This is a genomic window from Streptomyces sp. NPDC007917, assembly GCF_042959105.1.
GTDB lineage: Bacteria > Actinomycetota > Actinomycetes > Streptomycetales > Streptomycetaceae > Streptomyces.
Genome location: NZ_JBIBKK010000009.1, coordinates 113432 through 226403, shown reverse-complemented (window position 1 = coordinate 226403; position 112972 = coordinate 113432). Strand labels below are relative to the sequence as shown.

The window sequence follows — 112972 nt, the reverse complement described above, 5'->3', positions numbered from 1 at the left end:
GATTACCGCATCGGCTGCAAGCGCGTCCTGCTGTCCAGCGACTACTACCCGGCGCTCGCGCACCCCCATGTCGACGTCGTCGCGGCCGGTTTGAAGGAGGTGCGCGGCTCCACCCTCGTCGCCTCCGACGGCACGGAGACGGAGGCCGACGCGATCATCTTCGGGACCGGCTTCCAGGTGACCGACATGCCGATCGCGCGGCGGGTGACCGGGGCGTACGGGACGACGCTCGCGGAGGAGTGGCGGGACGGCATGGCGGCGCTGCGCGGCACCAGCGCGGCGGGTTTCCCGAACCTCCTGACGATCATCGGGCCGAACACGGGGCTCGGGACCAGCTCCATGATCCTCATCATCGAGGCACAGCTGGCCTATCTCGTGGACTTCATGCGGCAGTTGGACGTGCTGGGCGGGAAGGTGGCGCTGGACGCCCGGCCGTCGGCGGTGCGGGCGTGGACCGACCGGATGCAGGAGCGGCTGAGCCGCACGGTGTGGAACGTGGGCGGCTGCGACAGCTGGTACTTGCAGGACGGGCGCAACACGACGGTGTGGCCTGGGACGACAACGGAGTTCCGCAGGGTGACGCGGAGGGTGGACGTCACGGAGTACCGGGTGCTGCGGCCGGGGCGGGAGGGGCCCGGCGCCGTGCCGGATGCCGTGGGCGCCGGTGTGGGCGCGGGGCAGGGGGCCCGGTGAGCCGCCGCCCGGCGCGGCCCGCCCAGGGGCCGTACGCGCCGCCCGCCGCCGTGACCGAACTGACCGTCATCTCCGGTGACGGCTCCCGCCTGCACGCCGAGCTGCACGGGCCCGAGGACGCCCCGGCCGTCGTGCTGGTGCACGGCTGGACCTGCTCGACCGCCTTCTGGGCGCCGGTCGTCCGCGAACTGGCCGCCGACCACCGGATCGTCCTGTACGACCAGCGCGGCCACGGCCGCAGCCCGGCCGCCGGCCCCGGCGGCTACAGCACCCACGCGCTCGCCGACGACCTGGCGGCGGTGCTCGACCAGACGCTCGCGACCGGGCGGCGGGCCGTCGTCGTGGGCCACTCCATGGGCGGGATGACGCTGATGGCCGCCGCCGACCGGCCGCAGCTGCGCGAGCGCGCGACGGCCCTGCTGTTGTGCAACACCGGCGCCTCGCGGCTGACCGAGCGGGGCCGCGTCGTACCGCTGCGCGGCGAGCGCCTGCGGACGCGGGTGCAGCGCGCGCTGCTGTGCTCGCGCGTGCCGCTCGGGCCGGTGACACCGGTCTACCGACGGCTGCTGAAGTACGTGACGATGGGCCCCGCGGCGGGCCCCACCTTGGTGGAGGCGTGCGCGCGTATCGTGCACGCCTGCCCACGGGCGGTACGGGGCGCGTGGGGGCGGGTGATGAGCGACCTCGATCTCGACGCGGAGGTCGGCCGGCTCGCCCTGCCCACCGCCGTACTGGCCGGCACGGCCGACCGGCTGACCCCGCTGGACCACGCCCGGGCGCTGGCGGCCCGGCTGCCCCGGTGCGCCGGCCTCACGGAGCTGGACGGGCTCGGCCACATGGCGCCCGTGGAGGATCCGGTGGCGGTGAGCGGGGTGATCCGCGGGCTGGTGGCGGCGTACGGGCAGCAGGACACGGCGCAGGACGTGGGACAGGGCCCGGCGCAGGACACGACGGAGGGCAGCCAGCGGGACACGGGACAGGGCCCGGCGCAGGACACGGGACAGGGCCCGGCGCAGGGCAGGCAGCAGGGCGCGGCGCGGACGGCGCGGGGCGCCACGGACGACACCGTCGAGGAGCCGACGACATGAGTGCGCGCAGGAGTCTGGAAGGCCGGGTCGCCGTCGTCACGGGCGCGGCCCGGGGCGTGGGGGAGTCGCTGGCCCGGAAGCTGTCCGCGCGGGGGGCCAGGGTGGCGTTGGTGGGGCTGGAACCCGACGGGCTGCGGCGGGTGGCGGAGGGGCTGCACACCGACTCCGCCCACTGGCACGCCGACGTCACCGACCAGGCGGCGATGGTCCGCGTGGCCGGGGAGGTCACCGAGCGCTTCGGCGGCGTGGACATCGTCGTCTCCAACGCCGGAGTGGCCCAGGCCGGTCCGTTCCCCGACGCCGACGGGACGGCCTGGCGGCGGGTCATCGAGGTCAATCTGCTGGGCAGCGCCGCCACGGCCCGCGCGTTCCTGCCCGCGCTCGTCGCGCGCCGCGGCTATCTGCTGCAGATCGCCTCACTCGCCGCGATCACGCCCGCGCCGATGATGTCCGCGTACTGCGCCTCCAAGTCCGGTGTCGAGGCGTTCGCGCACTGTCTGCGCGCCGAGGTGGGCCACCGCGGCGTACGGGTCGGCGTGGGCTACCTCAGCTTCACCGACACGGACATGGTGCGCGGCTTCGAGCGGGACGAGGTGCTGTGGGAGCTGCGGCGGCGGCTGCCCTGGCCGGTGAACCGCACCTGTCCGCTCGGCCCGGCCACGGACCGGCTGGTCGCCGGGATCGAGCGCCGGTCGGCGCATGTGTACGGGCAGTGGTGGCTGCGCGGCATGCAGCCCGTACGGGGCGCGCTGCCCGGGCTGATCGGCACCTTCGCGCAGCGCGATATGCGCCGCGTGGATGAGCGTGTCTCGGGGCGCTGTGCGGGCTGGACTGAGGAGCCGCGCAGCGACGAAGGAGCGAGCAGTGACGAAGGAAGCCCGCACGTTGGAGCGCCCCGGGACTGAGCGGGGGAAGGAAGCGAACCGGCTCGCGGCGACGCGCGGGCGGCGGGGCGGGCTGGTGGGGGCGGGTGGCGAGGCGGACGGCAGGGCGCGGGCGGAATGATCCGAGCCTGGGCCGAAATGCACGGTATGTCCTTGCGTGTCAGGCTGATCAGGCACCATCCTCCGTCACCCCCTGAGGAGCGACACGATGGCCAGCAAGGACCAGTTCAACGAGAAGGCCCGGCAGGACAGGCGCAAGGCGCAGGAAGACCGCGGCCAGAACGCGCGGCCCGGCCGGCAGCCGCAGCAACAGCGGCGTGAGCAGCCGCCGCGCGAGCAGCCGCCGCGCGAAAGCCGTGAGCAGCGCCCGATGCGGGACCGGGAGGAAGGGATCGAGGATCAGGAGCCCTTCGACGAGATGTGAGCGTGAGCGGGGCGCACCGATGGGCCATGGGTGCGCCCCGCTCGCTCTGCTCAGCCGCTCCTCGGCGGCAGCTTCGGGCGCCGCAGGTCCGGTACGTCCGAGTAGTCGGGCGGCGTCGCCGCCGGATGGCGCTCCAGCAGGTCGAGCGCCGTACGCACCGCGACGCCCAGCTGCGGATGGCGGCCCTCCGCCCAGTCGAGCGGTGAGCGCAGCGCCTCGATGTCCGGCTCCACGCCGTAGTTCTCGACCCCCCACCGGTACGCGTCGAACCACGCGGCGTTCATCGGCACCGTGAGCGTCGTGCCGTCCCCGAGCCGGTGCCGGCCGGTGATGCCGACCACGCCGCCCCAGGTGCGCAACCCCACCACCGGGCCGATGCCCTGGATCTTGAAGGCCGCCGTGATCATGTCGCCGTCGGAGGAGGTCGCCTCGTCCGCGACCGCGACGATCGGGCCGCGCGGCGCGTTGCTGGTGTACGAGACGGGCTCGGCGTGCCGGGTCAGGTCCCAGCCCATGATGGTGCGGGTGAGCTTTTCGACCACGAGCTCGCTGATGTTGCCGCCCGCGTTGCCCCGTACGTCCACGATCAGCGCGGGCAGCGACACCTCGCTGCGCACATCGCGGTTGAACTGGGCCCATCCGGAGCCGCCCATGTCGGGGATGTGCAGATAGCCGCACCGCCCGTCGCTCAACTCCCGCACCACCGCGCGCCGTTTGGCCACCCAGTCCTGGTAGCGCAGCGGCCGGTCGTCGATGAGCGGCTGGACCGCGACGCGGCGCGCCGGGCCCTCGCCCTCCGTCGGCCGGAAGGTCAGCTCGACCGTCGTACCGCCGGCGGCGGCGAGCAGCGGGAAGGGACCGGCCACCGGGTCCACGGGGCGGCCGTCGACATGGGTGAGCGTGGCGCCCTCGCGGATGCCGGTGCCGGCGAGCGGCGAACGCGCCCGGGAGTCGGAGGACTCGCCGGGCAGGATGCGGGAGACGATCCAGCGCCCGTCCTTCGTGCGCGCGAAGTTGGCGCCGAGCAGGCCGATGGGGCGCTGGTAGTGAGCCGGGCCCTCGTTGCGGCGGGCCGGGACGACGTACGCGTGCGAGGTGCCGAGCTCGCCCTGCACCTCGCGCAGCAGATCGGCGAACTCGTCGGGGGAGGCGACCCGTTCGACCAGGGGGCGGTACTGTTCGAGCGCCCCGTCCCAGTCGACGCCGCACATGCCCGGCTCCCAGTAGTAGGCACGGGTGAGCCGGCCCGCCTCGGCGTAGGCCTGCCGCCACTCGGCGGCCGGGTCGACGGTGTGCTGGACGCGCCGCATGTCGATGTGGACGGTGGAGTCGCTGTCGGCGCTCTCCGTGGCGGGCACCGCCCGCAGATCACCCTCGTCGTAGACCACCAGCCGGGTGCCGTCGCCGCTGACCCCGAACCAGTCCAGGTCGTCGGTGAGTTCGGTGCGCTTGGCCTTGACCAGGTCGAAGTGTTCGAGGGTGGGGCGGGAGGAGGTCTCGGCCGGGTTGGCGAAGGTCTCGCCGAGCGCGCCGGAGATCGGCCACCGCAGCCACACCAGGCCGCCGCCGCTGACCGGGTGCAGCGCCGAGTACTTCGAGGCGGCCACCGGGAAGGCGGTGACCCGGCTCGGCAGGCCCTCCACCTCGATCGTGACCGTGCCCTCGGCCTCGCCGTCACCGCCGCCGCCGTCCGGGTACGCGCTGTCCAGGTCGAGGCCGCCCGCCGCCGGGCGTCCCTCGGGGGAGAGCGCGAAGGGGGACGGGGTCGCGGAGGACAGCGGTACGAGGTAGGGGCGGCAGCCGAGCGGGAAGGACAGGTCGCCGGTGTGCACGTCGTAGACGGGGTCGAAGCCGCGCCAGGACAGGAACGCCAGATACCGGCCGTCGCGCGTGAAGACCGGCTCCTCGTCCTCGAACCGGCCGCTGGTCACGTCCACGACGGTCCGGTCCGCGAGCCGCGCGATCTTTATCTGGCGCAGCGAGCGGCCGATGCCCGGGTGCGACCAGGCCAGCCAGGCGGAGTCGGGGGAGAAGGCGAGCTCGCGCACCGGGCCGTTCGTCGACCGGATCAGCTCGCTGACCTCGTCGGGGGATTCACCCTGCGAGGCGTCCGGTGCGGCGTCCGGTGCGGCGTCGGACGAGGCCTCGGGGGAGGCTTCCGACGCGTCGTCGGGCGGGGTGTCGTCAGGCGAGACTTCGGCCGAGGCCTCGGGTGAGGTGTCCACCAGCAGCAGCCGCCCGTCGTGCGCCGCCACCGCCAGCCGCTTGCCGTCCGGCGACGCGACCATCTCGCGCACCCGCCCGAGCCGGCCGACCGCCAGCCGCCGCCGCTCCTGCGGACCGCTCGCGCGCGGCAGATACGCGATCTCGATGGCGTCCTCGCCCTCGGCGTCCGTCACATACGCCACGCGCCCGCTGTCGCCCAGCATCTCCGGCAGCCGGACCCGTACGCCCGGGGTGTCGGCGAGGGTGCGGGCGGGGCCGTCGCGGTGGGTCAGCCAGTACAGGCTGCCCCGTACGCACACCGCGCTGGCCCGGCCCGTGGTGTCCACGGACAGCGAGTTGACGTGCGAGGCGGCCGGGATCTGGTACGGGCGGCGCCCGGTGCGCGCCCCGCCGAGCCGCACGTCAAGACGGCGCGGCTCGGCGCGCGGGCTCAGGTCGTCGACCAGCCACAGGTCACCGGCGCACTGGTAGACCACGCGCGAGCCGTCGGTCGAGGCGTGGCGGGCGTAGAAGTCGGCGTGGTCGGTGTGGCGCCGCAGATCGGAGCCGTCGGGCAGCACGGAGTACAGATTGCCGATGCCCTCGTGGTCGGAGAGGAACGCGATCCGGCCCGCGACGAACATCGCCGAGTCCAGGTGCCCGTTCAACTGCGGTACCAGGCGCGTGCCGTGCAGCCACAGCCGCCCCGTCGCGCCGCCCCGGTAGCGCTTCCAGGAGGCGGGCTCGTGCGGGGGCGTGCCGGTCAGCAGCAGGGTGCGGCGCTCGCCGTCGATGTCGGTGACCGCGATGTCGGAGACCGGGCCCCAGGGCAGCCGCCCGCCGGGGCTGCCGTCGGTGGGCAGGCTGTAGGCCCAGGAGAAGTGCGACAGTGGCTGGTCGTGGGAGGAGACGGCCAGGATGTGGGAGGCGCCGTCCTGGTCGGGGGGCGTCCAGCCGCAGACGCGGGCGTCGGTGCTGCCCCAGTACGTCAGCCGGCGCGCCGCGCCGCCGTCGACCGGGACGAGATGGATCTCCGGGTCGAGGCTGCGCCAGGTCGTGAAGGCGATCTGCGAGCCGTCGGGGGAGAAGCGGGGGTGCCCGACGCGGGTGCGGTCGACCGTCACCCGCCAGGCCCGCCCGGGGGGCTCGCCCGGCGCGGCCAGGGGCGCCACCCACAGGTCGTCCTCGGCGGCGAAGCAGAGCAAGTCGTCGTGCAGATGGGGAAACCGGAGGTACGCGCCGTCGCCTGGGCCCGACGCGTTCGACAGAGCATCGCTCACCCGACCATCCTTCCGGGGCGGCCCTTCCAGGGCAACTCGGTCTTGTGACGTATGCCACGAGCGAAACGGGCTCGTTTCGTACGGCGCCGCACAGAACAGCGCTTACGCTGGTGGTGTACGAAACCGTTTCGTTCGTGACGCTCCCATGGTTCGGAAGGAGGGCACCGTGCAGGCACTGGACCGACGCCGCAGCAGGCTGTCCCCCGAGCGGGAGAGGGAGCTGTACGAGGCCGTCATGGCCCTCCTCACCGAGGTCGGCTACGACGCGCTGACCATGGACGCGATCGCGGCCCGTACGCATTCCAGCAAGGCCACGCTCTACCGGCAGTGGAAGAGCAAGCCGCAGTTGGTCGCCAACGCGCTGCGCCACACCAAGCCCGTCTCGCTCGAGGACATCGACACCGGCTCGCTGCGCGGCGATCTGCGCGAGATGGTGCGGTGCGGCGACGTGGCCCGGGAGCGGGACGCGGCCCTGATGCGGGGGCTGGCCCTCGCCGTCCACCACAACCCCGATCTGCTCGAGGCGCTGCGCGAACTCCTGATCACACATGAACTCGGCGCCTTCGAAGCGCTGCTCAAGCGTGCTGTCGACCGTGGTGAGGTCGCCCCGGGCCGCCCCGCCCTCAAGTACACCGCGCACCTGATGCTCGGCGCCTTCGCCACCCGGTCTCTGATCGAGGCCAAGGAGCCGGACACCGACTACCTCCTCGACTACATCGACGCCGTGATCCTCCCCGCCCTCGGCGTCCGGTCCCCAGCCTCCCCCTGAGGCGCATCCCCCCACTCTCCCCGCACCACCACAACCCCATAGAGCTCCAGCCGGCGCGCCGCTCTCGTCGCCGTCTGGATCCCCAACCCTGCCAGTAACGCCTACTCGACGGGAGCACCTCTCCTCGTGGCCACGATCCTCTATAAACTCGGCCGATTCGCCTTCCGGCGACGTCGGTTCGTCGCCCTGATATGGGTGGCGCTCCTCGCGGTCGCCGGTGTCGGGGCAGCCACCGCCTCACCCCCTTCCAATGACAGCTTCTCCATCCCGGGCACGGAGGCCCAGAAGGCCTTCGACCTGCTGGAGCAGCGCTTCCCGGGTGGCAACGCACAGGGTGCCACCGCGCGCGTGGTCTTCAGGGCGCCGGCCGGCGAGAAGATGACCGACGCGGCCAACAAGGCCACGGTCGAGAAGACCGTCCGCGAACTCCGGTCCGGCTCCGACGAGGTCGCCTCGGTCGCCGACCCGTACAAGGCGGGCGGAGTCAGCAAGAACGGCACCACGGCGTACGTCCTGACCTCGTACAAGGTCAGCGCCATGGAGCTGGAGGACAAGACGCGGGACGCGCTGAAGGAGGCGGGCGAGGACGCCCGCGCCTCGGGGCTGACGGTCGAGATCGGCGGTGACGCGCTGGAGCAGATGCCGGAGACCGGCGCCACCGAGGTCATCGGCATCGCGGTCTCGGCGGTCGTCCTCCTCATCACCTTCGGCTCGCTGGTCGCCGCCGGACTGCCGCTGCTCACCGCGATCATCGGGGTCGGCATCGGCATCTCCGGGATCACCGCCCTCGCCACCACCCTGGGCCTGTCCAGTACGACCTCGACGCTGGCGATGATGATCGGCCTCGCGGTCGGCATCGACTACGCGCTGTTCATCGTCTCCCGCTACCGGGCCGAACTCGCCGAGGGCCGGGAGCGGGAGGAGGCCGCCGGGCGCGCGGTGGGCACCGCGGGATCCGCGGTGGTCTTCGCCGGGCTCACCGTCGTCATCGCCCTCGCCGGCCTCGCGGTCGTCAACATCCCGATGCTGTCCAAGATGGGCTTCGCCGCGGCGGGCACGGTGGTCATCGCCGTCCTCATCGCGATCAGCCTCATCCCGGCCCTCCTCGGGTTCGCGGGCGGCAAGGTGCTGCCCCGCAAGGTCCGCAAGGCCGCCAAGAAGGGCGCGGAGGCACCGGCCGCGGGCGAGGAGAAGCCCAACGCGGGCACCCGCTGGGCCCGTTTCGTGCTGCGCCGCCCGGTGGCGGTGCTGCTGGTGGGTGTGATCGGCCTCGGTGCCGCCGCGCTCCCCGCGGCCAGCCTGGAGCTCGGCCTGCCCGACGACGGCTCGCAGCCGACCAGCACCACCAAGCGCAAGGCGTACGACATGGTGTCCGAGGGCTTCGGCCCGGGCTTCAACGGGCCGCTGATGGTGCCCGTCGACGCCAAGGGCAGCGACGATCCCAAGGGCGCCGTGGAGCAGGCCCGCAAGGTCATCCGCGACGTCGACGGCGTCGCGAGCGTCAGCCCGGCCCGGTTCAACAAGGCCGGTGACACCGCGATGCTGACGGTCATCTCCAAGTACAAGCCCAGCAGCGTCGACACCGAGGACGTGGTCCACCACATCCGCGACGAGGCCGCGTCCCTCAAGTCCGAGACCGGCGCCGAGATGCTGGTGACCGGGCAGACGGCGATGAACATCGACATCTCGCAGAAGCTGAACGACGCGCTGCTGCCCTACCTGGGGCTGGTCGTCGGCCTGGCCTTCCTGCTGCTGATGGTGGTCTTCCGGTCGCTGCTGGTGCCGCTCAAGGCGGCCCTCGGCTTCCTGCTGTCCGTCGTGGCGGCGCTGGGCGCGGTCGTCGCGGTCTTCCAGTGGGGCTGGGGCGGTTCGCTGTTCAACGTCGAGGAGCCCGGCCCGATCATGAGCATGATGCCGATCTTCATGATCGGTGTGGTCTTCGGTCTGGCGATGGACTACGAGGTGTTCCTCGTGACCCGGATGCGCGAGGCGTACGTCCACGGCGAGCGGCCCGGTCAGGCCGTGGTCACGGGCTTCAAGCACGGGGCCCGGGTGGTCACCGCGGCCGCGGTCATCATGATGAGCGTCTTCGCCGGCTTCATCGGCTCGTCCGAGTCGATGGTGAAGATGATCGGCTTCGGCCTCGCCATCGCGGTGTTCTTCGACGCGTTCATCGTCCGTATGACCATCGTTCCGGCGGTGCTCGCGCTGCTCGGCAAGTCCGCGTGGTGGCTGCCGCGCTGGCTGGACAAGGCGCTGCCGAACGTGGACGTGGAGGGCGAGGGGCTGCGCAAGCAGCTCGACCCGGGCCCGGCGGTGCGCGCGGAGCGGGACGAGCGTGATCCCGACGCGGATCTCACTCGGGTGTAAGCGGGTGTAAGCCCGGGCCCGGTGTAAGCCCGGCTCCGGTGTGAGCCCGGCTTCGGTGTGGCGGCGGTCCTTCGCGAGTGCGCGGAGGGCCGCCGTCGTGTTGTGCGGCATGTGTGTGTGCGGTGATTTTCGCGGGTAGAGCGCTCTTGCGAATAGGTTGCAATAACGGGTTACCATCATCGAGCGGATAACCGGATTGGCGGATTCCGTGGATGAAGCGGACACCCCCGGCCCAGAAGCGGAGCCCCGTCATGCATGTCCCCGACGGATTCATCGACGCCCCGGTGTCCGTGGCGACGGGCGTGGTCGCGGCGGCGGCGGTAGCCGTCAGCCTGCGCGGCGCCCGGCGCGAGCTGGGGGAGGCGGGTGGCTCGGGCGGTTCTGTCGGCTCGGACGGTGAGCGCACCGCGCCGCTGGCCGGTCTCGTCGCCGCGTTCATCTTCGCCGTCCAGATGCTGAACTTCCCGGTCGCGGCCGGGACCAGCGGACATCTGCTCGGCGGGGCACTGGCCGCGATACTCGTCGGCCCGTACACGGGTGTGCTGTGCGTCTCCGTGGTGCTGCTCATGCAGGGCGTGCTCTTCGCGGACGGCGGCCTCACCGCGCTCGGCGTCAACATCACGGACATGGCGGTGGTCACCACGGTGGTGGCGTACGCCGTCTTCCGCGCCATCCTGAAACTCACACCCCGCCGGCGCCGCTCCGTGACCGTCGCCTCCTTCGTCGCCGCGCTGCTCTCCGTACCGGCCGCGGCCGTCGCCTTCACCGCGATCTACGCGCTCGGCGGCACGGCACATGTCTCGCTCGGCAAGGTCTTCACCGCGATGGTCGGCGTGCATGTGCTGATCGGCATCGGCGAGGCCGTCATCACGGCGCTGACGGTGGGCGCGGTGGTGGCCGTGCGCCCCGACCTGGTGTACGGCGCCCGCGGTCTGACACGCACCCTGGAGATCCGCACGGGCACGGTGGCCGCCCCGGCGGCGCCGGGCGCGCCCGGGCGGGCGCGGCCTGCGGCGGGGGCGGATGACGCGGTGCCCGCCCCTGCGGGCGCGGCCCCTGCGGCGCCGGCCGCATCTGCTGCGAGCGGCGTTGCCGCTCGGGCCTCCGAACGCGACGAGGAGGCAGGTGCCGCGCCGGGCCTCGCAGGTGCCGCGCCGGGCGCGGCGTTCGCGGCGCCGGTGACGGGGGCCGGGGGCGAGGCCGCCGCGCGTGTGCCCGAGCGCGACGGGGAGGCGGCCGCCTCGGCCGGTACGGCCGCCCCGGCGGCCTCCGGCCTCGCGGCGGCGACCGCCCGCTCGGGCGGGGACCTGGCGGCGACGCCCGAGTCGGGCGCGGGCGGCGTCGCCGCGCGGGCCGTGGGGCCCGGCGACGAGGCGGGGGCGCCCGCGGTGGGCCGGGGCGCCGGCGGTGAGGCGGGGAGCGCGGCGTCCGGCTTCGCGGCGGCGCCCGCGTCCGCTCCGGGGGCGCCGGAGGTCGCCGCCCCAGCGACGCGGGTCGACGGTGAGGCGGGAACGCCCGCGACCGGCCGCGCCGCAGGCGCCGTGGCGGGGACGGCGCCTGCCGCCGCCGACGCGACCGCCCCGGCGGCCTCCGGCCTCGCTGCGGCGCCTGGCGACTCCGCCGCACGAGCAGCAGGTGCGGCGTCGGGGGGTGGCGCGCTCCCGGCCCCCGCGCCGGCGGCGCGGCGGTCGGCGCGGCGGGTGTGGGCGATCGGGGTCGCGACGGCGCTGCTGTGTGCCGGGGTGGTCAGCTTCTACGCGTCCGCCAGCCCGGACGGCCTGGAGAAGGTCGCCCACGACAACGGCATCGACAAGAAGACCGAGGACCACGCCGCCAAGGACTCCCCGCTCGCCGACTACGGCGTCAAGGACATCAGCGACGCCCGGCTCTCCGGCGGCCTGGCCGGGGCGATCGGGGTGGGGGCGACCCTCGCTGTGGGCTCCGGGCTGTTCGTCGTCGTACGCCGCCGCGCCAAGAAGGCCGCGGGCCCCGCCGCCGTCCCGCCCGCCGCCGTCCCGCCCGCCGCCGTCCCGCCCGCGGCCGTCCCGCCCGCCGCCGTCCCGCCCGCCGCCGTCCCGCCCGCCGCCGTCGCGTCCGCTGCCACGCCGCCCGCGGGCGCGTCCGCCGCCGCGGCCCCCTCCGCCGCCACCCCCTCCGGCCACGACCCGGAAGCGGTCTGACATGGGCGCGGGTCACGCCCACAAGCTGTACCGGGAGGGCCGCTCGCCGGTGCACGCGCTGCCCCCGCAGTGCAAGATCGCCGCGGTGCTCTGCTTCGTGCTGGTCGTCGTCTCCACCCCGCGCGAGGCCGTGTGGGCCTTCGGGGTGTACGCGGTGGTGCTGGCGGCGGTCGCGGCGGTGGCGCGGATTCCGGCGGGGTATGTGCTGCGGCGGCTGCTGATCGAGATCCCTTTCGTGGCCTTCGCCGTGCTGATGCCGTTCGTCGCGGACGGCGAGCGCGTGGCGGTGCTCGGGATGGAGCTCAGCCGCCCCGGCCTGTGGGGCGCCTGGAACATCCTGGCCAAGGGCACGCTCGGGGTCGCCGCGTCCGTGCTGCTGGCCTCCACGACCGAGCTGCGGGCCCTGCTGCTGGGGCTGCAGCGGCTGCGGATGCCGTCGCTGCTGGTCCAGATCGCGTCGTTCATGATCCGCTACGGGGATGTCATCTCGGACGAGATGCGGCGGATGCGGATCGCCCGCCGGTCGCGCGGCTTCGAGGCGCGCGGGGTGCGCCACTGGGGCGTGCTCGCCAAGTCCGCCGGGGCGCTGTTCATCCGCTCGTACGAGCGCGGCGAGCGGGTCCACCTGGCGATGATCAGCCGGGGCTATGCGGGCACCATGCCGGTGATCGACGATATGACGGCGACCCGGGCGCAGTGGCTGTCCGCCGCGGCCCTCCCGCTGACCGCGCTGGCGGTCTGCCTGACCGGATGGATGTTGATATGACCGGCTCGTCTTCCTCGGAGACCGCTCCCCGGACCGCCCCGCCCTCCCACGCGCCTTCCCTCCGGGTATCCGGCCTGGCGTACGCCTACCCCGACGGCCACCAGGCCCTCTTCGGCGTCGACCTGACCGTCGCCCGCGGCGAGCGGGTCGCGCTGCTCGGGCCCAACGGCGCGGGCAAGACCACCCTGGTCCTGCACCTCAACGGGATCCTGGACGCGGGGGCGGGGACGGTCACGGTGGCCGGGCTGCCCGTCTCCAAGCCCAACCTGGCCGAGATCCGCCGCCGCGTCGGCATCGTCTTCCAGGACCCCGACGACCAGTTGTTCATGCCGACCGTGCGCGAGGACGTCGCGTTCGGCCCGGCGGCGTCCGGGCTGCGGGGCGCGGAGCTGGAGCAGCGGGTGATCAGGGCCCTGGAGCGGGTCGGCATGGCCGAGTTCGCCGACCGCCCGCCGCACCACCTCTCCTTCGGGCAGCGGCGGCGCGTGGCGGTCGCGACCGTCCTGGCCATGGAGCCGGAGATCCTGGTGCTTGACGAGCCCTCCTCCAACCTGGACCCCGCCTCGCGCCGTGAGCTGGCCGACATCCTGCGCTCCTTGGACGTCACGGTGCTGATGGTCACCCACGACCTGCCGTACGCGCTGGAGCTGTGCCCGCGCTCGGTGGTGCTCAGCGGCGGGGTGATCGCCGCCGACGGCCGTACCCAGGACCTGCTGTGTGACGAGGCCCTGATGCGGGAACATCGTCTCGAGCTGCCCTTCGGTTTCGACCCCCGCTCGGTGACCGCCCCGGTCTGAGGCATCCGGCGGGGGCGATGCACCATGGGGGGAGCACACTTCGCCCTCGGCATGGTGGGAGTACGGATCAGTGGTGGACGTCCAGGGCACGGTGGCCGACGGATTCGAACCGGTCCGGGACGCCTTCGTGGACAACTTCGCCCGGCGCGGCGAGCGCGGCGCGGCCGTGGCCGTGTACCGGGAGGGCCACAAGGTCGTCGATCTGTGGGCCGGTACAAAGGATGTTCAGGGAGGCGCGGACGGCGAGCCGTGGGCCCAGGACACCGCGCAGGTCGTCCGGTCCGTCACCAAAGGCATCGCCGCCGCCGTACCGCTGCTGCTCCACCAGCGCGGCCAGCTCGACCTGGACGGCCGGGTCGGCACGTACTGGCCGGAGTTCAAGGCGAACGGCAAGGAGCGGGTCCTGGTGCGGCATCTGCTCAGCCACCGCGCCGGGGTGCCCGTGCTGGACACCCCGCTGGCCCCCGTCCAGGCCATCGACGGCTTCCACGGCCCGCGGGCGGTCGCCGCCCAGCAGCCCGTATGGGAGCCGGGCACCGCCCACGGCTACCACGCGCAGACCTACAGCTGGCTGATCGGCGAGCTGGTCCGGCGGGTCACCGGGCGCACCATCGGCCGCTGGATAGCCGAGGAGATAGCCCGGCCGCTGGGCCTCGACCTGTGGCTCGGGCTGCCGGACCAGGAGCGCGGCCGCGTCGGCCGGATCGGGCCCGTGGAGGCCCCGCCCGCACCCGCCGCCCAGGGCCCGCGGCTGCGGCCCAAGCGGTCGGTCGCCGAGGCGTACCAGAACCCCGACTCGCTCACCCGGCGCGCCTTCGAGGCGATCAGCCCGGTGCCGGACGAGAACGACCCCGCCTATCTGGAAGCCGAGCTGCCCGCCTCGGGCGGCGTGGCCACCGCCGACGCGCTGGCCCGCTTCTACGCGGCGCTGATCGGCCCGCTGCCCTCGGCGGGCCCCCTGCGGTCCGGCGGCCGCCTCTTCGCGCCCGCGACGCTGACCCTCGCCCGTACGGAGGAGTCCGCGGGCCCGGACGAGGTGCTGGTCATCGGCACCCGCTTCGGGCTCGGCTACATGCTGCACGGCCCGGCCTCCCCGCTCCTGACCCCCGCCTCCTTCGGCCACCCGGGCCGCGGCGGCTCCCTCGCCTTCGCCGACCCCGAGGCGGGCATCGGCTTCGGCTACGTCACCAACGGCATGCAGCGCGGCGTCACCGCGGACCCGCGCGCGCAGGCGCTGGTGCGGGCGTTGCGGGCCGCTCTCAAGTGAGGCTCAGCCGCTTTCACGTGAGGCTCACCAGGTCTTGCCGGCCTGCTCCCGGATCGTGCGGTTGATCCGGTTGAAGAAGTTGGTGAGCGCGATCTCCAGGGTGATCGCGGACAGTTGCTCCTTGTTGAAATGGCGGGCCGCGGTGTCCCAGATCTCGTCGGTCACCCCCGGCGCGCCGTCCTGGATCCGGGTGGCGGCCTCCGCCAGTTCGAGCGCCGCCCGCTCCTCCTCGGAGAAGAAGGGCGTCTCACGCCACGCGACCACGTTGTGCAGCCGCTCGTCGGTCTCCCCGCGCTTCTTCGCCGACTGGACACCCGCGTATACGCACGGGCTGCAGCCGTTGATCTGGCTGGCCCGAAGGTGGACCAGCTCCAGCAGGCGCGGGTCGACGCCACCGGCGTGAATCGCCTTGAAGAGATGCTGGATCGCGGTGGTCACATCGGGATTCGCCGCGCTCTTCATACGTGCTTCCATCGGTCTCGCCCCTTCATCGGTTACCTGTGCCCGTCCGGGCACGTCATCCCCATGACGGAGCGGATCCGAGGAAGGTAACAACATGTCCGACCCCAGCCCGACGGACCCGGTGGCCGAGGCGTTCGAGGCCCAGCGCGACCGGCTGCTCGCGGTCGCCCACCGCATGCTCGGCTCGCACGCCGACGCCGAGGACGTCGTCCAGGAGGCATGGCTGCGGCTCTCGGGCCAGGACACGGCGGCCATCCACAACCTCGCCGGCTGGCTGACCACGGTGGTCGGCCGGATCAGCCTCGACGTCCTGCGCTCGCGCCAGTCCCGCCCCCAGGCCTCCTACGACGACCGGCTGCCCGAACTCGTCGTGACGATCGACGACGCCGCCACCCCGGAGGACGACGCGACGCTCGCCGACTCGGTCGGGCTCGCGCTCCTCGTCGTCCTCGACTCGCTCAGACCGAGCGAGCGGCTGGCCTTCGTCCTGCACGACCTGTTCGCGGTGCCGTTCGACGAGATCGGCCAGATCCTCGGCAAGTCCACCGCCGCCACCAAGATGCTCGCCAGCCGCGCCCGCAGGAAGGTCCGCGCGACGAAGCAGCCGACGACCGTCGGCCGGAAGCAGCGCGAGGTGGTCCAGGCCTTCCTGGCGGCGGCTCGCCGCGGCGACTTCGAAGGGCTGCTGCGCGTGCTCGACCCCGAGGTGAAGCTGACCGTCGACACCCCCGACGGCGTGTTCGTCACCCTCGGCGCGACCGAAGTCGCCGCCGGCGCCAGGCTGTCCGCCAACGCGGGCGTGCGGGGACAGGCGGTGCTCGTGGGCGGCCTCCCCGGAATCGTGGCATGGCGCGAGGACGGCTCCCCCCTCTCTGTCGCCGCGTTCACCGTCACCGAGACCCGGATCACCCGTATCGCGATCGTGATCGACCCGGCCAAGCTCGCGTCGATGGACCTGCCGAGTCCTCCCCCTCTCGCTCCCGGTCCTACGAGCCGCCCCAAGCCACGTTGATGACGGCCACGAGCATGGCGAGGGCGATCGTCACATCCTTGGGCAGGTGCATGGCCTCACGCCGGGCCGAGCCGTGATCATCTACCCGAGTACGCGAATATGGGCGTTGTGCTGTGGACGAGTTCCGTGCAGCGGACCTAGCGTCGTCCTGGCGGCGGGATCAGCCTGTGCAGGAAGGGGGGGCACCATGACGCGAAGCGATCTAACCCGTCTCACCGGCAATACCGACGGGCCTCACTGCGACGACGACGATTGCCCGAACGTCTACCGAGACAAGACTGATGGCGGCATCGTCATCCAGGGCGACCAGTGCGAAGCGTTCCAGCCTCCGGCTGGGGAGGCGCTGGTGAAGATTCCAGAGCACGTTCTGAGGGAGGCTGTTCGTGCTCTTGGATGGTGATGGTTGGCGAGAGTTCTTCGATGCCTTCGAACGGGAAGCATGGCGGTTCGAGGCACAGCCCACGTACACCATGCCCAAGGAGCAGGAAAACGTAGCCCGCTTTCTGCTGGGTGAAGGAAAGCCCGCGAATCACAATGCGCGCTGGCATGAGCGAGTGAAGGGATACGTCAGCTCAGGCCGCAGCATTGGACGTGTTCGCGTCGTGCGCCGGCCGCTCACCGACTACCAGCGTTACCAATTCGCGTGGGGTATCCCCGGCAACATCAAGGCTGGTGAGCACATCCGAGTCCTGGATGTGACCCACGACGACCACGGCTTGCCGCTCACCGGCCAGGACTGGTGGATGTTCGACGGGACCCGTATCGCCCATCTCAACTTCCGGCCGGACGGCACCCAGATCAACCGCGAGGTGTACGAGGGAAATCCCGCTCCCTACCGGGAATGGAAGCGGATCGCCCTGGAGCACTCCGTGCCCTTCGAGGAGTACGTGAAGGGCCTTGACCTTTGACCCTAGACGTGTACATCGAGCAGTTTCAGGCGGTCGGCGGCTCGTACGTCATGCCAGGCAAGGAGGAGCGCTCCCGGCAGGTCGTCGAGGCCTGCCACGCACGCGGCACTTGTGGGGTGGCCGCAACACCTACTTCAGTGAGCTTGGGCCCTACGTGGCGCGGCAGTCCACCGGGGCCGACTCGTTTATGCGAGAACGTGACTCGTTGGCTGGAGCGCTTGAGTGATGGGCAACACTCTTCGTAGCTTTCTCATGACAGCAGCCGGAGAGGATGAGGTGTATTGAAACTGACCAGGATCGCCGGGGGACCGTGCGGCAACACGTCAGGGGGCGACGACTGCGGCAACGGAGACTGTCCATCGGTGTTCACCACTGACCGGCCGGGCATGGTCGCCGTGCAGGGGTACACGGTCGACCACAGGACGCCGGCAGGGGAAGGCATGGTCATGATCCCCGAAGAGATTTTAAGGGAGGCTGCGCATGCCCTCGGCATCGGTTAGCAAAACACTCGACGGCGACGAGTGGCAGTCGTATTTCCAGAACTTCAAGCACTCTGCTTTCCGGCTGGAAGTACACCAGGTCTACACGATGCCACTGGAGGCAGAGACGCTGCGCAGTTTCCTCGCCGGAGACGACAAGCCGGACGGCTTCAACTCCGAGTGGCATCAGACCATTAGGGGACATGCGGCGGCCGGCCGGACGATCCAGCGGGCCAAACTCGTACGCCTGCCTCTGACGGACTACAGCCGGTATCTCTTCGAGTGGTGCATTCCCGGCAACGTCGAGGCCGGGGAGGATTACCGCATTGTCGATGTGACCGACAAAGCACCAGACCTGCCGGAACAAGACTTCTGGCTCTTCGACGAGTCCACCGTGGTCCACCTGAACTACCGTCCCGACGGAACGCAGATCAACCGGGAGCTACTGCAGGACCCGGACATCGGACAGTACCTCCAATGGCGTGATCTCGCAGTCACGGCGGGCACGCCCTTCGCTGAGTGGAAACGTGCTCGAACCTGATAAGCAAGCGCAGGAGAGAAAAGACCTGGCGGAGGCTCTTCGGAGCCTCCGTCGGGCGTCTGGCCTGAGCGGCGAGCGTCTAGCCGTACGCTGCAATCTGAGCCAAACGAAGATCAGTCGAATAGAAACGGGTCGCCTGCTGCCAAGCGTGATCGACGTCGAATGCATTCTGTCAGCCCTCAATGTTCCGCCAGACGCGGCAGAAGAACTGCTGAATTTGGCGCGCAGGGCGAACGTCGACTACATTGCATGGCGCACCTACGCCCGCGTCGGGCTGTACCAGAAGCAAGCAGAACTAAAGGCGCTAGAGAACACCGCCCGGTCGATGCGGCACTTTCTCCCAGCGGTCCCCACAGGGCTCCTGCATGTGCGAGAGTACGCGGAACAGTCTCTCTCCAAGACCGTGCATAGCGATCCGGCGAGAGATGTGCAAAGAGCTGTGCAGGCTCGCATGGACCGTCAGGCCATCCTGGATGATCCAGGCCGCTCATTCGTTTTTCTGCTCACTGAGCAGGCCGTAAGGTGGCGCATAGCCGGTCCAGACGTGATGGCCGCACAAACGGAACACATGGCCGATGTCTCTCGGAAGCCAAATGTAGAGATAGCGATCATCCCCCAATCTGCTCAGGTGCCCGGCATCCCGCTTCACGTATTCGTCGTCTACGACGACCGTCTGGTTACGGTCGAGCTCTTTTCTGGCGAAGTCATCCTAAGGGATCCACGCGACGTTTATCATCATGCTGATCTGTTCTCCTTTTTCTTGAGCCGCGCCCTAACCGGAGAGCGGGCAACCTCCTTCCTCCAAGCCGTGTCAGAGGAGTTCATGCGAGAACGTGACTGAATCGCCTCAGCCCCGGTTCTGTTCGCTACCTTGGATAGGCGACCAAAGATTCTCGAAGGGGCAGGCGACTGTTTCGACTTCGGCTGTCGGACGTGCCACCACACGTTCAAACTGCCATGCCCTCAATGCGCCGGCGGAACCGTCGTGCTCACCACAACGCGCAGCCCATGAACTCCCGCCCCGGCGCTGGAAACCCTGGACAGGCGAGCAGCCGGGGCGGGTGACCACGCCGCAGAGGAAACCCGCTGCGGTTCACTGGTCATGTCATCGACGGTACGGCGGCATGGCTTATCGCGAAAGAGGAGGTTGGTAGATGAGCGCTGCGGCCGTCGATTCGTACGAGACGCGCACGCCCGACGCGGAAGGGTGGCGCGGAGTCCCGTTCCCGCACCCGCGTGACCTGGCGACCGCGCAGGCCGACGGAGGGAAGCACGACGGAGGACCCATTCCCCCCGAGGCCCCCCGCGACCCTGCCCCGCAGGGCGGGGACGGCAAATAGCTCCCTGGCAGCCTCCGCCGCTGTCTGAGCTTTCCTCGGCGGCAGACGGCAGGGCCGCCCGTGCAACTCTGGGGCGCCCCGGGGCCCCGGCGACGGTCTGTTCGTCGGGGCCCTCGCGTGTCTGAGCTGACTAGCGGTCGAACTTCCCCTGACTGACGCCCAGGAGGAACGCTTGCCAAGCTCCTCGGGTGAACGTCAGGTGAGGGCCGTGCATGTCTTTGCTGTCCCGTACGGCACGGCCGCAGTCGGCTGTGCCCGCAACCTCTACACAGTTGTTCTCTGCGCCGGAGTATGACGACTTCCGGTACGGTCCTATACCTTCAGGGGTCACTTCGCGTCTTCCTTGCTGCTCCGCAGTACGCCCCGGATGAGCCGTCGGCTCGCTTCCGGTGCCAGAGCTGCCGATCGTAGCTGGTCAAAGGCGAGGGAGTAAGCCGTAAGGTCCTCGGTCGCTTCGAGGATGGATGACCCGCGCAAGTTGTCCAGCGTCACCGCTTCCACAACGGGTTCTGCGTCGAAAGAGAAGCACGAAAAGGCGGACGGCATCGTAGCTTTCACGCCTGCCGAGATGGGCAGCACCTGAAGCGTCACGTTCTGCCTCTTGCTCACTTCGAGGATGTGAGCCAACTGCTCCTGGAAGATCTCGATCTCCACGACAGGGTGGATGATTACCGGCTCCCAGATGATCGCCGTGTATTCGGCGGCCCCCTCCCTCTCCTGGATCTTGGTCTGGCGATCCTCCCTCACCTTGACCAGTTTCGGAACCCTGTCGGGGTCGATGAAGGCGGGTGCACTTCTGATGACCGCTTCAGCGTAGGCGGGGATTTGCAACAGTCCTGGAATCAGCGCCGGTTGCCACTCGCGGATAAATGTGGCGTCGTCCTCAAGGCAGATGTGGTCCAGGTAGTCCGCTCGGAGGTGTGCGGCATGCTCCAACCACCAGCCGCGCCGATTCGCATTCTTGGCCAGGTCCTCAAGTTTCTTGCGGATTGCCGGATCGTGCACGCCGTAGGCCTTGAGCATTTCGCGAATCTCAAGGGGGCGAGCCGTGACATGCCCGCTTTCAATGCGGCTGACCCTGGTTTGAGAAGCCGAGATCACTTCAGCGGCTTGCGGCTGGTCGAGCTTCGCGGCGTGTCGGTACCTCTTGAGTGCTGCGCCAAGTCGCCTACTGCGCACCGTGGGCCGTCCCCCTGCGGGCATAGATCCCTCCCTCTCTTCCGCCTGCCCAGCGTGCTGCCGGGCTCCACTGTAGGGCCAGCCAGCACGATAGAGCGGACCTGTGTCCGCATGTATGCGGTAGTGAGACTTGCGGTAGTGAGTGCTTGCCGCATAGCCTCAAGTGAGCGCGCCGCTACGGACGGTGCAGACGTGACGATGGGTCAGGGGGTACGCACATGCCCACCACCGCTGTGGCGGACCAACCGCCGGGACACCTTCCGTGTCTCCAAACACAAGCGCAGCCTCCCGGGTGTACGGACCCGCATACGGAAGACCCTCGCGGACTGGGGGATCAGCGGCGCTCTCGCCGACGACGTGACCCTGTCGGCTGACGAACTGGTGTCCAACGCCATCCGCCATTGCCGCGTGACGTTCGCACTGATCGAGATCTCTGTCTCGGTTCAGGGTGAAGCCTTGCTGGTCGAGGTCTCCGACCCCGACAGAGACAGGATCCCCCGGCTCCGGGCCCCCGGCCCGGACGAGGAGAGCGGTCGCGGGCTGTACCTCGTCTCGCAGTTGGCGGACTCGTGGGGCCACAGGCACGGGAGGCACAGCAAATGCGTCTGGGCGCGGTTCGTGATCGCGGACAGGAGTTGTTGACCTTGCTGGGCCGTATCGTTCGAATCCTCGCCCGGGTGATGGCCTTCTGGTCACTCCATCCCCCGAGAGGCAGGCACAGGCGAGGCGACCCGGCGCCAGTCGGCCGGCCGCTGCCGGTAGCCGTGCGCGAGCAGCCGACGCCGGAGGTACGGCGGCCCCACGTCCCCTCCAGGGGAGCGCGCCGCGATACAGGGCAGACGGAGTGGGTGGACGCGGGGCCGCTCGTACGGGCCTACGTGGTCCTGCATGAGGAACGACAGCACGCCCTCTCGCTCCGCCTGGGCATGGGCGGACAGGCCACCGGCCTGAAGGAGCAACCCCATGACCGATCACGCACGGCCGGACAACACCCCCGGCCGAGACGCTGAGTCGAAGGCGTGGTCCGCGTTCATCACGCACGCAGCTGTGTGCAAAGACCGGTGCCGGACCCACGGTGAGGACTGCGAGACGGCGGCGGAACTGCGCACACTCTGGCGCGCGGCACGCGCCGAGGTCTTCGGCCAGGACATGAAGTGATGGGATTTGCGGTGAGTATCGGACAGTGACACGCCGACCCGACGGCGTGTCACTGTCCGATACTCACCGCAAATCCCATCGCGCCGTTGTGGACAGCCGCCCCTCCACGCGTGAGCGCGCGGCCATGGCCCGGGGATCGGCATACTGAGCCAGGTGCGTCAGGGCCTCGGCCCAGTGGGCGAGCCGCCTCGGCGTCTTCTGGTTGGACGGCTGCCGCCAGGTGGTCGAGTTCCACGGCGAGTTCCCACGTGTTTCCGAGATCACGGTGGACGGCCGCAGCTTGGCGGTGGAAGGCGGCGGCTTCGGCGTGGCGGCCTGTTATGGCGTACGTCTGTCCCGTCCCGCGCCAGGCCAGGGCTTCGCGACCGCGATCACCGAGGCGTCGGTGGAGCATGGCCGACCGCTGGTAGGAGGCCAGAGCGTCGCCGTACTGTCCGTTGGCGCACTGCACGTCGCCGAGGGTGAGGAGCCAGAAGCCTTCCAGCCCACGATTGCGCAGGCTCAGGGCGATCTCGAGAGCTTCGTCGATGGCCTCGCGGGCCGCCTCGGTCTCGTCCTGCTCACGACGGAGTTTCGCGGTGAGCCACAGAGCGTTGCCCACGCTCTGCTGGTTGTCCAGGGAACGGTGAGCGGCGAGGGCGGTTTCGATCGCGTCGTCCGCTTCCCTGAGGCGGCCTGCTTCCAGGTGGGTGCCGGCGAGGTTGGACAGTGCGGAGGCGGCCCACCGGTCTCCGTCTGCTTCGCGGAAGATGTTGATGGCCTGTACGAAGTGTTCGGCAGCAGCGTCGAGTCGACGGGTGCGCAGGTGTATGAGCCCCATGAGGTTGAGGGCATGCGCCTCATCCATGGGTTTCCCGGCGCTGCGGGCAAGGAGGAGGGCGCGGTTCAGGTAGTGCACTGCCTGGTCGAGTTGGTGAACGGATCGGTGCGACATGCCGAGCTGGTGGAGCAGCAGAAGCTGTCCGTTCGTATCGTCCACGCGCTCTGCGGACGCCAAGCCGATGAGCCCGAAGTCGAGCCAGTCAGCGAAGGATGCGGAAGCGGACAACGCATTCCACAGCGTTGCGGTCAGCTGCCAGGCATGCTGGTGCAGGCCAGCGGCGGCAGCGGATCGTACGAGGTGAGGGAAGGCGATGCGTTCGCGTTCTGCCCAATCGGCGGCGGCGTCGTAGTCGGAGAATTCCAGTGGCGGCAGAAGCGTGGTCATCTCGGACAGTCGCACGTGGTCTTCGCCCGGCTGGAGCCACGTCTGCGCCGCGTCCGCAGTGTGCAGGTACCAGTCCAGCACGCGGCGCAAGGCGGCTTCCCGCTGCTCGGCAGGTTCCTCATCGCTGGCCTGGTCGGAGGCGTAGGCGCGTAGGAGGTCGTGGAACTGGAAGCGGTCGGGACCGCTCTGCTCCAGCAGGTGGGCGCCGACGAGGTCGTCGAGGAGTTGCCGGGCACGGCTGAGGGGCAGGTCGGCGAGCGCGGCGGCGGCGTGGAGTCCGAACTCGGGCCCCGGGTGCAGGCCAAGGAGTCGGAACAGCCGCCCGGAGTGCGGTGGCAGCGTGCGGTAGGACCACGCGAAGACCGTACGGACAGCCTCGGCTTCCTCGTCCATTCCCGTGCTGAGCGCGTCCCAGAGCGCGGACTCGTCACGCAGATCGTCAAGCAAGTCGTCGAGGCGAAGGTGCGGGTGGCTGGCGGCTCGCTCTGCTGCTATACGCAGTGCGAGCGGGAGGCGTGCGCACAGCCTGGCCAGTTCCGAGAGCTGGTCCTGGTCGTCTCCCTGGCGGTAATCCCGTGTGACTGCCTGCAATAGTTCGATGGCTTCCGTTTCGGGGAGCATGCCGAGGGTGATCCTGCGGGCGCCTTCCCGTACGGCGAGGCCGGCTAGGCGGTTGCGGCTGGTCACCACGGTGAGGCTGTCTCCCCCGCCGGGGAGCAGCGGGCGCACTTGGCCGACGGTGGCGGCATTGTCGAGCAGGATGAGCATCCGGCGGTCAGCGAGCAGGGAACGGTAGAGGGCGGCAGCGTCGTCCACGTCCTGCGGGATGTCACCTGAGGGCACGCCGAGCGCGCGCAGGAAACGGCGTAGAGCCTGCTCGGCGGTGACGGGCTCTCCCGGATCGTAGCCCCGGAGATTCACGAAGAGCTGGCCGTCCGGGAAGCGGTCTTTGACCTGGTGAGCCCAGCGCAGGACCAGCGAGGTCTTGCCGGCACCGGCCGTGCCGACCACCACTTGCACGGACGCGCGGCCCTGGCCGCCGTCCTGGCCGGTCAGGACGGCGTGCAACTGGGTTAACTCGTCATTCCGGTTGACGAACGTGTAGACGTCGGCGGGAAGCTGGCGAGGGACGGTTCGCGGCCGGCCGGACGCCTCCGGTGCCTGGTGGAAGTGGATGTCACCGGTGACATTCCCCGCCTGGACAACATCGCGAGACGAGCCGGAGAGGTCGTTGGCCGAGTCTCCGGGCGAACCGTTGGCATCTGCCGGCGTGCCGATGAGTGTGTCCTTTCCGGGTCAGGCCGCCGGGGGTGGCGACAGTGGCGCGACGGCACGGTCGAAGTAAGAGGCGATGTCCTCCGCGGTCGCGTAGGCCTCCCGCACGTATTCCGCCCACGGTTCGACGATGTCCGGGTCGGTGAAACGGATCGCGCCGTCCGGCACGCCGGTATCGGTGTACAGGACGCGGAAGAGCACCTTGCCGTCCTGAATGGTCAGTTCCGGGAGCAGTCCGTCCGCCTCGGCCGACGCGATCGCCCCGGCAGGCAGGATCCGCACCCGCTCCCCGTACTCGGCACTGATCCGCAGCGAATGCAGCTCCCACTGTACGTACGGCTTCAGCGGCTCCTCGACCACGCGTACGCGGTGGAACACCGAGCCACGGGCCTCTTCGTCCGCTTGGATGTCGCGCAGGTTGTCACGGCCCTCTTCGAGTAAGCGGAGCGCCATGTCCCAGTCTCCGCGCCGCAGTGCGTCACGGGATGGAACGCCCACCTCCTCGAAGTGCTGCAGCCGTTCCAGCTTCCAAGAGTCGCCGTTGCGAATGGCCGCATCCCGGGCGCGGAAATCCCGAAGGTACTCCTCGTTCCCCAGTCGTTGCCCGCGTTCTACGGGGAGCGCGGGAGCGCGAACGTCAAGCATCGGGGATATCCGGCTTCGCCGCGCTGAGCATGTTGCCGGGAATGACGACGATCCGCTCGTCAGCCCCCACTGCCACGCCTTCCGGCAGGTGCGAACCATAGTGAGCGGTCAGATCACGGCCGATGACGGCGACGTCACCGTTGCTGAGCTGCCAGATGTCCGGGCACTGCTCCCTGCCCGTGGAGTTGCCCAGCTCTTCCGCTGACTTGCCCAATCGCTTGACGAATAAGGCCGATAGGTCGGCTTCCCAGACGCGGGCCATGACATGCCACCTTCACGTTCCCGAATGTAACGAAGAGTGACCGTCAAGGTACCGCATGCACCAGGGCGTATGCACTACGTAATCGCGCCGTTGGGGATAGTCGCCGCTTGGCCAGGGGCAGCGCCTCGCGTCTCCGGTCTTACGAACCGCCCCAGGCCATGTTGGCGACGGCCACGAGCATGGCGAGGGTGATCCCCACTGCCTGGAGGACCTTCCCCCAACGGGGCATCGGCTCGCCCCTCTTCGAGGCCGAGCGCGCCGTGAAGAAGGCGAGCATCAACGTCACGACGACGAGGGGACCGAGCAGCAGGGACAGCCAATCGACTTGCACGGGCGTCATCGCGGATCTCCTTGTTTCGCCTCGGGTGACGGTCGGCACATCATCCGGGAGCGCGACCGGGACCCCTCCCGGGCGCGGTGTGCGCGACTAGGAGCCCGACGGTGCCACCAGGCCCGCCTCGTAGGCGAGGATCACCAGCTGCACCCGGTCGCGGGCGTCGAGTTTGGCGAGGAGACGGGTGAGATAGGTCTTGGCGGTGGCGATGCTGATGCACAGCCGGTCGGCTATCTCGGCGTTGGACAGGCCGCTGCCGACCAGGGTCAGCACCTCGCGCTCGCGGTCGGTGATGGCGCCGAGCTCCGCCCGGCGCGGGGGTGTGGCCGTGGGGCGGGCGGCGAACTCCTTGATGAGCCGGCGGGTGACGCTCGGGGCGATGAGCGCGTCTCCGGAGGCGACGACGCGGACCGCGGCGAGGATGTCGTCCAGCGCCATGTCCTTGACCAGGAACCCGGAGGCGCCGGCGCGCAGCGCCCCGTAGACGTAATCGTCGTCGTCGAAGGTGGTGAGGACGACCACGCGGGTCGCGCCGGGGCCCGTGGTGATCAGCCGGGTGGCCTCGATGCCGTCCATGCCGGGCATCCGGATGTCCATCACGGCGACGTCCGGGGCCAGTTCGCCGGTCAGCCGGACCGCTTCGGCGCCGTTCCCGGCCTCGCCCGCGACCTCGACGTCGGGGGTGTCGGTGATGACCATCCGCAGGGCGGCGCGGACGAGGGGCTGGTCGTCGGCGAGGAGGACTCGGATGGTCATCCGGCTGCGGCCTCTGCTTTCGTCTCGATCGCCGTCGTCGTGGCTGTCGCAGTCGCCGCCGGGAGGGGCAGTCGGACCGTCACCAGGAAGCCGCCGCCGGGTCCGGGTCCGGCGGTGAAGTCGCCGTGCAGCAGGGTGACCCGCTCACGGATGCCGGCCAGGCCGTATCCGAAGCCGTGCACCCCGGTGCCCTTGCCGTGGTCGCGGACCTCGATGGCCAGCTCGTCCTCACCGTAGCCGACGCTCACCCGGCAGGAGTCGGCGCCGGAGTGCCGTACGACATTGGTCACCGACTCCTGGATGATCCGGAACGCCGCGAGGTCGATGTCCGGGGACAGCGGGCGGCGTTCGCCCTGCCACCGCACCTCCACCCGGACCCCGGCGGCCGTGGTCGTGGCGGCCAGCCGCTCGATGTCCGCGAGGCCCGCGGCGGGGTGCAGCGGCGCCCGGGCGGGCTCCTGGGCCCGGGTGGACGACGGGCCTGCCGACGCGTCGGGCCCCTCGTCGGCCTGCCGGTCCGCCTGGCGCAGCGCGCCCAGCATCCGCCGCAGCCCGGACAGCGCCTCGCGGCCCGTTTTCTCCACGGCGAGCATCGCCTCGCGCGCCTTGTCCGGCTGGGTGTCGATGACCCGGGCCGCGGCGCCGGCCTGGAGGGCGATGATGCCGATGCTGTGGGCCACCGTGTCATGCATCTCGCGGGCGATGCGCAGGCGCTCGGCGGTGACGGCCTGGGCGGCGGCCTGGGCGTGCAGCTCCTCGGTGTGGACGCGGGCCTGACGTATCGAGTTGCCGACGAGCCAGGCGATGACCACGATCAGGGCGATGTACGGGTCCGAGCCGACCCCGTCGTGCTCCCCGAGGCCCAACCGCAGGGCCAGGTAGCAGGGCAGCGTGGCGAGCGCGGCCGCGGCCGCGATGAGCGAGGTCCGCCGGGGGCGGGTGGCCGCGATGTAGCAGAGGGCGATGTCCACGCCCAGGTACTGCACGGGCGGGATCTCGTGCTGGCGCCACGCCACCGCCGAGAAGACCGTGCCGGCGAGCAGCAGCCCGTACCCCACCGATGTCCTGCGGCGGAGCTGCGCGCTTCCGGCCATGATCAACACGAAGGCGATGGCGAGCAGCACCCGGGCCGAGAGCGGGTCCAGGCCGTGGCGGGGGTAGCTGAGGGAGTACTTCCGGCTCGGCGGCATCAGGACGTACTCCACGATGGGTTCCACCGCCGCCACGAACCACACCAGCCCCACCCACAGGCCCGGCGTTATGCGCTTGAGCAGCGGCAGGGATGAAGAGGTGGACATGGCCGGAGCGTAACGGCGGGGCTGGGGGCCGGACATCGGACCGTGGCTGTACAACCAGGGTCGACACGCGCTCCGGCGATTGTCAGCGGCGGTCCGACGACGCGCGGGGCCACCCACCGGCACCGTTGCCTCCGTGATCGAAGTCAAGCAACTCACCAAGCGGTACGGCGGCACGACGGCCGTCAAGGACCTGACCTTCACCGTGGATCCCGGCCACGTGACCGGGTTCCTGGGGCCCAACGGGTCGGGCAAGAGCACCACCCTGCGGATGATCCTCGGCCTGCACGAGCCCACCAGCGGCAGCGTCACCGTCGAGGGCCGCCCCTTTCGCTCCCGCCCCCGCGGGCTGCGCCACGTCGGCTCGCTGCTCGACGCGCAGGAGGTGCATGGCGGGCGCAGCGCCGTGGCGCACCTGTCGGCCCTGGCCCGGAGCAACCGCATCCCGCGGCGCCGGGTTGACGAGGTGCTGGAGCGGGTCGGCCTGGCCGAGGTCGCCGGGCGCCGGATCGGCGGCTTCTCGCTCGGCATGAAACAGCGGCTCGGCATCGCGTCCGCGCTGCTCGGCGACGCGCCGGTGCTGCTCTTCGACGAGCCGCTCAACGGCCTCGACCCGGAGGGCGTGAAGTGGGTGCGCGAGCTGTTCCGGGGGCTGGCCGCCGAGGGCCGCACCGTGTTCGTCTCCAGCCATCTGATGTCCGAGATGGAGCACACCGCCGACCAGTTGATCGTCATCGGCCGTGGCGAGCTGATCGCGGCGGAGAGCCTGGAGGAGTTCTCGGCCCGTGGCACCCGCCAGAGCGTCACGGTGGGCACGCCCGACACCGAGATCCTGCGGGACCTGCTGGCGGCCGAGGGCGCGGCGGTGCGGGCCGAGGGCCGGCTGCTGACCGTGACCGGGCTGAGCGCGGTCCGGGTCGGGGAGATCGCCCTGGTGCACCGCGTCCCGCTGCATCACCTCAGCACCCGGTCGGGCTCTCTGGAGGAGGCGTTCATGGAGCTCACCGCCGACAGCGTCCAGTACCTGGCAGGAGAGTCCCGATGACCGTGACCGCCGCGTACCCCCACGCCACCGAACCCCGCGCCACCGAGCCCCGCGCCCGGTTCGGCGATCTGGTCGCCGCCGAGTGGATCAAACTCCGGTCGCTGCGCTCGACCTGGCTCGGATACGGGGCCACCGCGCTGGCCGTCCTCGCGTTCAACGTGGGCACCGCCTACGACACCTATCGCAACTGGTCACAGCAGAACCCGGAAGGTCCCGAGGGCTTCATCCGGTCCGGGCTTCCGCTGGACGAGGCCTTCACCGTGAACGCCGTCACGGTCATGATGCTCGCCCTCGGCGCCCTCGGCGCCATGCCGATCGTCGGGGAGTACGCCACGGGCACCATCCGTACGACGCTCGCGGCCGTTCCCGCGCGCCGTTCGGTGATGGCGGCCAAGGCGGTGGTGGTCACGGCGGTCGCGGCCGTCTTCGGCGCGCTCGTCGCGGGCGTCTCGTTCGCCGCGACCCAGGCGATCCTGGACCAGCGGGACGCGGGCGTCTCGCTGGGCGACCCGGGCGCGCTGCGCGTCGTGGTGGCGTCCGCGCTGCTCGCGCCGCTGTGCGCGCTCGTCGGTCTGGCGCTCGGCACGGTCCTCCGGCAGACCGCGGCCGCCATGATCGCTTCCGTCGTGGTCATCCTGGTGCTGCCGATGGTTTTCACCGACGGCCGCCACTGGTCGGCGGTCGCCTCCCACAGCACCCTCTACCAGGCGTGGCGCCGGCTGGTGGCGGTCGACTACCACCCGCTCCACTACCCGTGGACCGTAGCGGGAGCCTGGACCGTCTACGCGGTGTGGGCGGTGGTCGCGGCCGCGATCACCGTCGTCGGTGTGCACCGGCGGGACCAATGAGCTGACGTGTGACCGGTGAGCGGACGAGGAGTGGCGGCGCGGCCGGCGTTCCCGTACAGCGGGTCAGTCCGGTCCGGGCGGGGGCTCCCTGCCGTGCTGGGAGCCCCCGCCCTGGGGACAGGTCAGCCCATGCCCTGGAGGCGCCAGATCTGGTTCTTCTTCCAGGTCAGGTCGGTCGCCGGGTCGCATGTCCACTGGTGGACGAGGGCGCCGGGTGCGGTCGAGATCCCGCTGACGTCCACGCACTTGCCGCTGTGCGCCGCGACCAGCTGGTAGTCCTTGCTGTTACCCAGCGCGGAGACCGGCTTGAGGGTGAACATCTGGTTCGTGCCGCCGTTGCAGGTGTACTGGGTGACGGCGGCACCGTCGGCGGTGGAAGCCCCCGAGACGTCCAGGCACTTACCGCTGTACTCGTTGACCACGGTGTAGGTGTTCGCCCGTCCGGCGACCGGCTTGAAGTCCAGCATCTGCTGGTAGCCGCCCTCGCAGTGGTACTGCTGGTACTGCGTGGAGTCGGCGGTGCTGAGGTTGGTGTCGTCCAGGCACTGACCGCTGTTCTGGACCACCGCGACCGTGGAGACGGTCGTGTTGGACGGTGGCAGCAGCGTGACGGTGTAGCCGTCGGCGGCGTCCGTCCACGGCACGCTCACCGAAGCCGAGTTGTTGCCCACCGTCAGGGTCTGGACGGAAACTGTCACCGGACCCGTCACCGCGCTGCCGCCGTTGTTCGGTATGCGCTGGACTATCGCGCGCACCCGGCTGTTCTCCACCACCGACGTGGTGTCGAGGCGGTTGAGGTTGACGGTGACCTTGCCGGTGTTGCCGTTGCTGCCCAGCAGGATCTTCGCGTTGCGCGCGGAGTTGTCCTTCGTCGCCACCCCGTCGGTGTTCGTACCGGGCGTGAGGTTCACGATGTTCCCGGTCTGGGAGCCGTAGTACCGGTACAGGAACCACTCGCCCAGCGGCAGATACTGACTGCCGGTCTTGGTGAGCAGGTTCGCCGCGTAGTCGTGCAGGTTGGCTCCCCACGCCCAGTTGGCGCGCAGGCCGTCCGCTCCGGCGCGCTCCAGGCGGGAGATGTACCAGCCGCCGCGGCCGGGGTTCTGCTCGTTGCTGGCGGCGTACTCGTTGATCTGGAAGGGGCGGTTCGTCGTCATGGACCGCGCCGACAGCAGGGTCTTGAGGGAGTTGCTGTGGGCGACCGGGTCTCCGGGGAGGTCGTGCCAGCTGTAGATGTTCGGCTCGACCTTGTTCGCCTTCACATAGTCGAGGTACGTGGTCCACCAGCCGTTGTCCACATTGGGGTGGCCGCAGGTGCTGGCGCCGACGATGACGGCGCCGGGGATGGCGGCCCGGATCTTCTGGTAGGCGCGCTTCCACATCTCCAGGTACTGGGGCATGCCGGAATCCCAGAACCCGGGGCAGTCGGGCTCATTCCAGATGTCCCACTCGATGTCGGTCATGCCGGCCGCGCGCACGTCGGAGAGCAGACGGTCGTAGAAGGCGTCGAAGCCGGACCAGTCGCCGTTGTCACCGGGGAAGGTGGGCTTGGTGGTGCCGTCGGCGCCCCACAGGTCGTGCGGCAGGATGACGAAGGTTCCGCCCAGCGCCTTGGTGCGCTTGTACTGCGCCAGGGTGGAGTTCCACCGGCGGTCGTACTTGCCGGCGACCCACCCTCCCGGGCTGTCCAGCTGGGCACCGCCGGCCCGCTCCAACTTCCACTTGATGTCCTTGTAGAAGTGGTCCTGGGGCAGCGAGCCGTTCTCGGTCAGCCCGTAGAGGGTGCCCGAGGCATGGTACGTGGGGGCGCCCCCGGCGGCGGAGAAGTCGACGGCGACGGTGGTGTCGGCGGCTTGTGACGGGGCGGCGGACACCAGGTTCGCGGCCAGTGCGGTCAGGAGGACGGCGACGGTCGAGACCGCTCGTCGTCTGATGCGGGCTGTTGCTCTGGAGAGTGTGGTGGGTGACCTCATGGTGCGGCTCCTCTGAGCGGGAAACAGGTGAAGGTGACCGGGGCCCGATCGGTCCCGGGGCTTGGGGGCGGCCGGTCGGCGGCGGCGGTTTCGCATAGTGCCCGGAAACGGGCGCTGATCTCGTCGACGAGGCGGTGGTGCCCGGCGCGGCTTTTGGCCGTCTTGACCGCGTCCCCCCACGGCTTCAGCTCGGCTTTCGCAGCCGCGAGACGCCGGCCCGCTCGGCCATCTCACCGATGTTCACGGAGGACTCCTCACTGAGCACCGTCGAAGCGGTTCGATCATCTTGGTCCCCGCGCCAGGTGATGGCCGTCGAACCGGTTCGCGTGCAGCGAAATTAGGAGCAACTCAAGTGGCTGTCAACGCTGCTGACAGAACTTTCCATGCCGGGTCACCGACGCTCTGCGCCTGTCACCCGCCTCAAGGCCGCCGGATCCGCCTCATGACCTCCACGGGCAGGGGAGGGATGCCGGGCCGCCTCCTCCGCGGTCCCGGGATCCCGCAACAGCCGCACCAGAACCTTTGCCGGCAGCCCGGGGTGGCGCGGCGCCGCCCGGCGTACGGACCCCTCGGGGTCGTCAAGCAGCCGCACCGCCGCGTCCGCCGACAGCTGCGGATCCGCCGCGGCCCGGCGCCGCCCCAGCCCCCGGCGAACCACCCCCGGTGCCACCGGGACGACTGCGTCCGCCCCCGGCCGGGCAGTGACCATGACGACGCCCCGCCACCCGGCGGGGCGCGTCACGGGCGCGGGCCCGGTGTGGGAAGGAGCAGCAGGTGCGGCGGTTCGAGGGTTACGCGGTCGTACTCACCGGAGCGGGGCGGGGCATCGGCGAGGTGACCGCCCGCCGCTTCGCCGCCGAGGGCGCCCGCGTGCTGATCACCGACCTCGACGGCGAGCGGGCCGCGAAGGCGGCCGCGGCGATACGGGCCGACGGCGGCGAGGCCGAGTCGCTGGCCTGCGACGTCGCCGACCGTACGGCGGTCGAGGCGGCCGTGGCGCACGCCGTGGACCGCTTCGGCCGCCTCGACGTACTCGTCAACAACGCCCTGTCCTGCACCGCCGACACCCCGCTGTTCGAGGACCAGCCGGACGACGCGTGGCACCAGGACCTCGACATCACCCTGACCGGCGCCTTCCGCTGCGCCCGCGCCGCGCTGCCCCACCTGGCCGCGGCGGGCGGCCGGGGCGCCATCGTCAACGTCGGCTCGGTCAACGGCGAGCGGGACTTCGGCAACCACGCCTACAGCGCCGCCAAGGCCGGCCTGGCCAGCCTCACCCGCACCCTCGCCGGTCACGCCGCCGGCCGTGGCGTCCGCGTCAACCTCGTCGCCCCGGGCACCGTCCACACTCCCAACTGGGACGGCCGCGAAGACGTCCTCGACCGCGCCGCCCGCGTCTACCCGCTGGGCCGCGTCGGCGAACCCGCGGACATCGCCGCCGCCATCACCTTCCTGGCCTCCTCCGACGCCTCCTGGATCACCGGGGTCACCCTCCCCGTGGACGGCGGCCTGCTGATGAGCAACCTGGGCCTGCTGGCCGCCTTCACGGGGGAGTGACCGGGCCCCGCCACCCGCCTCAAGGCCGCCGGACCATCCGCCACATGACGTCCATCGGCAGCGAGGGATGCCGGGCCGCCTCCTCCGCGGTGGCGGGGTCCCGCAGCAGCCGCACCAGCACCGGTGCCGGCAGCCCGGGGTGCTGGCGGGCCGCCGAGCGTATGGACCACTCGGGGTCGTCCAGCAGCCGCACGGCCGAGTCCACCGACAGCCGCGGATCCCTCGCGGCCCGGCGCCGTACCTCCTTGTCGGCGTCCCGGGTGAACCGCTCCACCAGCTCGGGCGTCGACGCCGGGTCGTCCAGGGCCAGTTGCCGCATGCGCGGGCTGGGGTCGTCGGCGTACCTGAGCAGGCCGTGGCGCGGAAAGTTCGGATGGCCGCGCGGCCGGTCGGGACAGGTCAGGCTGCCGGTCCACCACTGCCACACCCCCATCAGCATGTCGGCGGGCGCGTCGTCGCAGGACTCGGCCAGGAAGAGCTGTACGACGCGGTCCTCGTCCCTGGCGAGGCGTTCGACCACGTCCGGAGGGAGACGCTTCGCGCGGGCCACGCTCCGGCGCACCCGGAGATGGGACGAGGCGGCCAGGCGGCGCATGGCATCGGGGTCGTCGTGGAGCGCCTTGACCCAGCCGAGCGTGTAGGAGTGCTCGCCCGGGTCGATGTCCACGCGGATGTCCGCCCGCTGCTCCTCGGTGAGGTCCGGTCGTAGGGCCACCACATGGCGGACACTGCTGTCGGTGTCCTGGGCGAGTACGGCGACCAGCTCCGGGGCCAGCCGCCGGTTGCAGGCGAGCCAGCTCCGCTGGGCTTTGGTGCCGTGGCGGGTCAGGTGCTCGGCGAGGTCGTGCGTCAGGCGACAGGTTTCGAGAGCCCCGTCACCGAGGTCCTCGGCCTCGAAGACGGACCGGGGCAGCGGCTGGTCCTGGTGATGCCGCAGCAGCGCGGCCACGCGGACCGCGCCCTCCGGGTCGGCCAGCAGCCCCTGCCGGGCCGCCCCGTCCAGATGCGGCCAGGCACGCGGGCAGGCGGCGGCCCGTACGCCGGGGTCCGGGTCGAGCGCCAGCGCGGTCAGCAGCCGTACGGGCAGCCCGGTCAGCCGGGTGGCCTCCGCGCGGACGCGGGCCGAGGGGTCGGTGGCCACCCGCTCGTACGCGGCCTCGGTGAGCTCATCGCGCCGGTCCGCCGCGAACATGGTGAGGAGCCACAGGTTTCTGGGCTTCCGCTCACCCAGGATCAGCCGGGTCCAGTGCTCGGCCGTGAGGTTCGGCTGGCACTCGGCCAGCTGTGCCCGCACCTTCCACTCCGGGTGGGCGACGGCGGCGTCCACGACCGAGGGCGACTGCGCGCGCCACAGGAGGTGACGCGAGCGGCCCAGCAGAGCGAGCCGCAGGTCGTCGGGGGCGGCCGGGTTGGCCGCCAGACCGTCGGCCCACGTCTCGCGCAACCGCTCCGTGGGCTCCGGCCCTTCGAACAGCGACTCCCACACGGCCGCTTCCCGGCTAATCGGCGACCCCGAGCGACGCGAAGTCGTAACTGCCCCCGTAGATGTGGCTGGTGTAGACGTTGGTCAGCCGGGGACCGCGCCAGGTGTAGTTCTTCTGGAAGATCAGGGGGACATAGCCGGCCGAGTCGGAGACCTTCCGGTTGATCTGCCGGTACATCTCCCTGATCTTCCTGCGGTCCTGCCCGGCGCGCGCCTTGTCGAAGAGGCCGTTGATGGATTTGTCGTCCAGCTGGGTGAAGTTGACATTGCCGGAGGGCAGGATGAAGCGGCCGTCGACCAGGGGCTGGAGAAATCCCTGGGCGGTCGGGAAGTCGGGGAGCCACCGCGCGAGGATGATGCCGTAGCCCTTCTTCTTGACGGTCGAGGGCGAGCCCACGACCTTGTAGTACTCGACGAGGTCGATCTGCTCGATGGTGATGCTGACCCCGATGGACGACAGCGAGGACTGCAGCGCCTCGGCGGCGGAGAGGTCGTCGGCGTTTCCGGCGCGGACCGCGAGGGTGGTCCGGAAGCCGTTCGGCTTGCCGCAGGCCGCCAGTTCCTTCTTCGCCTCGGAGAGATCGGCCCTTCCGTCGTTCTCCAGGACGCCGTACGGATCGTCGGTGGGGTTCGCCCCCTCGATGCCCGGCGGGAGCATGTTGGTGGCGATCTCACCGGCGCCGGGGCCGCCGAGGGCCGTCTGCACGGACCGCCGGTCCGTCCCGTAGATGATCGCCTTGCGGCAGTGGATGTTGTCCAGCGGCTTGACGGTCCGCGGCAGGCCCAGATAGCGGATGCCCATGGTGTACGGGTCGTCCAGGCGGTCCTTGAGGCTGCTGGTCTCGGCCTTGGAGATGGCCGTCTTGGAGAGCGAGGCCGGGGCGAGGTCCAGGTCGTAGGTGCCGTTGAGGAGGTGCTGGCTCCGGGCGTTCTCGTCCGGGAGGATGTCGATCGTGATCCGGTCGGGCAGGGCGCTGCGGATCGGGTCGGAGCTCTGGTTCCACTCGTCGTTGCGGACCAGCTCCAGCGAGTGGTTCGGCTTGTACGAGCCGAACTTGTACGGCCCGGAGGAGAACGGACGCTTCTGGTACTCGGCCTTGGTGTCCTCCGCGCTGGGCACGGGCGAACCGGCCGGCATCGCCAGCATCTGCTCGAAGTCGCTGTTCGGTTCGGCGAGATGGAAGACGATGGTCTGCGCATCGGGGGTTTCTATGGACTTCAGGCCCTTGTCGTCCTTGTAGGGGCCCTTGTACTTCCCGTCGGGGTCGAGGAGCTGCTTGAAGTAGGTCGGGCCGCCGGGGAGCACATCGGCGGCCCAGCCCCGCTCGATGCCGTACTTGACGTCCTCGGAGGTGAGCTCCGAGCCGTCCTCCCAGGTGAGCCCGGAGCGCAGGGTGTAGGTGTACGTCTTGCCGTCCTCGCTCACCTTGGCCTTGCTCGTCGCGAGGTCCGGGGCCAGATCGGAGCCGCCCTTGTCGGGCTTGGGGGCGTAGGTGACCAGCTGACGGGTGAAATAGCGGGAGAAGTTCCACGCGAAGCTGTAATAGCTGCGCTGCGGATCCCAGGAGTCGGCGTCGATCCCGCTGACGAACTTCAGCGTGCCGCCCTTGGTCTTCGACGGGTTGACGACGCCCTTGGTCGCGGCGTTGTACACCGGGTCCGCGAGGGGCTTCCGGGTGCCCGAGGCCGTCGGCGACGGCTTCGGGGCGGCCTTCTTGCCGGAGTCGTCCGTCCAGTTGTTCACCAGGGGGATGCCCGCGGCCAGCAGGCCGCCGGCGACCGCCACCGCCACCGCGGAGCGGATGAGGACACGGCGATTGCCCGGCCCGCCGCTGTCGGGGGCCGGGCCCGGGGCGAAGGCCGTGGGCCAGGCGGGCGGGGCGGACGGCGGCGGAGGGGCGGCGCCGGGCGCTGACGGCGGGAGGGCGGCGCCGGGCGCGTACGGCGGAGCCGGTGGGCCGAAGACGGGCATGGCGGGGGCCGTGTTGCGCGCCAGGGCGATGCCGCTCGCCATGCCGCCGCGGTCGCGCTTGTGCGGCAGCGGCCGTCCCTTGGCGCCCATCGCCGCGTACACCTGGCCGTAGAGGGTGCCCAGGTCGAGCGAGCGCGGCCCGCCCGGCACCCCTTCGTTCAGCAGTCTGAGCAGTTCGCCGGTGAAGGCGGTGTGGGGCTCGCCGGGCGGGGCGAGCGCGAAGCTGCTGTCGGGGACGGCGGCCAGCAGACAGGCGCCGTCGACCGCCGCGCGGTCCATCACCGCCGGGACCCCGTCCACGAAGCCGGGCGTCTCACCGCTGAGGCAGCAGTCGAGCAGCACCGCCCGCCGGTCCGCCGGCCCGTCGGACATGACATCGCGCAGGGTGCCGTACGGCAGCCCCGTATAGGACCGCTGCCGCAGCGACCCGGCGAGGCCGAGCACCAGCTCTCCGCGGCGCGGCTCGACCAGGCCGTGGCCGGCGAAGTACACCAGCAGGGTGTCGGTGGCCTCCTCGGCCGCGTCCCGGACGGCGTCCAGGACCTCGACCGCGTCCCGGGGGTTGTGGATCACCGTGCAGTGCTCGGGCGCGAGCCCCCAGGAGTGCTCGGCGCACAGGGCGGTGGCCAGCGCGCGGAGGTTGCGCTCCACCTGCGGGAGCTGCTCCAGGTGGGCGTAGTGGCTGGTGCCGATCAGCACCGCCCGTGAGGCGGCCGCGGCGGGCAGGCCCGTCACCGCTGCCGCCCCTCGTCCGCCCCGGCGGGCGCGGCGACCGTCCGCCGCCGCCCTCGTCCAGCACCGCTCGCCTCAACGCCGATCCGCAACGGGCCCCCTTTTGAGTGACGACGGCCTCATATTCTGCACTACGCGAGGGAAGCCGGGACGGCCCGGCCAGGGTGCACCCTCGGCGGTTCTCGTCAGTACTCCTTGAGCGTGTAGGAGTTGGCGGCGTCCAGTTCCGTGCGCAGATCGGCGACGAACTTCTCCCCCTCCGCCTCGCCGAGGTCCATGGCGTCCCGGGCGTCCATGGCCGCCCTGTTGGTCAGCGCGAGCTCCTGGTTGGCGGTCACATAGGCGCGCAGCTCCCGCTCGTACGCCGCGAAGGCGGCCTCGTGGTCGCCGTCCGCCGCCTTGAGCTCGCCCGCCAGGACGTACGCGCCGACCAGGGCCATGCTGGTGCCCTGGCCGGACATGGGCGAGCCGCAGTAGCCCGCGTCGCCGAGCAGCGTCACCCGGCCGCGGGACCAGGAGTCCAGGCGGATCTGGGCCATCGAGTCGAAGAGGAAGTCCGGGGCGCCCCACATGTGCTCCAGCAGCCGGGGCATCTCCCAGCGGGCATGCGCGAACTCCCGGGCGATCAGCTGCTTGTGCGCGCGCGGGTCGTCGGTCAGGGACTCGGCGGGCGGCTCGTCCCAGTCGAAGCCGACGTAGACGCGGAGCTCCTGGTTGTCGCGGACGCTCATCACCATCCCGCCCCACAGGTCGGCGCCCATCTTGTAGACGACCTGCCAGCGGTCGAGGCCGAGGAAGTTGGGCGCCGTCCACACGGCCAGCGAGGTGCCGAGGTGGTGCAGACAGTCCTCCTCCGGCCCGAAGGCCAGCCGCCGGGTCCGCGAGTGCAGCCCGTCGGCGCCCACGACCAGGTCGAAGCGGCGCTTCGTACCGCCGCGGAAGACCACCCGCACCCCGTCCGTGTCCTGTTCCAGCCGGTCGACGGAGTCGCCGTAGACGTAACTGATCCCGGCGCCGCCCGCTTCGGCGACGATCGCGGCGAGGTCGTCGCGCAGGATCTCCACGTCGGGGCTGTCGAGGTCGCCGCCGCTGACGGTGCGCTCGGTGGTGCGGAACAGCTCCCGGCCCTCGCCGTCGACCACCGACATCCCCCGCAGGTCGGTGCTCAGGCCGCGGATCCGGTCGAGTACGCCCATACGCTCGGCCACCTCCGGCGCGGGGCCGCGGACATCGATCGCGTGTCCGCCGGGGCGGGGCCCCGCGGCCTGCTCGACGACGGTGACGTCGAATCCGTAGCGGTCCAGCCAGTGGGCGAGCGCGGGCCCGCCGATGCCGGCCCCCGATATCAGAACGCTCTGCTGACGCTTCGTGTGGCGCATGGTGGCTTCCCATCGGTGCATCGAGTGGTTGCTCGGACAACCCGATGCTGGTCCGGGCCGCCGACACGCCCCCGACGCGGCGCCGACACGCGCGCCCGGACGCCGACGCGGCGCCGACACGGCCTTCAGGGGCCGTGCCGGCGCCGCGCCGATCGTTCGTCACATGTGCGTCAGACGGTGGTGCCGCCCGGGTCAGCCCGCGCGCAGCACGGAGGCCACGATCGGCCCCGCCGAGTCACCGCCGTGGCCGCCCTGCGGGACCACGGCCGCCGCCGCGAGGTCGCCGCGGTAGGCGGTGAACCAGCCGTTGGGCTCCTTCTGCCCGTCGACCTCCGCCGAGCCCGTCTTCGCGCCGAAGTCACCGCTCATCCCGGACATCGCCTGGGCGGCGGTCCCCGAGGTGGCGGTCAGCTTCATCAGGCTCTTCAGCTGCTGCCGGGTGCTCGGCTTCAGCGCGCGGGCGGCCTTGGCCAGGGTCCGGCCGTCCAGGGAGGGGGAGACCAGGTAGGGCTGGCGGAAGGTGCCGCCGGCGACGGTCGCCGAGACCGACGCCATGTTGAGCGGGTTCATCCGCACCCCGCCCTGCCCGATCAGCGACGCGCCCTTGGAGGCGGCGGACTGCACCGGCACCGCGCCGTCGAAGGAGGCGATGCCGGTCTGCCAGTTCAGCCCGATGCCGAAGACGTCCCGGGCCTCCTTGGTGAGGTCGTCGTCGTCCAGCTTGGGCGCCTGGCTGATGAAGGCCGTGTTGCAGGAGCGGGCGAAGCTCTGCTCGAAGGTGCCGCCCTTGATCTCGAACTTGTCGTCGTTCTGGAACTTCCAGCCGCCGTACGAGAAGTACTTCGGGCACGGGTGCGGCTTGCCGTAGCCCGCCAGGCCCTTGTCGATGAGCAGCGCCGAGGTGATGACCTTCATGGTCGAGCCGGGCGCGTACGAGCCCTGGAAGGCGGTGTTGAACCCCTGGGCCGGGGAGTTGGCGACCGCCAGGACCTCACCGGTGCTGGGCTTGATCGCCACCACCGCGGCCTTGGACCGCTTTTTGACCGCCTGCTCCGCCGTCGCCTGGAGCTTCGCGTCGATCGTGGTGCGGAGCGTGCCGGCCTTGCCCTTGGAGAGCACCTTCAGCGTCTCGTCGGGGGACTTGGAGCCCTTGGCGCGGGAGATCCAGGTCTCCACGCCCGGCGTGCCGCCCGCCTTCTTGCCGTACCGCTCCCGCAGGCCGTCCAGGATCGCCTTGAGCGTCGGGTGGTCTGCGGGCTTAAGCTCCGCGCCGTCGCGGTCGACGGCCTTGATCGGGGGTGTGCCGGCCGGGCCCGTCATGAGGGCGTCCCCGGCCCCCAGCTTCGGGTGCACGACCGACGGCTTCCAGTCGACGACCGCCGCCCCGCTGGTCTTGTCGCGGGTGACGGTCAGCGAGGATTCATACGTCCAGGGGACCTGCCGCCCGCCGTAGGAGATCCGCGCGTTGACCGTGAACGGCACCGTCCGGCCGGTGGCCTGCCCCGCCGCCAGCGTCACCTTTCCGATGCGGGCCTTGTCACGGTAGGCGGTGAGCGCGGAGCCGGCGGCCTTCTCGTCGTCCGTCAGACCGGCGGCCTTCGCGGGCTGCCCCGCGGACCAGGCGGCCAGGAAGTCCCGGGCCGTGGCCTTGACCTCGGCCGCGCTGGGCGGGCCGGTCTTCACCTTCTTGACCACGGGCTTGTCGTCGCTCGCCCCGGTGTCCGCGCTGTCCTTCGAACCGTCCGAGCCGTCCTGTCCGCCACCGCAACCGGCGACCCCGACCATGGCGGCGAACACCGCACCGATGACCGCGGCTCTCGCGCCACTCCGCATTGCAGAACCCCCACAGTCCCTCGAAGCCCTCCACCGCTCGATGGAGGTCGTGGTCCGGGGCACTCTACCGGCATCGCGGGCGCGGCCTCGGCGCCCGGCAGGCCCCTCAGATCCAGGTGTCGAGCCAGATCCGGGCCCGCCATTGGTCGATCGGCAGCGTCTGTCCTGTGTAGAGGGGGAAGAAGTAGATGAAGTTCCAGATGATGAGCAGCACCAGCACCCCCGCGCCGACCGTGCCCACCACCCGCCGGTTCTCCGAGACCCCCGGCGGCCCCACGAGGGCGCCGACCATCATCGCCACCGCCAGACACAGGAACGGCACGAAGACCACGGCGTAGAAGGAGAAGATCGTCCGCTCCTGGTAGAGGAACCACGGCAGATAGCCCGCCGCCAGCCCGCACAGGATCGCGCCCGCCCGCCAGTCCCGCCGCAGCGCCCACCGGAACAGCAGGTACACCACCGCGAAGCAGGCCGCCCACCACAGCAGCGGGGTGCCGAGCGCCAGCACCTCGCGGGCGCACTTCTCGGTCGCGTCCTTGGGGCAGCCGGCCTCGCCGGGGGACGGGGACTCGTAGAAGTAGGAGACCGGGCGGGACTGGACCAGCCAGCTCCACGGGTTGGACTGGTAGATGTGCGGGTCGTCCAGCTTCACATGGAACTTGTAGACCTCGGTCTCGTAGTGCCACAGGCTGCGCAGCGGGTTCAGCCAGGACCAGAACCCGTGGTCGCTGTAGCCGCCGCCGCCCAGCTTCTCGGGGGTCTCGGCCCAGTGCCGGAAGTAGCCGCTGCCGGTCCAGCCGGTCCGGGCGCTGTAGTGGCCGCTGGTGGTGAACCAGCCCCACCAGGTGGCGAGGTAGGTGACCAACGCCACAGGCACGGTCGCGAGGAAGGCCCACAGGGTGTCGCGGCGCAGCACCGAGCGGAAGGGGCGGCGCGCGCCGGCCGTGCGGCGGGCGCCCATGTCCCACAGGACCGTCATCACGCCGAAGGCCGCCAGCACGTACAGGCCGTTCCACTTGGTGCCGGTCGCGAGCCCCAGACACACCCCGGCGGCGATCCGCCACGGCCGCACGCCGAGCTTCAGCCGCGCGGCGACGTCCGCGTCGGGGCGGGCGGTGCCGTCCGGGCCGGCCGGCAGGGCGGCGGCGAGCCGCGCCCGTGCCTGGTCCCGGTCGATCAGCAGACATCCGAAGGCGGCCAGGACGAAGAACATGACGACGAGGTCGAGCAGCGCGGTGCGGCTCATCACATAGTGCAGGCCGTCCACGGCCAGCAGCAGCCCCGCCAGACACCCCAGGAAGGTGGACCGGAACAGCCGCCGCCCGATCCGGCACAGCATGAGCACCGACGCCGTGCCGAGCAGGGCGACCATGAACCGCCAGCCGAAGGGGGTCAGGCCGAACAGCTGCTCGCCGACCGCGATGACCCACTTGCCCACCGGCGGGTGGACGACGTACCCGGCGGCGTCGCTCAGCGGGATCTGCTGGGGATCCGCGATGATCTTGGCGTTGGCGTTCTTCGGCCAGGTGCCCTCGTAGCCGAGCTGGAGCAGCGCCCAGGCGTCCTTGGCGTAGTACGTCTCGTCGAATATGACCTTGCCGGGGCTGTCCAGACGCCAGAAGCGGAGCAGCCCGGCGAACAGCGCGACCAGCAGCGGCCCGCCCCAGCCGGTCCAGCGGGCGATCCGCGACGCCGCCGCCGGAGCAGCCCCCAGCGCCTCCCACAGCCGGGTCCCCGGCTGTGGGTAGGGGGGCACCAGCCGCTCCCGTACGTCGGACCGCGGCCGGCCCGCGTATCCGAAGCGGCGCAGCCGCCGCTGCCAGGCCGGCGGATGCTGGCCGGCGGCTCGGCCCGGCTGGGCGTGGGTCGCGGTGTCACTCGTCACCCGGCCCATCGTAGGGAAGCGGACTATGAGAGTGGGGAGCGAAGTCGTCCGGCCGGGGATACGGGGCGTGCCTTCGGGGTTCCGGATCCCCGTCGGGGTGCTGCGAGGATGGATCGTGTGACAGGAACGCTGGTACTCGCAGGGACCCCCATCGGCGACACGCGGGACGCGCCCCCGCGGCTGGCCGCCGAGCTCGCGGCCGCCGATGTGGTGGCCGCCGAGGACACCCGGCGGCTGCGCCGCCTCACCCAGGCGCTGGAGGTGCAGCCGAGCGGCCGGGTGGTGTCCTACTTCGAGGGCAACGAGTCGGCCCGTACGCCCGAGCTGGTGGAGGCGCTGGCCCAGGGCGCGCGGGTGCTGCTGGTCACCGACGCGGGCATGCCGTCCGTCTCCGACCCCGGCTTCCGTCTGGTCGCGGCGGCCGTCGAGCGGGGGATCACGGTCACCGCGGTGCCCGGGCCGTCGGCCGTGCTGACCGCGCTGGCGCTGTCCGGGCTGCCGGTGGACCGCTTCTGCTTCGAGGGCTTTCTGCCGCGCAAGGCGGGTGAGCGGCTGGGGCGGCTGCGCGAGGTCGCGGCCGAGCGCCGCACGCTGGTGTACTTCGAGTCGCCGCGCCGCCTGGACGACACGCTGGCCGCCATGGCCGAGGTGTTCGGCGCGGACCGGCGGGCGGCCGTGTGCCGTGAGCTGACCAAGACGTACGAGGAGGTCAGGCGCGGCCCGCTGAAGGAGCTGGCGGCCTGGGCGGCCGAGGGCGTACGGGGCGAGATCACGGTGGTGGTCGAGGGTGCCGCGGCGCCCGGGCCAGGTGAGGCCGACCCGGACGAGCTGGCCCGCCGGGTCGCGGTCCGCGAGGAGGCGGGGGAGCGCCGCAAGGAGGCCATCGCGGCGGTCGCGCAGGAGGCGGGCCTGCCCAAACGGGATGTGTTCGACGCCGTCGTGGCGGCAAAGAACGCGGCAGGAACCGCGCCACGCGAAGGTAAAGGGAAAGGCTGAAAAGCAAAGGTTGGGCCGGGTGGCGGGGGCCTTGTGGCATCCGGCCGCCAAATCTCCCTCAAGAGGTGGAAGGGCAGCTGCACTCCGGGCCGATAAAGGCGTCCACTGTATGTGGGACGTCCAGTCCCGGAAGCCTTGTCCTGCGGACAAGAGGAGTTGCCATGAGCGAAATTGCGGGTACCTCGAGCGGCGTTCGCCCGATAGCCCACACCACCACCGACGCGACGGACGGGGAGGTCGCCCATGAGGCGTACGCCTTCGCGTGCATGAAGTGCGGGCACGGCTGGGAGCAGTCGTACGACATCGAGCACCACGTGGACGCCGAGGGGAGGGCGTTTGTCATCTACTTCACCGACGGCATGCGCGTACGGTCCCCGCTGACCAGCCCCAACTGCCACAACTGCGGCGCCGACCTCGTGCGCATCATGAGGTCCGGCCAGGTCTCGACGGCCCTGCGGAACCTGGGCGGGGAGCCCCGGCGGCGCACCCGACGGGCGGCCGCCGAGGAGTCCGGCGCGACAGCGGCGCCGCGGGAGCCGCGCCGGCACCACTGGCATCTGTCGGATCTGCTGCACCCGTTCCAGAACCACCGGAAGTAAGCCGCAGGGGCACCAGTAGTCGACTACCGGTGATTAACTCACCGGTAGTCGGCCGCCGGTAGTGATTCCGGTCACTCGCATATGAGCCGGATCGTATCCGAACGAGCGCCGGAGCACGATTCTTCGATTTCGCGGGCAAATAGAATCGCGCTCATGGCGCAGTCACAAAACAAAAAGGACCTGCCTCCGCCGCTCCCCGAGCCGCTGCGGGTCCCGGTCGCCGATTCGCACACCCACCTGGACATGCAGTCGGGCACGGTCGAGGAGGCCCTCGCGAAGGCCGCCTCGGTCGGCGTGACCACCCTCATCCAGGTGGGCTGCGACCTCGCCGGGTCGCGCTGGGCGGCGAAGACGGCCGAAGCCCACGAGAACATCTGGGCCACCGTGGCCCTGCACCCCAACGAGGCGCCGCGCATCGTGCACGGAGACCCCGACGGCTGGTCCCGGCAGGGCGCGCGCGAACCCGGCGGCGAGACGGCCCTGGACGCAGCCCTGGAGGAGATCGCGGCCCTGGCCGCACTGCCGCAGGTGCGGGGCGTCGGCGAGACCGGCCTCGACTACTTCCGCACCGGCCCCGAGGGCATCGCCGCCCAGGAGCGGTCCTTCCGCGGCCACATCGCCATCGCCAAGCGGTACGGCAAGGCGCTGGTCATCCACGACCGCGAGGCGCACGAGGACGTGCTGCGGGTGCTGGCCGAGGAGGGCGCGCCCGAGACCGTCGTCTTCCACTGCTACTCCGGCGACGCCGCCATGGCGGAGATCTGCGCGGAGCGCGGCTACCACATGTCCTTCGCGGGCAACGTCACCTTCAAGAACGCCACCCCGCTGCGCGAAGCCCTCGCCGTCGCCCCCCTCGACCTGCTGCTGGTCGAGACCGACGCGCCCTTCCTCACCCCCGCCCCGTACCGCGGACGGCCTAACGCCCCGTACCTCGTTCCGCTCACCCTGCGGGCCATGGCCGAGGTCAAGGGCGTCCCCGAGGACACCCTCGCGGCCGCCGTCGCGGCCAACACCGCGCGGGTTTTCGGCTACGGCGCGCCGGTTTCCGGCGCCGGCGAGCCCGGGGAAGGGCGTCACGTACAGTAATCGTACCACTTTGGAGAGTGGCCGCCGCTCCGCTACAGTCCCGGGACTCATGCCCTGACCAGTGGACTTGTGGAGTGTTGCCGGAGTGTTGTCGTGAGCCGTACGCAAGGCGGCCGCCGTGTCGCGGGCAGTCACCGCGGCACGGGCGGCCGGGCCGCCGCCCGCCGAGCCGCGCGCCGCGGACGGCGCGCTGCCGCCCGGCCCGAGCAGCTGCGCCGGCTGCTGCCCCAGGCGCTGGTGGTCGCCGCGCTGGCCGGCGGCACCTCCGCCTTCGTGGCCGAGGACAAGGCCGTACGGCTCAGCGTCGACGGCAGGGACCGCACCCTGCACACCTACGCCGAGGACGTCGCCGAACTCCTCGCGGACGAGGGCGTGCCCGTCGGCGCCCACGACCTCGTCGCCCCGGCGCCCCGAGCGGCCCTCGTCAGCGGCGACCGGATCGCCGTCCACTACGGCCGCCCGGTCACCCTCACCATCGACGGAGAACGCCGCCGGGTGTGGACCACCGCCCACACCGTGGACGGCGCCCTGCGCCAGCTCGGGGTGCGCGCCGAGGGCGCCCACCTCTCCGCGTCGCGCTCGGCCGCGATCTCGCGGCGCGGCCTGGATTTGGACGTACGGACCGTACGCACCGTCACCTTCATGGCCGACGGGCGCGAACACACCCTCCGCACCAGCGCGGCCACCGTCGCCGACGCCCTGGCGGAGGCCGGGATCGCCCTGCACGACCAGGACACCACCTCCGTGCCCGAGGAGAGCTTCCCGCGCGACGGCCAGACCATCTCGGTCATGCGGATCAGGGGCCGCGAGGAGGTGCGCGACCGGGCCATCCCCTTCCCGACCTTCCGCCACGCGGACCCCACCCTCCTCCAGGGCGCCGAGCTGGTGGCGGCCGCGGGCGAGCCGGGCCTGGAGCGCACCACCTACCTGGTGCGCACCGTCAACGGCGTGCGCCAGCGGCCCAGGAAGCTCAGGACCCGCGTGGTGCGCGAGCCCGTGGCGCGCGTCGTGCGGGTCGGCACCAAGCCCCGGCTGCCGCTGTCCGTGGCCGGCGCGGACGCGCTGGACTGGCAGGCCATGGCCCGCTGCGAATCCGGCGGGCGGCCGGACGCGGTCGACGCCTCCGGCCGGTACGGCGGGCTGTACCAGCTCGACCAGGACACCTGGCACGACCTGGGCGGGCAGGGGCGCCCGCAGGACGCGCCCGCCACGGAGCAGACGTACCGCGCGAAGAAGCTGTACGTACAGCGGGGGGCGAGCCCCTGGCCGCACTGCGGCCACCGGCTGAGCCCGTAGCCGTATCGGTAAACTCAACCGGTGAGCTCCACCGACGCAGGCGCCCTGCTGGGCCCCGCCGACATCCGCGAACTGGCCGCCCGGCTCGGCGTACGCCCCACCAAGCAGCGCGGCCAGAACTTCGTCATCGACGCCAACACCGTCCGCCGGATCGTCCGCACCGCCGACGTCCGGCCCGACGACGTGGTCGTCGAGGTCGGCCCGGGACTCGGCTCGCTGACCCTGGCCCTCCTGGAGGCCGCCGACCGGGTCACCGCCGTCGAGATCGACGACGTGCTCGCCGCGGCGCTGCCCTCGACGGTCCAGGAGCGGCTGCCCGGCCGCGCCGACCGCTTCGCGCTCGTCCACTCCGACGCCCTGCACATCACCGGGCTGCCCGGGCCCGCGCCCACCGCGCTGGTCGCCAACCTCCCGTACAACGTCGCGGTGCCGGTGCTGCTGCACATGCTCGACCGCTTCCCCACCATCGAGCGGACCCTCGTCATGGTCCAGGCCGAGGTCGCCGACCGGCTCGCGGCCGCGCCCGGCTCCAAGGTGTACGGCGTGCCGTCGGTGAAAGCCGCCTGGTACGCCGAGGTCAAACGCGCCGGGGCGATCGGCCGCAACGTCTTCTGGCCCGCGCCGAACGTCGACTCCGGCCTCGTCTCCCTCGTCCGCCGCCCCGCCCCGCCCCGCACCACCGCCACCAAGGCCCAGGTCTTCGCGGTGATCGACGCGGCCTTCGCACAGCGCCGCAAGACGCTCCGGGCGGCCCTCGCCGGCTGGGCCGGCTCCGCGGCGGCGGCGGAGGCCGCGCTGACGGCGGCCGGGATATCGCCCCAGGCGCGGGGCGAGGCGCTGACGGTGGAGGAGTTCGCGGCCATCGCGGAGCGCGGGCCCGCGGCCGGATAGGCCCCTGGCCGGGCGGCCCCGCCGCGCGGGCCGCGGGCGGGACAATGGGCGCGGCGCCATGACCGACGAACAGTGCGCCGAAGCGTGCGCCGACCAGTCCGAGGAGACCCCAGCCGTGACCCGATCCGTGACCGTCCGCGTGCCCGCGAAGGTCAATGTCCAGCTCGCGGTCGGCGGCCTTCGGCCGGACGGCTTCCACGACCTGGCCAACGTCTTCCTCGCGGTGGGGCTGTACGACGAGGTCACCGCCACCCCGGCCGACGACCTGCGGATCACCGTCTCCGGCACGGACGCGGGCGGTGTGCCGCTCGACCGCGGCAACCTCGCCGCCCGCGCCGCCCTCGCGCTGGCCGAGCGGCACGGCGTCCAGCCGCGGGTCCACCTCCACATCGCCAAGGACATCCCCGTGGCCGGCGGCATGGCGGGCGGCAGCGCGGACGCCGCCGGGGCGCTGGTGGCGTGCGACGCGCTGTGGGGGACGGCGGCCCCCCGGGCCGAACTGCTGGAGATCTGCGCCGAGCTGGGCAGCGATGTGCCGTTCAGCCTGGTCGGCGGGGCGGCCCTGGGCCGGGGCCGGGGCGAGCTGCTGACCCCGCTGGAGACCGGCTCCACCTTCCACTGGGCGTTCGCCGTCGCCGAGGGAGGCCTGTCCACCCCCGCCGTCTACCGCGAGTGCGACCGGCTGCGCGCCGCCGACGGCCAGGGGGCCACGGTGGACGACGTACCCGACCCCGAGCCGTCCCCGGCCCTCCTGGAGGCGCTGCGCACCGGGGACGCCGCCGCGCTGGCCGCGGCCGTGACCAATGACCTGCAGCCCGCCGCGCTGTCCCTGCGGCCCGCCCTGGCCGACACCCTGCGCGCGGGCACCGACGCGGGCGCCCTCGCCGCACTGGTCTCCGGCTCCGGCCCGACCTGCGCGTTCCTCGCCAAGGACGCGGAGGAGGCCGCCGCCGTCGCCAAGGCCCTGGCCGCCTCGGGCACCTGCCGTGCCGTACGGGTGGCCACGGGGCCGGCGGCGGGGGCGGCCGTCGTGCGCTCGGAGGGCTGATCGGACGGGGGAGGGGCGCCACCCTCTGATGGCGTCCCCCTCACCCCCCGGCGAGCGGGTTCAGCGGATGATCAGCAGGTTCACCAGCCAGGCGATGCCGAGCGCCACCAGCGAGGCGCCCCACACCGCGCGGCCGAGCAGACGGCGGGAGAAGGCCCCCCAGGTGCCGGCCAGCGCGGCGACCAGCGAGGTGTAGACGGCGATGTAGACGACGGTGTCCTGGCCGCCGTCGGTGCAGACGAAACGGGTGTCGTCGACACCGCAGCCCGACGCGGCGGACATCGTGGTCATGGGCAGGAACATGAGCGTCAGCCCCGCGGCGAGCCACACCACCCCGACCGCCACCGCCCGGATGACCCGCGCTCTGCTGTCCGCCCGCCGCTGCGCGGCGGCCCGCTCCGCCTCGACCGCCCTTGCCCGGGCCAGCTCCTGCTCCCGGTCCGCCTCGACCGTGCCCGCACCGGCCCACAGGCTCCTCGCATGATCCATGACCAAGGACGCTAGGAGCGAGATCACCCGCGGGGCATCCGTACGGATACTCAGACGGGATACCTACCGCCATGTACTCACCGCGCCGCTGTGCCCGCGGCGGAGCCGCCGATGTCACAGCGGCGGCTCCGCCGCGGGCACACCGGCGCGCCCGTACCGCTTCGCGCGGCGACTACCCTGGGATGCCGATCGATCCGTGTACAGGAGTGTGATGGCCACCAACTTGGTCAACGTCGAAGCCGTCGGCAAGGTGTACGGCACCCGGGCGCTGCTCGACGGTGTCTCCCTCGGGGTGAACGAGGGCGACCGGATCGGCGTCGTCGGCCGCAACGGGGACGGCAAGACCACCCTGATCCGGATCCTCGCCAAGCTGGAGCCCGCCGACACCGGCCGCGTCACCCACTCCGGGGACCTGCGGCTCGGCGTGCTCACCCAGCACGACTCGCTCGACCCCGCGGCCACCATCCGCCACGAGGTCATCGGCGATCTCGCCGACCACGAGTGGGCGGGCAACGCCAAGATCCGGGACGTGCTGACCGGGCTGTTCGGCGCGCTCGACCTGCCGGGCTTCCCCCAGGGCCTGGACACCGTCATCGGCCCGCTCTCCGGCGGCGAGCGCCGCCGGATCGCGCTCGCCAAGCTGCTGATCGCCGAGCAGGACCTGATCGTCCTGGACGAGCCGACCAACCACCTCGACGTCGAGGGCATCTCCTGGCTGGCCGGCCATCTGCGGGCGCGGCGCTCGGCGTTGGTGGTGGTCACCCACGACCGCTGGTTCCTGGACCAGGTCTGCACCCGGATGTGGGATGTGCAGCGCGGTGCGGTGCACGAGTACGAGGGCGGCTACAGCGACTATGTGTTCGCCCGCGCCGAGCGGGAGCGCATCGCCGCCAGCGAGGAGGCCAAGCGGCAGAACCTGGTCCGCAAGGAGCTGGCCTGGCTGCGCCGCGGCGCCCCCGCCCGTACCAGTAAGCCCCGCTTCCGCATCGAGGCGGCGAACGCGCTGATCGCGGACGTGCCGCCGCCCCGCGACTCCGCGGAGCTGATGAAGTTCGCGAACTCGCGCCTCGGCAAGACCGTCTTCGACCTGGAGGACGTGACCGTCCAGGCGGGCCCGAAGGTGCTGCTAAAGCATCTGACCTGGCAGCTGGGGCCCGGCGACCGGATCGGCCTGGTCGGTGTGAACGGCGCGGGGAAGACCTCGCTGCTGCGGGCGATGGCGGACGCGGCCACCAGCGACGGCGAGCGGCAGCCGGCGGCCGGCCGGGTGGTGGTCGGCCGGACCGTCAAGCTGGCGTATCTCTCCCAGGAGGTCGCGGAGCTGGACCCGGCCTGGCGGGTGCTGGAGGCCGTGGAGCAGGTGCGCCAGCGGGTGGACCTGGGCAAGGGGCGGGAGATGACCGCCTCGCAGCTGTGCGAGAAGTTCGGCTTCACCAAGGAGAAGCAGTGGACGCCGGTCGGCGACCTCTCCGGCGGCGAGCGGCGCCGGCTGCAGGTGCTGCGGCTGCTGATGGACGAGCCGAACGTGCTGTTCCTCGACGAGCCGACGAACGACCTCGACATCGAGACGCTGACCCAGCTGGAGGACCTGCTCGACGGCTGGCCGGGCTCGCTCGTGGTGATCAGCCACGACCGGTACTTCATCGAGCGGACGACCGACCGGGTCCTCGCGCTGCTGGGCGACGCGACCCTGCGGATGCTGCCGCGCGGCGTCGACGAGTACCTGGAGCGGCGGCAGCGGGCGCAAGGCCCGGCGCCGGCGGCCGCGGCGCCCGGACGGCAGAAGGCCACGGAACAGCCGGGCCCGGGGCAGAAGTCGGCGGCCGAGCAGCGCGCCGCGAAGAAGGAGCTGCAGAAGATCGAGCGGCGCCTGGACCGCATCGGCGAGCAGGAGGCGGAGCTGCACGAGCGGATCGCCGCGCACGCCACGGACTTCACGAAGGTCGCGGAGCTCGACGCGCGGCTGCGGGAGTTGACGGGCGAGCGGGAGGAACTGGAGACCCGCTGGCTGGAACTCGCCGAGGACGTCTAGCGGGCACGGGGTGTGAACACCGCGTGTGAAGGCGGTGTGGACAAGGGCAACGGTCGCGTCACAGGCCGGTCTCAGCTGGTCGAAGAGGCCGAGACCGGCCCTTGGCCCGACAGGACCGGGTGATACAAAGAACTCCCGCTTGCCTGCCGCTCACTGGCGGGTTCTGTGTCCGATTCGCTCCTTCCTGGAGGCCTTTGACCCCCGGGATCGCGGGGGAGGCCGAACGGTTCACTGGCCCGCGCACGAAGGAAATTCCGATGTCACAGCCGCCTCCGCCGCCCAATCAGCCGCCGCAGGGCGGCTTCGGCGCACCGCAGGACCCCGGTTACGGCTATCCGCAGCAGCCGCCGGGCCAGCCGCCCGTCCAGCCGGGCTACGGATATCCGCAGACGCCGGGCCAGCCGCCGCAGGCTCCCCAGACCCCGCCGCCGCCTGGCCCGGTGCCGCAGGCCCAGACCCCGCCGCCCCCGCCCGGCCCTCCCCAGACACCTCCCTCGGGCATGCCCCAGACGCCCCCGCAGGGCGCCGGTGGCTACGGCTATCCGCAGCCGCAGTCCGTGCACGCGCAGCCCACGCAGGTGTCCATGCCCGCGGCGTACCCGTCCGGCCAGCAGCCGCAGTACGGCTATCCGCCCCAGGGCCCGTACCCGCCCCAGACCCCCTACCCGGCCGGGACGCCGGGCGGCGGCCAGGGCGGCGGCAACAAGTCCAAGCAGCGCATGATGATCATCGTCAGCGCGGTGGTCGCGGTCGCGCTGATCGTCGTCGGCGGCATCTTCTTCGCCACCAAGGGCGACGACGGCGGCAGCGACGACCAGGCCAAGGACCCCAAGGACAAGAAGAACAGCCAGGAGAACACCTCGGGCACGACGGGCGGCAAGGACGTGCCCGCGCCCGAGACCGTCGACGCGAAGCTGATCAACAAGATCGCCATGCCGAAGGTGAGCGACCAGATCACCGCCGAGGGCATGTGGGTGACCGACGACACCTTCGTGAAGGCCGACGTCTACAAGATCGTCGGCTATCCGCTGGACGGCGGAAGCCCGAAGTGGACCATCCCGCTGGCGGGCGAGGTCTGCTGGTCCTCGAACCACCTCACCGAGGACGGCCTGACGACGATCCTCTTCCAGGAGGCCAAGCCCTCCAAGGCGGACAAGTACCCCTCCTGCACGGAGGTCGGGCTGTTCGACCTGAACAACGGCAAGATGCTCTGGCAGAAGCATGTGAGCGACAACGACGACAAGATGCGCTTCGACGAGGTGACCCTCGGCGGCGGCACCGTCGCCGCGGGCGGCACCAGCGGCGGCGCGGCCTGGTCGCTCGACGGCAAGCTGCTGTGGAAGCCGCAGGAGGGCGAGGACTGCTCGGTCGACGGCTACGGCGGCGGCGCCGACAAGCTGGTCGCGGTGCGCCGGTGCGGCCAGTACGACAACCCGCAGATCCAGGTGCAGACGCTGAACCCGAAGACGGGCACGGTGAAGTCCAGCTACAAGGTGTCCTCGGGCCTGGACTACGTCCATGTGGTGTCCACCGACCCGCTGGTCATCGGCCTCGACGCGGGTGACTCGACGGGCGCGGCGGTCTCCGACTTCCTGACCATCGACGACAGCGGCAGCGAGGGCAAGGTCGTCAGCAAGGTCACCACGGAGGGCGGGAAGTACGTCGCCCGGTGCGAGACGACCAACGTCGAGGGCTGCACGATGGTCGCCGTCAGCAAGTCGGCGGACGCCCTCTACATGGGGTCGGAGGACCGCACCAGCGCCTCCTCCGGCACGGCGAACGAGATCGTCGCCTTCAGCCTGAAGACCGGCAAGGCGGTCGGCAAGGCCGACGGGGTCCAGGGCGCGGCGCTGACGCCGCTCGGCCTGGACAAGGACGGCTATGTGATCGCCTATCAGGAGAGCACCTACGACCAGGGCGGCGCGGTCTGGCGGATCGACCCCAAGTCATACAAGAAGGACAAGCTGCTGCAGAACCAGGTCTCCGATCACGACATGGAGTCCAACTTCAGCCCGGAGTACTCCGAGATCATCTACGCGAACCAGCGGCTGTACATGAGCGACACCTACGCCACCAAGCCCAGTGGCAGCTACGACAAGAACGACCCGCTCGCCGTGATCTTCGGCGCCGGCGGCTGACGGACGCGCCGGGAAGTCAGGTCGGCGGCCCCGCCCGTACGGAACGCGTACGGGGCGGGGCCGCCGTCGTTGGCGCCCGCGCATGCGCGGGCGGGGGGCGGCTGTATCGGTCCCATTCGGACGCCAAGTGGATGTCAAGTAGGCGCGAATGGCCGGGATTTCGGCATTCCGGGGGGCTTCTTCCGGGTAAGGGGCCCATGACGTCGAACAAGCGTGTAGCTTCCCGGGGCAAGGGAGTCCAGGGCCTCCGTATGGGGCCCCGCAGTCGAGGGGGTGCTGGCGCGGACGGCGGGACTGAGCGGTCGGGGAGCGGCCGGGACTTCGTGCCTGAGCGGATGGGGGGAGCTCGTGGGCGTGCGACTCATGGTGGTCGATGACCACCGTCTGCTCGCCGAGGCGCTGGCTTCGGCGTTGAAGCTGCGCGGGCACCGGGTGCTCGCGGCGGCCGCGCCGAGCGCGGGGGCGGCGGAGCTGGTGGTGAGCCGGGCACCGGAGGTGTGTCTGCTGGGCACGGCGGCGCCCGCCGAGCCCGGGGCCTTTGAACCGGTCGTACGGATCAAGAAGGAGCGGCCGCAGGTCGCCGTGGTGGTGCTGGGCCCCGTGCCGAGCCCGCGCGGCATCGCGGCCGCGTTCGCGGCCGGGGCGTCCGGCTATGTGCGCCACGACGAGCGCATCGAGGGCGTCGAGCGGGCGATGGTGAAGGCGCGCGCGGGGGAGGTCGCCGTGGCGCCGCAGCTGCTGCAGGGCGCGTTCGCGGAGCTGCTGAACCCGGCGGCGCAGCCGGACGACGAGGGCTCCCGGCTGCTGCGGATGCTCACCCCCCGCGAGGTGGAGGTGCTGATGCGGGTCGCGGACGGCGAGGACACCAGGCTGATCGCCGCGGGCATGGGGATCGCGCCCAGCACGGCGCGTACGCATGTCCAGCGGGTGCTGATGAAGCTGGGGGTGGGGTCCCGGCTGGAGGCGGCGGCCCTCGCTGCGCGCACGGGTCTGCTCGACCGGGCGGCGACCCACCAGCCGGCGCCCCCGCCGTAGCCCCGCCGCGACGCCCGTGGCTCAGCCGCGGTCCGTGTCCGGCCCCGGGGCCGGGCCGGGGCCCGCCTCCGGCGGTGTGGGCGGCTCGGGCGCGGGGTGCGGCGGGGCGGCGGGCCGCAGCCTCAGCCAGAGCAGGAACAGCAGCCCGAGGACGAGCATGCTCAGGCCTGTCCAGAGGTTGATGTTGATGTTCTCGGCCTTCTTCAGGTCCGCGTCCGAGGCCGTGATCCCGGCGATGGTGACCATGATCCCGTAGATCACGAACAGGCCGCCGATGATCCGCCGTACGTCGAAGAGCCGGGCCGCGGACGCCGACTTGCCCTCGAGCTCCTCGACCTGGCGCTGGTACTCGTACTCGTCACTCATGGCTCGGGCTTGCCTCCGATCGGAAGGTCACAGGGAGAACGGCACGTAGCACAGCGCCGCCAGCACGATCGCGCCCCAGCCCAGCAGCGCCGGTTTGCGGTACCAGGCCTCGTCGCCGGCGGCCGGCGGCTCGGCCATGCCGGGGGAGGTGGTCCCGTAGACCAGCCCGGCCAGCGACTCCACCGGCTTGGGCTTGGTGAACAGCGAGACGGTCACCATCACCACGCCGCCGACCACGAACGCCACGATCGCCGAGACGAAGTTGGCCCCCTGGTCGCTGGGGATGGAGATCACGCCCGCCTTGTAGAACCAGAAGTAATTGATCATCGCGGCCACGGTCCCGGACAGCAGCCCCCAGAAACCCGCCGCCGCCGTGGCCCGCTTCCAGAACATGCCGATGATGAAGACGCAGAACAGCGGCACGTTGAAGAACGAGAACAGGGTCTGGAGATAGTTCATGATGTTGCTGAACGAGGAGGCGATGAAGGCCGTCCCCATGCCGCACACCACGCCGATCGCCGTCACCACGCGCCCGGTCAGCAGGTAGTACTCGTCCGGGCGGCCCTTCTTGACGTACGCCGCCCAGATGTCGTTGGTGAAGACGGTGTTGAAGGACGAGACATTGGCCGCCATGCCCGCCATGAAGGCGGCGAGCAGACCGGTCACCGCGACGCCCAGCACTCCGTTGGGCAGCAGATCGCGCATCAGCAGCGGGATCGCGTCGTTGTACTGGAGCCCGCTCTTCTTGGTGCCCAGGCCCGGCTCGATGACCAGGGCGATCAGCCCGGGGACGACCACGATCAGCGGGATGAACATCTTGGGGTAGGCGGCGATCAGCGGCGTGCGCTGGGCGGCCGAGAGGTTCTTGGCGGACAGGGCGCGCTGCACTTCGGCGAAGTTGGTGGTCCAGTAGCCGAAGCTGAGGCAGAAGCCGAGGCCGAGCACGATGGTCAGCCAGTTGGCGCCCAGTGGGTTGTCGGAGCCGATACCGGTGCCGCCCCAGGCGGAGGTGAAGTTCTCCCCGTATCGGGCGTTGAGGGAGTCGGCCAGCCCGCCGAAGCCGCCGACCCGCTTGAGGCCGACGACGGTGAGCGGGATCAGGGCGGCCAGGATGACGAAGAACTGCAGCACTTCGTTGTAGATCGCCGAGGAGAGCCCGCCGAGGGTGATGTACGCCAGGACGAAGAGGCCCGCGACGACGATGGCCACCCACTGCGGCCAGCCCAGCAGCGCCTCGACCACGATCGCCATCGCGTAGAGGTTGACGCCCGCGATCAGCACGGACGCCACCGAGAAGATGATCGAGCTGAGCAGGTGCGAGGAGGGTCCGTACCGGTGCAGCAGGAACTCGGGGACGGACCGCACCTTGGAGCCGTAGTAGAAGGGCATCATGACCAGGCCGAGGAAGACCATGGCCGGGATGGCGCCGACCCAGTACCAGTGCACGGTGTAGACGCCGTACTGCGCGCCGTTGGCCGCCATGCCGAGGATTTCCAGGGCGCCCAGATTGGCGGCGACGAACGCGAGGCCGGTCACCCAGGCGGGCAGCGAACGGCCGGACAGGAAGAAGTCGAGGCTTGTCCTGACGCTCGCTCTGGCGGCGAATCCGACGCCCAGGACAACCACGAAGTAGAGGATCAGAATGGAGTAGTCGAGTGCGTTGGTGGGGAGCCGGAGCCCTTCGGCCAGAGAGTGCATGGGTGACTCGCTTCATCGCCAGAACGGAATGCACCAGAAACGTGCGGCGAAGGTATCCGAATTCTCCTGCTTTGTCCGGTCGCCTTCGCGCTCATTGACGCGGCTGTTGAGTTGTGGTTCATTGTGTTCGGTTGTGTTGGGTGGCAGCCTTTGGTTAACCCATGGCAGTGACAGGAGTTGGCGCAGTGAAGAAGACGGCGACGCGGCTCGCGGACGGACGCGAGCTGATCTACTACGACGCGCGCGATGACGCGGTGCGCGACGCCGTCGACCCACGGCCCCTGGACCCCATCGCGACCAGTTCCGAGATCCGCCATGACCGCCTGCTCGGCGACCGGGTCGCGGTCGCCTCGCACCGCCAGGGCCGCACCTACCACCCGCCCGCCGACGAATGCCCGCTGTGCCCCTCCCGCGAGGGCCGGCACAGCGAGATCCCCGCCGCCGACTACGACGTGGTGGTCTTCGAGAACCGCTTCCCCTCGCTGGCCGGGGACTCGGGCCGCTGCGAGGTCGTCTGCTTCACCTCCGACCACGACGCCTCCTTCGCCGATCTCACCGTCGAACAGGCCGCCCTCGTGCTGGAGGCCTGGACCGACCGGACCGCCGAGATGGCTGTACTCCCCTCCGTCGAGCAGGTCTTCTGCTTCGAGAACCGCGGCAAGGAGATCGGCGTCACCCTCGGCCACCCTCACGGGCAGATCTACGGGTATCCCTTCACCACGCCTCGTACACAACTGATGTTGCGCTCGCTCGCCGAGCACCGTGAGCGCACCGGCCGCAACCTCTTCGACGATGTGGTCGCCGACGAGCGGGCCGACGGGCGGCGCGTCGTGATGGAGGGCGAGCACTGGATCGCCTTCGTGCCGTACGCGGCGCACTGGCCGTACGAGGTGCACCTGTATCCCAAGCGGCGCGTCCCCGACCTCCGCGACCTCGACGAAGGCGCGCGCACAGAGTTTCCACAGATGTATCTGGAACTCTTGAAGCGGTTCGACCGGATCTTCGATGGGCGGGATGGAGGGAATGAAGGCGCGGGTGAGCCGCCGACGCCGTACATCGCGGCCTGGCACCAGGCGCCGTTCAGTATCGCTGACCGGGGTGAATTCGCACTTCACCTCGAGCTTTTCACCATCCGCCGCACTTCCGGCAAGCTGAAGTTTCTCGCGGGTTCCGAATCCGGCATGAATGTGTTCATCAACGATGTGCCGCCGGAGGCCGCGGCCGAGCGACTGCGAGAGGTAGCGAGCAAGTGAGCCATGCGCAGCAGAGGAAGTACCTGGTCACGGGCGGTGCCGGCTATGTCGGCAGCGTGGTTGCGGCGCATCTGCTCCAGGCCGGTCACCGGGTGACCGTCCTGGACGACCTGTCCACCGGGCACCGCGCCGGGGTGCCGGAGGGCGCGGAGTTCATCGAGGGGCGCATTCAGGACGCCGGCAAGTGGCTGGACGCCTCCTTCGACGGTGTGCTGCACTTCGCGGCCTTCTCCCAGGTCGGCGAGTCCGTCGTCAACCCGGAGAAGTACTGGGTCAACAACGTCGGCGGGACCACCGAACTGCTCGCGGCGATGCGCGAGGCCGGCGTGCGCACGCTCGTCTTCTCCTCCACCGCCGCCACCTACGGCGAGCCGGAGCAGGTCCCGATCACCGAGGACGCCCCGACCGCGCCCACCAACCCGTACGGGGCCACCAAGCTCGCCGTCGACCACATGATCAGCGGGGAGTGCGCGGCACACGGCCTGGCGGCGGTGAGCCTGCGGTACTTCAACGTCGCGGGCGCCTACGGGGCGTACGGCGAGCGCCACGACCCCGAATCGCACCTGATCCCGCTCGTCCTCCAGGTCGCCCAGGGCCGCCGCGAGGCGATCTCCGTCTACGGCGACGACTACCCCACCCCCGACGGCACGTGCGTGCGCGACTACATCCATGTCGCGGACCTGGCCGAGGCCCATCTGCTGGCGCTGGGCGCCGCGGCCGGGGGCGAGCACCTGATCTGCAACCTCGGCAACGGCAACGGCTTCTCGGTCCGCGAGGTCATCGAGACCGTGCGCCAGGTCACCGGCCACCCGATCCCCGAGGTGAACGCCCCCCGCCGGGGCGGCGACCCGGCGGTCCTGGTGGCCTCGGCCGAGCGGGCCAAGGAGCGTCTGGGCTGGCGCCCGAGCCGCGCCGACCTGGCCGAAATCGTCGCGGACGCCTGGCGGTTCGCGCAGCACGTCGCACAGCAGAAGGAGAGTTAGCCCGTGAGTGACAGTGTGAGCGGCCCGGACCGCGCGGCGGAGGGTTTCCGCAAGGTGTTCGGGGCCGAGCCCGAGGGTGTCTGGGCGGCCCCGGGCCGGGTCAACCTGATCGGTGAGCACACCGACTACAACGACGGCTTCGTCATGCCGCTCGCGCTGCCGCACACCTGCCTGGCCGCCGCCCGCCCGCGCACCGACGGGGTGCTGCGGCTGCACTCCGGGGACGCGCCGGGCGGGGTCGTCGAGCTGCGCGTGGACGATCTCGTGCCGGTCGCCGACGACGCGGGCGGCGACCGCGGCGGCTGGGCGGCCTACCCGGCGGGCGTGGTGTGGGCGCTGCGCGACGCGGGGGCGCTGACCGGCGCCGCGGCCGGCGGGGCGGATCTGCACTACACCAGCACGGTGCCGACGGGCGCGGGGCTGTCCTCCTCCGCCGCGCTCGAGGTGGTGACCGCCACCGCGCTGAACGAGCTGTACGGGCTCGGCCTCGAGCCGCTGCGCATCGCCCAGCTGTGCCAGCGCGCGGAGAACGTCTTCGTCGGCGTCCCCTGCGGGATCATGGACCAGACCGCGTCCGCCTGCTGCGCTGACGGGCACGCGCTGTTCCTGGACACCCGTGAGCTGGCCCTGCGACAGGTGCCCTTCGATCTGGCGGCCGAGGGACTGCGGCTGCTGGTCGTGGACACCCAGGTCAAACACGAGCTTGGCGACGGCGCGTACGCCAACCGGCGCGCCGCCTGCGAGGCGGGCGCGCGGGCGCTCGGGGTGCGGGCCCTGCGCGATGTCGCGTACGAGCGGCTGGACGACGCCCTCGACACGCTCGCCGGCGACGAGACGCTGGTGAGGCGGGTCCGCCATGTGGTAACCGAGAACCACCGGGTGGAGGAGGTCATCGAGCGCCTTGACGCGGGCGCCACCCGGTCCATCGGCCCGGTCCTCACCGACGGGCACGCCTCGTGCCGCGACGACTTCGAGATCTCCTGCGCGGAGCTCGACCTGGTCGTGGAGACGGCGAACGCGGCGGGCGCGCTCGGGGCCCGGATGACCGGCGGCGGCTTCGGCGGCTCGGCGATCGTGCTGGTGGAGGAGGCGGACGCGGAGGCGGTCGGGAAGGCGGTGACCGAGGCGTTCGCGGCGGCCGGGTACCGGGCCCCGCGGATCTTCCCGGCGGTGCCGAGCGCGGGGGCGCGTCGGCTGGCCTAACTGCCGTCTCTGATCGGTCGGTTGACTGCTCGACCGATCAAATCCCGTACGGATTCGTTGACTTACTCCTCACAACGGAACACGATCCTCACGAGAGCGGGTCAACGTCGGTGCGCCGACGGTCAGTTTTGCCGAAATTCACCCCCGGTGTCGGATCCCGGCCGTACGCTGTGCACAGCGTCGGTGGGGGCCGACGCTTATCAGGGGGCGAGACAGGCAGGTACGACGCCCGGGGTGGGGTAGTGATCAGCACGGCGGCGGCCGTGCGGTTGCGGCGATCCTCGCACCGGGCGCCGTACCCGCACTGGGTTTTTCCGTATCCGGCGACGTGGGGGGTTCCGTGGCACGTATTCGGGTTCTCGTGGTCGATGACCATCGTATTTTCGCCGAGTCGCTGGCGGCCGCCCTCGCGGCGGAGCAGGACGTGGAGGTCGCGGCGGCCGGCAGCGGTCCGGCGGCGCTGCGCTGCCTGGAGCGCGGGGCGTCCGAGGGGCGCCGCTTCGATGTGATGCTGGTCGACGCGGACTTGGGCAGGGAAGCCGTAGGGGCGAGGGGGGCCAGGGGGGCCGTCGGCATCCCCCCACAGCCGCTGCCCGCGTCCGCCGAGTCGCTGATGAGCGGCGCGACGACAAGCAATGGCGCCCTGGGCGGCGGATCGCTCACCGGCGGTGCCGTGGGCGGCGGGGCTGTCGGCAGCGGTCCTGCCGGCGGCGGTCCTGCCGGCGGCGGCGTCGCGAACGGCCGTGTGGCGCCCGGCCGGATCGCGGCCGGGCGCGCGGCCGACGGCATCTCGCTGGTCGGCGGGGTCCGCTCGGCACAGCCGGGCGTGCGTACGGTGGTGCTGGCCGAGCGCGACGACCCGCGCCGGGCGGCGGCGGCCCTGCAGGCCGGGGCGTGCGGCTGGGTCGCCAAGGACTGTTCGCTCTCCCGGCTGCTCGCGGTCATCCGCGGTGTGCTCCGCGACGAGACACATCTGCCGCCCGCGCTGCTCACCGGCGTGCTGCGGGAGCTGACGGCCGCCCGTAAGCACCGCACCGAGAGCGAGCGGCTGGTCGAGTCGCTGACCCCGCGCGAGCGCGAGGTGCTGCGCTGCATGGTGGCCGGGCTCGGCCGCAAGGCGGTCGCCGAGCGGCTGTATCTGTCCCCGCACACGGTCCGCACCCATATGCAGAACGTGCTGGGCAAGCTCGGCGTGCACTCCACCCTGGCGGCCGTGGCCCTGGCCCGCCGGGCCGGGGTGGGCCCCGTCGACCTAACCGGGGAGATTGTCGAACGGGGCGGTCAGCTGGCGTAGCAGCGCGGCCAGTTCGGCCCGCTGCGCCTGGGACAGCTCGGCGAGGATGGCGTGCTCCTGGTCGAGCAGCCCGGCGAGCGCCTGGTCGGCGCGGTCGCGCCCCTCGACGGTCAGCCGCACCAGCACCCCGCGCCGGTCGCTGGGGTCGGGCAGCCGCTCGACGAGGCCCTTCTTCGCCAGCCGGTCGATCCGGTTGGTCATGGTGCCCGAGGTGACCAGGGTCTGGGTGAGCAGCTGCCCCGGCGAGAGCTGATACGGCGTGCCGGCCCGGCGCAGCGACGTCAGCACGTCGAACTCCCAGGGCTCCAGATTGTGCTCGGCGAAGGCGATCCGCCGCGCCCGGTCGAGATGGCGGGCGAGCCTGCTGACGCGGCTGAGCACTTCCAGCGGCTCCACGTCGAGGTCGGGGCGCTCCCGGCGCCACGCCGCGACCAGCCGATCGACCTCGTCCTCCATGGCGATCAGTGTAGTAGGTCTGTCGACATGAAGTCTCTTGACATCAAGATACCTCCTGGAGCACCGTAGGCCGGGACAGCGTAGATCGCCGCACACATGCGTACCTGCCAGGGGGCTTCGCCATGCACTCTTCACCGAACTGGGATCCGCGGCAGTACCTCCGCCACGCAGGCCACCGCACCCGCCCCTTCCTCGACCTCCTCGCCCGCATCCCCGACCTCCCCACCGCCCCCGGCCGCCCGCCCCGCATCGCCGACCTCGGCTGCGGCGCCGGCAACGTCACCGTCCTCCTCTTCGACCGCTGGCCCGACGCCCATGTCACCGGCCTCGACAACTCCGCCGAGATGCTGGAGGCCGCCCGCGCCCACACGGCCCCCGAGGGCGGCGGCCTGCTGGACTTCCGCCCCGCCGACGCCGCGCACTGGGTCCCCGACGAGACCTTCGACCTGATCGTCTCCAACGCGCTGCTCCAGTGGGTCCCCGGCCACCCCGAGTCCTTCCCGGCCTGGGTCGCCGCCCTCCGCCCGGGCGGCACCCTCGCCTTCCAGGTCCCGGGCAACTTCACCGCGCCCAGCCACACCCTCCTGGCCGAGCTGACCGAGTCCCCCCGCTGGCGCGACCGCCTCCCCGCACCCCGCCCGCACTCCGCCCCCGTCCTCGACCCGGCCGCCTACCTGGAGCGGCTGGCGGCCCTCGGCTGTGAGGTCGACGCCTGGGAGACCACCTACATCCAGATGCTGACCGGCCCCGACCCCGTCCTCGACTGGGTCAAGGGCACCGCCCTGCGCCCCGTCCTCACCGCCCTTCAGGACGACCCCACGGCCCGCGACGCCTTCCTCGCCGAATACGCCGACCTCCTCCGCAAGGCCTACCCGCCCGGCCCGCACGGCACGGCCTTCCCCTTCCGCCGCATCTTCGCCGTCGCCCGCAAGGGGGAATGATGCTCGCCGCGCTCGACCATGTGCAGTTGGCCGTCCCGCCAGGCGCCGATGACGCGCTCCGCGCGTACTACGGCGAAACGCTCGGCATGACCGAGATCCCCAAACCCCCCGCCCTGGCGGCGCGCGGCGGTCTGTGGTTCCGATGCGGCCCGATCCAGCTCCACCTCGGCATCGAGGAGGACTTCCGGCCGTCGAAGAAGGCCCACCCGGGCCTCCGGGTCACGGGCATCGACGCCTTCGCGGCACGGCTGGCGGAGCGCGGCGCCAAGGTCGTCCGGGACGAGAACCTGCCGGGCCACCGCCGCTTCTACTCCCAGGACCCGGTCGGCAACCGGCTGGAGTTCCTGGAGTCGGTCGTCTGAAACTCACCCGATCGGATGATCCGATCTCGTTCGGGCGGTGGCGGCGCTCGTCGGCGGCATAGCGTCCCGGTGTCGCTTGTGCCGCAGTGGCGCCCGCGCCCACACTTCATGGAGGAGGTGCTTCACGATGACCGCTCTCGCGTACGAGGTGTGCCCCGCCGTGGACGAAGGTTCGCCGTCGGCTTCCGGGAACGAGGCTGCTGCCCTCGACGAGGTTCTGTGGCAGGCGTGGAAGGCCATGGAACTCCCCGAGGGCTACCGGGCCGAGATCATCGAGGAGTCCATCGAGGTATCGCCCACCGGCCGTCGCCGCCATGGCGTGGCCATCAACCGTCTCCGTCGGGCTCTGGAGGCCCATATTGCGGATGACGATCACCTCGTCTACCACGACATCAACGTCATCCACCGCCGCAAGGTCTGGATCCCTGATTTGTTCATCGCTCCCGGGGACCTGGACGAGATCCCCGACGAGGAGAATCTGGGAGTCGACGCGAGCGGCGTCGAGGCCGTCTTCGAGGTGGTCTCGCCCGGCCATGAAGCCCGATCGCGCGACAGGAAGCGCAAGCGCCGGGCCTACGCCCGGGCGGGCATCCCGCTGTACGTCATCGTCGACGACTTCGACGGCGAGGGGACGGTCACCGTCCTGACCTCCCCCAACCCCGACAAGGCCGTCTACGCCGACGAGCACCGCGTCCCGTACGGGACCGATGCGGTCGTCCCCGACGGCCCGGCGAAGGGCTTCGCCATCGGCGACGCGATCGTCAAGCCCTGACGGCGAGCCGTCGGCCGACGCCTGTGGCTCCCGACGGGGGAATCACCTCGGTGCCGTGAAGCCGAGGAGGTCACAGGCCAGGCACGCTTTGCCGCAGCAAGCTCCCCCTGAGCCGTGTGTCATGAGACCGTGGACGCGCTGAACAACCACATGAATGGGCCAAGGTTTCCACGGGGGAGAGCCATGGGCGGCGCGTCGGGCGGGGCTGGTTCGGGAGCGAACGCGGGGGGCAGTGAGGAGCAGCGGCAGCGGGGGGTCTGGATACTGGTCGCCGCCGCTCTCGCCTTCGCCGTCGTCGTGCTGCCGCAGGTCGTCGAGGACGACGACAAGACGTCGTTCGTGGGCAGCGCCGCCCCGTCCAGTGGCTCCTCGCGCCTGCCGACGCTCCCCGGCGGGATACCCAGCGGTGTGCCCAGCGGGATACCCAGTGGTCTGCCCACCTCGTCGCTGCCCAGCTACGGCTCCGGGGGCAGCGGGCAGCAGCCTGGCGGCGGCAGCGGGGGAGGGGGCGGTTCGGTGGAGACCCAGCCGCCCGCAACGCCCACCGTGGCGCCGGACCCCACCGCGGAGGCGTACCGGGCGGTGAGCGCCGGTGACTGCCTCGCCGTGTACGACACCGGCTACGGCGAATACAACACCCAGGTCCCCTACCGGGTCGGCTGCAGTGCCTACAACGCCTATGTGTGGGTGAGCGCCGTGCGCTCCAGCAGCAGCGCCTGCAGCCAGGGGCCGGGCCGGAACTACATGTCGTACACCTCGCGCGGGCAGACCGTCGCCCTGTGTCTGACCCGCCAGTTCAAGGTGGGCTACTGCCTGCTGGCGAAGCAGTCGGGCAGTGGGCAGTCGGCGACCATGCAGGCCGGTCTGATGACCGGGGTGGACTGCGACGCGAAGCGGGTCCCCTCCCGGTACAACCAGATCCTGCACATCACCGGCGTCTACAAGGCCCCGGCGAACCCCTCCGCAGCGAACTGCGCCCGGGTCCAGGGCGACCGTACGTACTACTGGTCGTGGGTGGTGAACGGCGGCCGGACGCTGCTGTGCACCATGGTGTACCAGGGCTGACTCAGCGCGTCGCCACGTGCACCAGGCCCGCGCTCAGCGCCAGGAGCAGGATGACCCCGCCGCCCGGGGCGGCCAGGTACGGCATGAGGGCGACCGTGGCCAGCAGACAGTACGCGGCGGTCACCCACGACAGCGCCTGCTGGGCCTCTTCCGGACCGTGCCGGTTGAGCCGCACCACCAGGGCCATGAAGACGGCCGCCCACAGGGCGGCGCGCGGCTGGCCGAAGGAGATCTTGTCGTAGAGATCCACCGCGGGCTTGTACCAGTCCGTCTCGGACAGGTCCGCCGCGAACTCGATCATGTTCTTCAGATACGAGTGCGAGGCGAGCGAGGTCGCGTCCTTCAGATCGGCCCGCACCCACTCCGAGATCGCCAGCATCAGCAGGCCCAGCGCATGACAGAAGCCCGGCCCCGCGCCGACCGTCTTCTTGCGTGCCTCCGACCGTTCCCCCGTGGACATGAGCAGCCCCCTCCCCCGTGGATCACATCATCTCGCGGGGGCGGGGGCGCGGACCAGCCCCCGGGGGTCAGGACTTGCGGTGGCCTATCAGCCGGGGCTTGGGCTCCAGACCGTCCAGGCCGTGCCAGGCCAGATTCACCAGATGCGCCGCCACCTCGGCCTTCTTCGGCCGGCGCGCGTCCAGCCACCACTGGCCGGTGAGCGCGACCATGCCCACCAGCGCCTGGGCGTAGAGCGGGGCGAGCTTCGGGTCGAAGCCGCGGGCCTTGAACTCCAGGCCGAGGATGTCCTCGACCTGGGTGGCGATATCGCTGATCAGCGAGGAGAAGGTGCCCGTCGACTGGGCGACGGGGGAGTCGCGCACCAGGATGCGGAAGCCGTCGGTGTACGCGTCGATGTAGTCGAGCAGGGCGAAGGCCGCCTGCTCCAGCAGCTCACGGGGGTGGCCCGCGGTCAGCGCCCCGGTCACCATGTCCAGCAGCCGGCGCATCTCGCGGTCCACCACGACCGCGTACAGCCCCTCCTTGCCGCCGAAGTGCTCATAGACCACCGGCTTGGAGACCCCGGCCTTGGCCGCGATCTCCTCCACCGACGTGCCCTCGAAGCCGCGCTCGGCGAAGAGCGCGCGACCGATGTCCAGCAATTGCTCCCGGCGCTCCTTGCCGGTCATCCGCACCCGGCGCGCGCGCCGGGTCCCGGGACCGGAGGCGCGGGCCGCCCGGTCCTTGTCACCGCTGGTATTACTGTCGGTCGCCACGCTCCCCATCATGCCGCTTCGGCGGTTTCCTCTTTACGGCGGGCGTCGATACGGGCCTCGTTGGGCCAGCGCACGTCATACGCCCAGCCCGCCTTCTCGAACCAGCGGATCAGCCGGGCGCTGGAGTCCAGCTGGCCCTTCATCACGCCGTGGCGGGCGCAGGTCGGGTCCGCGTGGTGCAGGTTGTGCCAGGACTCACCGCACGAGAGCACCGCCAGCCACCACACGTTGCCGGACCGGTCGCGCGACTTGAAGGGGCGCTTGCCGACCGCGTGGCAGATCGAGTTGATCGACCAGGTGACGTGGTGCAGCAGCGCCACCCGGACGAGCGATCCCCAGAAGAACGCGGTCGCCGCGCCCTGCCAGGACCAGGTGACCAGACCGCCGATCAGCGCGGGAAGCAGCAGCGAGACGAGCGTCCAGACCACGAACTGCCGGGAGATCCGGCGGATGGCGTCGTCCTTGATCAGGTCCGGGGCGTACTTGTGCTGCGGGGTCTGCTCCTCGTCGAACATCCAGCCGATGTGCGCCCACCACAGGCCCTTCATCAGCGCCGGGACACTCTCCCCGTACCGCCACGGGGAGTGCGGGTCGCCCTCCGCGTCGGAGAACTTGTGGTGCTTGCGGTGGTCGGCCACCCAGCGCACCAGCGGCCCCTCCACCGCCAGCGACCCGGCGATCGCCAGCGCGATCCGCAGCGGCCGCTTCGCCTTGAAGGAGCCGTGGGTGAAGTAGCGGTGGAAGCCGATCGTGATGCCGTGGCAGCCGATGTAGTAGAAGACGACCATCAGCGCCAGATCCAGCCAGCTGACCCCCCACCCCCAGGCCAGCGGGATGGCGGCGGCCAGGGCGAGGAAGGGAACGGTGATGAAGAGCAGCAGGGTGATCTGTTCGATGGAGCGCTTGCTGTCCCCGCCGAGCGTGGCGGAGGGAAGTGGGTGCTCTGCCTCGTCCCGGAGGGCGCCGGGCGCGTCGTCGATCACGTCGGGGCTTGCAGTCATGGGATCCCTCGTGGGGCTCGGGGGTACGGCTACGGGACCGTAACCTACGGCGACGTAAGTATGGCAGGGCCCCGAAGCGGGGCAATAGGGCTATGGATTCCCTCGAGGGCGTGCCGCCTATCCTGGTGGCGTCGGACAGCGCGGTCCGCATCTCGCCGACAGCACGGGGGTCCCGGGGCCGGTGGTACAGGCAGCCACGGCGTTTCGGTCCCGTCATCACCCCACCAGTGCCCGAACACTGCAAGGAGCCCGCACCTGTGAGCAGTGCCGACAACACCAATGCCGCCCTGCGTGCCGACATCCGCCGTCTGGGTGACCTCCTCGGCGAAACGCTCGTCCGGCAGGAGGGCCCCGACCTCCTCGACCTCGTCGAGCGCGTCCGCGCCCTCACCCGCAGTGACGGCGAGGCCGCCGCGGAGCTGCTCGGCGACACCGATCTGGAGACGGCCGCCAAGCTCGTACGCGCGTTCTCCACGTACTTCCACCTGGCGAACGTCACCGAGCAGGTGCACCGCGGCCGCGAACTGCGCGCCAAGCGCGCCGCCGAGGGCGGGCTGCTCTCCCGCACCGCCGACCAGCTCAAGGACGCCGACCCCGAGCACCTGCGGGAGACCGTCCGCCACCTCAACGTCCGCCCCGTCTTCACCGCCCACCCCACCGAGGCCGCCCGCCGCACCGTCCTGAACAAGCTGCGCCGGATCGCCGAACTCCTCGACACCCTCGCCGTCGGCGGCGACAAGCGCCGCACCGACCTGCGCCTGGCCGAGAACATCGACCTCCTGTGGCAGACCGACGAACTGCGCGTCGCCCGCCCCGAGCCCGCCGACGAGGCGCGCAACGCCATCTACTACCTGGACGAACTGCACGCGGGCGCCGTCGGCGACGTGCTGGAGGACCTGTCCGCCGAGCTGGAGCGCGTCGGCGCCCCGCTGCCCGCCACCACCCGCCCCCTCACCTTCGGCACCTGGATCGGCGGCGACCGCGACGGCAACCCCAACGTCACCCCCCAGGTCACCTGGGACGTGCTGATCCTCCAGCACGAACACGGCATCACCGACGCCCTCGCCGTCGTCGACGACCTGCGCGCCGCCCTCTCCAGCTCCATCCGCAACTCCGACGCCTCCGAGGAGCTCCTGGACTCCCTCCAGCGCGACCTGGAACTCCTCCCCGAGATCAGCCCCCGCTACAAGCGGCTCAACGCCGAAGAGCCCTACCGCCTCAAGGCCACCTGCGTGCGGCAGAAGCTCCTCAACACCCGCACCCGCCTCGCCGGCGGCACCCCCCATCAGCCGGGCCGCGACTACCTCGGCACCGCCGACCTCCTGGCCGACCTGCACCTCATCCAGGATTCGCTGCGCGCCCACCGCGGTCAGCTGATCGCCGACGGCCGCATGGAGCGCGCCATCCGCACCCTCGCCGCCTTCGGGCTGCAGCTGGCCACCATGGACGTACGCGAACACGCCGACGCCCACCACCACGCGCTCGGCCAGCTCTTCGACCGCCTCGGCGAGGAATCCTGGCGGTACGCCGACATGCCCCGCGACTACCGCCGCAAGCTGCTCGCCAAGGAACTCCGCTCCCGCCGCCCCCTCGCGCCCACCCCCGCGCCGCTGGACGCCGCGGGCGCCAAGACCCTCGGCGTCTTCCACACCATCCGCGAGGCCTTCGGACGGTTCGGCCCCGAGGTCGTCGAGTCGTACATCATCTCCATGTGCCAGGGCTCCGACGACGTCTTCGCCGCCGCGGTCCTCGCCCGCGAGGCCGGCCTGATCGACCTGCACGCCGGCTGGGCCAAGATCGGCATCGTGCCGCTGCTGGAGACCACCGAAGAGCTCAAGATCGCCGACCAGCTCCTCGACGACATGCTCTCCGACCCCTCCTACCGGCGGCTGGTCGCCCTGCGCGGCGACGTCCAGGAGGTCATGCTCGGCTACTCCGACTCCTCCAAGTTCGGCGGCATCACCACCTCCCAGTGGGAGATCCACCGCGCCCAGCGGCTGCTGCGCGACGTCGCCCACCGGCACGGCGTACGGCTGCGCCTCTTCCACGGCCGCGGCGGCACCGTCGGCCGCGGCGGCGGCCCCACCCACGACGCGATCCTCGCCCAGCCCTGGGGCACCCTGGAAGGCGAGATCAAGGTCACCGAGCAGGGCGAGGTCATCTCCGACAAGTACCTCGTCCCCTCCCTCGCCCGGGAGAACCTGGAGCTGACCGTCGCCGCCACGCTCCAGGCCTCCGCCCTGCACACCGCCCCCCGCCAGTCCGACGAGGCGCTGGCCCGCTGGGACGCGGCCATGGACACCGTCTCGGAGGCCGCCCACCGCGCCTACCGCGCGCTGGTCGAGGACCCGGACCTCCCCGCGTACTTCTTCGCCTCCACCCCCGTCGACCAGCTCGCCGAACTCCACCTCGGCTCCCGCCCCTCCCGGCGCCCCGACTCCGGCGCCGGCCTCGACGGGCTGCGGGCCATCCCCTGGGTCTTCGGCTGGACCCAGTCGCGGCAGATCGTCCCCGGCTGGTTCGGCGTCGGCTCCGGGCTCAAGGCCGCCCGCGAGGCGGGCCTGGACGCGGCCCTGGACGAGATGCACCAGCACTGGCACTTCTTCCGGAACTTCCTGTCCAACGTGGAGATGACGCTCGCCAAGACCGATCTGCGGATCGCCCGGCACTACGTCGACACGCTGGTCCCGGACGAGCTCAAGCACGTCTTCGCCACCATCGAGGCCGAGCACGAGCTCACCGTCCGGGAGGTGCTGCGGATCACCGGCGAGACCGAGCTCCTGGACTCCAACCCGGTGCTGAAGCAGACCTTCCACGTCCGTGACGCCTACCTCGACCCGATCTCCTACCTCCAGGTCTCGCTCCTCCACCGCCAGCGCACCGCCCACGAACGCGGCGAAGACCCCGACCCGCTCCTCGCCCGCGCCCTGCTCCTGACGGTCAACGGCGTCGCGGCGGGCCTGCGCAACACGGGCTGACCTGCGGTCGGCCGGTCCCGGGACTGCCCTGGGCCGCTCCTGCGGAGCGGCCCAGGGCAGTTCTTGCCAGGGCTCCCTGGGCTGCGCCCCGGACCCCTGCCGCAGCAGGCTTCGCCGCCGCGGCCGACCCGCCGTACCGCCCCGTGCCGGAGGCCTGGGGGTCTCAGAACGTCAGCGTGGCGAAGGACGCCGCCAGGAGGGCCGCGCCGGTGAGGCCCAGGGCCCAGGCGGTGCGGCGCATGCGGAGGCCGCCCGCGACCATGAGCGCGGCCAGCAGGAGGGAGCCCGCGAAGGGGACCCAGGCGTGCAGGATTCCGGTCGCACCGGTCCGTACGGCCTCGTCCGAGCCGGGCTTGAGGGCCACCGGCAGGCGGTCACCAGGGCCGTCGGCGACCGCTTTGTCGATCCGCACCTTGGCGCGGGCGTGGCCGGAGCCGTCGGCGGGCGCGAAGGCGCCGGTGCACCAGTCGTCGTCGCAGGCGGCGACCGTGACGGTGCCGCGTTCGAGGTTCTTGGTGAACATCGCCGGCTTGGCGGTCGCCCACGAGTACCACACCCCCGCGACGAGTACGAACAGCGCGAGGAGCGCCATCACCACGTTCTTCGTGAGCAGCAGCAGTCCGTACGCGCTCTCGCCCGCCCGCCGCTTGCGGCTGCGCTTGATCGTGCCGGTGGAAGACATGGCGGCGATCCTGGCGACATCCGAGCCCGCCGGTCAACCATCGGCGGGCGGCCGCCCGCGCGGGGGTCGGGAGGGGGTCAGGAGTTGTAGGTGCCCTGCGCGCGCTCCAGGCCGTCGACGATCAGCGTCTCCACGGCGTCCGCGGCGCGGTCCACGAAATAGTCCAACTCCTTGCGCTCAGAGGCGGAAAAGTCCTTGAGCACGAAGGTCGCGACATCCATCCGGCCGGGCGGCCGGCCGATCCCGAAGCGGACGCGGAAGTAGTCCGGGCCCAGCGACTTGGTGATCGACTTCAGGCCGTTGTGGCCATTGTCACCCCCGCCGAGCTTCAGCCGCAGCGCGCCGTAGTCGATGTCCAGTTCGTCGTGGATCGCAATGATCTGCCCCACCGGCACCTTGTAGAAGTCACGCAGCGCGGTGGTGGGGCCGCCCGAGAGGTTCATGAACGACATCGGCTTGGCGACGATCACCCGGCGGCTCGCCGGGCCCGGCGCACCGACGCGCCCCTCGACGACCTGCGCACGGGACTTGTGCGCCTTGAAGCGGCCGCCCATGCGGTCGGCCAGCAGATCGGCCACCATGAAGCCGACGTTGTGGCGGTTGCCGGCGTACTCGGGCCCGGGGTTGCCGAGGCCCACGACGAGCCAGGGGCTCGCTGCGTCCGTCATCTGGGTGTCTCCTCGAGCTCCTGAGTGAAGGACCGGCCGCCGCCCCGGACCCGGCCCCAGGGCGGGGCACGGGGCGGGACGGCGGCCGGAACGGGCGGTCGGGGGCGTCGACGCCTCGGCGGGCGCTGGGCGCTTCGGTGTCAGGCCGCCTCGGCGTCAGGCCGCTTCGGCGGGCGTTGCCGCCTGACGCCTCGCGTCACGCCTCCACGGCGTCGGTTACGCCTCCTCGCCCGCGGCCTCGCCCTCGGCGGCCGGGGCCTCGGCCTGCGCGGAGACGACCTGCAGCACGACGGCGTCCTCCTCCACGGCCAGGGTGGTGCCGGCCGGCAGGGTGATGTCCTTGGCCAGGACGGAGTGACCGGCGTCCAGGCCCGCGATCGAGACGGTGACCGACTCCGGGATGTGGGTGGCCTCGGTCTCCACCGGCAGCGCGTTCAGCAGGTGCTCCAGCAGGTTGCCGCCGGGGGCCAGGTCGCCCTCGGTGTGGACCGGAATCTCGACGGTGACCTTCTCGCCGCGCTTCACCAGGAGCAGGTCGACGTGCTTGAGGAAGCCCTTGATGGCGTCGCGCTGGACGGCCTTGGGGATGACGAGCTCCTTCTTGCCCTCGACGTCGAGGCTGAGCAGCACGTTCGGGGTCTTGAGCGCGAGCATCAGGTCGTGGCCCGGCAGGTTGACGTGGACCGGCTCGGCGCCGTGGCCGTACACCACACCCGGGACCAGGCCCTCGCGGCGGGCGCGGCGGGCGGAACCCTTGCCGAACTCGGTACGGGTCTTGGCGGAAATCTTGACCTCAGCCATGGCTGCACTCCTCGTAGTCAATGGAACGATCTGACGGCCGTCACCCGGCCCACGACAGACCATCTCTACGAAGAGCGCGTCGATAACGGACGAGCCGCGTACGCCACCGCACACAGCTTCCCTCGCCGAGCAACCCGGCAATTCTACCGTCTCGCGGCACGTGCCCCGGCACCTGCCCCGGCACATGGCTGAGGCCACCCCTGGCGGGGTGGCCTCAGATCGGTCGGCGGGTGCGCGGGGCGGCGGCCCCTAAGTCGCCGGTGGCCATCAGTGTTCCTCGAAGAGGCTGGTCACCGAGCCGTCCTCGAAGACCTCCTGCACCGCGCGGGCGATGGTCGGCGCCATCGACAGCACCGTGATCTTGTCGAGCTCGACCTCGCTCGGGGTGGGCAGGGTGTTGGTGAAGACGAACTCGCTCACCTTCGAGTTCTTCAGCCGGTCCGCGGCCGGTCCGGACAGCACACCGTGGGTGGCCGTCACGATCACGTCCTCCGCGCCGTTGGCGAACAGCGCGTCCGCCGCGGCGCAGATGGTGCCGCCGGTGTCGATCATGTCGTCGACCAGGACACACACCCGGCCGCGCACATCCCCCACGACCTCGTGGACCGTGACCTGGTTGGCCACATCCGGGTCACGGCGCTTGTGCACGATCGCCAGCGGGGCGCCGAGCCGGTCGCACCAGCGGTCGGCGACGCGCACCCGGCCCGCGTCCGGGGAGACCACGGTCAGCTTGGAACGGTCGACCTTGGCGCCCACGTAGTCCGCGAGCACCGGCAGCGCGAAGAGGTGGTCGACCGGGCCGTCGAAAAAGCCCTGGATCTGGTCGGTGTGCAGATCGACCGTGAGGATACGGTCGGCGCCCGCGGTCTTGAGCATGTCCGCGATCAGACGGGCCGAGATCGGCTCACGGCCGCGGTGCTTCTTGTCCTGACGGGCATAGCCGTAGAACGGCACGATCACGGTGATCGAGCGCGCGGAGGCCCGCTTGAGCGCATCGACCATGATCAGCTGCTCCATGATCCATTTATTGATCGGAGCCGTGTGGCTCTGGATCAGAAAGCAGTCGGCGCCACGCGCGGACTCCTGGAAACGGACGTAGATCTCGCCGTTCGCGAAGTCGAATGCCTTGGTCGGGACCAAGCTGACGCCCAGCTCATGGGCGACCTCCTCGGCCAGCTCGGGGTGGGCGCGGCCGGAGAAGAGCATCAGCTTCTTCTCGCCGGTCGTCTTGATCCCGGTCACAGCAAGTCTCCTTGGATGTCACTTTGATGCGCTTATCACGGTACGCCCCGCACGGCGCACCCGTGCACGGGTCATTTCTCGCCCGCGTCCTCCTGGTGGGCCGACTCGGCGGCCCTCGCGGCGGCGCTTCCGGGGCGCTTGCGGGCGACCCAACCCTCGATGTTCCGCTGCTGGCCGCGTGCGACAGCGAGCGATCCCGGGGGCACATCCTTGGTGATGACCGAGCCGGCGGCGGTGTACGCGCCGTCCCCGATCGTGACCGGAGCCACAAGCATGTTGTCCGCTCCGGTGCGGCAGTGGCTGCCGATGGTGGTGTGGTGCTTGTTGACGCCGTCGTAGTTCACGAACACGCTGGCGGCGCCGATGTTGGTGTACTCGCCGATCGTCGCGTCGCCGACGTAGGAGAGATGCGGCACCTTGGTGCCCTCGCCGATCCGGGCGTTCTTCATCTCCACGTACGTGCCCGCCTTGGCCTTCGCGCCGAGCCGGGTGCCGGGGCGCAGATACGCGTACGGGCCGACGGTCGCGCCTGCGCCGATCTCCGCGCCGTCGGCGACGGTGAAGCTCACGCCCGCGCCCTCGCCGACGGTGGTGTCGGTGAGCCGGGAGTTCGGGCCGACCTCGGCGTTCGCCGCGAGGTGGGTGGCGCCCAGCAGCTGGGTGCCGGGGTGCACCACGGCGTCCGGCTCGAAGGTGACGGTCGCGTCCACCCAGGTCGTGGCCGGGTCGACGACGGTCACCCCGTCGAGCATGGCCCGGGTCAGCAGCCGGTCGTTCAGCAGCCGGCGCGCCTCGGCCAGCTGCACCCGGTTGTTGATGCCGACGATCTCGCGGTGGTCGCCCGCCACACAGGCGCCGACCCGGTGCCCGGCCTCGCGCAGGATGCCCAGCACATCGGTGAGGTATTCCTCACCCTGGCTGTTGTCGGTCCGTACCTTGCCCAGCGCGTCGATCAGCAGCCGGGCGTCGAACGCGAAGACCCCCGAGTTGATCTCGCGGATACCGCGCTGGGCGTCGGTGGCGTCCTTGTGCTCGACGATCGCGGTGACCGCGCCGCTCGTCTCGTCGCGCACGATCCGGCCGTAGCCGGTCGCGTCGGGGACCTCGGCGGTCAGAACGGTCACGGCGTTGCCGCCGGTGGCGTGGGTCTCGGCCAGACGGCCCAGGGTCTCGCCGGTCAGCAGCGGGGTGTCCCCGCAGACGACGACCACGGTGCCGTCCAGGGCGACGCCGCTGTCGGCGCTGTCGGTGAGTTGCTCGAGCCCCATCCGGACGGCGTGCCCGGTCCCGTTCTGTTCGTGCTGTACGGCGGTCTGCACATCGGCGTCGATCTCGGCGAGATGCGCGGCGACCTGCTCGCGGGCGTGGCCGACGACGACCACCAGGTGCTCGGGGGACAGCTCGCGGGAGGCGGCGACGACGTGCCCGACGAGGGACCGGCCGCAGATCGCATGCAGGACCTTGGGGGTCGCCGACTTCATGCGGGTGCCCTCACCCGCTGCGAGGACGACGACGGCTGCCGGGCGGTTGGCGCTCACGGATGTGCCCTTCGGGCTCGGCTCGGGTGTGGACAACCGCAGGATACCGAGAGGTTTCGGGGCGGAAACGGGGGTGGGTCCTGACGGGGGCGGTCAGGAGTCGAACATGAGCTCCCCTGCAAGGATTCGAACCTTGACGAACGGCACCAAAAACCGGTGTGCTGCCTGATTACACCACAGGGGATAGAAAAGCGGTCAAACCGGACAACCGTTGGAGGTTGCCGACCTGGCCCCCACTACTATGCCGTACCGAACCCCCTCACCGCGACGGTAGAGCTTCGCGCGCTGCGCCACATAGATCACACGGCGGCCCCCGTGGGCGTCTGCCGTGTCCCGGGGTGAACCGCCCGCACCCGGCCGTAGTCTGGTCGGTATGACTGCGACGGGGGATATGGGGGACGTCGAGACAGCGGGTGCGCGGGGCGCGCCCGCTGGGCCGTGGTGGTGGCCGCGGCGGCGGAGCATGGTGCTGGACGTCGCCCTCGCGGTCATGTCGGCGGTGGAGTGCGCCGCCGAGGGTGTCGCGTTCGCCCATGACGCGCGCATCCCGGTCGCTGTCGGGGTCGCGATGGGGCTCGTCGTCGGCGCCACGCTGCTGCTGCGGCGGCGCTGGGCGATCGCCGTGGTGCTCATATCGATCGCGGTCACCCCGGCGGAGATGGGCCTGATGCTCAGTCTCGTGGGCCTGTACACCCTGGCCTCCTCGGAGGTGCCGCGCCGGATCACGGCCGTGCTGGCCGGGATGTCGGGTGTGGGCACGCTCATCATCTCGACCATCCGGTTCCAGGAGGACATGCACCACGGCAGAAGCGCCGCGGAACCCACCGTGTGGATGATTCCGCTGGTCGCGGTGGTGATGTCCCTGGGGCTCACCGCGCCGCCGATCCTGCTCGGGCTGTACGTCAGGGCCAGGCGCCGGCTCGTGGAGAGCCTGCGGGAGCGGGCGGACGGTCTGGAGCGCGAGCTGTCACTGCTGGCGGACCGGGCGGAGGAGCGGGCCGAGTGGGCCCGTAACGAGGAGCGCACCCGTATCGCGCGGGAGATGCACGACGTGGTGGCGCACCGGGTGAGCCTGATGGTGGTGCACGCGGCGGCCCTGCAGGCGGTCGCCCTCAAGGATCCGGAGAAGGCCGCGAAGAACGCGGCGCTGGTCGGCGACATGGGTCGTCAGGCGCTGACCGAGCTGCGGCAGATGCTCGGCGTGCTGCGCTCCCAGGACGTCGGCCAGCGGGCCCCGGCCTCGGCCGGCGGCCGCGGGGACGGCGAGCCGGTGCCGCTGGCGGCGGTGGCCGCGGCCGTGTCGGCCGCGTCGGCCGCGTCGGTCGAGGCGGGGGCGGCCGGGGCGGCGGGTGCGGGCGGCGTGGACGGTGCGGGCGGTGCGGCGGGTGCGGGCGGTGCGCGTACGGCCGGGGCCGCGGGGGCGGCCGGGACGGCGGACCTCGCGGGCGGGCCGCGGCTGGCGGAACTGGAGACGCTGGTCGGGCAGTCACGGGCGGCCGGGATGGTCGTGGAGCTGTCGGTGGAGGGGAAGGAGCGCGGCTATGCGCCCCGGGTGGAGCAGACCGCGTACCGCGTGGTGCAGGAGGCCCTGACCAACGTCCACAAGCACGCGCCGGGCGCGAAGGCGCGGGTCCGGCTCGCCCACCGGCCGTCGGAGGTCGCGGTGCTGGTGGAGAACGGGCCCTCGGAGCGGGGCGCGGCGGACGCGGGGCTGCCGAGCGGCGGCAACGGCCTGCTGGGGATGAAGGAGCGGGTGGCGACGCTCGGGGGCGGTTTTGTGTCGGGGGCCACGGAGTCGGGCGGCTTCCGGGTCTCGGCGGTCATTCCGGACCGTACGGCCGCGGACCTTGCGGCCACGGACCGTACGGCCGAGGAGCGCCTGGAATCCCCGGCGCGGGAGCGGGCGCTGGACGCCGAGCGGGCGAAGAGCGCGTAACAGGGCAGGCCCTGGCGCGAGGGGTGAATGGGGGCGTTCGCCCGCGTTCCTGCCTGCTCGAAATTGGCTCGAAAGAGTAGGTGATTCCCCAGAGTCGCTACCCGCGCGGCAGCCGCTGCGGCTGGACCCCCGTCACCAGCGCCGTCAGCGCCGCGTCGATGTCCGCGCCCAGGTACCAGTCCCCGGTGTGGTCCAGGCTGTACACTCGCCCCTCCGCGTCGATGGTTAACAACGCCTGCCCGCCGGCCTCCTCGCCCAGTGGGCAGACCGGAGTGTCCAGCGCCCGCCCCAGGTCGCCCAGCGTCCGGGCCAGGTGCAGCCCGTGCAGCGGGTCGATGTGAAACGGGGTCGGCGCGATGTGCCGCCCGGCCCCGGGCGGGATGACGTGCAGCCCGCCGAACTCCGCCCACGCCTCGACGGCCGCGGGGAAGACGGCGTGCAGATGCCCGGCGGGGGAGACATGGGAGCGCAGGGTGTCCGCCCAGTACTCGGCCTGGTGGATGTCCCGGCGCCCCGGCTGCCAGCCCGCCTCGCGCAGGGCGGCGTCGACGGGGACGGAGAAGCGGGTCGTGTCCATGTTGCGCACGCGTTTGGGGGTGTCCAAGGTCAGCCCCTGACCGGGCCGGCCGCGGCTTCGGCCTCGGGCCCGTTGGTGTGTCCGACGGCCCGTACGCCGAAGTGGGCCAGCAGCGGCACGCAGGAGCGGCAGGGCGGGGCGTAGCTGCCGTGCCGGGGGTCGCCGGCCTCGCGGATCCGGCGGGTGGTGATCTTGGCGTGTTTGAAGGCGCGGCGGGCCTCGCCGTGGGTGAGCGGCTTGCGGGCGGCGCGCTTGGAGCGGTTCGCCTCGACGCTGGTCAGATGGCGGGACAGCAGGATCGCCTCCGGGCAGCGGCCGGTGAACCGTTCGCGCTGGGCGCTGGTGAGGGTGTCCAGGAAGTCCTGGACCAGGGGGTGCAGCGGGGGCGGCTGGTCGGCCTTGCTCGCGGTGCAGGTGAGGGTGTCGCCGCGGACGGAGAGCGCGGCGGCGAGGGTCGGCAGGATGCCGTCGCGGCGGTGGATGAGCGGCGGCGGCCCGTCCGCGCCGTCGGTGTCGCTCCAGATGAGCCGTGGGTCGCTCTGGCCTGGCGCGGCGTCGTCGCGTCTGCTTGGCGTGGTGTGCATCTCCCGCGTTCCCTCCCGTTCCCTCCCTGCGCAATCCGCGCGCAATCCCCGCGCAATCCCCCGGTTGCGAAGATCAGCCTGCCAAATGTGGCGCGTGGTGCGAAAGTCCGGGGGCGACCGGTGCGGGCGGGGTGCGAGGTCGGCAGGGTGCCCGGCGTCGGGGGTCGGTCCCTCGCGGTCGGGCGCGGCGGGGTCCGGGTCCGCGGTACCGCATAGTCTGTCCGTAGTAGCCAGCAGCAGCAGGGGGCATCCGCCATGACGACAGGTCGGCTCGGGCAGCATGCCGCGCCACCGAACACGGCCTACGCCGGGCAGGTCGTGCACTTCCCGGACCCGGTGAGGGCCGCCCGGTACCCCAAGGGCGTTCGGGTGGACGAAAGCGGCTATCCGGACTTCTCGCCCTATGCGCGCGCGGCGGCCGAAATAGCCGAGCCGCCCGAGGGGTTCGGCGTCGACGAGCTGCGGCTGACCGACTTCGTCTCCGCCAACGCCGCGCTGCACGCCGTCGGCCATGACCTGTGGGACGGCGCGTCGAGCGTGGCCACCCCGCACGGCTGGACCTGGCACCACGTCGTCGGCACCCGCCGCCTGGAGTTGATCCCGGTGGAGGTGAAGGCGCTGCTGCGGCACCACGGCGGGCTCGCGACGGCCGCCGTCGACCAGGACAAGCGCGGCACCCGGCCGCTGCAGGAGACCCGGCCGGTGCACTTCGGGCTGCCCAAGCGCGGCATTTCGGTCACCGAGGAGCAGGTGCTCGGCGTCGAGGAGGACCTCGGCTACCGGCTGCCCGGCGCGTACCGGGCCTTCCTCAAGGCGGCGGGCGGCTGCGCGCCCGTCGGCGCGGCCCTCGACCCGGAGCTCGGCCTCCTCGTCGATCAGCCGTTCTTCACGGTGCGCGAAGAGGCCGCGGTCAACGACCTGGTGTATGTGAACAAATGCCTGCGCGACCACTTCACCAAGGACTTCCTCGGCGTGGGCTTCGTACAGGGCGGGGTGATCGCGGTGAAGGTGAAGGGTGACGCGATCGGCTCGGTGTGGTTCTGTGCGTACGACGACGCGCGGGACCGCGACGGCTGGACGGTGCAGGACCGGGTCGAGCACCTGATGCTGCCCTGCGGGGACGACTTCGACGCCTTCCTGCTGCGGCTCGCGGGCAACCCGCCGGAGCTGGAGACCGTGGCCAACCTGATGGTGGAGGGCGGCTTCGCGTACGCCGTCCCGGTGGAGGGGTGAGCGCGATGGTGACCTTCGCACAGGCGCAGGAGCGCGCGGAGCTGTGGATCAACGCCGATGTGCCCGCCTACCAGCAGCGCGAGGTGCGGGTGCGGGAGTTCGACCTGGGCTTTGTGGCCTGGGCCGAGGACCGCGCGGACGGGCCCGTCTCCGACGCGCCCGCCGAGGGCGCCCGGCTGGTCATCGCCCGCGACAGCGGGGACACGACCTTGTGGCCGGCGCTGCCGGTGGGCGAGGTCATCCGCCGGTACGAGGAGGAGTACGGGGCCTCCGGCGGGAGCCAGGAGAGCACGGGCGCGCGGCCGCAGCGCATCGACCTGAACGCGACGTCCTTCCTGCTGACGCCGCCGGACTGGCTCCAGGAGGCGGCCGACGCGCGGGGCATCCCCGACCAGCGGTCGGGCAGTGGCAGTGGCGGTGACGGGGGCGGCGATGCTTCCGGGGCGGGCTCCGGTGCGGGGGCTGGCTCCGGTGCGGGGGCTGGCTCCGGTGCGGGGTCGGGCTCCGGTACGGCGGCGTCTTCGGCGGGCGGTTCGGCCGCGGGCGAGCCGGAAGCGGTGGACGACTGGCCGGGGTCCCAGGCCTCGGCGGCGTCCGCTTCGTACGGCGGCGGCGCGGGGGCGGGCGCCTCGGCCGGGGCCGCGGACCACGAGCCGTCGGGTGCGGACGACTGGCCGGGGGCGCAGGCGTCCGGTTCCGGTTCGTACGGCGGCGGCTCCGGGGGGTCGGCGTCGGCGTCCGTGGGCGGTGGTTCGGCCGAGCGCGGCACGGATGACTGGCCCGGGTCCGCTGCGGCGGGTTCTGGTGCGGTGGGTTCTGGCGCGCCGGGTTCTGGGGCCGGGGCGTCCGCGGTGGGCGGTACGGACGGTCGTGGGCCGGAAGCGGTGGACGACTGGCCGGCGTCGGCCACGGCGTCCGGCGGCTACGGCGGCGGTTCCGGGGTGCCCGGGCCCGCGGCCGACGGTTCGGCCGAGCGCGGGGAAGACGGCTGGCCGGGGTCCGGAGCATCGGGTTCCGGTGCGTTCGCGCCCGGCGCCACCACGGGCGCCCCGGGCGCGCCCGACGCAGGCGCGCGGCCCTTGGACGACGCGTCGCGCGGCGGGCAGCACGGCGCCGAACCCGGGCCCGGGAGCCCCTGGGCCACCCCCGCCGCGCCTTCCGGCAGCGGCGGCTCCGGCGGCCCCGGCGATCCCGCCCCCGCCGCCCCGGCGACACCGGCCGGCGGCACGCCGTGGGCGGGTGCCGACACCAACTCCCGCAGCGACGACGTCGACCGCTCCGTCGCCCCGCCCGTCACGGTCCTCGCCCCGCCGCTCGCGGGCTCCGACGACGAGGACACCCCGGCGCCGGGTGTGCGGCCGGACGCCAAGACCGAGTTGCTGTCGGCGGGCAGCGCGCTGCCGCCCACGGCCATCGCGCCGGTCCTGGACCTGCCGCCGCCGGCCGGCGCACCGGCCACGGGCCCGGGCATGCCCCCCGCGCCGCCCGGTGCGGCGCCCGGCGGGCCGCCGGCCCCGCCGCCGCCCGGCGCGCCGGGCGCTCCCGGCGCTCCCGGCGCCGGTTCGGCCCCGGGAGCGCACACCCCGCCTCCGCCGCCGTCCGGCCCCGGCGCTCCGGGCGCCCCGGCCGGAGGGTACGTACCGACGCAACTGGTCTCGGCGCTCGACGCCGAGGGCCTTGGCGCTCCGGGCGGGGGCCCGGGCGGTCCGCAGACGCCGCCTCCGCCGCCGGCGCCTGGCGTCCCGGGCGCGGGCGCGACGCCTCCGCCCGGTGCCCCCGGGGCGCCTGGTGCTCCTGGTGTTCCTGGTCAGCCGGGTGTGCCTGGTGCTCCTGGTGGGGTGCATGCGGCGGCGACGATGCTTGCCGGTGGTCCGGGTGCGCCCGGTGTGCCGGGTATGCCGGGCCCCGGTGGCCCGCAGCCGCCCGGTCCCCCCGGTGTGCCCGGAGCGCCCGGTGCGCCTGGTCAGCCTGGTGTGTCGGGTCCCCAGCCGCCTGGTCCCCCCGGTCCGCCCGGCGTGCCCGGGGCCGCGGGCGGCCAGACGCCCCCGCCGGGTCCGGCCGGCAACTTCCCCGGCCCGCCCGGGGCTCCGGGAGCGCCTGGTGTTCCTGGCGCGCCCGGTGTTCCTGGTCAGCCGGGTGTGCCTGGTGCTCCTGGTGGGGTGCATGCGGCGGCGACGATGCTTGCCGGTGGTCCGGGTGCGCCCGGTGTGCCGGGTATGCCGGGCCCCGGCGGCCCGCAGCCGCCCGGTCCCCCCGGAGCTCCCGGCGCGCCCGGCGCCCCGGGCCAGCCCGGTGTGCCCGGCCCCGGCGGTGCGCCGACCCCGCCGCCGCCCGGCCCCGGGTACCCCGGCGGCCCCAGCGGGGTGCACGCCGCCGCGACGATGCTCGCGGGCGGTACACCCCCGCCCGGTATGCCCGGCCCGGGTACGCCCCCGCCCGGTATGCCCGGCCCCGGTATGCCGCCGCCCGGTGGCGGATACGCGTACCCCGCGCCGCCGTCCGGGCAGCCGACCGTCGGCCCCGGCTATATGGCGGTGCTGCGCTACCGCGCGCAGGACGGCTCCGAGCAGCAGCTCATCCGCCGTTCCGCGCCCGGCACCCCGCACCCCGAGTGGCAGATCCTGCACGAGCTGCGCGGAATGAACGTCCCGCCGCACCAAGTGCTCGAGCTGCACACCGAGCTGGAGTCCTGCGATCTGCCCGGCGGCTACTGCGCGCGCATGATCAAGGAGACCTGGCCGCAGGTGCGGATCAGCCATACGGCGGCGTACGGGCGCGACTACGCGACCCGCCAGCAGGGCGTACGCCACCTCATCGAGCACCAGGGCGAGCTGCACCAGGTGGCGGACGGCCCGGCCCGCCCGGCCCCGAACCGGGTGCCGCTGCCGCACCCCAGCCAGGTGCAGCGGGTGGCCCCGGTGCCGCCGGAGGTGCTGGCGCAGGAGCTGATCCAGTCGTTCGGCCCGCAGGGCATCTTCCGCTTCGACCAGCGCGCGGTGTCGCGGATGGGCGTACCGGACGTGGTCGCGCAGACGCTGGTCATGGCGGGGCTGCCGGTGGACTTCGGGCCGTTCTTCTGGGCGCAGGCCCAACAGGGCCGCCCGGTGCCCACGCTCGCCGAGCTGGCCGCCGAGCGCGGGGTGCAGCCCGCGTCGGACGCGGGCTCGTACCTGGTCATGGGCAGTGACTTCGGCCGTCAGCTGTGTGTGCAGTACGGCACGGCGCACATCGTGGCGGTGCCGGTGGAGGCGGGCCCCGGTGGTGCGCCCGTGCCGCCGCAGTTCGTCAACTCCTCGCTGCCGGACTTCGTCCGCTGCCTGGCCCTGCTGGGCCGGATGTGGCGGCTGCGGTACGGGCTGACGCCGGAGCAGGCCGGCCGCTGGACGGTCGACTTCCAGGCGCAGCTGGCCTGCCTGGATCCGGCGGCGCTGTCCTCGCCGGACAACTGGTGGGCGGTGCTGCTGGAGCAGATGTGGGACGGTCTGCTCTGAGCGAGCCCTGAGGCGAACAGCGGCGAGAACATCAGGACCGAGGCGCCCGACCCCCGTGACGGGGGCGGGCGCCTCGTCGTTGTGTTGTCCGGGTCCGGTGGCGACAGGGCCATGAGGGCATGACACCCCCGGCTGAGGGAGATGGGCGGAGTGTCGCGTTATGTGCGATTAGCCGCGATCTATAAAGATGTGCGCCGGAGCGGTTGCATGCCGGACAAAAGGGGTTCCAAGGATGGGCGCATCGGTGTCACGTCAAGGTTTCACCATCGGCGGACGGGGCCGCGGCTACCGCCCCGAGCAAGTCGACCGCACTCTGGCGGAGTTGTCCGACTCGCGCGACGCGGCGTGGGAGCGCGCCGCGCGGCTGACGGTGCTGAGCAATGAACTGGCCGCCGAGGCCGAGCAGCTCCGCGAGGCGGTCGCCCAGCTGGCCCCCCAGACGTATGAATCCCTCGGCGACCGCGCCCGGCTGATCCTGTTCGCGGCCGAGGAGGAGGCCGCGAGCCTGCGGGCGCGCGCGGAGGCCTCGGCGCAGGAGCTGTGGGACGCCGCGCGGGCCGCGGCCCGTACGGTCGAGCAGGCCGCCCGCGAGGAGGCCGAGCGGACGCGGGCCGCCGCCGAGGCGTCGGCGCGCTCGACGCTGGAGTCGGCCCAGGCGGACGTGGACGAACTGCACGCCGCCTCCCGGCAGGACGCCAAGGAATGGCGCGCCGAGGCCCTGTCGGCGCTCAAGGAGACGCGGCAGCGCAGCGCAGCCGCCCTGGCCGAGCAGGAGCGGGACCACGGTGAGCGGTGGGAGGCGGCGGGCCGGGAGATCGCCGAGCGGGAGGCCGCGATGGCCGCCGGAGTGGCCCAGCTGGAGGAGCGCGCGCAGCTGAAGCTCGCCGAGGCCAAGCGGGAGTACGCGATGGCCGAGCAGGCGGCGCGGCTGCGGCAGGAGGACGCGCAGGCGCAGGCGGCGGAGATCATCGCACAGGCGCGGGCGCGGGAGGAGCGCCTGGAGCGGGAGACGGAGCGGACGCTGCGCGAGCACGTCGAGCGGCGCGAGGAGCTGAAGTCGCATCTGGAGCACGTACGGGGCAGCCTGGCGGCGCTCACGGGCCGGCCGGTCGCCGAGGACGCCGGCACGACGCCGCGCCCAGAGGCGTAGCCGGCGCCCGGCCCGGCCGCGAGTCGGCTGGCTTTGCGCCGACTGGCTTCGCTCCGGCCGGCCCCGGCCCGGCCGGGAGCCCGCCAGTCCGCTAGCCGGCCGTCTCCTGCGGCTGCTCGTCGGCGCCTTCGGTGCCTTCCGTACCTTTGGCGCCCGCCGCGCCCTGCTTCCCGTCCGGCCCGGCGGCGGTGCGGCGTGGGGCGAGGAACAGGAGCGCCAGCAGGGCCAGTACGGCGGCGCCCGCCGAGCCGAAGTAGACGTGGTCGACGGCGGTGTCGACCGCGCGCCGTAGATAGTCGGCGGCCTGGGTGGTGAGCGTGGCGGGGTGTTCCAGCGCGCGGGACACCCCGTCGAGGTCGTCGGGCAGGCCGGAGCGGATGGCGGCGGGCGCCTCGTCGAGGCGGGTGGCCAGGGTGGCGTTGGCGACGGCGCCGAAGACGGCCGCACCCACGCTCTGGCCCACCAGCCGGCAGAAGAGGATCGAGGCGGTCGCGGTGCCGCGCTCGGCCCAGCGGACGGAGGACTGGACCCAGATGATCAGCGGTAGCTGGAAGAGGCCGAGGGCCGCGCCGAGCGCCAGCATGATCAGCGCGGGCTGCCAGGCCGCACCGGGGTTCGCGCCCGGGTAGGGGAGCAGTGGGAAGGCGAGGAGGATCAGCGCGGCGCACGCGACGCCGATGATCGCACAGCGCCGGAAGCCGATCCGGTTGTAGACGCGGCTGCTCAGCGCGGCCGAGATCGGCCAGCTGAGCGTCATGGCCGACAGCACGAATCCGGCCGCGATCGGGCCGAGTCCCAGGACCGACTGGCCGTAGGTGGGCAGGAAGACGGTGGGGGCGATCATCAGCAGGCCCAGCGCGCCGAGCGCGAGGTTGACGGCCGAGATCGTACGGCGGCGCCAGACCCAGCCCGGAATGATCGGTTCGGCGGCGCGGCGCTCGATCCATACGGTCCCGGCCGCGCAGGCCGCGCTGCCCGTGAACAGCGCGAGCGAGGGCGCGGACAGCCAGGCCCAGGCCACTCCGCCCTGCACCAGGGCGGTCAGCAGCAGCCCGCCGGTCGCGAAGATCGCGAGCGCGCCGGCCCAGTCCACGCCGGCTCCGCGTGCGCCGTCGCGGTCCGGTTCGTGCAGATGGCGGACGATCAGCAGCAGGGCCAGGGCGCCGACCGGCAGGTTGATCAGGAAGATCCAGCGCCAGTCGGCGTATCCGGCGAGCAGGCCGCCGATGGCCGGGCCCGCCACGGCGGACAGGGCCCATACGGAGGAGAGCCTGGCCTGGATCTTGGGGCGCTCCTCGAGCGGGTAGAGGTCGGCGGCGACGACCTGTACGGTGCCCTGGAGCGCGCCGCCGCCCAGGCCCTGGACGACGCGGAAGGCGATGAGGGCGCCCATGTTCCAGGCGCCCGCGCACAGCAGCGAGCCCAGCAGGAAGACCACGATCCCGAAGAGCAGGACGGGTTTGCGGCCGAAGGTGTCGGAGAGCTTGCCGTAGACCGGCAGGGTGACGGTGACGGCGAGCAGATAGCCGGAGAACAGCCAGGAGAAGACGGAGAAGCCGCCGAGGTCGCCCACGATCTGGGGGATCGCGGTCGAGATGATGGTGGAGTCGAGCGCGGCGAGCGCCATGCCGAGCATCAGCGCGGCGGCGACGGGGCGGCGGCGGACGGGGGGTGAGGGGGCTCTCTCGGGGGTGGGGGGTCCGGTGTCCACGTCCGTCCGCCGTCGTGCGGTGCCGCCCACCGTATGCGCTCCCTCCGCCGGCCGAGCCGGCCGGCTGCCGTGGGCCCGTAACCCGTGTCCGTAACCCGTGCCCGCGAGTAACCCGTGTCCGTAGCTCGTTGCCGGTAACTCTGTTGTACGACCCACGATTCCATGCGGGATCGGGGGAAGGGAAGCGGGCGTCAGGGCGGCCGAGCAGCGGACTTGAACCTTCCGTGACGTGAGGGTCCAGTCTTGACCCTGAGACGGGGTACACCTCAGGTCTCACTCCCCTAGGGGTTGTCCACCCGTTCCTCCTACCAGGGGTTCGTACCGGCGGATGAGGTGCCCGACCTGCGGCGCTTCTAGGGTTTCTATGGCCGGCCCGACCGAGAGGGTAGGGCTGGCACCCCCATCGATACGGAGCCAGGCACCATCGCGGTACCCCTCACGGCTGGACCACCCTTGAGGTACGCGGGCGCAGGACCCCGGCTCGTGGCAGAGCGCGCAGTACCAGGCACAGCACCACTCGCAGAAGAAGACGACATAGGAGAGTCACCGTGACAACCGCTGTATCGATTCCCAAGACCGGGGGCAGTGGAGGACATACGGCTGTTGCCGCCCGCGCGCGCCAGGTCGTCAAGGCGTACGGCTCCGGCGAGACCCGTGTGGTCGCGCTCGACAAGGTGGACGTCGACATAGCCCGAGGGCAGTTCACCGCGATCATGGGCCCGTCGGGCTCCGGCAAGTCGACCCTCATGCACTGCCTCGCCGGTCTCGACACCGTGACCTCGGGTCAGATCTTCATCGACGAGACGGAGATCACCGGGCTCAAGGACAAGAAGCTCACCCGGCTGCGCCGCGACCGGATCGGCTTCATCTTCCAGGCGTTCAACCTCCTCCCCACGCTCAACGCGATCGAGAACATCACGCTGCCCATGGACATCGCGGGCCGCAAGCCGGACCGCGCCTGGCTGGACCGGGTGGTGGAGACGGTGGGTCTTGCCGGGCGGCTCAAGCACCGGCCGAACCAGCTCTCCGGCGGTCAGCAGCAGCGCGTCGCCGTGGCGCGCGCCCTCGCCGCCCGCCCCGAGATCATCTTCGGTGACGAGCCCACCGGAAACCTGGACTCCCGGGCCGGCGCCGAGGTGCTGGGCTTTCTGCGGCGCTCGGTGGACGAGCTGGGCCAGACCATCGTGATGGTCACCCATGACCCGGTCGCCGCCGCGTACGCCAACCGGGTGCTGTACCTGGCCGACGGCCGGATCGTCGACGAGATGTACAACCCCACCGCCGATCTGGTGCTGGAGCGCATGAAGAACTTCGACGCGCGCGGGCGGGTGTCATGACCGTCCTCAAGACCTCGATGCGCAATTTCTTCGCGCACAAGGGGCGCATGGCGCTGTCGGCCATCGCGGTCCTGCTGTCGGTGGCCTTCGTCTGCGGCACGCTCGTCTTCACCGACACCACCAACGCCACCTTCGACAAGCTCTTCGCGAGCACCGGCTCCGACGTCTCGGTCAAGCCGAAGGAGACCGGCGGCAACAACGGCCCGCAGAACGGCAAGATCGAGACGGTGCCCGGGTCGCGGCTCGCCGAGCTGAAGAAGGTCAAGGGCGTCAAGTCGGTGGTCGGTGAGATCAGCACCGAGACCGTCACCGTCGTCGACAAGAACAACGACGACATCGGCCCGAAGTCCGGCGCCCCGACCGTCGCCACCAACTGGGACCCGACCGAGCTGCTCGCGGTGGACCTCACCTCCGGCCATGAGCCGCGCGGCCCCACCGAGGTGATGCTCGACGCGGACACGGCCAAGAACAAGAAGCTGAAGATCGGCGACGAGCTGCGGCTCATCGCCGTGCCCGGCGAGTTCCGCGCCAAGATTGTCGGTCTGACGACCTTCAAGGTGACCAACCCCGGCGCCACCATCGTCTACACGGACAATGACACCGCGCAGCGCAAGCTGCTCGGCCGCGCCGACGCGTACACCAGCTTCGCCCTGACCGCCCAGCCCGGCGTCAGCGACGACCAGCTGAAGAAGAGCGTGGTGGCGGCCCTCGGCGACGGCTTCAAGGTGCAGACGAACGCCGAGTCCACCAAGGAGAGCAAGGACGACATCGGCTCGTTCCTCGACATCATGAAGTACGCGATGCTCGGCTTCGCCGGGATCGCCGTGCTGGTCGGCATCTTCCTCATCGTCAACACCTTCTCGATGCTGGTCGCCCAGCGCACCCGTGAGATCGGCCTGATGCGGGCCATCGGCTCCAGCCGCAAGCAGGTCAACCGTTCGGTGCTCATCGAGGCGCTGCTGCTCGGCGTCGTCGGCTCGGTGCTCGGCGTCCTGGGCGGCATCGGCCTGGCCGTCGGGCTGATGAAGTTCATGGGCAGCCAGGGTCTGAACATCAGCACCGACCAGCTGACGGTCAAGCCCGCCACGCCCATCGTCGGCCTCACCATCGGCATCGTCGTCACCCTGATCGCCGCGTACATCCCCGCCCGCCGCGCCGGGAAGATCTCCCCGATGGCGGCCCTGCGGGACGCGGGCACCCCGGCGGACGCCAAGGCGGGGCGCATCCGGGGCGCGATCGGCCTGCTGCTCACGGCGGCGGGCGCGGCGGGCCTGCTCGCCGCGGCGAACGCGGACAAGGCGGCCGAAGGGTCGATGTTCCTGGGTCTGGGCGTGGTGCTGACCCTGATCGGCTTCATCGTCATCGGCCCGCTGCTGGCCGGCCTGGTGGTCCGGGTGCTGGCAGCCGTCATCCTGCGGATCTTCGGCCCGGTCGGCCGCATGGCCGAGCGGAACGCGCTGCGCAACCCCCGGCGCACCGGCGCCACCGGCGCCGCCCTGATGATCGGCCTCGCGCTGGTCGCCTGTCTGTCGGTGGTCGGGTCCTCGATGGTCGCCTCGGCCAGCGATGAACTCGACAAGTCGGTCGGCGCGGACTTCATCGTCCAGTCCGACGGCGGCAAGCCGATCACCGAGGAGATCGCGAAGGCGGTGCACGCGGCGAAGGGCGTGGACCACGTCACGGACGTCAAGAACCTCGACGACACCAAGATCACCACGCCTGACGGCAAGACGTCCACCGACAATCTGGTCGCCGCCGACCCGACGTTCGCGGACGACCTGCGCACCCCCGTCGTCACCGGCACGCTCTCCGACGCCTACGGCAAGGACGCCATCTCGGTGTCCGAGGACTTCGCCAAGGACCACAAGGTGAAGAAGGGCGACACCCTCACCGTCGCCTTCAAGGGAGGCAAGACGGCCAAGCTCAAGGTCGCCGCCATCACCTCGGACGACACCTCGTTCAACCAGGGCGCCAAGTATGTGAACATCACCACCGCCGAGCGCTATATCCCGGCCGACAGGATGCCGGTGAACTCGATGATGCTCGCGGCCGCCAAGGACGGTCAGGAGAAGCAGGCATACGCCTCTCTCAAGGCCCAGCTGGATGAGTTCCCGCAGGTCAAGGTCCGGGACCAGACCGACTACAAGAAGTTGATGAAGGATCAGATCGGGCAGCTGCTCAACCTGGTCTACGGCCTGCTGGCGCTGGCGATCATCGTCGCCGTCCTCGGTGTGGTGAACACCCTGGCGCTGTCGGTCGTCGAGCGGACCCGGGAGATCGGCCTGATGCGCGCCATCGGCCTCTCGCGCCGCCAGATGCGCCGCATGATCCGCCTGGAGTCGGTCGTGATCGCGCTGTTCGGCGCCCTGCTGGGCCTCGGCCTCGGCATGGGCTGGGGGGCGACGGCGCAGAAGCTGCTGGCGCTCGAGGGCCTGAAGACCCTTGAGATCCCGTGGTCGACGATCATCACCGTCTTCATCGGTTCGGCCGTGGTGGGCCTGGTCGCCGCCCTGCTCCCGGCCTTCCGGGCGGCTCGGATGAATGTGCTGAACGCCATCGCGACCGAGTAGACCGCCACCGAGTAAGGAGCTACCGAACCATCAGGCCACTGCCCCTCCGTGGGGGTGAGGGGCAGAGGAGCCCGGCCCGGCGCGCTCGAAGGGAGCGCGCCGGGCCGGCCGCTTTGTGCCGGGAGGCCTTGGGACGCTCCGGGTCAGGAGGTGTAGTCGGCGTTGACGCGTACGTAGCCCGCCGACAGATCGCAGCCGTAGACGGTGGCGGTGGCCTCGCCGAGACCCAGGGAGACCGAGATGGCGACCTCGCTTCGCCGCATGAGCTCGGTGAGCCGGTCCAATGTGTCCGCCTCCGGCTCCTCGGGATAGACCTCGATACCGCCGAAGCGCACGCTCACCTTGGCCGGCTCGATATCGGTGTCGTCGGTGTTCTTGCCGATGGCCATCAGGACCCGCCCCCAGTTGGGGTCCGCCCCGTGCACGGCCGTTTTGACCAGCGGCGAGTTCACCACGCTCTTCGCGACCCGCTTGGCCTGCGCGCGGTCCCCGGCCCCCTCGACGGTGACGCGCAGCAGCTTGGTCGCGCCCTCCCCGTCGATCGCCATCTGCCGCGTCAGATCCAGGCACACCTCGGCGAGCGCGGCGGCGAACTCCACCTGGTCGACGGGCCCCGCCGCGCCGTTGGCGAGCACGGCCACCGTGTCGGAGGTCGAGGTGTCGGTGTCCACACTCAGGCAGTTGAAGCTGCGGTCCACCGCGCCGCGCAGCGCGGCGTCCAGCGCGTCGGGCGCGATATCGGCGTCGGTGAACAGATAGGCCAGCATCGTGGCCATATTGGGCTCCAGCATCCCGACGCCCTTGGCGACGCCGACGATCCGGGCCGCCCCGACCGAGCGCGCACTGGTCTTGGGCCGGGTGTCGGTGGTCATCATCGCGCGGGCCACCCGTTCCGTCCCGGCGTCGAAGGCGGCGGTGCCCTGGGCGAGGTGCGGCCGGCCCAGGTGCGTACGGATGGCGTCCATCGGCAGCGGGCGGCCGATCACCCCGGTCGAACCGATCAGCACCTCGCTCTCCGCGACCCCCGCGATCCCCGCGACGCGGGCGACCACCTCGGCGGCGTTCCGCTCCCCCTCCTTGCCGGTGGCGACATTGGCGTTCTGCGCCAGGGTGACCACCGCCCGCAGCCGCCGTCCGGCGGCATGGCGGCGGCTGAGTACCACGGCCGGGCCCGCGAAGCGGCTGAGGGTGAACATCGCGGCGCTGACGGTGGGCCGGTCGGAGGCGATGATCGAGATGTCGTCCCCGCTGTCGCGGATGCCGCCGTGGCCGGTGTAGGCGTGGAAGCCGCGCGGCCAGGCCGGCGGGGCGGAGGTGCCAAGAGATGCATCGGTATTCGACATGCGGAATATATTTACATCCGGGGTTCGGGCTGGTCCAGCGGATATCCCGGCGTGCGACCGGAGGTTGTACGGAAAACGGCTGGCCGCCGCGCATCGTGGCTCCCTAGGATCCGTCCAGGCCGCGACGGTGCGGCGGGGGGACACCGAGGCGGGGGGACTTGCGATGGAGCCGGATCCGGAGCGCGTGACGTGCTGGCGGGGCAAGGGCGTCCGCTTCGCGCCCCTGGACGTCGATGACGCCAACCTGATCCACCGATGGCGGTCGGACCCGGTGGCCTTCCATGAGGCCGGCTTCTGGCCGAGGGCCCTGTCCGCGGTCCGCGAACGGATCGAGAGCGATGTCGCCGACGGGGACCGTGACGACTTCCTGGTGCTGCTGGGGGACGGCACGCCCATCGGCCATATCGCCCTCACCGGTCAGGACCTCGTCGTCGGCTCGGGGGAGATCTGCCTGGTGCTGGACCCGGCGTCGCGCGGTCAGGGGCATGGCACCGACGCGGTCGACGCGCTGGTCGACTTCGCCTTCGGTGAGATGCTGCTGTACCGCCTGGAGGCGGTCACCCACACCACCAACGCCGCCGCCCTCGCCGTCCTCGCCAAGTCGGGCTTCGTCCAGGAGGGCGTGCGGCGCGCCGCGTGCCCGCACCGGGGGAGCCGGCACGACCTCGCGACGCTGTCCCTGCTGAGGCCCGAGTGGGAGGCGCTGACCCGGCCCCGGGCCTGGGACCACGGCTGAGGCCGGCTGCCCCGGCCCGTCAGAGCCCGGCCGTGCGCAGCGCCTCCGTGACGGCGGCGCGGATGCCGTCGCCGTACGGCCCTTCCGGTACGTCGTCGAGGCGGGCGATGCTCAGCAGGTCCTCGGTGGCGTCCATGTCGTCGTCCATGGGCGCGATTGTTGGGCTTCACGCGGCTTGAAGGTCAAGAAGACGTCCCTGGCGGGGGCGATGAGTTTCCTCGGGCCCGGCGGTCCTACCAGCAGAACCGTTCCCCAGGGAGACCATCATGACCGAGAGCACCAAGCGCACCCGCATCACCGAGCTGGGCCGGGTGGCTGTTCCGGTGTCCGACCAGGACCGGGCGCTGGACTTCTACGTCGGCACGCTCGGCTTCGAGAAGCGCGCGGACGTCCCCTTCGGCGACGGCCACCGCTGGATCGAGGTGGCGCCGGCGGGCGGCGCGACCGCGATCTCGCTGGTCCTGCCGCGCGAGGGGCAGTCGCCCGGCGTCGAGACCGGCGTCATCTTCGCGAGCGAGGACATCGACTCCGACCACGCCACGCTGCTGGCCCGCGGCGTCGACGCGGACCCGGAGGTCCTGCGGTGGGGCGCCCCCGTGCCGCCCATGTTCAGCTTCCGCGACCCGGACGGCAACAGCTTCATGATCGTGGAGTGATTCAGTTCCGGGGGAGCAGTGTGCCCAGCGGGCCGAGGTCCAGGTTGAGGTCTTCGGGGCGCAGCCCGTGCTGGGCACACAGCTCCGCCATGCGCTGGTCCAGGAGCATCAGCGTGGTGCCGATGCGTTCGATCTGTTCGTCGCCGAGTCCGCCGGTGTCGATCCGGCGCAGGGCCTGGCGTTCCATCAGCTGCCGCAGGAGTTCGACGACGGTCAGGACGAGGGCGACCAGGTCGCGGCCCACCGTGTCGGCGTCGAGGTCGAGCCTGCCGTCGCCGGTCACAGCGGGCCGCCGTCGGTCCAGGGGGCGGGGACGCGTTCGTTGACCGAGGAGAGCAGGGCGTGCAGGGAGAGGCGTACGAGGGGCACCTCGGCGATGGCGATGACGAGGTCGCCGCTGATGACGACCCCGGTGGCCAGCACCCGGTCGAGCAGGTCCACCAGCGGCACGCCGATCGGCCCGTGCGCCTCCGCGGGGGCGGTCCCCCAGGTCGCGAGGGTCATCGGGGGACGCCCCCCTCGGCTCCGTCGGCTCCCTCGGCTCCGTCGGCTCCGTCGGCGAAGGAGTACGGGGCCCACGGGCCCGAGAGCTCGATCTGGACGGCTGTCTCCTCCCGGCGCAGGGCCTCCAGCGCGGCGCGCAGTTCGCTCTCGCGGGCGCCGTCGATCAGATAGGCGGCGTTGAGTACGTGGGTGCGGTGCGCCCCGGTCACCTCGGCCCCGTGCGGGCGCAGTCGCCTGGCGGCCACGGCGAGCCGGCGTACGACGGCGTCCACGCGTTCCGCGGCCTGAAGCGCCTCGTTCTGGTGCCGTTCGCGGAGCTGGTGGCGGCTGCGTACGCGGTCGAGATAGGCCCGGCCGCTGCCCGCCGCGGCGTCGGGCGCAGCGCCGGGGGACGGTGCGGGGGAGGAGGCCGGGGGCGCGGGGACGGTGTAGACCTTCACCCCCCATTCGACGCGGCCGGTGAACCGGCCGAGGGCGGCGAGGAAGGACTCCTCCTTCTCGCGCAGCGCGGCCCGGGCCCGGGCGTCGCCGAGATACAGCGTGGCGAAGGGCAGCGGCACGGTCGGGGTGACGGCCGACGCGGCCATGATCACCTCATGGTGGGCACGGGCGCAGCGCTCCAGTTCATCGCGGTCGGTGAGCCGCTGCCGCAGGGCGTCCTCCGCGAAGTCCACGGCGGACACGTCCTGGACGACGGCGGTCAGCGGGCCCGCGGCGAGCGTACGGACCGGCGCGGCGTCGTCGAGCCCCGGGAGCCCGGCCAGGGCGGCCGGGTCGCACCCTCGGCAGACGGCGAAGGCGTAGGTGACCGTGCGGAGCCGACCGGGCGTCTGCTCGCGGGGCCGCTCGGGGGACTGCGCGTTGTGCTGCTCGCCTGATTGCCTGCCTGGTTGTCCGTCAGGTCGTGCGCCGGGTTGCCCGTCAGGTTGCCCGTCAGGGTGCTGCCCGGCGGATTGCTCGGGTGTCATCCGTCCCTCCTCTCCTCGCCGCCGACGGCGCTCAGCTCGCCCGCGTCGCCGCCGACGCTGTCGCCGTCGCCGGATTCCAGCGCCTCCAGGCGCCTGCGCAGCTGTGCGTTCTCCTCGGCGAGTGCGTCGCGCGCGGCGCGGGAGCAGAGCGCCGGATCGGTCTCCCACCAGTCGATGCCGGCCCTGCGGGCGGTGTCGACGGACGACACGAACAACCGGAGCCGGATGGTGAGCAGTTCGATGTCCAGCAGGTCGATCTTGATGTCGCCGGCGATGACGATGCCCTTGTCGAGCACCCGTTCCAGGATCTCGGCGAGGTTGGCGGTCGGCGGGGCCGTGCCCAGGGGCGTCCTGCCGGTCAGCTCGGGATCAATCATGGCCGCCTCACCGGTGCCTCACGGGGAGGGACGGGACCGACCGCTCCAACTGATCCAGCAGCCGGTCCTCTTCCCGCTCGAACTCCTCGGGGCTGATCACCCCCGCCTCCAGGTCCTCGTTCAGCTCGGCGAGCCTGGCGCGCAGGACCGCCGGGTCGTGCAGCTCGTGTTCCGCGGCGTCCACCAGGCAGTCCGCGACCCAGATCACGCCCCGCACGGGCGCCATGGGGAGGAGGACGAGTCCGCTCAGCAAGCCCATGTCACACTCCGCTCGCCACGGCGTTCCGCCGGGGGGTGCCCGGGGCGGGGTCCACAAAGCTGTAGCAGGGCAGCGGCCCGGTGAGGCGCAGCTCGACATGGCTGCCGTGGGCCGCCGCGAAGCGTTCCACCACGGTCCGGAACCTGACCTCCGCGCTCCGGTCGAGGAGGAAGGAGACGTTGAGCACGCACCCCGGCACCTCCGGCCCCCGCACCTGTTCCACCGCCACCGCGGACACCTCCTCGACCAGCGCGGCCGACGCGGCGGCGGCCCGGCCGGACAGCCCCCGCGCCACGGCCTCGCCGAGCCGCACGCTGGCCTCGTACCCCGGGGACCGCCGCGCGGCGGCCCGCGCCCGGGCCACCTCGGGGTTCTCCCGGACCAGCGCGGGCAGCCCGGCCTCGACCGGCATGGCCTTCACGTTCATCTCGATCCGTCCGTCGAGACGGTCGAGCGCGGCGAGATAGGCGCGCTCGGACGCGGTCAACTGGCCCCGCACCGCCTCCTCGTCGGGAGCGATCATCCCGAAGCGCATGGGCAGCACCGGGCCGTCCACCGCCAGCGCCAGCACCAGGTCCTGGTGGGCGAGGAGGTCGCGCCGCCTGGCGCGCAGACCGGGCGGGGCGTCGCCGACCACGGCGGCCAGCTCCCCGGCGCGCAGCGTACGGACCGGGGCCGGGGCCGCGCCCACCCCCGTGCGGCCGGGCGGCACCGGGTGGCAGGCGCGGACGACGCCGTAGACGTACACGCCCTGTGCGGCCATGGGGTCAGTCCTCCTCGTCCTCGGTACGGCGGTGGCGGGGCCGGGCCGGTGCGCGCTCCCTCAGGCGGCGCTCCTCGTCCCGGCCCTCGCCCCGGTCCTCGTCCTCGTCCTCCTCGTCACGGCCGGTCACGGCCCTCTTGACCTTGCCGCCCACGCTCTCCACCGCCTTCTTGGCCGTCTTCTTGGCCGCCTTCTTGCCGAGGCCGGCCTTGCCCGCGCCCAGCAGTTCGGGCACGGTCGTGCTGCTGCGGTCGAACTCCAGGTCCAGGCGGTTGCAGGCCTCGGCGAAGCGGAGGTAGGTGTCCACGCTCGCCACGACGATCCGGGCGTCGACCTTCAGGATCTCGATGCCGACCAGGGAGACCCGCAGGAAGACGTCGATCACCATGCCGCGGTCGAGGATCAGCTCCAGGACGTCGTAGAGGTTGCCCGAGCGCGAGATGCAGACGACCTCGTCGGTGTGGGTGGGGGCGTAGGTGGGGGCCATGATCGGAGCGTCCTTTCGATGGCTCGGCCCTGGCCTTTGGCCGGATGAGCCCGGCCCGGCCCGGCCGGTCAGCAGTCGTCGGCCGAGCCGCGCCGGTAGCGGCGGACTCTCCGGTACTCACGGAGCTCGCCCCGCTCGTCGATGTCCACCTCGTAGGTGGCCAGCAGGCTGGTGGTGTCGGGGATCCGGGCGACCTCCACGACGTCCACGCTGACCCGCCAGCCGTCCTCGGTCCGGCGCACGGCGCTGACGCCCTCGGCGGGGTGGGTTATCAAAGCGGCGAGCCGTTCACAGGCATGGCCGGCCGCCTCCGCCGCGCCGTTCCTGCGGGGTGCGCGCTCCGCCTTCGGGGGAGCGGTGCGCCGCTCTCGCTCTGCCATGTGCCTCAGTCTGGTCACATGGCGCGCCCGCCGCGCTTTGAGATGGGCCGATCCGGTGGCTCAGCCCGAAGTGCCGCCCGGGGCGTCAGCCGGAGTGCCGCCCTCGCCCGCGCTCAGCGAGGACCACAGCCGCTCGCTCGCGCAGTGCATGTGCTCCGCCATGGCCCGCTCGGCCGCCTGCGGGTCGCGGTCGCGGATGGCCTGGAGGATCGCGCCGTGTTCCTTGAGCGTCCCGGCCACCGTGCCCTCGATGTCGCCCGCGCGCTCCATCCACACCTGGAGCAGCGAGCGGATGCTGTGGAGGATGTCGCTGAGTACGGAGTTGCGCGCGATGGTGGCGGTCTCCAGGTGGAAGGCGATGTCGGCGTCGATGAACGCCGTGACGTCGCCGCCCGCCTCCCGCATCCGCTCCAGGTGCGCCTCGAGCCGCTCGAGGTCCGCGTCCTCGGCGCGCTCGGCCGCCAGCCGGGCGGACATGGCCTCCATGAAGGTGCGCACCTCGACCAGGTCATGGGTGCGGCGCTGGCCGAGCATCAGCCCCCAGTTGATGGCCCGGGGCAGGAACTCCGAGGTCCCGGCGCGCACGTAGGAGCCGGAGCCGGGGCGGATCTCGATGATGCCGAGCACATCGAGCGCGGAGAGAGCACCCCGCACACTGGAGCGGGCGACGTTGAGAGCCTCGGCCAGTTGGCGCTCGGCGGGCAGCCGGGTGCCGGGCTTGAGATGGCCCTCGGACAGGTGGTCCAGCAGCCGCTTGGCCACCTCGCTGACCGACGACTCCCGGACGACCGGGCGCAGCAGCGCGGTGAAGTTCGGCTCGGGCTCGGCGCTCACGTGGCGTTTTCCCCTCATGGACTCGGGTCCTCGGACATACCGGCCCCCTAGTACATCACCAGCGGCGACGGCCCGGGGCGGCAGTGTTGCCGTAGGTGCCACAGGGTCGTCCGTCAAGGGTTTCAAAAGCGACACACATCACTTTGGTTAATTGGTGACCAATTTTCGGAGGGTGGCCTAGCGTGTAGCCACCCCACAGGACAATGCCGTCCGCTCAGTCAGGAGCCGCCATGGGTGCTGTCGCCCCATCCCCCGTCATACGGGACGTCGAGAGATCGGCCGTCAAGAAGGTCGCGCGGCGTCTCGTCCCCTTCGTCGCCCTGATGTTCTTCGTGAACTTCCTGGACCGGACCGCGGTCTCGTTCGCCGAGCCGAACGGCATGGGCGAGGACCTCGGCCTCTCGGCGGCTCAGTTCGGACTCGCCTCCGGCGTCTTCTTCATCGGTTACATCCTGCTGGAAGTGCCCAGCAACATGGCCCTGCACCGGTTCGGCGCCCGCCGCTGGCTGGCCCGGATCATGGTCACCTGGGGGATCGTCTCCCTGCTGTTCACCTGGGTGCAGAGCACCGGGCAGCTGTACGGGCTGCGCTTTCTGCTCGGCGTCGCCGAGGCGGGCTTCTTCCCCGGGGCGATCCTCTACCTCAGCCAGTGGGTCCCGGCCCGCCACCGCACCAAGATCCTGGCGCTGTTCTACCTGGCCCAGCCGCTGACCACGGTGATCGGCGCCCCGCTGGCCGGGCTGCTGATCAACCAGCACGGGGCGTTCGGCCTGGACGGCTGGCGCTTCATGTTCCTCGGGGTATCCGTCCCCGCGATCCTGCTCGGCGTCATCGCCTGGTTCTATCTGATCGACCGGCCGGCCGACGCGAAGTGGCTGACCCAGGAGGAGAAGGACTGGCTCACGGCCGAGCTGGCGCGCGAGAACGGCGCGAAGGCGGACGGCGCGAAGGCGGACGGCGGGCAGCGGACGGCCGCCGGGGGCGGCGGGCACGGCGGGCGCGGTGCGCTCAAGGCGGCGTTCACCAGCGGCCGGGTCTGGGTCCTCGCCCTCGTCTACTTCGGCTTCATCTACGGCCTCTACGCCCTGGCGTTCTTCCTCCCCACGATCATCAGCGGCTTCGAGGACCAGTACGGCACCGAGTTCTCCGTGCTGGACAAGGGCCTGATCACCGCCATCCCGTACCTCCCCGCCGCCGTCGCCCTCTTCTTCTGGTCCCGGCACGCCACCCGGCACGGGACGCGCGCCTGGCATGTCGCGGGACCGGCCGCGGTCGGCGGCATCAGCATCCCGCTGGCCCTGTACATGGGCTCCCCGAGCGCGACCATCGCGGTCATCACCGTCACCGCGTGCTCGATCTTCGCCGCCCTGCCCGTCTTCTGGTCGCTGCCGTCCCAGTTCCTCACCGGAGCCGCCGCGGCCGCCGGTATCGCCCTGATCAACACCATGGGCAATGTCGCGGGCTTCGCCGCGAGCTACATCACCGGCTGGCTCAAGGACTTCAGCGGCTCCTACTACCTCCCGCTCTTCGTCGTCGGCGGCTTCATGCTCCTGTCGTCCGCCCTGATGCTCTGGCTCTCCACCCGGCCCCTGCCACAGGCCGCGGACGCGGAGCAGGAGCTGATCGCGACCGGGCACTGACCGTCACCACCCCTCACCCGTGGCCCGGAGGCCGCCTGCCATGACTCGACTGTTCAACACCCCCGCCGCCTTCGCGGACGAGGCCCTGGAGGGCTTCGTCGCCGCCCACCGCAGATGGGTGCGGCGCGTCCCCGGCGGTGTCGTCCGCGCCACCCCCACGGCCCCCGGCCAGGTGGCGGTCGTCATCGGCGGCGGCTCCGGCCACTACCCGGCCTTCTCCGGCCTGGTCGGCCGGGGCCTGGCCCACGGCGCGGCGGTCGGCAACGTCTTCGCCTCGCCCTCGGCCCAGCAGGTCCACCAGGTGGCGAAGGCCGCGCACAGCGGCGGCGGCGTACTGCTGACCTACGGCAACTACGCCGGTGACGTGCTGCACTTCGGCCAGGCAGAGGAGCGGCTGAACGCCGAGGGCATCGACTGCCGGACGGTCGTCGTCACCGATGACATCTCCAGCGCCCCCGCCGAGGAGCCGGCCAAGCGCCGCGGGGTCGCCGGGGACCTCGCGGTGTTCAAGACCGCCGCCGCGGCGGCCGAGGCCGGCCTGCCCCTGGACGAGGTCGTACGCCTCGCGCGGCTGGCGAACGCCCGCACCCGCTCGTTCGGCATCGCCTTCTCCGGCTGCACCCTGCCCGGCGCCGACGCCCCGCTGTTCACCGTCCCCGAGGGCCGGATGGCGGTGGGCCTGGGCATCCACGGCGAGCCCGGCCTGTCCGAGGCCGCGGTGCCCACCGCCGACGAGGCGGCCGAGCTGCTGGTCTCCACGCTGCTGGCCGAACTGCCGGACGGGGTGGAGACCCCGCGCGGGCTGCGCGCGGGCGTGATCCTCAACGGGCTCGGCGCGGTCAAGTACGAAGAGCTGTTCGTGGTCTACCGCACGGTGGCCCGGCTGCTGGACGAGGCCGGCGTGGTGGCCGTCGACCCGGAGGTCGGCGAGCTGGTCACCAGCTTCGACATGGCCGGGGTCTCGCTCACCCTCTTCTGGCTGACCGAGGAGCTGGAGCCGCTGTGGACGGCCCCGGCCGACGCGCCCGCGTACCGCAAGGGGGCGCTGGGACCGGTCGCGGAGGTCGCCGAAGAGCGCGTCGAGGAGCGGGCCGAGGAAGAAGTGATCCTCCAGGCGAGCGAGGAGTCGCGCGCGGCGGCCCACACCGCGCTGGACGCGCTGGCCGCCGTCGTACGGACCGTCGACGAGCACGCCGACGAGCTCGGCCGCATCGACGCGGTCGCCGGCGACGGCGACCACGGCATCGGCATGCGGCGCGGCGCCGAGGCCGGGTACGAGGCGGGGCGCCGCGCCCTGGCCCTCGGCGCGGGCGCCGGCACCCTGCTGTGCCACGCCGCCGACGCCTGGGCCGACCGGGCCGGCGGCACCTCCGGCGCCCTGTGGGGCGTGATCCTGCGCCAGGTCGGCACCGCCCTCGGCGACACCGGCCGGCCCGACGCGGCCGCCGTCGCCACCGGTGTGGCCGCAGCCGCCGACGGCGTCATGCGGCTCGGCAAGGCGGAGATCGGCGACAAGACGATGGTCGACGCGCTGGTCCCGCTGGCCGGCGCGCTCGGCGAGGCCGTGGCCGAGGGCCGGCCCCTCGCCGCGGCCTGGGACGCCGCGGCCACCGCCGCCGAGGCCGCCGCCAAGGCCACCGCCGAACTCCTCCCGCGTCTGGGCCGCGCCCGCCCGCACGCGGAGAAGTCCCTGGGCACCCCGGACGCCGGTGCGGTGTCCCTGGCCCTGATCGCCCGCGCCGTGCACGGCGTACTCGCTGCGAAGAGACACCGAGAAAACCGAGAAAACCAAGAAAACCGAGAAAGCTGAGAAGGCTGAGATAGCTGAGATGGCTGAGATCAACGACAAGCTCCGTATCGTCGTCGGCTCCGACGACGCCGGTTACGACTACAAGGAGGTCCTGAAGAAGGACCTGGAGGCCAGCGAGCTGGTCGCCTCGGTCCAGGACGTGGGCGTGGACGCCGACGGCCACACCGCCTACCCCAAGGTCGCCATCGCCGCCGCCGAGCTGGTCGCGGCCGGCAAGGCCGACCGCGCGCTGCTGGTCTGCGGCACGGGCCTGGGCGTGGCCATCGCCGCCAACAAGGTCAAGGGCATCCGGGCGGTCACGGCCCACGACAGCTTCTCCGTCGAACGCGCCGTCCTCAGCAACAACGCCCAGGTCCTCACCTTCGGCCAGCGCGTCGTCGGCCTGGAGCTGGCCCGGCGCCTGGTGCGCGAATGGCTCACCTACCGCTTCGACACCTCCTCGGCCTCGGCGGCCAAGGTCGAGCTGATGTGCGCCTATGAAGAGGGCACGGTCGAAGAGGGCACGGCCGCCTGATGCCCCACCCCGTTTCGCCCTCCGGCTCCGTCACCCTCGGCGTCAGCCTCAAGATGTACTTCGGCCACCACGAAACGCTCAACTGGTGCCGTCGTATCGCGGCCGTCGCCGAACGGCACCCGGCCGTGACCGGCGGTCTGGCCGAGGTGTTCGTCCTCCCCTCCTTCCCCACCCTCGTCCCGGCCTCCGGCCTGCTGGCCGGCACCGGGGTGCGGGTCGGCGCCCAGGACCTGTGCGCCCATGACGCCGGCGCGTACACCGGCGAGGTCAGCGGCGCCCAGCTCAAGGAGATCGGCTGCGGCTACGCCGAGGTGGGGCACGCCGAGCGGCGCCGCCTCTTCCACGAGGACGAGGCGGTCGTGGCCGCGAAGACCGCGGCCGCGCTGCGAGGCGGCCTCACCCCCGTCCTGTGCGTCGGCGAACCAGAGCGCACCGACGCCGAGCGGGCCGCCGCCCGCTGTGTCGCCGAGGTCTCCTCCGCCCTCGCGGACGCCGAACGGGCCGGAGTCCTCGGCCCGCTCGTCGTGGCGTACGAACCCCAATGGGCCATCGGCGCGCCCGAACCGGCCTCGCCCGAGCACATCCGCGCGGTGTGCGCCGCGCTGTCCGCCTGGCTGGGCGGACGCGAGCCGCTGGCCGGCAGCCGCGTCGTGTACGGCGGCAGCGCGGGCCCCGGCCTGCTCACCCGGCTCGGCCCCGAGGTCGGCGGGCTCTTCCTGGGCCGTTTCGCCCACGACCCGGCGGCGTTCGAACAGATCCTGGACGAGGCGATGGCCCTGCACGGGACGCCTGGGGGAGGGAGCAGGTAATGGCCCTGGGCCTTGGCACCTACGCCTTCTTCTGGCAGATCTCCGGCAAGGCGCCCAAGCCGCTGACCCTGTCGGACATGCTGCACCGCACCCGCGACCTGGGCGTCGGCGTGTTCCAGATCTGCGACTACCCGCTGATCGAGACGTTCGACGACGCCGAGCTGGCGGACCTCCGCGCCCTCGCGCGGGACCTCGGCATCCAACTGGAGCTCGGCACCCGCGGGGTCCGCCCGCCGCATCTGCTCCGCTACCTCGACCTGGCGGACAAGCTGGGCGCGACCTTCGTCCGCTCCATGCTCAACACCCACGACCACCGGCCGACCGTGGACGAGGCCGTCGCCCTGCTGCGCGAGACGCTGCCCGCGTACGCCGAGCGCGGGGTGACGCTGGGCCTCGAGACATACGAACAGGTCTCCACCGACGACCTGCTGGCCGTCGTCACCGGCGTCGACAGCCCGCACCTCGGCGTCTGCCTCGACCCCGGCAACAGCGTGGCCCGCCTGGAGCGGCCCGCCGACGTCATCGACCGCACCGCCCCGTACGTGGTCAACATCCACGTCAAGGACTTCTCCTTCACCCGCCGCGACGGCTGGGTCGGCTTCACCTTCGCCGGCTGCCCGCTGGGCGAAGGCCTCCTCGACTACGGCCACCTGGTCGGCGCGGTCCGCCCCGAGGAGCGGGGCGTCCACCAGATCGTGGAGCACTGGCTCCCCTGGCAGGGCGGTTTCGAGGAGACCGCCCGACTCGAAGACGCGTGGACCAAGCACAGCGTCACCACCTTGAACACCCTGATGAGGAGCGCCCGATGACCACCCCCGCAGCCACCGAGCCCAAGACCGTCGCCGTCGTCGGCGCCGCCGGAAAGATGGGCCTGCGCGTCTCGGCGAACCTCGAGAAGAGCGACTTCCGCGTCCTGTTCAGCGAGAACTCCCCCAAGGGCCAGGAGATCCTGGCCGAGCTCGGCCGCGAGGTCATCGACTCCGCCAAGGCCGCGGCCCAGGCGGACGTCGTCATCCTCGCCGTCCCCGACCGCGTCCTCGGCGCCGTCTCCGAGTCCCTGGTGCCCCTCATGAAGCCGGGCTCGGTCGTCCTCACCCTCGACCCGGCCGCCGCCTACGCGGGTCTGCTCGCCCGCCGCGACGACGTCTCCAACGCCTGCGCGCACCCCTGCCACCCCTCGGTCTTCCTGGAGCGCACCACCAAGGAGGAGTGGGCCGACACCTTCGGCGGCATCGCCGCGCCCCAGGAAGTCGTCGCCGCCTTCGAGTCCGAGGACACGGCGGCCCGCGAGCTGACCGAGACCGTCATCCGCACCATGTACGCGCCGGTCGTGGACGTCCACTGGGTCACCGTCAAGCAGCTGGCGGTGCTCGAGCCCACCCTCGTCGAGACCATCGCCTGCATGGTCGGCGCCCTGCTGACGGAGGCGCTGCACGAGACCGTCCACACGGTGGGCGTGCCGGAGTCCGCCGCCCGCGCGATGCTGCTGGGCCACACACAGGTCGCCCTCGCCAACACGCTCAAGGGCGACAACCCGTTCTCCGACGCGTGCCTGATCGCGATGGACTACGGGCGTGAGTCGATCGTGCGCGACGACTGGAAGAAGGTCTTCCAGGACGATGAGCTGGACAAGGTCATCACGCGCATGCTCAAGATCAAGGAGATCCGCCGAGCGGCGTGAGCCGGTCCGGTCGGCGGTGCCGCCGGGGGCGGGACCGACCGCGAACGCCCCCGGCCGTCGGTGAGAAAGCGACATCATCCTCTGGGCCGCCGTTGGTGTCGTAATCCCGCCAGTACTTCGTCGGCGCTCTTGCTGAGCTGATGGCCGTACAGCTCAAGGAACGCCCGACAAAGAGCGGAAACTCATGCCCCCAGCTACCGCGGCCTCCCCCGGAACCACCGAATCAGCGAGTCGGTCCCCTCTGACTTCATGGCTGGCGGTGGTCTCGGTGATGTTGGGGATCTTCTCCATCGTCACCACGGAGATCCTGCCCATCGGCCTGCTGACATCCATCGGCTCGAGCTTTACCGTCTCGGACGGAATGGCCGGGCTGATGATGACCATGCCCGGGTTCCTGGCCGCGCTGTCCGCCCCTCTGGTCACCGCGGCCACAGCGCGAATCGACCGTCGGCTGATGCTGTGTGCCTTCATTCTCCTGCTGGCGATGGCCAACTTCCTCGCCGCGGCGGCCGCCGGCTACTGGCTCGTTCTCGTGTCCCGGGTGCTGGTGGGGATCACCATCGGCGGCTTCTGGTCCATAGGAGCCGGTCTGGCGAGCCGGCTCGTGCCGGCCGGCTCGGTGGGACGGGCGACAGCGGTCATTTTCTCATCGGTGCCCCTGGGGTCGGTGCTCGGCGTTCCCCTGGGGACCTTCATCGGAGACGCCACCAGCTGGCGGATGGCATTTGTGGTCATGGGAGTTCTGGCCGTCGCCGTCTTCATCGCGCTGCTCGTGGTGCTTCCTCCGCTCCCACCCGAGCAGGCCACCCGTCTGGCCGTGCTCGGCGGCATGCTCCGCAGCGTCAACACCCGCTTCGCGCTGGCCGTGACCTTTCTCATCGTGCTCGCGCACTTCGGGGCGTACACCTACATCAGCCCGTTCCTGGAGCAGGTCACCGGGGCGAGTCCCGGCCTGATCACCGTTTCCCTGTTCATTTACGGAGCCGCGGGAATCATCGGCAACTTCCTGGGCGGATCCCGCGCGGCCCGCTTTCCGCGCGCCACCTTCGCGGTCGCGGCGGCGATGATTTCCACCGCGACCCTGCTGCTGCCGGTACTCGGTCAAGGGCGAGCGGGCGCGATCGCCCTCCTGGTGATCTGGGGAATGGCCTACGGTGCCGTCCCGGTCTGCTCCCAGACGTGGTTCGCCAAGGCGGCGCCCCACGCCCTGGAGGCGTCATCCGTGATGTTCACGGCGTCCTTCCAGGCCACGATTTCCTTCGGGGCATTGGTGGGAGGCGTCATTGTCGACCGGTCTTCCCCTTCGACGGTCATGACGTTCGGAGGCGTGACCGCCGCTTTGATGGTGCTGGTCGCCTGGCGTTCTCATCTGACGCACGGGAAGTAGGAGATGCCGGGCCGTCGCCTCCCCGCAGGCATCAACCGATGCCGTCAGAGCTTGGCGGCGAGGGCGCGGAGTTCGGCGATCACGTCCGGGCCGGAGGGCGCGTGCTCCGGGTCCACCAGCCACTGCAGCATCAGTCCGGTCAGCAGCGCGAGCGGTACGGAGCCGCCGAGGCCCTCCCGTCCCTGGCGCTGCCCCTCGGCGAGGTGTTCACGTACCTCTGCCGAGCGTTCGGCCTGGACGACGGCTTCGAGCTGGGCCACCCACAGCGCGCGGTGGGTGGTGAAGCTGTCGATCAGCGCATCCCAGCGCTGCTCCGGCTTGTCCGTCGGGGTGTGACGGGCGAGCTCTTCGCCGAGCTCGTCCACCGCTGCCACGAGTGCCTGGGTGAGCAGCGCGTCCCTGGAGCCGAAGTGGTAGCCGATCGCGGCGTGGCTGACGCCGGCCGCCGCGGCGATGTCCCGGACGGTGGTGTGCGCCCAGCCGCGTTCGATCAGGCACTTCTTGGCTCCGGCCAGCAGATCCTCTCGGTTTCCCATGGCGCGCAAGCGTACCCGAGTCCTTGACCGAATGGTTCATCCATACGGTTCATCCACTTGGTTCATCCAAGCGGTTTGACCATTTGGTCAAGCCGTGGGTACGGTCCTGCCCATGGTGAAGACGAAGGTTCTGATCTCGGGGGCGAGCGTGGCCGGACCCGCCCTTGCTCACTTGCTGCACCGCGACGGATACGAGGTGACCGTGGTCGAGCGCGCGCCGGCCCTCCGGGACAGCGGGTACGCCGTGGACTTCCGTGGCGCGGCGTTCGACGCGCTGGAGGAGCTGGGCATCCTCGACGAGGTCCGCGCGCACGACACGAGGATGCGCGGCACCGGCCTGGTGGACGAGACGGGCGCCGAGGTCGGGCAGTTGCCCGCGGAGGCGTTCGCCGGGGAGCTCGAAGTGCCGAAGCGGGAGCTGACCCGGATTCTGCACGAGATCACCGCGAAGGACGTCGAGTACGTCTTCGACGACTCGATCACCGCGCTGACCGAGCACGAGTCCGGTGTCGCGGTCGAGTTCGAGCGCGCCGCGGCCCGCGAGTTCGACCTGGTCTTCGGGGCGGACGGGGTGTACTCGAAGGTGCGGCGGCTGGCCTTCGGCCCGCACGGCGAGGTGGTGCGCCACCTGGGCATGTCGGGTGTCGGGTTCACCACCGACAACTACCTCGGCCTCGACCGCAGCGGACTGCTGCAGCAGGCGGGGGACACGACGATCTACCTGTTCAGCTCGGGCGATCGGGACCGGCTCACCGTCAGCCTCTCCTTCGCCACCGACTCACCCGCGCTGGACCGGCGTGGCCGGGACGAGCAGGAGCGGGCGGTGCGGGCGGCGTTCGCCGGGCGCGGCTGGGAGGCGCCCCGGCTGCTGGAGGCGATGGCCGGCGCCGAGGACTTCTATTTCGCCTCGACCTGCCAGGTCCACCTCGACCGCTGGTCGCGCGGCCGGGTCGCGCTCCTCGGCGACGCCGGGTACTGCGCCGCGCCGACCAGCGGCATGGGCACCTCGCAGGCGCTGGTCGGCGCGCATGCGCTGGCCCGGCAGCTGGCCCGGGTGGGCGGTGGCGGTGACTACGCGGCCGCGTTCGCCGCGTACGAGGCGGAGCTGCGGCCGTATGTCGCCGAGAACCAGGCGAAGGGGCGGGAGGCGGCGGCGATGTTCGGCGGTGGGGGCGAGCCGGCGGGCGGATGAGCCGGGATCGCGCAAGGCGGCATCGCGTAAGGCGGCATCGTGGGGCCGCGGCCGCGGCCGCGGCCGGGGCCGGGGCCGGGGCGCGGCACGGCGGTCGGGGTTCCGCCGGGCCGCCCGTGGCCCCAGGGGGTCGCGTGTGCGCGCACGGTCGCCGGGGCGGGGGCGCCGCCCCGGCGTACGGCGGACCCGGCGGACGTTGTCGGCGGGTGGCCGTACTCTGGAAGACCCCCCGGCCCGCGCGTGTGTCGGGCCATTCGCGTTGTCCGCCTCCGGGATGGAATAGCCCCTTATGAGCCTTACCGGTCTGCTCGACGCCGTCGTACGGGACCCCGCGCTCGCCGAGGCGGTTCAGGCCGCCGCGAACGGCGGGCGGCACCATGTCGACCTGGTCGGCCCGCCCGCCGCCCGCCCCTTCGCCGTCGCCGCGCTGGCGCGCTCCGCCGGGCGGCCGGTGCTGGCGGTGACGGCCACGGGGCGGGAGGCCGAGGATCTGGCCGCCGCGCTGCGGTCGCTGCTGCCGCCGGACGGGGTGGTGGAGTACCCGTCGTGGGAGACGCTGCCGCATGAGCGGCTGTCGCCGCGGTCGGACACGGTCGGCCGGCGGCTGGCCGTGCTGCGGCGGCTGGCGCACCCGAGCGCCGACGACCCGGCGGCGGGCCCCGTGTCGGTGGTGGTCGCCCCGGTGCGGTCGGTGCTCCAGCCGCAGGTCAAGGGGCTCGGGGACCTGGAGCCCGTGAGCCTGCGGTCGGGGCAGAGCGCCGATCTGGAGGAGATCACGGGCGGGCTGGCGGCCGCCGCGTACTCGCGGGTGGAGCTGGTCGAGAAGCGCGGCGAGTTCGCGGTGCGCGGCGGGATTCTGGACGTCTTCCCGCCGACCGAGGAGCATCCGCTCCGGATCGAGTTCTGGGGCGACGACGTCGAGGAGATCCGCTATTTCAAGGTCGCCGACCAGAGATCCCTGGAGGTCGCCGACCACGGGCTGTGGGCCCCGCCCTGCCGTGAGCTGCTGCTGACCGAGGAGGTGCGGGCGCGGGCCGCGGCGCTCGCCGAGGAACACCCGGAGCTGGGCGAGCTGCTGGGCAAGATCGCCGAGGGGATCGCGGTCGAGGGCATGGAGTCGCTGGCTCCCGTGCTCGTCGACGACATGGAGCTGCTGCTGGACGTGCTGCCCGCCGGCAGCATGGCCGTGGTCTGCGACCCGGAGCGGGTGCGGACCAGGGCCGCGGACCTGGTGGCGACGAGCCAGGAGTTTCTGCAGGCGTCCTGGGCCGCCACCGCGGGCGGTGGCGAGGCGCCGATCGACGTGGGCGCGGCCTCGCTGTGGAGCATCGCCGACGTCCGTGACCGGGCGCGCGAGCTGGGCATGATGTGGTGGTCGGTGAGCCCGTTCGCGGCGACCGACGAGGACATCGAGGAAGACACCCTGAAGCTGGGCATGCGCGCCCCCGAGACCTACCGGGGCGACACCGCCCGCGCGCTCGCCGACACCAAGGGGTGGCTGGCCGACGGCTGGCACACGGTGTACGTGACCGAGGCCCACGGCCCGGCCTCCCGTACGGTCGAGGTGCTGGGCGGCGAGGGGATCGCGGCGCGGCTGGACGGGGACCTCACCGAGATCAAGCCGTCCGTGGTGCAGGTGGCCTGCGGCTCGATCGAGTACGGCTTCGTGGACCCCGGCCTCAAGCTGGCCGTGCTGACCGAGACCGATCTGTCCGGGCAGAAGGCGGCGGGCAAGGACGGCGCCCGGATGCCGGCCCGGCGGCGCAAGACCATCGACCCGCTGACCCTCCAGGCGGGCGACTTCATCGTCCATGAGCAGCACGGCGTCGGCCGCTACGTCGAGATGGTGCAGCGCACCGTCCAGGGCGCCACCCGCGAGTACCTGGTCGTCGAGTACGCGCCTGCCAAGCGCGGCCAGCCCGGCGACCGGCTGTTCGTGCCGACGGACCAGCTGGAGCAGATCACCAAGTACGTGGGCGGCGAGGCCCCGAGCCTGCACCGGCTCGGCGGCGCCGACTGGACCAAGACCAAGGCGCGCGCCAAGAAGGCCGTCAAGGAGATCGCGGCCGACCTGATCAAGCTCTACTCGGCCCGTATGGCCGCGCCCGGCCACGCCTTCGGCGCGGACACCCCCTGGCAGCGCGAGCTGGAGGACGCCTTCCCGTACGCGGAGACCCCCGACCAGCTGACCACCATCGGCGAGGTCAAGGAGGACATGGAGAAGTCGGTTCCGATGGACCGGCTGATCTGCGGCGACGTCGGCTACGGCAAGACCGAGATCGCGGTGCGGGCGGCCTTCAAGGCGGTCCAGGACGGCAAGCAGGTCGCCGTGCTGGTGCCGACCACGCTGCTGGTGCAGCAGCACTTCGGCACCTTCAGCGAGCGGTACGGCCAGTTCCCGGTGGTCGTCAAGGCGCTGTCCCGCTTCCAGACGGACACCGAGGCGAAAGCGGTCCTCGAGGGGCTGCGGGAGGGCTCGGTCGACGTCGTCATCGGCACCCACCGCCTCTTCTCCTCCGAGACCAGGTTCAAGGACCTGGGCCTGGTCATCGTGGACGAGGAGCAGCGCTTCGGCGTCGAGCACAAGGAGCAGCTGAAGAAGCTCCGGGCGAATGTGGACGTGCTGACCATGTCCGCCACCCCGATCCCGCGCACCCTGGAGATGGCGGTGACCGGCATCCGCGAGATGTCCACGATCACCACCCCGCCGGAGGAGCGCCATCCGGTGCTCACCTTCGTCGGCCCGTACGAGGAGAAGCAGATCGGCGCGGCCATCCGGCGCGAGCTGCTGCGCGAGGGCCAGGTCTTCTACATCCACAACCGGGTCGAGTCCATCGACCGGGCGGCGGCGCGGCTGCGCGAGATCGTCCCCGAGGCGCGGATCGCCACCGCCCACGGCCAGATGTCGGAGAGCGTGCTGGAGCAGGTCGTCGTCGACTTCTGGGAGAAGAAGTTCGATGTGCTCGTCTCGACGACGATCGTCGAGTCCGGCATCGACATCTCCAACGCCAACACGCTGATCGTCGAGCGTGGCGACAACTTCGGCCTCTCCCAGCTGCACCAGCTGCGCGGCCGCGTCGGGCGCGGGCGCGAGCGCGGCTACGCGTACTTCCTCTACCCGCCCGAGAAGCCCCTGACCGAGACCGCCCATGAGCGGCTGGCCACCATCGCCCAGCACACCGAGATGGGCGCGGGCATGTATGTGGCGATGAAGGACCTGGAGATCCGCGGCGCGGGCAATCTCCTCGGCGGCGAGCAGTCCGGCCATATCGCGGGCGTCGGCTTCGACCTGTACGTACGGATGGTGGGCGAGGCGGTCGCCGACTACCGCGCCTCGCTGGAGGCGGGCGGGGAGCCGGAGGAGGCCCCGCTGGAGGTCAAGATCGAGCTCCCGGTGGACGCGCATGTCCCGCACGACTACGCGCCGGGGGAGCGGCTGCGGCTCCAGGCCTACCGGGCCATCGCCGCCGCGGCGAACGAGGAGGACATCCGCCACGTCCGCGAGGAGCTGACCGACCGCTACGGCAAGCTGCCCGAGCCGACGGAGAACCTGCTGCTGGTCGCGGGGCTGCGGCTGCTGGCGCGGGCCTGCGGCGTCGCCGACATCACCCTCCAGGGCGCCAACATCCGCTTCGGGCCGGTCGAGCTGCGCGAGTCGCAGGAGCTGCGGCTGGGGCGGCTCTACCCGCGGTCGGTGGTCAAGCCCGCCACCAAGCAGGTGCTGGTGCCCCGGCCCACGACGGCTCGCATCGGCGGGAAGCCGCTGGTGGGGCGGGAGCTGCTGGCGTGGACGGGGGAGTTCCTGACCACGATCCTGGGGGCGTAGGCGCAAGGCCTTCCGTTTGTGGTGAGTATGAGACAGCGACACGCCGTGGCGTCGGCGTGTCGCTGTCTCATACTCACCACAACCTCACCGCTCGCCCGTGAGCTGCCGTGACGCCTCGACGGGGTCGCCGAGGACCTGGCTCAGGTGGTGCGCCTTGCGGCTGAACGACCGGAAGGCGTACACGATCTCGGCCGCGTCCACGATCTCGCAGTCGGCGCGGCCGAGCAGCTCGCGGGTGATCACGATGGCGTTCTTCGCGTGCACATACCGCTCGACCAGGTGCTCCTGGAGGGCGTCCATGCCGGAGTCCGCCAGCACCTTCCGGCAGTCCCGCGTCCACTGGGCCAGCCAGGCCGCCCGCTCCAGGTATTCGGCGGACTCACCGCTGCCGTCGTCGAGGGCGGCGAAGGTGGGGGCGAGGGCTTTGAGGAGGCGGCGGACGTATGCGCCGTGGAGGCCCTTGATCTGCGGATGGTCCTTCTGGAACTCGAACCAGTCCGCCTCGACGCTCCCGATCCACTCCAGGAGCACCGGATTCCGCTCGTAGTAGCCGCCCTCGACGCCCTGGAACACATGGCGCAGCAGCTCGAAGCCCAGCTCGGTGGACTCGGCCAGCAGAACGGCGTCGTACAGGTCCTTGCCCTCGGGGTGCATATCCGTGACCAGCCACAGGATCTTCCAGGCGAGGGAGAGCTCGGGTGTGGCCGCGTTGAGCCGGATCGGGGGCTCGGTGCTCTCCTCGGGAGCGCCCGGGCCGGCGTAGCGGGGGATGGTGGTGGGGGCGGAGGGCGCGGGCAGCGGCTCGTTGAAGACGAAGTCGAGCTGGACCGTGCCGGACGGCACCCCGTCCTCGCCGGGGGTCCACGGGATCACCAGGCGCCGCCCGGGGACACGGTCGTACGTCCATATCTGGTCGCTGACCGCGCCCCGGGAGTTGACGCGGACCGGGCCGCCCGCGCGCCGGGAGCGGAGGTCGGCGGCGCGCGCGATGCCGTCGATCATCCGGTCCGTACGCTCGTCCTCCAGCTGCCAGGAGTCGGGCACCACGACGAAGTCCAGGTCCCCGGGCTCGCGCGCCGCCTCCCCGTACCAGGCCCTGAGCAGCACGCTGCCGCGCAGCACCAGATGCTCGGCCCACGGCGAGTCCGCGACGGCGGCCAGGACGAGGTCGGTGGCGCGGCGGCGGGCGGCGTACCAGCGGCGGCCGGACTCCGCGTCCTCGAACTGCGGCTCGCCGGCCCGCATCGCCCGCGCGTGGTGGGCCATCGACGGGTCGAACACCGGGCGCTGCAGGACGCCTTCGCCGAGGACGGGCCGCAGCGACGTGGGCAGCCGCATGCGCGCGGCGGTCGCCGCGTCCAGCTCCTCCTGGGGGATGGTGCCGTCCTCCGGCCACGGGCCGTAGCCGAACGCCGTCCATGCCGATGCCGTCGATTCCGAAGCGTCAGGTGACCCCGACGCGTCAGGTGACCCCGAAGCGCCAGGTGACCCGGACCCGTCAGATGGCTTCGACACCCCAGATGACTCCGACGATGCCGATGGTGTCGACTCTGTCATCGCGCTGCCTCCTCCTCGGCCATCCAGCCCGCGTCCAGGCTCTCGTCGCTGTCATACACGACGAACTCCCGCTCCACCGAGAGGATTTCCGGGCCGCCCCCGCCGCCCGCCCGCAGCGCGGCCGTCAGCGCCTCCAGCCGGCGGCCCGCCGTGTCGCGGCCGACCAGGCGGCAGCGCTGGGTGAGGAAGCGCTCGGCGCGCCCGTCGGGGCGCACCCGGCGGGCGTTGCGGGACAGATGGGCGGCGTGGGCGGCGGCGAGCCCGGCGAGGGCGGGCGCCGCCCCGGGGGTGTCCAGCAGCAGCTTGACGTGGTGCTCGAAGTAGTAGCGGGGGCCGAGCGCCCGGCCGTCCTCGTCGGACGCGGGCACCCCCGCCGCCCACGGCGCCGCCTCGATCTTCGTCCGTACGACGGGGAACCCCGCGCCGGCCAGCCCGGCCGCGGCCGCCTCGGCGGCGGAACGGGCCGTCGGCAGCGCGCCGTCGGCGCGCAGGGTCAGCATCGGCTGGGAGGGCACCTGGCCGCGGTCGAGGACGATGTGCACGAACTTCCAGCCGCGCCCCGCCGCGTACCGCTCCAGCGAGCGGTACGGGGAGGGGGCGTCCGCCCTGCCCCCGACGGGGTCGACCGTCAGATGGATCTCGAACTCGCCGGTGACCGTGAACACGTGTGCATGATCCCAGGCGGGCGGATCCGGAGACGCGGGCCCTTCCCTCCCAGGACCCTTCCCTCCCAGGACCGTACCTCCCAGGACTCTTACCTCTCAGGTAATCGACGCCGCGCCACGCCCGCGACAGCCTGGACGGGCACCCGGGCGCACCCCCGACCGACCGACCCGCCCGCCCCGTGGAGGAGCCATGCCCCGCGCCTTCGGACTCGCCCATCTGCGCAGCCGCAGCCCGCACCCCGACATCATCGAGTACCTGGAGCGGATCCAGGCGACGCTCGACCCCTACGGCGGACGCTTCGTCATCCACACCGCGGAGCTGGAGGTGGTGGAGGGCTCCTGGCCGGGGAGCGTGGTCCTGATCGAGTTCCCCGGCCGGGCGGAGGCCCGCGCCTGGTACGAGTCGCCCGCCTATCAGGAGATCCTGCGGCTGCGCACGGACCACATCGAGGGCGACCTGATCCTGGTCGAGGGGGTCGGGCCCGGCTACGACCCCACCGAGCGGGCCAGGAAGCTGCGCGCCGCCGACCCGGAGGGCTACGCGGGGGACCCGGAGGGCCGCGCGGGGGCAGCGGCCCCGGCGGCCCCCGTGTCGTAAACCCTCACCCCCCGGCGGGTACGCGCGGTTCGCCGCGGAAGACCTGCGCCGTGTGCCAGTCGATGTGCTCCCCGGCGATCCGTGCGCTGCCCGGCCGCGGCCCGAGCACCGGCCGTCCGCCCAGCCGCAGCACATACGCGTGGGCGGCCTCGCTGCGGCCGGTGAAGTGCCGGGACACCAGGATGCGCCGGCTGCCGTCGAGGCCCAGCACGCCCTTGTCGAACAGCTTGTGGTGGAGGGAGCACAGACACAGCCCGTTGGAGAGGTCGTCCGGTCCCGCGAAGGCCCACCACCGTACGTGCGCGGCCTCCAGGCCCACCGGCACAGGGCCGCCCGCCCCGCCGCCCGCGCCGCCGATCGCCCCGTCGTAGCCGCAGAACGCGCAGCGGCTCTCGTACGCCGCCAGCACCCGCTCCCGCATCTCGGCGGCCCCGTGGCGTATCCGGCG

At 71.8% G+C, this 112972-nt stretch carries 104 protein-coding genes, 1 tRNA gene and 1 pseudogene (2 of these 106 cut by a window edge); 59 read left to right on the top strand and 47 right to left on the bottom strand.

The genetic code is table 11. The features are described 5' to 3' along the window. The 4 genes from ACFZDL_RS20360 to ACFZDL_RS20345 form a co-directional block, all read left to right on the top strand. Positions 1-693 carry the 3' portion of an NAD(P)/FAD-dependent oxidoreductase gene (locus tag ACFZDL_RS20360; RefSeq protein ID WP_353587783.1) on the top strand. It extends 855 nt beyond the left edge of the window, so only the last 693 of its 1548 coding nucleotides appear in the window; its start codon lies off the left edge, out of view; its stop codon occupies positions 691-693. Then, positions 690-1781: an alpha/beta fold hydrolase gene (locus ACFZDL_RS20355; RefSeq protein WP_353587781.1), complete on the top strand. Its 1092-nt coding sequence runs from the start codon at positions 690-692 to the stop codon at positions 1779-1781. The genes ACFZDL_RS20360 and ACFZDL_RS20355 overlap by 4 nt, the downstream gene beginning before the upstream one ends. After that, positions 1778-2686 carry an SDR family oxidoreductase gene (locus tag ACFZDL_RS20350; RefSeq protein ID WP_353587779.1) on the top strand — a complete coding sequence of 303 codons (909 nt, stop codon included), beginning with the start codon at positions 1778-1780 and terminating at the stop codon, positions 2684-2686. The genes ACFZDL_RS20355 and ACFZDL_RS20350 overlap by 4 nt, the downstream gene beginning before the upstream one ends. Positions 2687-2873: 187 nt before the next feature. Beyond that, positions 2874-3089 (top strand): hypothetical protein, encoded by a 216-nt coding sequence (locus ACFZDL_RS20345; protein WP_353587777.1) that lies wholly within the window; start codon positions 2874-2876, stop codon positions 3087-3089. 50 nt (positions 3090-3139) lie between these two features. Here the strand turns inward: ACFZDL_RS20345 and ACFZDL_RS20340 are convergent, their stop codons facing one another. Continuing rightward, complete coding sequence (locus tag ACFZDL_RS20340) at positions 3140-6574, bottom strand: S41 family peptidase (protein ID WP_353587775.1); 3435 nt, start codon at positions 6572-6574, stop codon at positions 3140-3142. Between the two features lie 145 nt (positions 6575-6719). Here ACFZDL_RS20340 and ACFZDL_RS20335 point away from each other — a divergent pair, with 145 nt between their 5' ends. The 7 genes and pseudogenes from ACFZDL_RS20335 to ACFZDL_RS20305 all read left to right on the top strand — a co-directional run bounded on the left by ACFZDL_RS20335 (position 6720) and on the right by ACFZDL_RS20305 (position 14723). Next, a complete protein-coding gene (locus ACFZDL_RS20335) occupies positions 6720-7343 on the top strand; it encodes a TetR/AcrR family transcriptional regulator (protein WP_353587773.1) in 624 nt (207 codons plus the stop codon). A 126-nt stretch (positions 7344-7469) separates the two neighbouring features. Further along, the gene (locus ACFZDL_RS20330) at positions 7470-9713 is read left to right on the top strand and encodes an MMPL family transporter (RefSeq protein ID WP_353587771.1); all 2244 of its coding nucleotides are present in this window, start codon (positions 7470-7472) and stop codon (positions 9711-9713) included. A gap of 251 nt (positions 9714-9964) precedes the next feature. Then, positions 9965-11071: pseudogene (locus tag ACFZDL_RS20325) on the top strand (energy-coupling factor ABC transporter permease); the annotation flags it as partial. Beyond that, complete coding sequence (locus ACFZDL_RS20320; protein ID WP_391191848.1) at positions 11069-11893, top strand: PDGLE domain-containing protein; 825 nt, start codon at positions 11069-11071, stop codon at positions 11891-11893. The pseudogene ACFZDL_RS20325 and the gene ACFZDL_RS20320, both read left to right, overlap by 3 nt. Position 11894: 1 nt before the next feature. Then, positions 11895-12659, top strand: a complete 765-nt coding sequence (gene cbiQ / locus ACFZDL_RS20315) for a cobalt ECF transporter T component CbiQ (protein ID WP_353587769.1) — start codon at positions 11895-11897, stop codon at positions 12657-12659. Further along, on the top strand, positions 12656-13456 hold the full coding sequence (locus tag ACFZDL_RS20310) for an ABC transporter ATP-binding protein (protein WP_353587767.1): 801 nt from the start codon (positions 12656-12658) through the stop codon (positions 13454-13456). The genes cbiQ and ACFZDL_RS20310 overlap by 4 nt, the downstream gene beginning before the upstream one ends. Before the next feature lie 73 nt (positions 13457-13529). Further along, positions 13530-14723 carry a serine hydrolase domain-containing protein gene (locus ACFZDL_RS20305; RefSeq protein WP_353588143.1) on the top strand — a complete coding sequence of 398 codons (1194 nt, stop codon included), beginning with the start codon at positions 13530-13532 and terminating at the stop codon, positions 14721-14723. Positions 14724-14747: 24 nt separating this feature from the next. Here the strand turns inward: ACFZDL_RS20305 and ACFZDL_RS20300 are convergent, their stop codons facing one another. Further along, complete coding sequence (locus ACFZDL_RS20300; protein WP_353587765.1) at positions 14748-15197, bottom strand: carboxymuconolactone decarboxylase family protein; 450 nt, start codon at positions 15195-15197, stop codon at positions 14748-14750. Between the two features lie 82 nt (positions 15198-15279). Here ACFZDL_RS20300 and ACFZDL_RS20295 point away from each other — a divergent pair, with 82 nt between their 5' ends. The 7 genes from ACFZDL_RS20295 to ACFZDL_RS20265 all read left to right on the top strand — a co-directional run bounded on the left by ACFZDL_RS20295 (position 15280) and on the right by ACFZDL_RS20265 (position 19465). Then, complete coding sequence (locus tag ACFZDL_RS20295; RefSeq protein ID WP_353587763.1) at positions 15280-16197, top strand: sigma-70 family RNA polymerase sigma factor; 918 nt, start codon at positions 15280-15282, stop codon at positions 16195-16197. A 187-nt stretch (positions 16198-16384) separates the two neighbouring features. Beyond that, on the top strand, positions 16385-16597 hold the full coding sequence (locus ACFZDL_RS20290) for a hypothetical protein (RefSeq protein WP_353587760.1): 213 nt from the start codon (positions 16385-16387) through the stop codon (positions 16595-16597). Next, positions 16581-17105: a DUF6879 family protein gene (locus ACFZDL_RS20285; protein ID WP_353587759.1), complete on the top strand. Its 525-nt coding sequence runs from the start codon at positions 16581-16583 to the stop codon at positions 17103-17105. The genes ACFZDL_RS20290 and ACFZDL_RS20285 overlap by 17 nt, the downstream gene beginning before the upstream one ends. A gap of 362 nt (positions 17106-17467) precedes the next feature. Beyond that, on the top strand, positions 17468-17605 hold the full coding sequence (locus tag ACFZDL_RS20280; RefSeq protein WP_353587757.1) for a hypothetical protein: 138 nt from the start codon (positions 17468-17470) through the stop codon (positions 17603-17605). Next, the gene (locus tag ACFZDL_RS20275) at positions 17586-18125 is read left to right on the top strand and encodes a DUF6879 family protein (RefSeq protein ID WP_353587755.1); all 540 of its coding nucleotides are present in this window, start codon (positions 17586-17588) and stop codon (positions 18123-18125) included. Before ACFZDL_RS20280 ends, ACFZDL_RS20275 begins: the two co-directional genes overlap by 20 nt. Beyond that, positions 18067-18966 carry a helix-turn-helix transcriptional regulator gene (locus ACFZDL_RS20270; protein WP_353587753.1) on the top strand — a complete coding sequence of 300 codons (900 nt, stop codon included), beginning with the start codon at positions 18067-18069 and terminating at the stop codon, positions 18964-18966. The genes ACFZDL_RS20275 and ACFZDL_RS20270 overlap by 59 nt, the downstream gene beginning before the upstream one ends. Before the next feature lie 313 nt (positions 18967-19279). Next, the gene (locus tag ACFZDL_RS20265) at positions 19280-19465 is read left to right on the top strand and encodes a hypothetical protein (protein WP_353587751.1); all 186 of its coding nucleotides are present in this window, start codon (positions 19280-19282) and stop codon (positions 19463-19465) included. A gap of 130 nt (positions 19466-19595) precedes the next feature. Here the strand turns inward: ACFZDL_RS20265 and ACFZDL_RS20260 are convergent, their stop codons facing one another. Together ACFZDL_RS20260 and ACFZDL_RS20255 are read right to left on the bottom strand one after the other, a co-directional pair. Further along, complete coding sequence (locus ACFZDL_RS20260; RefSeq protein ID WP_353587749.1) at positions 19596-19796, bottom strand: DUF397 domain-containing protein; 201 nt, start codon at positions 19794-19796, stop codon at positions 19596-19598. Further along, positions 19793-20668, bottom strand: coding sequence for a helix-turn-helix transcriptional regulator (locus ACFZDL_RS20255; RefSeq protein WP_353587747.1), 876 nt, complete (start codon positions 20666-20668; stop codon positions 19793-19795). The genes ACFZDL_RS20260 and ACFZDL_RS20255 overlap by 4 nt, the downstream gene beginning before the upstream one ends. An 87-nt stretch (positions 20669-20755) precedes the next feature. On the opposite strand from ACFZDL_RS20255, the gene ACFZDL_RS20250 reads away from it, so the two are divergent. Further along, positions 20756-21286, top strand: coding sequence for an ATP-binding protein (locus ACFZDL_RS20250; protein ID WP_353587745.1), 531 nt, complete (start codon positions 20756-20758; stop codon positions 21284-21286). A gap of 321 nt (positions 21287-21607) precedes the next feature. Further along, the gene (locus ACFZDL_RS20245; RefSeq protein ID WP_353587743.1) at positions 21608-21802 is read left to right on the top strand and encodes a hypothetical protein; all 195 of its coding nucleotides are present in this window, start codon (positions 21608-21610) and stop codon (positions 21800-21802) included. 49 nt (positions 21803-21851) lie between these two features. Here the strand turns inward: ACFZDL_RS20245 and ACFZDL_RS20240 are convergent, their stop codons facing one another. The 6 genes from ACFZDL_RS20240 to ACFZDL_RS20215 all read right to left on the bottom strand — a co-directional run bounded on the left by ACFZDL_RS20240 (position 21852) and on the right by ACFZDL_RS20215 (position 27579). Further along, positions 21852-24077, bottom strand: coding sequence for a tetratricopeptide repeat protein (locus tag ACFZDL_RS20240; protein WP_353587741.1), 2226 nt, complete (start codon positions 24075-24077; stop codon positions 21852-21854). Between the two features lie 228 nt (positions 24078-24305). Then, positions 24306-24929 carry a DUF6879 family protein gene (locus ACFZDL_RS20235; protein ID WP_353587739.1) on the bottom strand — a complete coding sequence of 208 codons (624 nt, stop codon included), beginning with the start codon at positions 24927-24929 and terminating at the stop codon, positions 24306-24308. Next, positions 24922-25191 (bottom strand): hypothetical protein, encoded by a 270-nt coding sequence (locus ACFZDL_RS20230; RefSeq protein WP_353587737.1) that lies wholly within the window; start codon positions 25189-25191, stop codon positions 24922-24924. The genes ACFZDL_RS20235 and ACFZDL_RS20230 overlap by 8 nt, the downstream gene beginning before the upstream one ends. 139 nt (positions 25192-25330) lie before the next feature. Further along, complete coding sequence (locus ACFZDL_RS20225) at positions 25331-25531, bottom strand: hypothetical protein (protein WP_353587735.1); 201 nt, start codon at positions 25529-25531, stop codon at positions 25331-25333. A gap of 87 nt (positions 25532-25618) precedes the next feature. After that, positions 25619-26281: a response regulator transcription factor gene (locus ACFZDL_RS20220; RefSeq protein ID WP_353587733.1), complete on the bottom strand. Its 663-nt coding sequence runs from the start codon at positions 26279-26281 to the stop codon at positions 25619-25621. Then, positions 26278-27579: a sensor histidine kinase gene (locus ACFZDL_RS20215; RefSeq protein ID WP_353587731.1), complete on the bottom strand. Its 1302-nt coding sequence runs from the start codon at positions 27577-27579 to the stop codon at positions 26278-26280. The genes ACFZDL_RS20220 and ACFZDL_RS20215 overlap by 4 nt, the downstream gene beginning before the upstream one ends. 133 nt (positions 27580-27712) lie before the next feature. On the opposite strand from ACFZDL_RS20215, the gene ACFZDL_RS20210 reads away from it, so the two are divergent. Together ACFZDL_RS20210 and ACFZDL_RS20205 are read left to right on the top strand one after the other, a co-directional pair. Continuing rightward, positions 27713-28621, top strand: coding sequence for an ATP-binding cassette domain-containing protein (locus ACFZDL_RS20210; protein WP_353587729.1), 909 nt, complete (start codon positions 27713-27715; stop codon positions 28619-28621). After that, entirely contained in the window at positions 28618-29469 is an 852-nt protein-coding gene (locus ACFZDL_RS20205) for an ABC transporter permease subunit (RefSeq protein WP_353587727.1), read from the top strand. The genes ACFZDL_RS20210 and ACFZDL_RS20205 overlap by 4 nt, the downstream gene beginning before the upstream one ends. A gap of 122 nt (positions 29470-29591) precedes the next feature. Here ACFZDL_RS20205 and ACFZDL_RS20200 read toward each other — a convergent pair whose 3' ends face one another. Continuing rightward, positions 29592-31442: an RICIN domain-containing protein gene (locus tag ACFZDL_RS20200; RefSeq protein ID WP_353587725.1), complete on the bottom strand. Its 1851-nt coding sequence runs from the start codon at positions 31440-31442 to the stop codon at positions 29592-29594. Positions 31443-32216: 774 nt separating this feature from the next. Between ACFZDL_RS20200 and ACFZDL_RS20195 the strand changes: the two genes are divergently transcribed. Beyond that, entirely contained in the window at positions 32217-32999 is a 783-nt protein-coding gene (locus ACFZDL_RS20195) for an SDR family NAD(P)-dependent oxidoreductase (RefSeq protein ID WP_353587723.1), read from the top strand. A gap of 19 nt (positions 33000-33018) precedes the next feature. On the opposite strand, the gene ACFZDL_RS20190 is transcribed toward ACFZDL_RS20195, so the two are convergent. The 5 genes from ACFZDL_RS20190 to ACFZDL_RS20170 form a co-directional block, all read right to left on the bottom strand. Next, positions 33019-34485 carry a PE-PGRS family protein gene (locus ACFZDL_RS20190; RefSeq protein ID WP_353587721.1) on the bottom strand — a complete coding sequence of 489 codons (1467 nt, stop codon included), beginning with the start codon at positions 34483-34485 and terminating at the stop codon, positions 33019-33021. A gap of 13 nt (positions 34486-34498) precedes the next feature. After that, positions 34499-37189: an ABC transporter substrate-binding protein gene (locus tag ACFZDL_RS20185; protein ID WP_353587719.1), complete on the bottom strand. Its 2691-nt coding sequence runs from the start codon at positions 37187-37189 to the stop codon at positions 34499-34501. Positions 37190-37371: 182 nt separating this feature from the next. Then, on the bottom strand, positions 37372-38565 hold the full coding sequence (locus ACFZDL_RS20180; RefSeq protein WP_353587717.1) for an FAD-dependent monooxygenase: 1194 nt from the start codon (positions 38563-38565) through the stop codon (positions 37372-37374). A gap of 192 nt (positions 38566-38757) precedes the next feature. Further along, positions 38758-40398 (bottom strand): penicillin-binding transpeptidase domain-containing protein, encoded by a 1641-nt coding sequence (locus tag ACFZDL_RS20175; protein ID WP_353587715.1) that lies wholly within the window; start codon positions 40396-40398, stop codon positions 38758-38760. A gap of 106 nt (positions 40399-40504) precedes the next feature. After that, a complete protein-coding gene (locus tag ACFZDL_RS20170) occupies positions 40505-42292 on the bottom strand; it encodes a phospholipid carrier-dependent glycosyltransferase (protein WP_353587713.1) in 1788 nt (595 codons plus the stop codon). A gap of 108 nt (positions 42293-42400) precedes the next feature. Here ACFZDL_RS20170 and rsmI point away from each other — a divergent pair, with 108 nt between their 5' ends. The 6 genes from rsmI to ACFZDL_RS20140 all read left to right on the top strand — a co-directional run bounded on the left by rsmI (position 42401) and on the right by ACFZDL_RS20140 (position 48199). Next, positions 42401-43279 (top strand): 16S rRNA (cytidine(1402)-2'-O)-methyltransferase, encoded by an 879-nt coding sequence (rsmI, locus tag ACFZDL_RS20165; protein WP_353587711.1) that lies wholly within the window; start codon positions 42401-42403, stop codon positions 43277-43279. A gap of 161 nt (positions 43280-43440) precedes the next feature. Continuing rightward, complete coding sequence (locus tag ACFZDL_RS20160) at positions 43441-43878, top strand: hypothetical protein (protein WP_353587709.1); 438 nt, start codon at positions 43441-43443, stop codon at positions 43876-43878. A gap of 153 nt (positions 43879-44031) precedes the next feature. Beyond that, entirely contained in the window at positions 44032-44964 is a 933-nt protein-coding gene (locus tag ACFZDL_RS20155; RefSeq protein ID WP_353587708.1) for a TatD family hydrolase, read from the top strand. A 93-nt stretch (positions 44965-45057) separates the two neighbouring features. Continuing rightward, positions 45058-46260 carry a ubiquitin-like domain-containing protein gene (locus tag ACFZDL_RS20150; protein ID WP_353587706.1) on the top strand — a complete coding sequence of 401 codons (1203 nt, stop codon included), beginning with the start codon at positions 45058-45060 and terminating at the stop codon, positions 46258-46260. 21 nt (positions 46261-46281) lie between these two features. Continuing rightward, the gene (gene rsmA / locus ACFZDL_RS20145; protein ID WP_353587705.1) at positions 46282-47151 is read left to right on the top strand and encodes a 16S rRNA (adenine(1518)-N(6)/adenine(1519)-N(6))-dimethyltransferase RsmA; all 870 of its coding nucleotides are present in this window, start codon (positions 46282-46284) and stop codon (positions 47149-47151) included. A 115-nt stretch (positions 47152-47266) separates the two neighbouring features. Further along, positions 47267-48199, top strand: a complete 933-nt coding sequence (locus ACFZDL_RS20140) for a 4-(cytidine 5'-diphospho)-2-C-methyl-D-erythritol kinase (protein ID WP_353587703.1) — start codon at positions 47267-47269, stop codon at positions 48197-48199. A gap of 60 nt (positions 48200-48259) precedes the next feature. On the opposite strand, the gene ACFZDL_RS20135 is transcribed toward ACFZDL_RS20140, so the two are convergent. Then, positions 48260-48688 carry a hypothetical protein gene (locus ACFZDL_RS20135; protein WP_353587701.1) on the bottom strand — a complete coding sequence of 143 codons (429 nt, stop codon included), beginning with the start codon at positions 48686-48688 and terminating at the stop codon, positions 48260-48262. A gap of 211 nt (positions 48689-48899) precedes the next feature. On the opposite strand from ACFZDL_RS20135, the gene ACFZDL_RS20130 reads away from it, so the two are divergent. The 3 genes from ACFZDL_RS20130 (at position 48900) to ACFZDL_RS20120 (ending at position 53893) form a co-directional block, all read left to right on the top strand. Next, the gene (locus ACFZDL_RS20130; RefSeq protein WP_353587699.1) at positions 48900-50720 is read left to right on the top strand and encodes an ABC-F family ATP-binding cassette domain-containing protein; all 1821 of its coding nucleotides are present in this window, start codon (positions 48900-48902) and stop codon (positions 50718-50720) included. A gap of 257 nt (positions 50721-50977) precedes the next feature. Continuing rightward, positions 50978-52858, top strand: coding sequence for a hypothetical protein (locus ACFZDL_RS20125; protein WP_353587697.1), 1881 nt, complete (start codon positions 50978-50980; stop codon positions 52856-52858). A gap of 348 nt (positions 52859-53206) precedes the next feature. Then, positions 53207-53893, top strand: coding sequence for a LuxR C-terminal-related transcriptional regulator (locus ACFZDL_RS20120; protein WP_353587695.1), 687 nt, complete (start codon positions 53207-53209; stop codon positions 53891-53893). A 21-nt stretch (positions 53894-53914) separates the two neighbouring features. Here the strand turns inward: ACFZDL_RS20120 and ACFZDL_RS20115 are convergent, their stop codons facing one another. Continuing rightward, positions 53915-54259: a hypothetical protein gene (locus ACFZDL_RS20115; RefSeq protein ID WP_353587693.1), complete on the bottom strand. Its 345-nt coding sequence runs from the start codon at positions 54257-54259 to the stop codon at positions 53915-53917. A gap of 27 nt (positions 54260-54286) precedes the next feature. After that, positions 54287-55957, bottom strand: coding sequence for a sodium:solute symporter family protein (locus ACFZDL_RS20110; RefSeq protein WP_353587691.1), 1671 nt, complete (start codon positions 55955-55957; stop codon positions 54287-54289). A 185-nt stretch (positions 55958-56142) separates the two neighbouring features. On the opposite strand from ACFZDL_RS20110, the gene galT reads away from it, so the two are divergent. The 4 genes from galT (at position 56143) to ACFZDL_RS20090 (ending at position 60690) form a co-directional block, all read left to right on the top strand. Beyond that, the gene (gene galT / locus ACFZDL_RS20105) at positions 56143-57210 is read left to right on the top strand and encodes a galactose-1-phosphate uridylyltransferase (protein ID WP_353587690.1); all 1068 of its coding nucleotides are present in this window, start codon (positions 56143-56145) and stop codon (positions 57208-57210) included. Then, positions 57207-58193, top strand: coding sequence for a UDP-glucose 4-epimerase GalE (gene galE / locus ACFZDL_RS20100; RefSeq protein ID WP_353587688.1), 987 nt, complete (start codon positions 57207-57209; stop codon positions 58191-58193). The genes galT and galE overlap by 4 nt, the downstream gene beginning before the upstream one ends. 3 nt (positions 58194-58196) lie before the next feature. Further along, positions 58197-59396: a galactokinase gene (galK, locus tag ACFZDL_RS20095; protein WP_353587686.1), complete on the top strand. Its 1200-nt coding sequence runs from the start codon at positions 58197-58199 to the stop codon at positions 59394-59396. Positions 59397-59736: 340 nt separating this feature from the next. Next, complete coding sequence (locus ACFZDL_RS20090) at positions 59737-60690, top strand: response regulator transcription factor (RefSeq protein WP_353587684.1); 954 nt, start codon at positions 59737-59739, stop codon at positions 60688-60690. On the opposite strand, the gene ACFZDL_RS20085 is transcribed toward ACFZDL_RS20090, so the two are convergent. Next, positions 60649-61146 (bottom strand): MarR family transcriptional regulator, encoded by a 498-nt coding sequence (locus tag ACFZDL_RS20085; protein WP_311726340.1) that lies wholly within the window; start codon positions 61144-61146, stop codon positions 60649-60651. The two genes, ACFZDL_RS20090 and ACFZDL_RS20085, sit on opposite strands and share 42 nt — an antisense overlap. Positions 61147-61268: 122 nt before the next feature. Between ACFZDL_RS20085 and ACFZDL_RS20080 the strand changes: the two genes are divergently transcribed. The 4 genes from ACFZDL_RS20080 (at position 61269) to ACFZDL_RS20065 (ending at position 64286) form a co-directional block, all read left to right on the top strand. Next, positions 61269-62087: a trans-aconitate 2-methyltransferase gene (locus tag ACFZDL_RS20080; protein WP_353587682.1), complete on the top strand. Its 819-nt coding sequence runs from the start codon at positions 61269-61271 to the stop codon at positions 62085-62087. Continuing rightward, positions 62087-62449 (top strand): VOC family protein, encoded by a 363-nt coding sequence (locus ACFZDL_RS20075; protein ID WP_353588142.1) that lies wholly within the window; start codon positions 62087-62089, stop codon positions 62447-62449. Before ACFZDL_RS20080 ends, ACFZDL_RS20075 begins: the two co-directional genes overlap by 1 nt. A gap of 127 nt (positions 62450-62576) precedes the next feature. Continuing rightward, complete coding sequence (locus ACFZDL_RS20070) at positions 62577-63221, top strand: Uma2 family endonuclease (protein ID WP_353587680.1); 645 nt, start codon at positions 62577-62579, stop codon at positions 63219-63221. 183 nt (positions 63222-63404) lie between these two features. Further along, the gene (locus tag ACFZDL_RS20065; RefSeq protein ID WP_353587679.1) at positions 63405-64286 is read left to right on the top strand and encodes a hypothetical protein; all 882 of its coding nucleotides are present in this window, start codon (positions 63405-63407) and stop codon (positions 64284-64286) included. 1 nt (position 64287) lies between these two features. Here the strand turns inward: ACFZDL_RS20065 and ACFZDL_RS20060 are convergent, their stop codons facing one another. From ACFZDL_RS20060 to ACFZDL_RS20050, 3 genes are all read right to left on the bottom strand, one after another. After that, complete coding sequence (locus ACFZDL_RS20060) at positions 64288-64746, bottom strand: hypothetical protein (RefSeq protein ID WP_353587677.1); 459 nt, start codon at positions 64744-64746, stop codon at positions 64288-64290. Positions 64747-64813: 67 nt separating this feature from the next. Then, positions 64814-65512 carry a TetR/AcrR family transcriptional regulator gene (locus ACFZDL_RS20055; protein WP_353588140.1) on the bottom strand — a complete coding sequence of 233 codons (699 nt, stop codon included), beginning with the start codon at positions 65510-65512 and terminating at the stop codon, positions 64814-64816. Next, positions 65512-66504 (bottom strand): fatty acid desaturase, encoded by a 993-nt coding sequence (locus ACFZDL_RS20050; RefSeq protein ID WP_353587675.1) that lies wholly within the window; start codon positions 66502-66504, stop codon positions 65512-65514. Before ACFZDL_RS20050 ends, ACFZDL_RS20055 begins: the two co-directional genes overlap by 1 nt. 257 nt (positions 66505-66761) lie before the next feature. On the opposite strand from ACFZDL_RS20050, the gene ppc reads away from it, so the two are divergent. Continuing rightward, on the top strand, positions 66762-69482 hold the full coding sequence (ppc, locus tag ACFZDL_RS20045) for a phosphoenolpyruvate carboxylase (RefSeq protein WP_353587673.1): 2721 nt from the start codon (positions 66762-66764) through the stop codon (positions 69480-69482). Positions 69483-69645: 163 nt separating this feature from the next. On the opposite strand, the gene ACFZDL_RS20040 is transcribed toward ppc, so the two are convergent. The 6 genes from ACFZDL_RS20040 to ACFZDL_RS20015 form a co-directional block, all read right to left on the bottom strand. Continuing rightward, a complete protein-coding gene (locus tag ACFZDL_RS20040) occupies positions 69646-70164 on the bottom strand; it encodes a hypothetical protein (RefSeq protein WP_353587671.1) in 519 nt (172 codons plus the stop codon). Between the two features lie 77 nt (positions 70165-70241). Continuing rightward, positions 70242-70832, bottom strand: coding sequence for an aminoacyl-tRNA hydrolase (pth, locus tag ACFZDL_RS20035; protein ID WP_353587669.1), 591 nt, complete (start codon positions 70830-70832; stop codon positions 70242-70244). Between the two features lie 216 nt (positions 70833-71048). Further along, positions 71049-71633 (bottom strand): 50S ribosomal protein L25/general stress protein Ctc, encoded by a 585-nt coding sequence (locus ACFZDL_RS20030; protein ID WP_353587667.1) that lies wholly within the window; start codon positions 71631-71633, stop codon positions 71049-71051. A 267-nt stretch (positions 71634-71900) separates the two neighbouring features. Then, on the bottom strand, positions 71901-72875 hold the full coding sequence (locus ACFZDL_RS20025; protein ID WP_065963677.1) for a ribose-phosphate diphosphokinase: 975 nt from the start codon (positions 72873-72875) through the stop codon (positions 71901-71903). 71 nt (positions 72876-72946) lie between these two features. Further along, positions 72947-74413: a bifunctional UDP-N-acetylglucosamine diphosphorylase/glucosamine-1-phosphate N-acetyltransferase GlmU gene (gene glmU / locus ACFZDL_RS20020; protein WP_353587665.1), complete on the bottom strand. Its 1467-nt coding sequence runs from the start codon at positions 74411-74413 to the stop codon at positions 72947-72949. 111 nt (positions 74414-74524) lie between these two features. Continuing rightward, positions 74525-74597, bottom strand: a tRNA-Gln gene (locus tag ACFZDL_RS20015). Between the two features lie 189 nt (positions 74598-74786). On the opposite strand from ACFZDL_RS20015, the gene ACFZDL_RS20010 reads away from it, so the two are divergent. Continuing rightward, entirely contained in the window at positions 74787-76349 is a 1563-nt protein-coding gene (locus ACFZDL_RS20010) for a histidine kinase (RefSeq protein WP_353587663.1), read from the top strand. 97 nt (positions 76350-76446) lie between these two features. Here ACFZDL_RS20010 and ACFZDL_RS20005 read toward each other — a convergent pair whose 3' ends face one another. Together ACFZDL_RS20005 and ACFZDL_RS20000 are read right to left on the bottom strand one after the other, a co-directional pair. Further along, positions 76447-76926 carry an SUKH-3 domain-containing protein gene (locus tag ACFZDL_RS20005; protein ID WP_353588138.1) on the bottom strand — a complete coding sequence of 160 codons (480 nt, stop codon included), beginning with the start codon at positions 76924-76926 and terminating at the stop codon, positions 76447-76449. 29 nt (positions 76927-76955) lie between these two features. Continuing rightward, a complete protein-coding gene (locus ACFZDL_RS20000; protein ID WP_353587661.1) occupies positions 76956-77510 on the bottom strand; it encodes a YwqJ-related putative deaminase in 555 nt (184 codons plus the stop codon). Positions 77511-77765: 255 nt separating this feature from the next. Between ACFZDL_RS20000 and ACFZDL_RS19995 the strand changes: the two genes are divergently transcribed. The 3 genes from ACFZDL_RS19995 to ACFZDL_RS19985 all read left to right on the top strand — a co-directional run bounded on the left by ACFZDL_RS19995 (position 77766) and on the right by ACFZDL_RS19985 (position 83384). Beyond that, entirely contained in the window at positions 77766-78743 is a 978-nt protein-coding gene (locus tag ACFZDL_RS19995) for an SMI1/KNR4 family protein (protein WP_353587658.1), read from the top strand. 941 nt (positions 78744-79684) lie between these two features. Then, positions 79685-82234 (top strand): SUKH-4 family immunity protein, encoded by a 2550-nt coding sequence (locus tag ACFZDL_RS19990; RefSeq protein WP_391191843.1) that lies wholly within the window; start codon positions 79685-79687, stop codon positions 82232-82234. 232 nt (positions 82235-82466) lie between these two features. Then, positions 82467-83384, top strand: a complete 918-nt coding sequence (locus tag ACFZDL_RS19985; RefSeq protein WP_353587654.1) for a cellulose-binding protein — start codon at positions 82467-82469, stop codon at positions 83382-83384. 91 nt (positions 83385-83475) lie between these two features. On the opposite strand, the gene ACFZDL_RS19980 is transcribed toward ACFZDL_RS19985, so the two are convergent. Next, positions 83476-85020: an MFS transporter gene (locus tag ACFZDL_RS19980; RefSeq protein WP_353588136.1), complete on the bottom strand. Its 1545-nt coding sequence runs from the start codon at positions 85018-85020 to the stop codon at positions 83476-83478. A 623-nt stretch (positions 85021-85643) separates the two neighbouring features. Between ACFZDL_RS19980 and ACFZDL_RS19975 the strand changes: the two genes are divergently transcribed. Both ACFZDL_RS19975 and ACFZDL_RS19970 read left to right on the top strand, forming a co-directional pair. Continuing rightward, positions 85644-86432 carry an ABC transporter ATP-binding protein gene (locus tag ACFZDL_RS19975; protein WP_353587652.1) on the top strand — a complete coding sequence of 263 codons (789 nt, stop codon included), beginning with the start codon at positions 85644-85646 and terminating at the stop codon, positions 86430-86432. Next, the gene (locus ACFZDL_RS19970) at positions 86429-89002 is read left to right on the top strand and encodes an FtsX-like permease family protein (RefSeq protein WP_353587650.1); all 2574 of its coding nucleotides are present in this window, start codon (positions 86429-86431) and stop codon (positions 89000-89002) included. The genes ACFZDL_RS19975 and ACFZDL_RS19970 overlap by 4 nt, the downstream gene beginning before the upstream one ends. 143 nt (positions 89003-89145) lie before the next feature. On the opposite strand, the gene argJ is transcribed toward ACFZDL_RS19970, so the two are convergent. Then, positions 89146-90345, bottom strand: coding sequence for a bifunctional glutamate N-acetyltransferase/amino-acid acetyltransferase ArgJ (gene argJ, locus ACFZDL_RS19965; RefSeq protein WP_353587648.1), 1200 nt, complete (start codon positions 90343-90345; stop codon positions 89146-89148). A 163-nt stretch (positions 90346-90508) separates the two neighbouring features. On the opposite strand from argJ, the gene ACFZDL_RS19960 reads away from it, so the two are divergent. Further along, positions 90509-91081, top strand: coding sequence for a GNAT family protein (locus ACFZDL_RS19960; protein WP_353587646.1), 573 nt, complete (start codon positions 90509-90511; stop codon positions 91079-91081). A 19-nt stretch (positions 91082-91100) separates the two neighbouring features. On the opposite strand, the gene ACFZDL_RS19955 is transcribed toward ACFZDL_RS19960, so the two are convergent. Continuing rightward, positions 91101-91229: a hypothetical protein gene (locus ACFZDL_RS19955; protein ID WP_353587644.1), complete on the bottom strand. Its 129-nt coding sequence runs from the start codon at positions 91227-91229 to the stop codon at positions 91101-91103. A gap of 118 nt (positions 91230-91347) precedes the next feature. Here ACFZDL_RS19955 and ACFZDL_RS19950 point away from each other — a divergent pair, with 118 nt between their 5' ends. Continuing rightward, positions 91348-91737, top strand: a complete 390-nt coding sequence (locus ACFZDL_RS19950; protein WP_353587642.1) for a VOC family protein — start codon at positions 91348-91350, stop codon at positions 91735-91737. A gap of 1 nt (position 91738) precedes the next feature. Here ACFZDL_RS19950 and ACFZDL_RS19945 read toward each other — a convergent pair whose 3' ends face one another. The 9 genes from ACFZDL_RS19945 to ACFZDL_RS19905 form a co-directional block, all read right to left on the bottom strand. Then, the gene (locus ACFZDL_RS19945; protein WP_353587640.1) at positions 91739-92020 is read right to left on the bottom strand and encodes a gas vesicle protein K; all 282 of its coding nucleotides are present in this window, start codon (positions 92018-92020) and stop codon (positions 91739-91741) included. Continuing rightward, the gene (locus tag ACFZDL_RS19940) at positions 92017-92241 is read right to left on the bottom strand and encodes a gas vesicle protein (protein WP_353587637.1); all 225 of its coding nucleotides are present in this window, start codon (positions 92239-92241) and stop codon (positions 92017-92019) included. The genes ACFZDL_RS19945 and ACFZDL_RS19940 overlap by 4 nt, the downstream gene beginning before the upstream one ends. Continuing rightward, on the bottom strand, positions 92238-93209 hold the full coding sequence (locus ACFZDL_RS19935) for a GvpL/GvpF family gas vesicle protein (RefSeq protein WP_353587635.1): 972 nt from the start codon (positions 93207-93209) through the stop codon (positions 92238-92240). Before ACFZDL_RS19935 ends, ACFZDL_RS19940 begins: the two co-directional genes overlap by 4 nt. Beyond that, positions 93206-93586 carry a gas vesicle protein gene (locus ACFZDL_RS19930; protein WP_353587633.1) on the bottom strand — a complete coding sequence of 127 codons (381 nt, stop codon included), beginning with the start codon at positions 93584-93586 and terminating at the stop codon, positions 93206-93208. Before ACFZDL_RS19930 ends, ACFZDL_RS19935 begins: the two co-directional genes overlap by 4 nt. A 7-nt stretch (positions 93587-93593) precedes the next feature. Further along, the gene (locus ACFZDL_RS19925; protein ID WP_353587631.1) at positions 93594-93845 is read right to left on the bottom strand and encodes a gas vesicle protein GvpG; all 252 of its coding nucleotides are present in this window, start codon (positions 93843-93845) and stop codon (positions 93594-93596) included. A gap of 1 nt (position 93846) precedes the next feature. Continuing rightward, positions 93847-94608 carry a GvpL/GvpF family gas vesicle protein gene (locus ACFZDL_RS19920; protein WP_353587629.1) on the bottom strand — a complete coding sequence of 254 codons (762 nt, stop codon included), beginning with the start codon at positions 94606-94608 and terminating at the stop codon, positions 93847-93849. Positions 94609-94612: 4 nt separating this feature from the next. Further along, a complete protein-coding gene (gene gvpJ / locus ACFZDL_RS19915) occupies positions 94613-95095 on the bottom strand; it encodes a gas vesicle protein GvpJ (RefSeq protein ID WP_353587628.1) in 483 nt (160 codons plus the stop codon). Between the two features lie 68 nt (positions 95096-95163). Beyond that, the gene (locus ACFZDL_RS19910) at positions 95164-95475 is read right to left on the bottom strand and encodes a gas vesicle protein (RefSeq protein ID WP_353587626.1); all 312 of its coding nucleotides are present in this window, start codon (positions 95473-95475) and stop codon (positions 95164-95166) included. A gap of 60 nt (positions 95476-95535) precedes the next feature. Next, positions 95536-96327 carry an FCD domain-containing protein gene (locus tag ACFZDL_RS19905; protein WP_391191700.1) on the bottom strand — a complete coding sequence of 264 codons (792 nt, stop codon included), beginning with the start codon at positions 96325-96327 and terminating at the stop codon, positions 95536-95538. A gap of 212 nt (positions 96328-96539) precedes the next feature. Between ACFZDL_RS19905 and ACFZDL_RS19900 the strand changes: the two genes are divergently transcribed. The 7 genes from ACFZDL_RS19900 (at position 96540) to ACFZDL_RS19870 (ending at position 104150) form a co-directional block, all read left to right on the top strand. Beyond that, positions 96540-97949, top strand: coding sequence for an MFS transporter (locus ACFZDL_RS19900; protein WP_353587622.1), 1410 nt, complete (start codon positions 96540-96542; stop codon positions 97947-97949). 40 nt (positions 97950-97989) lie between these two features. Next, positions 97990-99759, top strand: a complete 1770-nt coding sequence (locus tag ACFZDL_RS19895) for a dihydroxyacetone kinase family protein (protein WP_353587620.1) — start codon at positions 97990-97992, stop codon at positions 99757-99759. A 28-nt stretch (positions 99760-99787) separates the two neighbouring features. After that, entirely contained in the window at positions 99788-100273 is a 486-nt protein-coding gene (locus tag ACFZDL_RS19890) for a ribose-5-phosphate isomerase (RefSeq protein WP_353588134.1), read from the top strand. Further along, positions 100273-101082 carry a triose-phosphate isomerase family protein gene (locus ACFZDL_RS19885; RefSeq protein ID WP_353587619.1) on the top strand — a complete coding sequence of 270 codons (810 nt, stop codon included), beginning with the start codon at positions 100273-100275 and terminating at the stop codon, positions 101080-101082. The genes ACFZDL_RS19890 and ACFZDL_RS19885 overlap by 1 nt, the downstream gene beginning before the upstream one ends. Continuing rightward, the gene (locus tag ACFZDL_RS19880) at positions 101082-101891 is read left to right on the top strand and encodes a sugar phosphate isomerase/epimerase family protein (RefSeq protein WP_353587617.1); all 810 of its coding nucleotides are present in this window, start codon (positions 101082-101084) and stop codon (positions 101889-101891) included. The genes ACFZDL_RS19885 and ACFZDL_RS19880 overlap by 1 nt, the downstream gene beginning before the upstream one ends. Continuing rightward, positions 101888-102763: a phosphogluconate dehydrogenase C-terminal domain-containing protein gene (locus tag ACFZDL_RS19875; protein ID WP_353587615.1), complete on the top strand. Its 876-nt coding sequence runs from the start codon at positions 101888-101890 to the stop codon at positions 102761-102763. Before ACFZDL_RS19880 ends, ACFZDL_RS19875 begins: the two co-directional genes overlap by 4 nt. A gap of 184 nt (positions 102764-102947) precedes the next feature. Continuing rightward, positions 102948-104150, top strand: a complete 1203-nt coding sequence (locus tag ACFZDL_RS19870; protein WP_391191696.1) for an MFS transporter — start codon at positions 102948-102950, stop codon at positions 104148-104150. 44 nt (positions 104151-104194) lie between these two features. Here ACFZDL_RS19870 and ACFZDL_RS19865 read toward each other — a convergent pair whose 3' ends face one another. Then, positions 104195-104686: a TetR family transcriptional regulator gene (locus tag ACFZDL_RS19865; protein ID WP_353587614.1), complete on the bottom strand. Its 492-nt coding sequence runs from the start codon at positions 104684-104686 to the stop codon at positions 104195-104197. A gap of 112 nt (positions 104687-104798) precedes the next feature. On the opposite strand from ACFZDL_RS19865, the gene ACFZDL_RS19860 reads away from it, so the two are divergent. Both ACFZDL_RS19860 and mfd read left to right on the top strand, forming a co-directional pair. After that, complete coding sequence (locus ACFZDL_RS19860) at positions 104799-105878, top strand: FAD-dependent monooxygenase (protein WP_353587612.1); 1080 nt, start codon at positions 104799-104801, stop codon at positions 105876-105878. 289 nt (positions 105879-106167) lie between these two features. Continuing rightward, positions 106168-109704: a transcription-repair coupling factor gene (gene mfd, locus ACFZDL_RS19855; RefSeq protein ID WP_353587610.1), complete on the top strand. Its 3537-nt coding sequence runs from the start codon at positions 106168-106170 to the stop codon at positions 109702-109704. Between the two features lie 84 nt (positions 109705-109788). Here mfd and ACFZDL_RS19850 read toward each other — a convergent pair whose 3' ends face one another. Together ACFZDL_RS19850 and ACFZDL_RS19845 are read right to left on the bottom strand one after the other, a co-directional pair. Next, positions 109789-111042, bottom strand: coding sequence for a nucleotidyl transferase AbiEii/AbiGii toxin family protein (locus tag ACFZDL_RS19850; RefSeq protein ID WP_353587608.1), 1254 nt, complete (start codon positions 111040-111042; stop codon positions 109789-109791). Positions 111043-111257: 215 nt separating this feature from the next. After that, entirely contained in the window at positions 111258-111926 is a 669-nt protein-coding gene (locus ACFZDL_RS19845) for a hypothetical protein (RefSeq protein ID WP_353587606.1), read from the bottom strand. A gap of 190 nt (positions 111927-112116) precedes the next feature. Between ACFZDL_RS19845 and ACFZDL_RS19840 the strand changes: the two genes are divergently transcribed. Further along, positions 112117-112524 carry a DUF1330 domain-containing protein gene (locus ACFZDL_RS19840; RefSeq protein ID WP_353587604.1) on the top strand — a complete coding sequence of 136 codons (408 nt, stop codon included), beginning with the start codon at positions 112117-112119 and terminating at the stop codon, positions 112522-112524. A 4-nt stretch (positions 112525-112528) separates the two neighbouring features. Here the strand turns inward: ACFZDL_RS19840 and ACFZDL_RS19835 are convergent, their stop codons facing one another. Continuing rightward, positions 112529-112972, bottom strand: the final stretch of a protein-coding gene (locus tag ACFZDL_RS19835) for a phosphorothioated DNA-binding restriction endonuclease (protein WP_353587603.1). 492 nt of this gene lie beyond the right edge of the window; 444 of the gene's 936 nt are visible here — the last part of the coding sequence; the start codon falls outside the window, past its right edge — the gene reads right to left on this strand; the stop codon is at positions 112529-112531.

Bases quoted from the DNA above. Each gene is read 5' to 3' on its own strand.
- ACFZDL_RS20220 (WP_353587733.1), bottom strand. From the start codon at position 26,281: ATGACCATCCGAGTCCTCCTCGCCGACGACCAGCCCCTCGTCCGCGCC.
- ACFZDL_RS19935 (WP_353587635.1), bottom strand. From the start codon at position 93,209: ATGACACCCGAGCAATCCGCCGGGCAGCACCCTGACGGGCAACCTGAC.
- ACFZDL_RS20070 (WP_353587680.1), top strand. From the start codon at position 62,577: ATGACCGCTCTCGCGTACGAGGTGTGCCCCGCCGTGGACGAAGGTTCG.
- ACFZDL_RS20075 (WP_353588142.1), top strand. From the start codon at position 62,087: ATGCTCGCCGCGCTCGACCATGTGCAGTTGGCCGTCCCGCCAGGCGCC.
- ACFZDL_RS19995 (WP_353587658.1), top strand. From the start codon at position 77,766: ATGACGACAGGTCGGCTCGGGCAGCATGCCGCGCCACCGAACACGGCC.
- argJ (WP_353587648.1), bottom strand. From the start codon at position 90,345: ATGTCGAATACCGATGCATCTCTTGGCACCTCCGCCCCGCCGGCCTGG.
- ACFZDL_RS20250 (WP_353587745.1), top strand. From the start codon at position 20,756: ATGTATGCGGTAGTGAGACTTGCGGTAGTGAGTGCTTGCCGCATAGCC.
- ACFZDL_RS20115 (WP_353587693.1), bottom strand. From the start codon at position 54,259: ATGAGTGACGAGTACGAGTACCAGCGCCAGGTCGAGGAGCTCGAGGGC.
- ACFZDL_RS19875 (WP_353587615.1), top strand. From the start codon at position 101,888: ATGACCACCCCCGCAGCCACCGAGCCCAAGACCGTCGCCGTCGTCGGC.
- gvpJ (WP_353587628.1), bottom strand. From the start codon at position 95,095: ATGGCCCCCACCTACGCCCCCACCCACACCGACGAGGTCGTCTGCATC.
- ACFZDL_RS20060 (WP_353587677.1), bottom strand. From the start codon at position 64,746: ATGTCCACGGGGGAACGGTCGGAGGCACGCAAGAAGACGGTCGGCGCG.
- ACFZDL_RS20160 (WP_353587709.1), top strand. From the start codon at position 43,441: ATGAGCGAAATTGCGGGTACCTCGAGCGGCGTTCGCCCGATAGCCCAC.
- ACFZDL_RS20275 (WP_353587755.1), top strand. From the start codon at position 17,586: ATGCCCTCGGCATCGGTTAGCAAAACACTCGACGGCGACGAGTGGCAG.
- ACFZDL_RS20155 (WP_353587708.1), top strand. From the start codon at position 44,032: ATGGCGCAGTCACAAAACAAAAAGGACCTGCCTCCGCCGCTCCCCGAG.
- ACFZDL_RS20050 (WP_353587675.1), bottom strand. From the start codon at position 66,504: ATGACTGCAAGCCCCGACGTGATCGACGACGCGCCCGGCGCCCTCCGG.
- ACFZDL_RS20200 (WP_353587725.1), bottom strand. From the start codon at position 31,442: ATGAGGTCACCCACCACACTCTCCAGAGCAACAGCCCGCATCAGACGA.
- ACFZDL_RS20235 (WP_353587739.1), bottom strand. From the start codon at position 24,929: ATGCTTGACGTTCGCGCTCCCGCGCTCCCCGTAGAACGCGGGCAACGA.
- ACFZDL_RS20345 (WP_353587777.1), top strand. From the start codon at position 2,874: ATGGCCAGCAAGGACCAGTTCAACGAGAAGGCCCGGCAGGACAGGCGC.
- ACFZDL_RS20290 (WP_353587760.1), top strand. From the start codon at position 16,385: ATGACGCGAAGCGATCTAACCCGTCTCACCGGCAATACCGACGGGCCT.
- ACFZDL_RS19840 (WP_353587604.1), top strand. From the start codon at position 112,117: ATGCCCCGCGCCTTCGGACTCGCCCATCTGCGCAGCCGCAGCCCGCAC.
- ACFZDL_RS20255 (WP_353587747.1), bottom strand. From the start codon at position 20,668: ATGCCCGCAGGGGGACGGCCCACGGTGCGCAGTAGGCGACTTGGCGCA.
- ACFZDL_RS19920 (WP_353587629.1), bottom strand. From the start codon at position 94,608: ATGGCCGCACAGGGCGTGTACGTCTACGGCGTCGTCCGCGCCTGCCAC.
- ACFZDL_RS20130 (WP_353587699.1), top strand. From the start codon at position 48,900: ATGGCCACCAACTTGGTCAACGTCGAAGCCGTCGGCAAGGTGTACGGC.
- ACFZDL_RS19985 (WP_353587654.1), top strand. From the start codon at position 82,467: ATGGGCGCATCGGTGTCACGTCAAGGTTTCACCATCGGCGGACGGGGC.
- ACFZDL_RS19960 (WP_353587646.1), top strand. From the start codon at position 90,509: ATGGAGCCGGATCCGGAGCGCGTGACGTGCTGGCGGGGCAAGGGCGTC.
- ACFZDL_RS19950 (WP_353587642.1), top strand. From the start codon at position 91,348: ATGACCGAGAGCACCAAGCGCACCCGCATCACCGAGCTGGGCCGGGTG.
- pth (WP_353587669.1), bottom strand. From the start codon at position 70,832: ATGACGGACGCAGCGAGCCCCTGGCTCGTCGTGGGCCTCGGCAACCCC.
- ACFZDL_RS19880 (WP_353587617.1), top strand. From the start codon at position 101,082: ATGGCCCTGGGCCTTGGCACCTACGCCTTCTTCTGGCAGATCTCCGGC.
- ACFZDL_RS19970 (WP_353587650.1), top strand. From the start codon at position 86,429: ATGACCGTCCTCAAGACCTCGATGCGCAATTTCTTCGCGCACAAGGGG.
- ACFZDL_RS20230 (WP_353587737.1), bottom strand. From the start codon at position 25,191: ATGGCCCGCGTCTGGGAAGCCGACCTATCGGCCTTATTCGTCAAGCGA.
- ACFZDL_RS20005 (WP_353588138.1), bottom strand. From the start codon at position 76,926: ATGGACACGACCCGCTTCTCCGTCCCCGTCGACGCCGCCCTGCGCGAG.
- mfd (WP_353587610.1), top strand. From the start codon at position 106,168: ATGAGCCTTACCGGTCTGCTCGACGCCGTCGTACGGGACCCCGCGCTC.
- ACFZDL_RS20055 (WP_353588140.1), bottom strand. From the start codon at position 65,512: ATGGGGAGCGTGGCGACCGACAGTAATACCAGCGGTGACAAGGACCGG.
- ACFZDL_RS20300 (WP_353587765.1), bottom strand. From the start codon at position 15,197: ATGGAAGCACGTATGAAGAGCGCGGCGAATCCCGATGTGACCACCGCG.
- ACFZDL_RS19870 (WP_391191696.1), top strand. From the start codon at position 102,948: ATGCCCCCAGCTACCGCGGCCTCCCCCGGAACCACCGAATCAGCGAGT.
- ACFZDL_RS20295 (WP_353587763.1), top strand. From the start codon at position 15,280: ATGTCCGACCCCAGCCCGACGGACCCGGTGGCCGAGGCGTTCGAGGCC.
- ACFZDL_RS20030 (WP_353587667.1), bottom strand. From the start codon at position 71,633: ATGGCTGAGGTCAAGATTTCCGCCAAGACCCGTACCGAGTTCGGCAAG.
- ACFZDL_RS20110 (WP_353587691.1), bottom strand. From the start codon at position 55,957: ATGCACTCTCTGGCCGAAGGGCTCCGGCTCCCCACCAACGCACTCGAC.
- ACFZDL_RS19955 (WP_353587644.1), bottom strand. From the start codon at position 91,229: ATGGACGACGACATGGACGCCACCGAGGACCTGCTGAGCATCGCCCGC.
- ACFZDL_RS20080 (WP_353587682.1), top strand. From the start codon at position 61,269: ATGCACTCTTCACCGAACTGGGATCCGCGGCAGTACCTCCGCCACGCA.
- ACFZDL_RS20010 (WP_353587663.1), top strand. From the start codon at position 74,787: ATGACTGCGACGGGGGATATGGGGGACGTCGAGACAGCGGGTGCGCGG.
- ACFZDL_RS19930 (WP_353587633.1), bottom strand. From the start codon at position 93,586: ATGATTGATCCCGAGCTGACCGGCAGGACGCCCCTGGGCACGGCCCCG.
- ACFZDL_RS19940 (WP_353587637.1), bottom strand. From the start codon at position 92,241: ATGACCCTCGCGACCTGGGGGACCGCCCCCGCGGAGGCGCACGGGCCG.
- ACFZDL_RS19905 (WP_391191700.1), bottom strand. From the start codon at position 96,327: ATGAGGGGAAAACGCCACGTGAGCGCCGAGCCCGAGCCGAACTTCACC.
- ACFZDL_RS20310 (WP_353587767.1), top strand. From the start codon at position 12,656: ATGACCGGCTCGTCTTCCTCGGAGACCGCTCCCCGGACCGCCCCGCCC.
- ACFZDL_RS20000 (WP_353587661.1), bottom strand. From the start codon at position 77,510: ATGCACACCACGCCAAGCAGACGCGACGACGCCGCGCCAGGCCAGAGC.
- ACFZDL_RS20125 (WP_353587697.1), top strand. From the start codon at position 50,978: ATGTCACAGCCGCCTCCGCCGCCCAATCAGCCGCCGCAGGGCGGCTTC.
- ACFZDL_RS19910 (WP_353587626.1), bottom strand. From the start codon at position 95,475: ATGGCAGAGCGAGAGCGGCGCACCGCTCCCCCGAAGGCGGAGCGCGCA.
- ACFZDL_RS20225 (WP_353587735.1), bottom strand. From the start codon at position 25,531: ATGACGCCCGTGCAAGTCGATTGGCTGTCCCTGCTGCTCGGTCCCCTC.
- ACFZDL_RS20135 (WP_353587701.1), bottom strand. From the start codon at position 48,688: ATGGATCATGCGAGGAGCCTGTGGGCCGGTGCGGGCACGGTCGAGGCG.
- ACFZDL_RS19860 (WP_353587612.1), top strand. From the start codon at position 104,799: ATGGTGAAGACGAAGGTTCTGATCTCGGGGGCGAGCGTGGCCGGACCC.
- ACFZDL_RS19900 (WP_353587622.1), top strand. From the start codon at position 96,540: ATGGGTGCTGTCGCCCCATCCCCCGTCATACGGGACGTCGAGAGATCG.
- ACFZDL_RS19865 (WP_353587614.1), bottom strand. From the start codon at position 104,686: ATGGGAAACCGAGAGGATCTGCTGGCCGGAGCCAAGAAGTGCCTGATC.
- ACFZDL_RS20040 (WP_353587671.1), bottom strand. From the start codon at position 70,164: ATGTCTTCCACCGGCACGATCAAGCGCAGCCGCAAGCGGCGGGCGGGC.
- ACFZDL_RS20175 (WP_353587715.1), bottom strand. From the start codon at position 40,398: ATGCGGAGTGGCGCGAGAGCCGCGGTCATCGGTGCGGTGTTCGCCGCC.
- ACFZDL_RS19895 (WP_353587620.1), top strand. From the start codon at position 97,990: ATGACTCGACTGTTCAACACCCCCGCCGCCTTCGCGGACGAGGCCCTG.
- ACFZDL_RS20180 (WP_353587717.1), bottom strand. From the start codon at position 38,565: ATGCGCCACACGAAGCGTCAGCAGAGCGTTCTGATATCGGGGGCCGGC.
- ACFZDL_RS19925 (WP_353587631.1), bottom strand. From the start codon at position 93,845: ATGGGCTTGCTGAGCGGACTCGTCCTCCTCCCCATGGCGCCCGTGCGG.
- ACFZDL_RS19980 (WP_353588136.1), bottom strand. From the start codon at position 85,020: ATGCTCGGCATGGCGCTCGCCGCGCTCGACTCCACCATCATCTCGACC.
- cbiQ (WP_353587769.1), top strand. From the start codon at position 11,895: ATGGGCGCGGGTCACGCCCACAAGCTGTACCGGGAGGGCCGCTCGCCG.
- ACFZDL_RS20265 (WP_353587751.1), top strand. From the start codon at position 19,280: ATGAGCGCTGCGGCCGTCGATTCGTACGAGACGCGCACGCCCGACGCG.
- ACFZDL_RS20335 (WP_353587773.1), top strand. From the start codon at position 6,720: ATGGTTCGGAAGGAGGGCACCGTGCAGGCACTGGACCGACGCCGCAGC.
- ACFZDL_RS20215 (WP_353587731.1), bottom strand. From the start codon at position 27,579: ATGTCCACCTCTTCATCCCTGCCGCTGCTCAAGCGCATAACGCCGGGC.
- ACFZDL_RS19850 (WP_353587608.1), bottom strand. From the start codon at position 111,042: ATGCGGCTGCCCACGTCGCTGCGGCCCGTCCTCGGCGAAGGCGTCCTG.
- ACFZDL_RS20205 (WP_353587727.1), top strand. From the start codon at position 28,618: ATGACCGTGACCGCCGCGTACCCCCACGCCACCGAACCCCGCGCCACC.
- ACFZDL_RS20085 (WP_311726340.1), bottom strand. From the start codon at position 61,146: ATGGAGGACGAGGTCGATCGGCTGGTCGCGGCGTGGCGCCGGGAGCGC.
- ACFZDL_RS20170 (WP_353587713.1), bottom strand. From the start codon at position 42,292: ATGGGCCGGGTGACGAGTGACACCGCGACCCACGCCCAGCCGGGCCGA.
- ACFZDL_RS20065 (WP_353587679.1), top strand. From the start codon at position 63,405: ATGGGCGGCGCGTCGGGCGGGGCTGGTTCGGGAGCGAACGCGGGGGGC.
- ACFZDL_RS20350 (WP_353587779.1), top strand. From the start codon at position 1,778: ATGAGTGCGCGCAGGAGTCTGGAAGGCCGGGTCGCCGTCGTCACGGGC.
- ACFZDL_RS20245 (WP_353587743.1), top strand. From the start codon at position 21,608: ATGACCGATCACGCACGGCCGGACAACACCCCCGGCCGAGACGCTGAG.
- ACFZDL_RS19885 (WP_353587619.1), top strand. From the start codon at position 100,273: ATGCCCCACCCCGTTTCGCCCTCCGGCTCCGTCACCCTCGGCGTCAGC.